Origin of the sequence: Legionella sp. W05-934-2, from assembly GCF_964199965.1 — a bacterium.
In the GTDB taxonomy this organism is placed as follows: domain Bacteria; phylum Pseudomonadota; class Gammaproteobacteria; order Legionellales; family Legionellaceae; genus JAFIFT01.
Map to the genome: position 1 here is coordinate 115343 of NZ_CAXMZT010000007.1, position 97652 is coordinate 212994.

Genomic DNA, 97652 nt, shown 5'->3' on the forward strand with positions numbered 1-97652 from the left:
TAAAAGAGCACAAAGATCAATAAGTAAGCTTACTCCCGACATATATTTCGTATTCGTTATGAGATCCACAGCCTGAGGAGATTGTTGGCAAATGTCCTTCAATAAGTATGCTAGCTTTGATGTCATCACCTGATTATAGGGATTCTTAGCGGAATCTGTTAATGCAAAGACAATACTCGAGATACCAGACTTTCCTGCCATGTAAACCTCCCCTTGCCCGAGGGTGGTAATTGCCTTAAAAAAGGCTGTCTTTGATCCTGTCATGAGTATGTCAACAATATCAGCAAGCAAAACAAATGAATTGACATCAGAATTTGAAACGATTGAGATAAACTGGTGCACCCATGTATGTCCAACTGTCCATCCTTTATATGGACCATGTGTTTGAACCTGTTGCATTGAATGGATTAGAACAGCCGGATTCTTCACATAGACTTTCTTAAAAAAACTATGTGCATTGTTAACCAAGTCTAATTTTTGGTTTTCAATCGCCAGTTTGAGTAGACAAGTTATCCAAAAAATAATATTTGATTTGGCAAGCGCATCTGCTGAGGCAGTCTCGATGTAATTTGAAATTTGTTCCGATAATTGAATCTGTTGCCAATACGTTAACTTGAACGAAGTGGCTGCGTATAACTGTTCTGGTGTAACACCTTCAATTTGGGAGCTAAAAGAATTTGAATCAGTAAAGTCAATTAACAACACTTCCCGTTTTTCATCATCCAATGGTATGTTCTCCAGTTTAGCGAAAGTATAGGACATTCTATTAGCTTTATTATACTTGAATTGTAAATATAAAGCCACCTCGACTATATATTGATCATCTCGGTCCTTTATGACTGGATTGGGGTATCTTAATTAATACTTTAGGCATGTTGGTTGATTTTGCTCTAATCATTGACTATAAATAGATATATCGCCAATTATGAGGTTATCTTATGCCCCTCTTTAAGAGTAAGCTAAACAATAATCAATCCGAAATAATGAAGCAAACTTTGAAATGTTTAGAAAAGCATCGTTCGATGGGGCCAGAGGTTGCCAAAGAAATTCAATCGTTTAAAGATAAATTGAACAGTTCAAATTCTCCCCAAGCATTTTATAGTATCAATGATGCACTTATCAAATATGGAGAATCCCTCGCCGTTAAGCTATTTCCTCAAGGACAAAACTTCCCAGACAAACTAACCATGAAAGCGCTTCATAAACAGCTCGAAGATGATCCCGAATTATCAGCCATTCTCGATGGGATTGATTACGTATCAACGTTCCTTAAAGAAACCCTTGAAAATAAAGAAAAGCTGACCTTGGAAGGCTTAAAGCACGGTCTTAATGAACAGCAGTTTAAAGCCTTAGTCGATTGCATTCATAACATAAAGAGCATCATCCCCACTGCCATTTCCATCGATACGCAAGTCTCTCAATTTAGAGAAGAGTTAGAGCGTGCGACATCGCTAGAAGAAGTGCAGGATATCGAGTCACAAATTGCTATTATTCACAATGCGCTTAATATAATGTATCAAAAAACCATCGAATTCCCACAAGATGAAGTTGTGGCTGGCGCACTTGTTCAATTTCTATACTCTAATTTTCATCTGTTAGATAAAATGCGGTCGTTTAACATTCATGGCAATTTAACTGATGACATTTTATATGCTGAGGCAAACCTTCAAAATAGAACAACGCCAAGCTAAGATGAAACATACATGACTATCTGAAGGACCTATTTAATTTAAACAATGTGATTGGATTTACCTTCTAAGTACTATGTAGGATTTAATTCTAATTTTAATCTCAAAATGACCGCTTCTGAAAATTACTGTTTTACATCGACGGAAAACAATGGCATATTGAAAAGATGTTAATTGGCAAAGGAGCTGTACATGCCGACCAAATTATCAGCAAACCCTGCTTCGACTATGCCGGCTGGTGTTGTACCACTCTTTTTCATTCAAATAGTTTGTACCCTTGGCTTTAGTGTCTTATATTCAAGCCTGGTTTTGTATATGACAAACAAATTAGGCTTCGATAAAAGTCTCTCAAGTCTCATCATGGGTGTGTTTGTTGCCTATAACTACGGGCTCCACTTACTAGGCGGTATCTTTGCAGGCCGTTTTATTTCAAATCGACTACTGTTTTGCTTAGGCATGGCTGCGCAATTAATCGGTTGTTTATTGCTTTCCAACACCAATGAAACGTTCATGTATTATGGTTTGGCGGTTTTTTTAACCGGCTCAGGGCTCAATGTCACCTGTTTAAACTGCATGCTTACCCAATTATTTGATGCCGATGACACACGCCGCGAATCGGCGTTTTTCTGGAATTATGCTGGGATGAATTTTGGTTTTCTCATCGGCTTTACCATGAGCGGTTTCTTTGAGATTAGTCAATCCTATGGCGACCTGTTCCTCTTGAGCAGCCTTGGTAATGTCTTCGCCGTGATTATTTGTGTGTTTCACTGGTCAAAATTTCAGGATAAAGGGACGATTTGGGCGGAAAAGGATCGTCCTACACAGATTCGCCATGGTGTTGGGGTTGTCTTATTTATCCTAGCCATGCCCATTGTGTTAAGGCACTTATTATACCAAGTCGTGTTCGCCAGCGTATTTGTTTTGGTGGCCGCGGTACTCATGTTTGTGATTTTAACCTATGTTGCTTATCAGCAAGAGGATAAGCAAATTCGAGACAAAATTCTCGCTTTCTTAGTGCTTACGCTAATGGGCATGGTCTTTTTTACGCTATATGGTACGGCCCCCATGGGATTGACCCACTTTATTGATCATAACGTTGACCGCGCATTTGGCAACAGCATCATCCCCCCTCAATGGTTTCAAAATGTGAATACGATAGCCATTATCCTGGGTGGTCCCTTGCTTTCCATGGCCATTAACAGAGCGCGAAAAAATGGCAAACAAATCTTGCTGACACAGCAATTTTTTCTGGCGTTATTTCTTATCTCCGCCGGTTTTCTCATCCTCCCCGTTGGCATCCGCTTTGCCAGCTCGCTTGGATTTGTCAGCCCTTCTTGGATCGTGGCAAGCTTTCTCTTTCAAAGCATCGGCGAGTTATTTATTTCTCCTGTGGGTTATGCCATGGTTGGCGCTTTAATACCGCCTTCGATGCAAGGCGTCATGATGGGCGTATGGATGATGACATCTGGGGTAGGTTCAACGCTTGCCGGTTATAGCTCTTGGTGGATGACCGTAGGCCAAGCCAGTTCAGATCCAATCATTACCAATACCAATTATAGCTACGTCTTTAGCATGCTTGGTTTAATTACCTTAATCGTATCGATTTTACTGCTGATTATCACCCCGAAATTAAACCAATTACTGGCAGAAAAACCTCTCTCTGCTGAAAATGCTGACGCCGAAGACCCTGTCTTAGAATAAAAAGTCAGGGTATACCCCTGACTCTCTCATTCCCTTGCTGTCTAACACCCTGAAATTTGTACTTTATTAACAATCTAAGTATTATTTTTAACCATTTTATGATATAATGAAGCTTTCCTATCATTCACCATGCATTTGACCAGGAGTTACCAATATGCCGGCACAGAACAATTTTTTTCAAAAGTTGAAAAATTTTAAAATGACAAATCAACAAAAAAAACCGGATTTAAAAAAGAATTTCTTTGAAAATTACAGCGACCATCTTGAATCGCTTAAATTTAAATTTTTAGATACCCTCAAACAAAATGTCGAAAATGGCAATGATCTCAGCGATGTCATGTTTACTGGCTCTGCATTATTACTGGATCCGAAACATCTTCTTATCTTGGATGCGTTACGAGACGGCCATGACTATCTGGACGAAGTGGTTGGTGCAACCGTTGTACCAATCGTTGGTGCACTGGCGAGCTTGGCTGCTTTCGGCCTTGGCATTTATGAAGGTGCTCAATCGCTAGCCATTCAATCAGGATTGGTTAAGGATGACAAGAAAGATCATGGTAACAAAGCAATAAATTACTTGGCAGCGTCAGGGTTAGCTTTAGTTGTGTCGGTCGTTAGCTTGATTAAATCGGTGCTAAGCTTAGTGACTCGACCCATTATCACCTTAATGCAAGGTTGGAAGCCTCAAGACACAGTCCGATTCTATAATGAGAATTCAGCTAAAGGTCAATTTGATAAGGGTCTTGAAAAAGCTGGAAGAGTTTTTGATGATGTTATAACTAATGTGTTTAACTAAAATTCTGCATCTACATAAATCATTCCAAATATCTTCTTCCTCCTCCGCTTCGTGCGGAGGATCCTCTTCCCCAATTCTCCCAAACGCCATCATTTCATAGAAGCAATTTTCAGCAAACCCCAGAAAAATAGTTTATAATTTATACTGATTGTTTTACAAGGAGTCGATATGAAATTAAAGTTAACAGCATTCTTTCTGATAACTATGATGGTTGGATTAAGTGGGTGCAATGGTATGGGTATGGGTATGGGCGGTGGACCAGGTTATCAAGGTTCCGCTTTTGGACCACCAGGCTATGGTCATCACCCAACTGGACTTAATATCTATACCAACCCTGGTTTCTATAACGATCCAATATTCCGTTAAAAATCTTAAGCAGGGGGCTTTAAGGTCCCCTATTTTCTCTCTAAACTCTTACTTCCCTGACGCTCACACCGACCGTGCTTTTTATCTCATTTAAATGTCGTTAGACCAAAACCCAACCTGCTACGATTTTTCTTCAGTGAGATACCGTGCAATCGATTGCGCTGCCATTTGACCTTGGGCAATCGCGTTAACAACGAGGTTTGCGCCTAATACCAAATCCCCGCCAGCAAAGATTTTGGGATGATGGGTTTGAAGCGGATAAGGTGATTCGTCTAATTGAATTAGTCCATTTGGCTTGGTCTGCAACCCTAATGGGTCAAACCAATCGAATTTGGCCGCATTAAAACCATAGGCAATAATCACCACATCGGCAGATAGGTGCTCTTTCTTATTGGTCAGTTGTAACTTGCCCTCATCATTAAATCGGGTATGTGTCACTTCCACTGAACTCAACCTTTCTTTCCCATGAAACGCAGTAACCTGGCGTAGCCAATGAAACTGAACCCCTTCCTCGCGGGCATGTTTGTAATCTTTATCGCTAATATGCAAATCGTCTTCACGCCGCCTATAAAGACAATGAACTTCTTTAGCGCCTAAGCGGATACTGGTTCGGCTGCAATCCATGGCCGTATCGCCCGCACCTAGGACTAGGACAACTTTTCCCTTAAAATCCATGGTTTCTGCTTCATAACCCAGCAAGGGCTTGATATTAGTGATTAAGAAAGGCAAGGCTGAATAAACACCTTCCATGTTCTCACCGGCCACATTCGCTTGGATGCCTGCATCCGCACCTAAGCCCAGAAACACTGCATCGTATTCACCAAGTAATGAATCAATGGACCGATCACGCCCAATTTCAACACCCGTGTGGAATTGTATCCCCATCCCCTCGAGGATATGCCTGCGCCGAATGACAACACGCTTTTCTAATTTAAACTGCGGGATGCCGAAGGTTAACAAACCACCAATTTGCGGATGTTTATCAAACACATCCGTGGCAATTCCTAACCGAGCCAACCGGTCTGCACAAGCAAGACCTGCAGGACCTGCACCGACAATGGCAACCCGATAGGGTTGCGCTTTGACACCGGATAAATCCGGCCGCCAACCTTGCCGCAATGCCGTATCGGCTAAATAATTTTCGATAGCACCTATCGTCACCGCTCCTAACCCGTCATTTAACGTGCAAGCCCCTTCACACAGTTGCGACTGAGGGCAAAGTTGGCCACACATTTCTGGCAAGCTATTGGTTTGATGCGCTAAATCCGCCGCTTCCATGATTCTCCCTTCTGCGACCAAGCGCAACCATTGGGGGATACGGTTATGGACAGGGCATTTCCATTGGCAATAAGGATTACCACAATCAATACAACGCGTGCTTTGGGCGCTTGCTTGGTCTTCCGTGTAATGGCTATAGATACTGGCAAAGTGTCGAATCCGTTGCTCAACACTTTGAACTTCCGGCGGTTGCCTCACTTGTTCAATAAATTGAAATAAGGGGATATGCACTTCTTTCATGAGGTCACCTGCTTAGGATGAGAGACTGGCAAATTCATGCCTTTCGGGTAGACAACATAAAAATCGCGACCACCCGTGGCTAAATGGCGTAACGCCTGAATACCGAGATCGCTATTTGTATGGTGAATGAATTGTTCCAAGTCATGCATGAGTAATTGCGCATAATAATCATCAGTGACGCTCAATAGCTTGGCAAATTCAACCGTTTCGGAATTGATTTGCGTCGACAAATTTTGTTCGTTATCCCAAATAAAGGCAATTCCCCCGGTCATTCCCGCCGCAAAATTGTTACCCGGCGAACTTAAAATGGTTACCTGACCACCTGTCATGTATTCGCACCCATGATACCCCACTGCCGCTACAACCGCATGAGCTCCCGAATTCCGTACCGCAAAGCGCTCACCAACCCGTCCATCGATAAAACATGCTCCGCCCGTTGCGCCATATAAACAGGTATTACCGGCAATCACATAGTTTTGGCTATCGATTTGACTCATCATGGGTCTTTTTAACACCACACAGCCACCGTTCATGCCTTTGGCCAAATAATCATTAGCCGCACCGGTTAAGGTTAATTGCATGCCATCGACAGTCCAAACGGCAAAACTTTGTCCTGCTGTACCCGTGAAATCCAGTTGCACCAAAACATCCTTGGCGATAGGCAAATGGGGGTCTTTTTTGATGAATCCAGCAATATTTGCACCAATACTTCGATCATGGTTGCTGATAGGATAACGCCCTTTCATTATCTTATTCGCTGCAAAGGCTTTTTCGGTATCACCAATCAATGCTTTTGCAAGTGGCGCTTTATCAAACGAGGGATTGCGAGGCTGACTATAATAATGCACACGCTGTTTTTCATCCTTTTGACTCGGATGTAACGGCGGCAAAGCCCATGGACAATTCTCGAGTTCTTTAAGCAAATCATGGCGTCCTATGACAGAACGCAACGATGGATAACCCATGTAGCTTAAAATTTCTCGAACTTCAGCAGCAACAGAACGAAAAAAGAACATGGCTCGTTCAGGATTTCCCTGATAATGTTCACGCCGCAACACCGCTTGTTGGGTGGCAACACCGGTTGCGCAGTTATTTAAATGACAAATTCGTAGATATTTACAACCTAAAGCCACCATCGGTGCGGTACCAAAACCAAATGTCTCAGCACCCAACAAAGCCGCTTTAACCACATCCAATCCAGTTTTTAATCCACCATCAATTTGCAAACAAACCCGGTGTCGCAACTGATTTTCCAACAGAATTCGTTGTGTTTCGGCTAACCCCAGCTCCCAAGGGCAGCCTGTGTTACGAATAGCGCTTAAAGGAGATGCCCCTGTCCCGCCATCATACCCAGACAACGTAATACAATCGGCATACGCTTTAACGACACCTGCCGCAATAGTTCCTATCCCTGGCTCAGAGACAAGCTTGACAGAAACATAGGCCTTTGGATTGATTTGTTTTAAGTCAAAAATCAACTGAGCCAAATCTTCAATGGAATAAATATCATGATGTGGCGGCGGAGAAATTAGGGTAACCCCCGGTGAACAGTAACGCAATTGGGCAATGGTTTTATTGACTTTGTTTCCAGGCAACTGTCCGCCTTCCCCTGGTTTGGCTCCCTGAGAAATCTTAATTTGTATGACGTCTGCTTGCATCAGATATTCAGCCGTCACGCCAAAACGTCCAGAAGCAACCTGTTTTATTTTCGATCTTTTTTGGGTATTATGACGATAACTCGCCTCCCCCCCCTCACCGGAATTTGAACGTCCTCCCAGCGCATTCATTGCCTCTGCCAGCGATTCATGTGCTTCAGGCGATAATGCCCCTAATGACATTGCCGCGGATTCAAACCGGGATGTAATGGTCTTTACGCTTTCGACTTCCGTTATGGGAATGGGTGATTTATCGGACTCAATCCGATAAAAATCTCGCAGCATGACAGGCTTTCTTTGGTTAACCCAATTAGCATACTCGCGGTATTTTTGCTTATCTGCAGACTTGCACGCTTCAATGAGTGTCATCACCACATCCGGGTGGTAGTCATGGTACTCTCCCCCATGCACATATTTATATAGACCTCCGTGGCGTGTGGGTACCAACCTGTCATGACTGTTGATAAAAAATTGATTTTGGTACTCAGTCAAGGCAAGCCAATCCAGCCGCTCAACTGCAAAGGGACAATCACCAAAACAAGCCTTGACCACATCCGAGGTTAAACCAATCACTTGAAACAATAAACTACCGTGATAGCTATTGATCGTACAAACCCCCATTTTTGACGCAATTTTTAGTAAGCCTTTATTCAAAGCTTGTCGATAATTTTTCCGTGCCAGAAAGGGATCATCGGTGACTTTATCGATTAAACGATAGGCTAACCAAGGGTGAACCCCTTCGGCACCCGTCGCAACCAACATGGCCAAATGATGTGCATCGCGAACCCAGCCCGAGGAAACCAAAATCGACACTTGTTCCCGCTTATTGTGTCTTACCAGCGTTTGATGAAGATATCCGGCTGCAAGGGCAGGATGAATGCTCGGTTTATCCGACTGCCTCTCCTCATCATACAAAACTAACATCAGGTGTTTATCCTTCAACTGATGCAAAACCTTGTTCGCCAATTTTTCCAACTCGTCCAAAAGATTTGTCGATTGATTTTCATAATGAAGGGATAAAGCATGAGGCCTATAAAACGCATTTTCAGTCTGGCACAACGTCTTAAATTGAATATTGGAAAGTAACGGACTAGGTAAAATAACTTGTTTTGCATGTTGAGCATTTCGCTTAGCAAGGAATGCACGATACCCTAAGCTTATCGTTAACGACATCACCGTTTTTTCACGTAAGGAATCGAGTGGTGGATTGGTTACTTGCGCAAATTGCTGACGCATAAAATCAAAGAACTGTCGCGGCGTGTGCGATAAAACGGCCATCGGGGTATCATCCCCCATGGAGGCAGTCGGCTCAACGCCATTCTGCGCCATAAACCGCAACGATTGCTCAATTTCTTCATAAGAGACATCAAAATATTTCTTGACGTCATCTAACACCGGTCGGTGATTGGGCGGGGCATGGTTATCTTCTTCATAGGGAAGCATTTTTTGTAGCGACGATACCCAATCACTGAAGGGATGGCGCTGATAAAACTGCCTCGGTGTGTCACCTTCGGTAATTAAACAATTGTTTTTGATATCAACCATGAGCATTGCCCCCGGAGGAATGCGGGATTGTTTGACTAAATCCCCATCCGGGATGTCAACCAACCCAACTTCGGATCCAACCACCACTAACCCTTGCTTACTTCGTTGATAGCGCGTTGGTCGAAACCCATTGCGATCGAGGATGCACCCCGCGAAGCGTCCATCAAAAAAGACCAGCCCGGCCGGACCTTCCCAAGATGGTAGCAGTGGAAAGTGAAATTGATAATAATCTCGGATTGGCTTTTCCAGGGTTGAATCATTTTCCCAGGCCGGTGGTAAAAGTAATCGAAGAATTTCAGCTGTTAGCATCCCAAAATGCCGATAAGCTTGAACAAATTGATCCAGGTTCAACGAATCGGAAACATTATCAGAAAGCAATGAGGGTAAATTCGCCAGCTCCGGGTAATAGGTTTCGATTAATTGCGGGCTAATTTGATGACCATAAACCCGATTGCCGCGAATGGTGTTGATCTCGCCATTATGAGCTAAGGTGGAAAAAGGCTGCACCAAGGGCCACCGACTGAGTGTATTGGTGGAAAAACGCTGGTGGAACAATGCCACTTTTGATTGCCACTGTTTGTTTTGTAAATCGGGGTAGAATTTGGCTAAATTGGGTGGCAATACCAAGGCTTTATAAACGATGGATTTTGATGATAAAGAGCATAGGCAAAAATCCTTTGCCTCTTTTAATTGCCATTCAATTTGTTTTTGCGCGATAAACAGCTGCCTTTCTAATTCAATACCGGACCATGGGCTTTCGCTAGAATCGATAAAAAATTGATATATCGCGGGTAAAGAGGCTGCCGCTGTTTCTCCAAGATAGGCTTTATCAATGGGAACTAAACGCCATCCGGAAACATTTAAATCTTGCTTTTTTAACTGGTTGCTAATCCGTTTTTGTTGGCTCTCTACTTGGTTTGGTGTTAGAAAACACATACCAACAACACAGCGATGGTGAATTGGTATCTTGGCGCGCTTTGCCAACTGACTAAAAAAGGCTTGATCCAGATCAAGTAGCAAACCGCACCCATCGCCTGATAAACCATCCTCGCTAACAGCACCCCGATGGGTCAAGCGAGCAAGACCTTCTAAAGCTTGTACGATTATTTGGTTTGACGGTGGTTCATGCACATTAACAAGCAAGCCAAACCCACAACTATCGCGTTCTTGGTCCATGTTGGTCCTAAGCCTATTGTTGGTTTACAAATCATTTAACGGGTAATTTTCACAGCGCTTACTGCAAGGAGTATATACCCTCTTTTCCACCCAATTTATTCAAAACCAGACTTTGGGCATGCATTATTTAAAAGTATAGCAGGGGTTCCTATCCCTCTCTCTGTACTGGACCAAAACACAGAACCAATTCGTGCCCGTGCCCGTGCCCGGTTTTTAACCGGCACCGCTCCTGATTTTTCGGAGGGCTGCTTCGAGCTCAAAGTGTATCTTTTAATTTTTTAAAACCGGGCACGGGCACGCTCACGGACACGTATTAGTTTTATGTTTTTTTTATCTTTTACAGAGTATCACCTAAACACTTCCACCCTATCTCATTTTTGATAGAAATAAAACAGGCCTTAGCCAAAGGGTTGAATAAATAACCTCTTTTGTGACATGATGAACGAATCAATAGGACGTTGATGTACGAGGCATAAATGGATTTTGCTTTTAATTTATTGATCATCATCATTGATCAGATTCTGCTTTTTGCGATTAATATCATGGTTGCCCGCAATACCGGCGAGGTATTATATGGTAATTTTTCAGTTGCCACCCAAGGCCTCTTAATTCTCGGTACCTTATTAACCCTCGGTATTGATTCAATTATTGATTATTACATTCCCAAATTACATCACTTAAAACACTACAAAAAGATCGTCTCGCTGATAGCATCCATTAAACGATTCATGATACCCATTTACATTAGTGTCTTCATCACTGGATTAAGTGTCTTTTTTATATTTATCTTCGATATATCACCCAAATTAAATCATGAAGTGCTCGTCCATCCCTTTTATATTTTCATCTGGGGTGCGGTATTTATTGCTTGTTACAATATCCTGATTCATTTGCTGCGTTCCATTAATCAAATGCGCATAGCAGTCAATATGAGCTTGCTGCAAAATGTATTGTATTTATTGCTGGTGGGATTGTTCATTTCCCTGGGCAATCATTACTTAGTCCATCCAACAATCCATGTCTATTATCCTCATCTATTACTCATTGCCTTCGTCGGCAGTTATGGCATCACCGGTTTTGTTTGCTATGCGCTTCTCGGTGGGATAAATCATGGCAAAAAGAAATTACCCCCAGAGGGTGTACCCATCAAATGGCGCGGAAAAATCCAAGGGTATACCATCCAAAATTTGAATGGTTATGTGTTTGCTGCTATCCCATTATTAGTCTTAGAATTTATTTCACCGAGTGAACATAATACTGGGTTATTTGCTGCGGTGATATCGATCATTACCGTGGCTCACCTTGCAATTTATCCATTAGGCATTCTTGTTGCCCCAGATATTTCCAGTGCTTTAAGTCATTCAAGCCGCCAATTAAAGAAAATTCTTAGCCGATATTTAAAGGTATGCTTTGCGATATCATTAGGGGTGATAGTTATCGTCGGCATTTTTGCTCAACCTATTTTATACCTATTCAAATCGGATTTTATCGATGCCTTACCTTACCTGTATGTCAGTTTATTTGAGATTGTTATTTATGGGATAAGTTTACCGCTCACAAAAATGGTCATGTTTTCTGCCAATGGTAGCCATTTGGGCGCAAAACTAACCCTGTGCTTACTCGCAACGCAAACCGTCGCAAGCTTCGTTCTCATTAAACAATTTGATATCGTTGGTGCGGTGATTTGCTTCATAGGCATTAGCCTAATAAACATGCTTGCCTTGCTTAGCTTAAGTCGCGCTATATTGACCACACCCAAAGATGCAAGGCAGTTCTTGGCTGATATATACACCTAACTTTCTAATGAATAGACCAAATTAACGAAACCAATTATCTTATAAATAAACTTATAGTTTCTTTTTGAAATTAAATGTTGACATTGGCGGAGCACCTCGTATAATGGCACCTGAATCGAACGAAAGTTGATTCATTAACAAGTCCAGTTAAAGCTATTTCAGACGGAACAAAGAAGTAGCAGGTTAGTGTGGACAGGATGTCTCATTAACATTCACAGCAGGAAAGTGGTGTTCACATAGCACCCAACTTCGCATGGCCAAGGTCCGATTGCTCCCTCAGTCGGGCCTTTTTTTAATGCAGGAAAACGCTATAACATGACTTACGCAAAACCCCTCTCCTGCCCTTCGGGCACCCTCTCACCGTTTCTGGGAAGAGGGGAAATTGAGGGAAGTTATTTAGAATTCATGTATAATTTAAGTAAATAGATTACCCTTAATATTTAAATGACTGGTTTATCCCTTGAGTACAGCTACTGCCAATTACCGAGCACATTATATACGACTATCACCCCAAAGCCGTTTCCGAGTGCTGAATTAGTTTTATTCAATGCCACCCTTGCCAAAGATTTGGGATTAACATGGGATGAGTCAGATAAAAACACCCTTACCCAACTCCTTTTGGGCGCTCAATTGCCACCCAATGCTGAGCCAATCGCTATGGCTTATTCGGGGCATCAATTTGGCCACTTTACCCATCTGGGGGATGGTCGGGCATTTTTATTAGGGGAATACATGACCCCCAATAAACAGCGAGTTGACTTTCATCTAAAAGGCGCAGGGAAAACTATTTATGGTCGAGAGGGGGATGGTAAAGCGGTAATAGGCCCCATGCTAAGAGAATACATCCTCAGTGAAGCCATGCATGCATTGCGAATTCCGACTACTCGATCCTTAGCGGTAATTAGCACGGGGGAATCCGTCTATCGCCAGGGACTGCAACCCGGTGCTCTATTAGTCAGAGTTGCCAGCAGTCACATTCGTTTTGGAACATTCCAATACGCCGCCATCCAAGGCGACGCAGTGGTTAAGGACTTACTAACCTACACGGTCCAAAGGCATTATCCGGATTTATTTGACGTTGACCAGCCACTTGCCTTAGCGTTTTTAGATCGCATTTTACAACAACTGGTTAATCTTGTGGTGCATTGGGAAAGAGTGGGATTTATTCACGGGGTAATGAACACGGATAATATGGCTGTTTCGGGTGAAACATTTGACTATGGCCCGTGTGCCTTTATGGACAACTACAGCCCACTTTGTGTATTCAGTTCGATTGATAACTATGGCCGCTATGCCTTCAAAAATCAAGCCCCTATTGCCCAATGGAATCTCACCCGATTAGCTGAAAGCTTATTACCGTTGATTGATCCAAATCCTGACAAAGCTATCGACTTAGCAACCCAATTATTAAATACTTTCCCATCCCTGTATCAAATAAAATGGCTGCAAATGATGCGACAAAAATTAGGATTGCTTAGCGCACAAGAAGACGATAAACATCTCATTGAATCGCTTTTATCCATCATGCATCAACATGCCCTCGATTATAGCGACACCTTTTTCAAATTAACCTATGAAACAACATCGCTTGTTCAAGAAATAAATTCGCCGCTCCAAAGCTGGTTAAACACCTGGGAGACAAGACGTCAGATCGAAAATAATGACGCAGGCCATCAGGCGATGTGCCTTGCAAATCCTGTGGTTATTCCCCGAAATCATCGCGTGGAATATGCGCTGACACGAGCTGAACGAGAAGGTGATTTATCTGCGGTGAATGCGTTGTTGGATGTTGTTAAAACACCTTATCAATTAACCAAAAAAGCAAAACTCTATAATACGCCCCCCCTTCCTGAGGAACGCATTCAAGCAACCTATTGTGGGACATGATGTTTTATGAGTCGACCGATTCATTGCGAGTGATTCGATATAAAACATGCTGTGAAAAAGGGTGATCGGCTGGTAAATTGGGGTGATCAAAGCCGCCTGTCACATCTTCTTTCATGCCTAATCGCTCCATGACGTTGCGCGAACGTTGATTTTTAGGAACAGTAAAAGCAACAATTTCATCCAAATGACATTGGTTGAATCCATGCTCGAGTGCGGCTTTTGCTCCTTCGGTGGCGTACCCTTGCCCCCAAAAAGGGGAATCCAATCGCCATCCAATCTCAACGGCAGGCGCAAAATGCACGGGCATGGTAACATAGTTCAGGCCGATAAACCCAATCATCTCACCTGTGCTTTTCAACTCAACTGCCCATAATGTATAACCCTTTTCTTGTAGCTGTTTGTTCTGTTTTGTTATAAAGGAATAAACCTGCTCATGGGTTAATGGGCCTGCGAGAAATTGCAAAACTTGTTCGTTTTGATTGATGCGGTAATAGACTTCTTCATCTTCCTTTCGCCATGGACGAAGCAGTAATCGTGCGGTAGAGAGTGAGATCATCGCAAAACCCCATGAAGATTAGTTAAAGGGGGAGCGATACTACATTAGTTTGCAAAGGGAAACAAGTTAATTGAATGATCACAGGTAGATTACCCAAATTTCAACTCTTTGCAACTATGATTGGCGGCTCGTGCATAATTATCACGGCTTTCAGGGTGCGGTTCTCGTTGAATGAGTGACCAACTTTCAAATATCATGCCGCTCCCAAGACCATCCTTTTTTGATAGCGGTGTGTTGACAGACTTTAATTTTACCGTAGATTTTCGCTTTTCCATGATTGTTCCATCAGTCAGTAATCAATGTAGCGTAACGTATTTTAATCAAATACATACTTAATTATAGACCAACATTACTATGTTTGTCTAATTTTTGATCACTTTTTTACTAATTATCACTCTCGTAACGTAACTGATTAAATAAAAAGAAATTTTTTTATGTCTTTCCTTCTCGCAAACCGCTCGGGACGTTCTTTAAATTTTAGGTTATAGTTAGGTTGTGAATAATACCAGCAGGACTTACGAAAATCGCCAAGGTCAAGGCAAAAAATGTTTTTAATCAGGGAGTTTAGATTAACTAAGCGACTGAATTAAAAACATTTTTTTAACGAAGAGATTGGCGTTTTTCGTAAGTCCTGACCAATTTGGGAGACTAAACGTGTGGGGATTTATTGTACTATTGATATTAGTGCTAATTTATTGGCGCTTTTTTTTAACCCCTAAGCAAAAACCCCTTGCCAAGCGGATTGCATCCTTGCCAAGCCAAACTCAAAAAAATTCAGCACCATTAGTTGCTAAACCAACCATGCCTTCCCCCATTGAAATTCCCTTAAATCGAGACAGCCATGAACAGCTTGATAATTTTCAACTGTTGCAACTGGAAGAATCCGATCAAAAAACATTAGCAAAAATGCAAAATGTGATTCAGTCCATTCCAAGGCCCCACCCGATGATACGAAGCTTGTTAGCCAGCAATAACTCGGAAGATTTATATAAATTAGTCAAAAGCGATGCATTTATTGCTGCGAAAGTATTGCAGGAAATCAACTCAGGTCAATTCTACCTGAGTAAAAAAATTACCCGCTTGAATCACGCTATTTTATATTTAGGGGCCAACACCATAAAAAACATCGCGTTTCAATGCCTGATGAACACAACCTCCGCAGTGAAGGATAAAGAGTTAAAACGCGCATTAGAAAAAATCTGGGCTCATGGCTTCTTAGCTAGTTCTTTGGCTTATGTTTTTGCTAAAAATCTTGGTTTGACTGATGCGGCCGAGTTGGGTACACAAGCGTTACTTTCGTATGTCGGTAATCTGGCTATTTTGTATTACGATCCGTCGCTGTCGAGGTCGTTTGATAAAGACATCATGTTACTAGAACGACTGACTATCGAACAACAATCATTACACACCAATGCCGCGTTAGTCGGGAGTCAATTAGCCAAAGCATGGAATCTTCCAGACGTATTAATCAACAGTATTCATGATAGTCTGCTACCGCTTGCAACCCCTGCTGCTCAATGCACTTTGCAGGGAAGTTATTTGCGCAATATTGTTCTATGTTATCTTAGTTGTCGGGTCGGGGAGCTCATTTTAGAACATGAGATGGATGATATCACAAAGCTTGATTTGTTCGATGAAGACCTAATAGAGCTATACTACCTTCCTGACTATTTTCAAATGACTGGATTAAATACTATTTACAATTTATTAACCAAGCCGGCCATTCAACGAGAGATTAATAAATTGATTAAGAACATGACTTAGCGTCTTGCGGAGTAGAATCCCACATGACGCCTACGGCTAATGCGGGCGACAGTTTTATTTTTCTTCCGTCCTATCAAGTGTTAAATAACGCCATTTTTTCGGACACTCTGTCTGCTAACGCCACCGCGGATAAAATCTGTTCTAATCCGACAGGTGGGCAAGTAATTTCCCCATTTAGCCAGCGTGCATACGCTTGAAACTGTCGCTTATAGGCTTCACGGTAACGCTCGACAAAACTATAATGGGGTAAATCACCCATTCGACCTTGTGAGTTACTGTGACTAAAGGTAGTTGGGTATTGGTTGTCCACTTTGAGCATCCCTTTTTCCCCTAACACTTCAACACGCTGATCATAACCAATGCCACTTTCACGCGAAACATCAATGGCAACTAATGCACCACTTGCTAACTTAAAGCTAATTAAAGCGGTATCAACATCGTGAAAGGTCTTAAGCTTGGGTTCAATTAATGCATCCGCCAGAATAGTCATATCGGTTACCGGTTCATTGCATAAAAAATTTACCATATCTAAATCGTGGATGACAAAATCATAAATTAGTCCGCCGGATCGTTTAGCAAACGCCAAATCAGGCCGTTTTGGATCACGATTGGTAATTTTTACCACTTGTATTTTGCCAATTTCCCCCTCAGCCAACCGGTTTTGCAATTCCGAAAAATGGGGATCGTAACGTCGATTTAATCCCACTTGGACATCGGCTCCGCGCTCTCGTAATGTGTGCTGTAATTGGCTTAAGGTTTCGACTCGATAAGAAATGGGTTTTTCACAAAATAGCTTTTTGTGGTAACGGCTGCATAATTCAATCAACTCAACATGTGCGTCACTGCTAGCCGCAATGATAACACCGTCTAACGCATCATCTTGCAATACCGTTTCTAATTGGGCAATGGGTGTGATGTTTTGACCCGCTTGGTTATCCACCACATAGTTAACCTGAAACTCTGGCATTGATGACAAGATATCAAAATGCATTTTTCCCATTCGACCAAAACCTATCATTGCAACCTGTTTCATGTTTACCCCCGAATGTCCGATAAATAGTGTTTCGCTTTTTGTGCATACAACAGTGGTTCTGCCTTAGCAGGGTCTTGCTCAGCTTCGACAACGATCCATCCTTGATAATGAACATGATGCATTTGCAAAAGTATGGGTTTGAAATCAATGCAACCATCGCCAGGAACGGTAAACATTCCTTGTTTGACAGCTGTCATAAAACTCCATTTCTGCTCAATTGCCTGTTGTAAAATGTCAGGACGAACATCTTTTAGATGCAACAGTCGAATTCTTGCCCCGTATTGGCTGATTAAAGCATGAATATCGACTCCCGCCGCATAAGCATGCCCTGTATCCAGCAATAAGCCCACTAATTCGGGGGAAGTATTGGCCATAAGCCTATCGACTTCATCTTGGTTTTGCACACCAGTTCCCAGATGGAAATGATAAGCAAGCTGCATCCCCATTTCAGTCGCTATTCGTCCCATCGCCTGCAATCCATCGTATAAACGTTGCCATTGGTCATCATTAAACGTTGGTTTATGATGGCCAAATAATGGCAAGTCTTTTTGTTGTATGCTGTCATTGACTTCACAAACATTGATAATGGTAGCACCGACATTTTTTAAAAAGCTGGCTTTATCAAAAAAGGCATCCAAGGTCTGTTGATACTGATAAGGGTTAGTGAAAAAAGCACTAAACCAAGCACTGGATAAGCTTAAGCCCTGGGAGGCCAATCGCTGTTTCAAATCCTTAGCATCTTTAGGATACTTTGAACCCAACTCCGTTCCCTCAAAGCCTGCTTGGCGCATTTCGCTAATACACTGCTCAAAAGAGATATGTCCACCTAAACTTGGATCATCATCGTTGGTCCATCCAATGGGGGAAATTGCCAGTTTGCATTTGTTTAACATCATTAATCCTTGTTAATACGCTCGAATAGTGTCGGGCTTTGGCTCATCTAATGCCGCCACCCGCCACCAGGATTCATAACCACTCGACATAGTATCACTATCGACTTTGATTTCGATTAATACCGAACATGCGGCATCTTTTGCATCCTTTAATGCTTGCGCTAACTGAGCGAGACTATTGGCCTTAAAGGTCATTGCACCTAAACTTTTTGCATAGTTACTAAAATCGATGGATTGTGAGAGCTGGGTTTTAAAACTGTTTGAACCATGGGAGCATTGCAAGTTGTTAATGCATTGAAATCCTGCATTATCAAAAAGCACAATAATCATCTTTTTCTTCATCTCAAGCGATGTCACGAGCTCTGAGTGCATCATTAAAAAACTACCATCGCCAACTACCACGTAGGCATTGCCTTGGCATTGTTGCCGACTTTTAGCAAGACTCACCCCTAAACCAGCAGCGACTTCATAGCCCATGCAAGAAAAGCCATATTCCAAGTGGTAGTCTTTAACGCCTTTGCTTAACCACAATCGATGTAAATCACCTGGCAAGCTGCCTGCCGCACAAATGACTGTATCCTCGGCACTTAGGTGTTGATTGAGGACGCCAAGCGCCGCCGTTTGCGATAAGACCCCATTTTTTTCCCAAGGCTCATAACAACGAAATACCTCTTTTTGCCATAGTTGCTTCAACGAAGCAATCTGTGATTGATAGGCATTTGATGTTTTATAATCAGCCAATGCGGTTGTTAACACATTAAGCGTTTGTTTCACATCTGCTTGTACCGATAGGGCATCCATTTTAAAACTATCCATGCGGTTGATATTGACCTGGATGATTTGTGCATTGGGGAATAACCATTTTGAGGCCGTGGTAAAATCTTGCAAACGGGTTCCCAATGCTAGGACTAAATCCGCTTGTTTGCCTAATTGATTGGCAACTAACGTACCGGTCGTGCCAATACCACCGACGTCAAAGGGATGATGTGAGGGCAAAATACTTTTCCCTGCTTGAGTCACCGCAACGGGTATGCCATGTTGACTAGCAAAATCAGATAATGCTTCAGAGGCTTTCGAATAAATTGCGCCCCCACCGGCAATGATTAAGGGGTATTTTGCTTGGCTAATCGCATGGATCACATCATCCAAAACGCGCTGGCTTGGGGAAATTCTGTCAATATGCCAAACACGCTTTTCAAAAAAGTGATTGGGATAATCAAAGCGTTCACATTGAACATCTTGCGGTAAGGCTAAGACCACGGCACCTGTTTCAGCCGGGCAGGTTAATACCCTCATGGCATTGATTGCCGCTGTCATCAGCATTTCAGGACGCATGATTCGGTCAAAATACTTCGATACTGGCTTAAACGCATCATTGGCTGTGATATTAGCATCATAGGGCTGCTCAATTTGCTGTAAAACCGGATCAGGCTGCCTATCAGCAAAGATATCGCCAGGTAATAACAATAAAGGAATACGATTGCTGGTTGCCACGCCTGCGGCTGTTACCATATTCAATGCGCCTGGACCAATGGACGATGTGCAAGGGATGATCCCTAATCGGTCCATTTGTTTTGCGAATGCTATCGCTGAATGTGCCATGCCTTGTTCATTGTTGCCGCGAAACGTTTCGATGCCATAATTGTCAAACTCTAACGCAGCACCCAATCCCGTCACATTGCCATGACCAAAAATAGCAAACATGCCATGAATGAATGGATATTCCACGCCATCGAGGCTAACATACTGATTCGCTAAAAACCTTAGCAGTGCTTGGCTACAAGTTATGTTCGTTGTTGATGACATATTATCCTCTCCATACTCGTTGATTCGCACTATTTTGACGGCACCAGTCATGCTCTGGAACAAATTCGGGAACGATATAAGGAGCATTTTGCAAATGCCGGATAAACCATAGGGTATATAAGGCATAACCCGGTGCAGCAGCATGCGCGTGCGTTTTCTGATTTTGAATGACTAAGGTATCAGTGTGGTATACCTTCAGTGCATTATCCCCGTCTTCAGCAAATGCAAATCCTTGTGGCTCTGAGAAGCGATAGTGATAAATTTCTGGCTGAGGATGATAATGGGGAGGACAGCTGGACCACCGCCCTTGGAAGGTAATAATTTCACCCACAACCAAATTTGATTCAGGTCGATTACGCTTATCAAATACCGTCCGAACAATCCGGTAAGACACATCATCTAGCAACCCCTTCCCTCGGTGCTCATTTTCAAGCAGGTTGTGTTGGTCAAACAGCAACGGTTCGAATTCATTGACATTCTCTGTCTGCATGATGAGTAACTCACAGGCCGATAACGCATCGATGTGAATTGCCTGCGAGTAAGGGGTATGCAAAACGTAAGGCGCTTCATCAAAATAAGAGCGCCTTGTTACCGATTGCTGACGACTTGCCCAAGAAAAATTAACTTGACCATACAACAATAAGGCCGCTGTTTCCAAGCCATCATCAATAGTGAATTGCTCCCCTTTATTCAGCTTTAATACACAAAAATTCATTCCCGTTTGGTAAGCATCCTGACAGCTAACCACACGGGTCAACCCCAAATCAAAGCCCGCTTTGGCTTGAATCAAGGGTGAACGTGTCAAACTGGCCTCATCAACAAAGAGATCATTTAGCACCTTGGCACCTCGTTCTGGATATTGCTGAATAAAATGCAATAATTCCGCTTTGGTTGGCATGGCGGGTGCACACCCATGTCGAGTACTCACGATGGCACCGCAAGCATTCCCATAACTTAATGATTGCAACCAAGACTCATGATGCACTAATCCATACAAAAGACCGCTCATGAAGGCATCCCCCGCACCTAAGGTATTTAATACCTCCACGGGATACGTGTCTGCGTGAATAATCTTTCCCTCCGCCAAGTGCACTTCACTGCCTTCTAATCCTTTTTTATAAACAATGGCAGCATCGGTTAATTGACGAATCTGCGTGATAGCCTCATAGACATCCGGCTTACCACCTGCAATCATCAATTCCTCATCGGTACCAACAATCAAATCACAATCCGCTAGAAATGATTGGTAGTGTTGGCTTACTTCTGAATTGGCCACATAGCGATTTTGTGCATCATCCGCTGTGCATAGTCCCCACAAAATGGGTCTGAAATCACAATCCAAAATCACCTTGGTTTGCGATGCTTTCGCCAACTCAATGGCTTTGCGCGATGTTTTTCGCATGGCATCCGTGGAAATTCCCGTGCCGGATAATTGCAAATAGGTTGCTTTGGCAATTTGGCCAGCGTCTAAATCCTCGACCGATAATTGCATATCCGCGCAATTTTCACGATAAAATAATAATGGGAAGGTTGATGGTGGCGTGATGCCTAGAAAAGCAAGCGCAGTTAAATTATCTTTCGTTTGAGAAACACTATCGGTATCAACTTGCTCTTGCTTAAGTGTTGCCAGTAAAAAATCCCCCATGGCATCATAGCCTACTTTTGAAATCAAGGCAGAACGCAAGCCTAACCGCCGGCATCCAACGCTGATATTCCCTGGGGAGCCACCCAAGTACTTCTTAAAGGATGAAACATGACTTAACGGGGTATTTAATTGTTCTGCATACAAATCGACTGCCACTCGCCCCATGGCAATCACGTCTATTGTTTTATTGGTCACAAACAGCTCCTTATTAATGCTTGGTGTGATGACAATTTGTCGCTAGATGGTTACCCAATCCCCCGTGGTTAACGATTGTTTTGCTGCAAACGCCATCTTTACCGCCGTCAAGCCATCTTCCCCAGTCACCACAGAGTTTTTTTTGTGCTTCACACAGTCTAAAAAGGTGTGAATTTGATCCTGATAGGCTTGATGGTAACGTTCTAAGAAAAAAGGATTCAAGGCCGCTGTGCTTTGCCCTGACTCACGCCAGGATTCAACGGCATGTTGTCTTGGATTATCAACCACCCATTGCTGATTATTGCTATATACTTCGGCTCGTTGATCATACCCATACAATGCTTGCCTGCAATTATCAATCATGGCCATTGCACCCGTATCAAAACGAATCAAGGTCACAGCGGTATCAATATCAGCAAACGAGGCTAATCCACTTTCCACAGTACAGCTGCCCATGGACGCAATCGCAATGGGTTTAGCATTCGAGAGAAAACAAACCATATCAAAATCATGAATCGCCATATCCATGAACAAACCGCCGCTACTTTTTAAGTAACTAGCAGGTGGGCAATGGGGATCACGGGAGGTAACCTTTATGACTTGCGGTGTATCCTTGCTTTGCTTAATTGACCGTTGCATGGCGGCAAAATTTGCATCAAAGCGCCGATTAAAGCCAATTTGTAAAAAGGCGCCTGCCTCATTGACCTTATTCAATGTTGACTGGATAAGCTTAAGGTCCAAACCAATCGGTTTTTCACAAAGAATAGCGCAGTTAGCTTTAACCGCCTTTTCGATATGCTCTAAATGTTGATCCGAAGGTGAGGCAATAATCACCGCATCGAGCGACTGACTTAATAATTCATCCAAAGAGTGACAACTAACATAACCTGAATCCTTAGCCCAGGCCGCATCCAACAGGGGGTCGTAAACAGCGATTGTGTCAACCCAATTATGATTTTTAAGAATTGACATATGCAGTTTGCCAATTCTACCTGCTCCAATAACACCGACATCCATCGTTACGTCCTTTATCCAAGATACTTCCAACTGACCTTATATCAAAAACGAACAAGAGATTGTAGCTAATTCGTTAAAATTTCTTTTTAGCGAAGCAATTGGGGTTTTGCAAAAGTCCTGCTAGTATGAAGTGAATCGTTTTAGGAATTTATGATGTTATATCAGGGAAGAGTGGTTATTTTCAGCACCTTGATTGCTGCCTGCAGCGGGCTACTATTTGGCTTTGATACCGGCATTATCGCCGATACCCAATGGCAGTTATCACGGCAATTTCTATTTAGTCATTGGCAGTGGTCATTGATTGTTAGCAGTATGGTATTAGGCGCGTTTGCTGGTGCTATCTGTTCTGGTCATTTTACCGAGCGCTATGGTCGTAAAACCACGTTAAAAGTGACAGCGTTGTTATTTATCATCGGCACCTTAACCACTGCCAACACACATCACTTTATCACCTTGTTTAGTGGTCGATTTTTGCTGGGCATTAGTATTGGCATCAGCGCTTATTGCGCGCCTTTATTTATTGCAGAAATAGCCGAATATCATAAAAGGGGACGCATGGTATTGATCAATAATGTCGCCATCACAGGTGGGGAAGCACTGGCGTTTTTAACTGGCTATTTATTACAAGACATCAGCGATAACAGTTGGCGATGGATGTTTTTATTAGGCCTGATACCAGCTTTTGTTTTATGGTGGGGGTTGAAATATGTGCCACAATCGCCACGATGGCTGCTAAAGAACAACCAAGAAGCACAAGCATTTAACGTTTTAAAATCCATTCGCAATCACAGCCATGATAAAGTGATGACCGAGTTTCAGTTAATCAAAAACAACCTACAAACAAATCAAAGTGTTGCGCTTTTTGCAAAACCCTACCAAAGCCGAGTCGTTATAGGCACTGTTTTGGGCATTTTACAACAGACCTGCGGCATTAACGTGATCATGTATTATGGGCCCTTCCTGTTTAAATCATCCGGTTTTAATGAAGCACAAGCCATGTTAGCCACATTCATTATGGGTTTGTTAAATACCATTTGCACTATATTTGCAATGATGATGGTCGATCGATGGGGTAGGCGCCAGCTACTCATGCTTGGCTCGATAGTCTGTGCCTTAGCACTATTTGGCCTAGCAAACTTTCAAACACCAACCTCCTTGAACCAATGGTTATCGTTTGCCTGCGTTTTTATTTATACCATGGCCTTTGCTATTGGACTGGGCTCGATGTTTTGGCTATTAATTTCCGAATTATACCCAATAGCCATTCGCGCTAAAGCCATGAGCTTTACCTCAAGTATCCAATGGCTTGCAAACTTTACCGTCTCCCTTAGTTTTTTGCCGCTGTATGATGCCATCGGCCGAAGAGCAACATTGATGATGCTTTGTTTTTCCTGTTTAGTGAGCGTGTTTTTCACCTATTTTTTTGTGCCTGAAACCAAGGGCTTGGCTTTAGAAGAAATTAGTTAATTAGTGTTCTTGTCTGAAAACAAAGAACGCACATATTGAATGATGACAATGGGGGGGTAAGCTGAGTTGTACCACTCAGCTTAATTTCATGGCAGGATTATTGCTAATGCTTATACATCAAACTCGATGCCCACAGAACCCATATTGTAATGCTGAGATTTTATTTTCACCAGCCAAGGAGCTGTTGCCACATGCGTTGTGGGTGCATACACCGTAGAACCGAATTGATAATGGGTATCAGAGAGGTATAAAAACCGATATTCCGCAAAAACGCTCGCATGGGGGTTTAAATCAAAACGCACACCAACTTTAGGCTGAGCAGCAAAGGCAAAAGCCGTATCGTCCGTATCAGCATTGTAATGATTAATGCCTGGTTCAGCAGGTCTGGTCTGTATTGAAGTCGCACCAGAAATGGATAGAACCGCGGAGCCAATACCAATTCCAGCATATGGTCTAAATTTTCCAAAAACTGGTTTTTGTGAGTTTAAGACGGCATTTACTAGAAATACCCCTGTTTTTAAGGGATATTTCACAAGGAAATCGTGTTCGGGAATCCTTAATGTATTATTGTCAATATCATGGCCCTCAATGGTAATGCCCCCCATATAATAGCCCTCGAGTTCAAAGGCTGGCGTTACTGGCAAATGCTCACCTAAAATAGTAGACCAGGTGACGCCAATATGTCCGCCCACCATGCCAGTTGAACTGCTTTCAGACCGACCAAACGAATTAACGGCCAAAGGGCCACCATTAGCTTCCGGAATAAAGGCTGACCCAAATTGACTAATATCGGTCCTGGTTAAACCACCCCCGCCACCAAAAACACCCACATAGATTTGACCCGGCGAGGTAATAGATTCAGGGCCCATTGAACCGCTATAAGCGGCTGTTACTGACAAAGCTAATAAACATCCTGATAACGCTTTGCTCGCTAATTTATTACTCTTCCTATCCAATTTTTTATGCTCCATTTTAGAATATTTTCCATGAGTAATATGTATTAACAGGCACTCAGAGTCAATGCTTTTAATTGGATGACTTAAAAGCGAGGATATGTTTAGAGAATTGGCCAGCAGTCACGCCATTATTCCGGCCAAAGGTCTATATTCGTGCTACTTTTTTTATAACCCGCATGATACTGTGGATTTGGCTTTTTTGGTCTGATACAAATATCTATCTTGGGATTACCATACTGGTTTTGCCAACTCAACCGCATTATACTATTAGTCTTAAAGGCAACGAGAGCGTCAACATGAAACAACTGGCACTGCATAAACCGGATACAAAATGGGCGATGGCGTTTGAGAATTTCAGACAGGCTTTATCGACAAACACCGATGGGCTCATTCTTGCCATTGAACACATTGGTTCAACCTCCATTGATGATTTACCTGCCAAAGACATCGTGGATGTTCAGTGCGCTGTGACTGATTTTGAAACCATCGATGCCATTGGTGAGATTTTGGAGAGCATGGGATTTCATTACCTAAAAACCATACGTCAAGATCATGTCCCCTTTCATGAAGCCGATTTTTTTCACCCTGATTGGGAAAAACGTTTTTTCAAAGGCGTCTTTGACGATCAAGTCTTTAATATTCATATCCGCAAATTCCAGAGTAAAAACTGGCAATTCGCCCTCACGTTTCGCGATAATTTACGCCGCAACAGCCAATTACGCACCGCCTACTTACAATGCAAGGAGCGATTAATCAATGCCGGCGTTGGCCTAGAAGATTATTGCTCGATAAAAGACAGCTTTATTGATTTGATGTCCCTGCAATTTATTGATTAAGGCAAAGTCCAAACCAGAGAAATAGGCCCGGGCCCGTTTTGTTTTGTGAAAAGTTGGGCATCGCGTTATTCTTTTGTTTCGAAAGACATAATGTTCGCTTAATATATCATCGCCTATAATATAGGCATACTAATATATATTCATACATCATGACCCAAGAAAAAATTGAAATTTCTGAAAACCTATTTGCCCACATCAATAATGATCCCTTTTTAACAGGGGCCTATGGCCTTGAAGGTCAACGCCATATAACCACGGTGGGTTATCTAAATCAATATATCCAGTCGTTAATCGATAGTAAGCAAAAGGTATCCGATGATGTGCTTCGCTTGTTAGGAAATTGTAATACCCTGATTGAAATGGAAAAAGCCATTGCCCAGATAGATAACCCCTCGATTGCAAAAAATAAAACCGCCATCAAAGACTTAGCGACGACTTGGTATGAGGCACTGGCGTTGGGGCTGCAAAATCCACAAGATTATCTACTTTTTCCGGGAGGATGGCGAGATAAAGAAGGTGGCCATGCCATTATTTATCAATTTCATAAAGATAAAAATGGGGATCTGATATTTACCATTAACAATTCTGGCGCAGGCTTAGAGTATCATCCCAAACGCTCGGTTGCCGATAAAGAAATGTATAGCCCAACCCTGCAGTACCGTATCCCAAAAGCGAAACTCGGTGATAAGAAAAGTTTTATCCCTGTTCTTCAATCCCTACTTGAAGCGCAATTTCACCACTTACATGATGATTTTGATGCAAAGGATCTCTATGAAACAACCTTTGCTAAACTTAGTTTTGTAGATGCGTCCATCGAGCAGCCCCCGACAAGCGTTAAAGATTATATCTATACCGGGGGACAGTTATCAGGAACCTGTGCGCAGCGCTCGGTTCATCAAATGCTAAAGTCCCAATTTGCTTCGTTGGATGATTATCGGCGATTTATTTTTCGCTTCAAAGCGCATGCACTGAAAGATTACATGGAACAACTGCGAAAGTCTGGTGACCTTGGCAACCCGCAAAAACAAGGACAAGTGGAAAAAGCGATTCGCCATCAATTGCGTTTATTAAACGTGGATAAGGAAGGGGTAAAAGGGGAAGCACTTTTTACGGGTAAGTACCGATATCAATGTGAACAAGAACTGCGGGAATATTTGGCAATATTACGAAAAGAACGAGTGCCCCTTCAGCAAAAAGCGAAAGCGGTACCTGCAAATCAGCCTAAACGTCTCTACGATGTCGATTTATACGTGCAAGTAGTGCCTGATCACTCCCAATCAGGCGCCATATCTAGACCCGTCTTAGCCGATGTCTATCCCAAACCCAAAGGAGGCGACCAACTCATCAGCGAAATGGAGCAAGCTCTAGACACTTGTCGTCGCCTTTCCAATATATCAAGCCAACCAGAAGCATCCTTTGAAATCCTGGAGCAATTTTTCCTGTCACTGCCGCTGCCAGAAGAGCGCCATTCCCCATTACTTCCTTTTTATAAATCAACTAGCACAGACCCAAAAAAAGCGCAGCGCTTTTATGAGCTTATGGCCGATTTGCAAGAAGAATACTTTAAAACAGGGAAAACGGTGTTAGGAAACGGTGTCATGCCACCCCGGATGATGGCCATTAAAGCGTCGAACTTTGCAGTGCTCGGGCATGTGGCACGCACGGCTAGAGCCCCACTATTGACTGGGGATTTCCACCATATTATTGATAGGCTTCCAACAGGTTTATCCACGCAAAATAAGCTGGTAGCCCAACTGGCAAATCATCATCCCGACCTCGACAAACGCTTGCAAAAAGTTCGCGAGATATACCCAGAAACATTCGATTATGGCGCTATGTTTCCGTCAAGTATGCAAAATGACATGATCGCTCATTACTCAAAAATCATTCATCAATTCCCTGAACTGGAAACCAAGTTAAAACAAGGCTTTGAAACAAGGTATGGATCGCAATCAGGGCCAGAGGTTCGTAAAGTCAGAACCAAAAACTGTGAAGCCCTATATTATTATCTCAAAGTTGCTCAAAATGATAATTTATATCTGCCAATACAGGATGCGTTTCGCAAACAACAAATACTCGAATACGCTTTTGCGGCAGGATTAAGGCAGTTCAACGGCACCTATGAAATTCGTCACAGAGACTTTTCATTTTCTTACGATAAAAATAAAGATACCCTGGAAATGAACTCTGTCATACTGGATGGCTGGAATTTATTTCTCATACTCAATCCATTAATGGATACCCTATACCAATTGCCCGAGGGACCCGTTAAACGTTGCTTAGAATACTATGCTAACCAACACACATCTGCCAACAAGATAACATCCATTTCAGGGCCCCCTTCTTCCTCTAAAGTTCAGCTAAAACAATGGTCAGACAAAACCAGTGATCTAAATGATAAATTGGTTGGACCCGAGGATATTGAAGAGCGAGAACTCTTTCACCTACGCCATCAGCCCGAAGCCCAAATTATCCTGACACTCGAATATTTTTTAAAACACCCCGAAAAACTTAGCCGCTATGATATGCAAGTTTACTGCGAGGCGAATATTTTTCAGCCGGGGTTATTGGTTGAACTATTAACAAAAGGCCATCAAGAAGACTTTTGGCCACTGCTGCAACGCTTTATGGAGCAAGGCATTGAGGCTTCAGAAAAGAAAGGCGAGTTAAGCCAACAATCAATATTTTACGTACGCATGTATCAATCCATCATTCAATATGCCTATGAAATGGACCCCGTTGCCTTTAAACAACACCATGAGAACTTTAAACATCATATCAACTTGTGGATAAATGAGCCGCAACAACCCGAACAGCTTGCCCATCTCCATCACTATCGCTTTTTAATGTTAAATGCCCAGCTGCAATCTGGCAAGGCGCTCAATGCCAAGGAGACTAAAGAATTAATACAGTCCTATTTCGTGATGAATCAAAACCCCTTACCACCGGAGTGCAAGGACGCGGATGCGGCGTATCGCGTTGAACGTGCGAAAAAATCGTTCATGCATTCGCTCAAAAAAAACCCGGATTTGCTCCCTTGGAAAGACATTTTAGCGGAGTTGGAATCATTAAAGATAATACCAGGTGAAGATCAGCGACAATCCTCATCTCAATTTATTTCCCCCAATATCTATTTTTTCGATAAACAAGGGCATAAATTTATCATTGATATCCAACAAGGGTTGGTCCTTCGCGATAACATGGCATTTACTTATACGCCGTCCAATATCTTAAATCATCCCATTATTCGCCATTTAGGATTAGAAGACGCTCGCCAATGTTGGCAAACCGCAGATAAAGAGCAATTTATCATCGACAAGCCGCCAGTAAAATTACGGTTTACTGTGAAAGACCCCAGCTATATCGTTGAACAACAATTTGAGGTATCAAAAGGACAAAGGGTATGGCATCAACTCATGGCTTCCAGCACGGCACAACGCGAGTATTTAAATCTCAACTATTCAAATGTTTTAAACCAAACCCTTCCGCCTGTATTAAGTGAAAGGCTCAACTTCATGTGGGCAGCCCCTCAAAGAGATTCATTATTGATAACTGGCGCGAACAATGAAGTGCTCTATCGTGCTAAGGAATCCACCTTGCCTTCCGCTTATAAAAGCCAATGGCAGATTCAAGATACAAAAGGAAATACCCTCTTCCTTTCACACCCTCCGGTGGAATCGTTGTTATCCGGTATTGAGTCAAGCGACTATCTGCTTGTATCCGAGGACGACAAGAAAAACCTGAGCATTCAACTCCCCCGCTATGATTTAACATTAACCAAGCCAAGTGGCCAAGATACATTATTTTTGCAATGGGACGGCAAAGACTATGCACTCGATGAGGAGCAGTCCCTCGAATTGGACGGGATAGCAGGACTTCATTTTGCTGATCGTACCTTATGTGTCTTACCCATCGTGCAATATTTGGCAACGACTGAACGTGACCCTGTTAGTGAATACTTTAAATTTAGTGCTGACACAGGCAACACGGTTGCTACAGATATCGTCAAAAGAAAACCCGAAGAAAGCGATCAACGCTTTGAAAAACCCGAAGTTTGGCAACACAGCCAAAGCCGCCAGGCGATGGTTTTAAAAATGCAAAACGGAGAACCCTATCCAGAAACACCAGCCCAAGCCCTCTACCTGTGTTATGTCTACTTAGCCAGTCATCAAGAAGAAAAAGCCTTAGCAATGCTTGAGGCCTGCGATAAACGCCTTGGTGGCTTAGAAGGGCGCCCCGAAGAAGTGCAATACATTCGCTGGATATGTCAATCGCTACCCTATCAAGTGGAAAAAAACCAAGCCACAAAAAAAGCGACCATCTCCACGCCACCGGTCGTTGCCTGCCAGCTAAAAGCGATGAGTTTACTCACTGAATTTAGTAAACGTGGGCAAAAAATTAATTTCCCTGAAACCGAGACCAACCCCGCGACCCCCGATGCCTATGTTCGCACTAAAACAATCCAAGCTGATCAACGTTTCTATGATAGTGGCATTAACCAAACTATCTACCAACAATACCAACGCTATCAGTTGATGCGACGGGACATGCCAGTTGAGTACCTCCTATCTGAATCGGAATCAAGAAGCTTGTTAAACTTTTACCATGACCGATTAGGTAGCACAAACAATGATGAGCCCAAAGCGATAGGCGCATTAGGATATGACTGGGTTCGATTAAATTTTATGAATTTAACGCGGGAACTTAATCATATTCAACAAAAAGAACTAGGTAAGATTAAACTGTCTGATTTTGAAATAAATCGAAAAAAAATGATCACGGCTTTCTTAAAAAAACATGAAGGCGTGCATAAAAGACAATCCGAACTAGAATCCGCTCCGATTGATTTAGACATTGGCTATCATATGGAGCTTTCTAATTGTAGCATTGCATATGACTCATTTATCAAAGTATTCACCCCAGACGCCTATGGCAGAAATCTTAAGCCGTTAGAAAACCAATATGGCTCAGTAATTGAAGCGTTAGCACCCGACATGTCCGATGCTGAATTTTCCAAAAATTTTGCGGTATATCTTGCCATTGCCATGAGCAATGATTTGCCAGAACGCAATGCATTAGAGAATTATTGTAAAGCCGTTTTGCGGGCAAACCGGCATGTCAGCGTGGATAAACAACCCGGACACATCCCTTACCTTTGCAATGCATTATACCGTGTCATATGTGAGAAAAAGCAGTATTCCTATTCCACCAACTTACATCATAACTTTGACACAGCTGCTAAATTTAGCACCTGGGTTCGCAATTTAAACCCAGCCCCGATCGATATCCTTCAACTGAAAGACTCGACAAAAGGATTGTTAGCCAGTACCGATGCCGTCTTGCAAAGTATACCCAATCAGCAACCCGTCATTCCCCCCACCGTGTCATTACAACAGCGCGATGTGGTGAAAAAACTGGCCCTCTTTGGCGACAAAGACTTGCCCTCAATTTTATCCGAACGGAAAACTTGGCAAACCTTAGAGCATCAGTTCTATACAGGTAGGAAGAAAGTTCTGCTGACTGAATCAATTCGCAAGCTAGCGGATTCAGATGCGGGAGAAAATCGACTGACAGCACTTACTGGCATGCGAGAAATTGCTCGCAGACTATTTAATCGCCCCGAAGTACTTGAACAAATTCACCAAAAAACCAACCAACGAATAGACGCTTTAGCAAAGGACCAAACGACAACAGAAAGCCTGTTACTCAAGCTTGCCAACCAAGGCCCCGAAGAAAAAGAGCATAAGCTTCGTTGGGATATTGATATTGCTGCAGAAAAACGAAAACCCATCAATATCAATCAATTATTAGCCTTATACTTCAAAGCCGACAGGGTTCGTTATAAGGAAGTGACTGGCTTAAAAGATGAAAATATTGATCAATTACACGGGCAAATTGCTGAATTTATACAGCGAGGGTTATTGTTACAACAGCTAAACCGTATTCATGGTGAAACAACAAAGTTGCAAAAGCAACCCTTTGAGACACTGACAGACGCTGCCCTTTTTAAACTTGGTCAACAGCTCTTTGCTCCCAATTTGATGTCGATATTCAATGATCCGGCGTTAAGTGTCTTTCAGTTCCATGAAAATATTTTACTAAGACCACACCAACAAGATGGGATTCGAGAATTACTCGACCGAGATGCAAATGGCCATTACCAAGAAGTGGTGGAAAAAATTGTCATGGGCGGTGGCAAATCGAAAGTGTTATCCCCCAATGTGGCCTTCCATAAGGCCAATGGGGATAACTTAGTCATTATTGAAGTGCCCCGGGCCTTATTACGCACCAATTATGTCGATTTAAAAGCGATGTCTGCTGACTTGTATGGCCAATCTGCTGTGCTCTTTGAATTCAGCCGAGACACGGACAGTTCCTCTAAAGCATTAAAAGCTCTGTTTAGACAATTCAGTGACGTTATGGTCAATAAAAACTATATCGTCACCACCGGCGAATCCATGCAGTCGTTGGAATTAAAATACCTCGAGTTATTGGCCTCTCCCCCCGACGAATCGAAAATTGCCGAATTTCAAGAATGGAAAGAGCAAGTCTTCTGGGCAGAAAATCTGGTCTTGATGGTTAAAAATCGAGGGGATTGTCTCATAGATGAAGTTCATCAAGGGTTATTATTAAAAAATCGTTTAAATTATACCATCGGTGCCTCCAAAGCCCTGCCCAAATTTGTCCGCGATAACATTGTCGAGTTGTATCAGTTTTTTAAAGAGGTCCCGTTAGATGGAGTTGGTGGATTAGAGAATCAAAAACTCACCATGGCAAGCCTTCTACAATCTTACAAGCCAATAAAAACAAAAGAACAATACCAGCAAGCATGCCAAGCCCTGGTGAGCGCCTTGTTAGAACATCCCAAAAGTCCGCTGTTGGCCGGCATTCGACAAAGCGGCAAAACGTTAAAAGAAAGCGATATTCCCGAGTTTACTAACTACTTGTTTGATAAAAGCGATTCCATTCCCGGTTTTATCAAAGACTATCCGGAAGACCTGCAAGATTTAATTGCGCTGTATAAAGAAGAAGCAAACCATTTACTGCCATTCACTTTAAGTCGTAATTCCAATGAGCACTACGGGCCGTCCCGAAACCCACTTAAAACAGTGGATCAAAAAGCCGTAGCCATTCCCTATCGAGCCAATAATAGCCCCAATGAGCAAAGCAACTTTGGTAATGAGATTGAATCAATTAACTATACTATTCAATCCATGATGATAAATGGGGTAACCGAGAACTTATTAAAGCAATACCTTCAATTTATATTGCAGCAGGCAAAGGCGGAAGCCAAAGAAAACAATAAAGATTCCATTAACGATACAGCGCCTGGTAATTTGTATAAAGTGATGACCAAAGACATGTTGCTGTCTGAGCTGGATATTGAAAACCCGAAGCAAATGCGTCAGCTACACGACTCGATGGCTCATAATGAGCAGTTGATTTTTGAAGTGCTAAAAAATAATGTGCTCAAAAACATCCGCATGAACACCAAAGTGTTGAGTTCCAATGCGTTAGGCCATGTCGATATGATGAATACCGTACAAGCCTTTTCCGGAACCCCTTGGAATGCCAGTACTTACCACCAACGGCTAAACTATAAGCGAGAGCTCGCCTTTGGAACGGACGAATACATTATTCAAAGTTTACATAAAAAAGACACCCCTGTTATTGGTATTGATTTTTCAAATCCTGACAAATTGATACCCAATTTGTTTGCTTTATATAAAGATAAAGCGCAAGGTGAGCTTCGCGATATCATTGACATCTCAGCCGCGTTTAAGGGGATTTCCAATGAACAGGTGGCAAGACAAATTGCGACTTATATCCATCAACACCCCGAACAATTTAATCATCCCAAAGCAGTAAAATTTGTTCTTTTCTTTGATGAAAAAGACCAGTTATCGGCACTTCCCGTGGATAAACCCGATAAATTATCCAATATTATTACCATTGGTTCGTCTAACCCAGAGGTCATTGCCCAACGCTTGGGGTGCTCGCCTGAAGAACGGTTTAGCTATTATGACCAAGCGCACACTTTGGGAACCGATATTCGCCAAAGCGATCGTGCCAAAGGCATTGTCTTATGTGATCAGGATACCGGCATATCCCCCTTCTTGCAGGGTGTGTTGCGTAACCGAGATGTCCTCGATGGCCAACAATCCGTGGATGTCTACATTCCCAACGAAATGGCAAAAGGTCAAAGTCTGCTTGACTTGTGCGAAGGCATGAAGAAACAAGAAGAAGCGCAATTGCGGCTCGATAATTATTTGTCCACCCATTATAAAATGAATAATTTGATACGCCAGGATTTTCTCAAACGAATTCTTGCATGCAACGAAGGGCCTGAAATGAAAGCAGCACTTTTTAAGCTGTATCAACACCATTTCATCGAACAACAAAGTGAACGGCTCTTTGACAGATTCGGCGGGATTGCCAAACTGGAAGATACGCGTCTTTTATTAGAAAATCATCAAAAGCAACTGATGAAGAGTTGGGAAGAACTGCTACAAAAGTCCAATGTGAAAATGACTATTGAAGAAAAATCAACGCTTTCTAGCAATATGGCAATCATTATTGACAAAGCTTGCAAAAAAGGGGTGTGTGACGAGAAACAGTTAAGCCCCAGTAAAACCGAAGCCATGGAAGTTGAGCTTTTCACTGAAGTAGAAAAAGAAGAAGAGCGTTTAACCGAACAATATGATCCATCTAGCATACCTACGAACTATACGCCTTGGCATTATGGAAATGACTCTTTAGAATTTTTGACTTTAAAACAAATCTGCCAAAGTGCCAAACCCGATTATTTGCCAGATTTTAGCGATGACATCGTTGCATCCAAGAATTTTTACAAAATATACAATTACCAAAAAAACTACCTGGGCATGTTTATGATGCCAGTTCATGCCTTATATTTTGTACAAGAAGGTGAAAAAATTACGTGTACCCTCTTATCCCCGATGGAGCTTGCCGACGCCAAAAAACGTCTCAAGCAGGGCGTTGGTTATCATTCTTGGATTTCAACGCCAAACCACCATGTTTTAGCAGGCAACATGCCTAAAGACATCAAACAAAATGGGCAGTATCAAAAAATCATCGAACAGGTGCGATTTTTCAATGGTGATCTGGGTCAATTACTTGAGCGAGACGCCCCCTTAACCTGGTTGACTGACGATTCAAAACAGAAATTGGATTTTTTTGAAAACTATCTAGCCCCAGGACGTGAAGCGCAAGCAACGCATATCCAACAGTTACGAATGGGCGTGCAAGTTCAATTTAAAATGTTGCAATTTGTTGCTCAAAACCCACAACGTGACCTGCGTCATTTTGATTGGCAAAAGCATTATCCCACCGCGGAAGAATCAGACATCAAAGATTTAAAAGCAGTGGCAGATGCCTTTTATGAGATAACTGGAGCATGGTGGCATAACCGAACAACAGCGGTCACGCTCGCTGACAAATATCATCTATCCACCACCGCTTTAGGGTATTTAGCCCAATACGAAGACAGTCTACGTAAGAGTAAGAGTCTTGAAAATCTTAAAAAACTGATTATCGCCTTGGACAATGAAGCATTTGAAGATAGCCAAGCGACGATTAATTACCAACAATTCAATCCGTTATTAGCCGCTTTTGCTAGCGGAGGGAAACCCGAAATTACCGAAGCTCTCGAGGCATTCCCTGAAATACCTCGTGAATATATTGAAATTAATACAGATTGGCACATCACCAACTTTTATAGTTCCAAAGAAAAGACTTTGCCCTGGGTAAGCCCTGACCCCGAAATGACACTCCCCTTGTTACTAGCCAAGAGCAAATTTATCGATGAGAAGCAATACCAATCCCTGGTGCAACTAAGTGAAAATAACCCAAGCTTAGCGTTTGCATTACTACAACAGCCAAACCAGGGCTGGGTGAAGGCTAATCTTGAAACGATCATGCAGGCTATCACCACCCAACCCGATGAGCGCATTGAAAAAGAGCTCTTGAAACTTACCCAAATGAATGACGAAATAGGCATCCTTGCGGTTGGCACCATTGCAAAAGCGTTCCCGCCCGAACAGCAGACCCGTTTTTATCGCTACCTGATTGATAACAAGGTTTCAGACAAAGTTCATGGAGAGATCTTTAAGCAAAATACCGATGATAAAATCTTCAAATTCTACCTAAATGACTACCCGGGTTTTTATCGGATTCCGTATGATGCGGTTCGCTCTAAACTGGATTTGATTAAGCCCTCCGATGGTGCTTTGTTAGAACAAATCAGTAGAATCAATTGGGATGATGAGCGATTTATTCCAGATTTGTTGGAACATCCCGCACGAACAGATTTCGTCCTAAAAAATTTAGCGACTTATTGCAAAACACAAGAACAGCTTTTGAACCTAGTGGATATGAAAAACGTCTCCATTTTAAACTATGGTGTGTTAGATAATGTTGTGACAAACCCTATTTCTAAATCGCCCGAAGTCGAATGGGCAATCATGCAAGCCGCCATTGCGAAAGATACGCCAAAGACAACTTTGCCCGAGTTAATGTTACATGAGTTATTAACTAGGCATGAGCCGGTGTCCTTTAAGTTATTGAAGAATGTGTTTCAACAGATGCCGATAAAAGCTGACTATGAGCCGTATCTATTTAAACCTATCTATGATTTGAAAACCCTAGATAGTGAAACCTTGGCGGTATTTCTCCTAAATTGCCGAAAAGATAATAATCGTTTCTTTGAAACGCTTATTATCTTAGATGCTTTCCATGCTACCTCGAAACAGTGTCTAATTGATCTTTGGCGCTCCAGAAAAATTTATCCAATTTGGCATGCCAGAATTCTAGAACATCCCAAAATGGATGCCGAAGTCTTAGAGGCTCTATGCCAAACTAAGCAACTAAACCATCTATGGATTGATAAAATATTAGCTATAAAAAAACCTGAGCTAACAGAAGCTAGCTATAAATATCTTGCTGCTCAAGAGAATATTCAGCAACCCCAACTTAAAACCATTTTAGAACGAACCAAAAACGCAGATGTTGTCCTTGAGATTGCCAAAAAGGCGACGGACCCGGCATTGCTTGATGCGCTATTATTGGATGCAGCCGATGACAAAGTGCGCCTAACTGTTCTAGGTAAAAACCAATTCTCCTATCAGACATTATCAATTTTGTTGGATAAACCCAATTTAAGCACGAATGTCTTAAATCTCATTTTGTCGCAAGCCTCATTTTCACAAATGCTTTTTGAGAAATTAATTATGCAAAAACAGGCTGATGCGCTTGAGTTGGGAATGTTAATCCCCATAATAACCGATGCAACGATGATCAATACCCTCATTAAAAAATGGTACGACCGATTGGATGCCAACCATATCGAATCCCTTGCAAAGAAGGACAAAATTGGGCCAGACGCAGTAGGCTTGCTTTGTGAGCATCCCAAGTTTAACTTCAATTCCTATGTAGATGTATTAAGCCATCAATATGCTGATCATGAATTTGATAAAATATTGAAAACCCTCATGGCAAGTAAGGATTTTCAAACGCTTACTGAAATGTTGTTTGTTCGCTCAAGGCAAAGAAAAACAATTTTTATCAAAGCCACTCAGCATTTATTACAAGACGCGACCTTAGATCCATCGCATATCCACACATTAAGTGGCCTTAGGGGGTTACCGGAAGCATTGATGGCCGATTTAATCAAGCATCAAGGTATTAGTGCGCAAGACATTAATACGATCATTAGAAATATCCCTTCGGATAATCCGTCTAAAGAAATCCAGGCCTTGGATACTGCGATTAGTGCCCTTTTGGATACCAATCAATTCGCCCACCTTACCGAGGAAAACCTTAGTAGGATAATTGCCAATCCCAATGTCATTCAGAATTGCTTGGAAACAATTGCTGTCCTGCCTCATCTCACCAATTCAGTGATTGCAAATTTGTTAATCAGTCACCCAACAAATGAGAAGCTGCTTTTGCGATTATTTAGCCGCGATGACATCGATGGCTATATCATTCCTGTTTTAAAAGGGGCACATCCAGATGAATTTATGACGGCCTTGGAAACCGTAGCCTTATCGAGAGAAGCCAAAGGAGAATTATTGGATCGCATCGCCCACTACCCCAACTTAAGTGATACGTGTTTGAGCTATATTATTAAACACCCCCATACCAAAGCAGAAACGCTTAGTTTTATGATTGGGGAGGTCAAAAATAGTCAACATATCGACTTGATCATTGATCGATTAGACAAGCAAGGGGATAATACCAAGGCCATTGATTTATTGTTGAAAAGCCCGTTTTTATCTTCCACTCATATGAAACGATTATTAGATGATTTTTCCTTGAACAAAGGCCAACGGGAGTTGATTCATAACCATCCATTATGCAACACGCAGGTGCTTGCAACCTTAATAGATAGCGCGGAAGACGAACAACAACTGTTAAAATGCTTCGAAAACAATGCATATTCAGAGTTGCTTGCCAAGCCATTAATAGTAAAAGCAACGCGGTTACAATGTGAATCGATGCTCTTGGATAAAATGTGTGGAATAGCTCAAACAAGCAGCGAGTTAAAAAGCCTATTAGTTTTATCTGCCGATACCAATATCATCCTTTCCGAGGATTTGTATACGCAAATTGCCTTGCACCCTGCTTGTGATGACAACATTCTATCGCAACTGGAAAAAATGAATGTCAGTAATGCCAATAAACTTAAAATTCATGTACAAGCCTATCTAAACCACCATGAATTGCTGAAACATTTAGAAGCACTCAAAGATTTAGGAGAGCAACTGAAAAAATCACCCGATAAGCAAGAGGAAGCGGCAAACGCAGCCCTTTCGCTACATAAGGATCTATCAACAGCCGTGGATGCTTTAATCAGAAAAGATGGCTTAATCGATGCAAATAAAATTTCACAATTTCAAAAAGCATGCGTGGATGCGTTCAATTACAATGACAAAGAGCGGATAAAAGCGTTACAAACACATCCAGGCACTTGGTTTAAAGTGAGCCTTGTTTTGCGTGCCATCTTGGGTGTGATTGCCTTAATCACGGTGATACCTGCTGTGGTTGTTCAAGCAAGAAGTCAACATGGTTTTGTAAAAACCTTCTTCGCAACCCCGGAAACAGACGGTGCGAAGCAATTAAAAGCCATACAAGATGAATTTGAGGCAATTGATAAACCAAAACCTCAGCGTAAGCAATAAGGCTATCGCCTATTCGATTAACACGCATCGCGCCTTATGAGTCCGCAGGCGCAAGCTCACCCATCCATCATTGTTGATATGACTGATTAGGTGCTGGTTGACCTTCACCTCCTTGTTGTGACTCATAGGTTAAAGCACGCGATTGATTATTCGCTGACAATATCTGAAGTAGGGGATGCGTGCTTAAAACATGCGGTTGAGATGGTTGGGTAAATAGCGAATAGAATTTCACGCTTGAAAATAGTTGCAAGGGACTCCGATAAGAACGATGGGCGATTAATTGGTTATCACTATCAAAGCGGGAATATTTTGCCTTAAGTCCTTTGTCAAATAAGCTTAAGGCATTTCTTGCTTGCTGAGCATAATGGTTATGTTCTTTAATCGCTTCATTGACAGGAGACATTTGATTCGAGATATAGGCGGATTTAAGCTGTTTGATCACTTGTTCTCTTCCGCTAACTGAGCCACGATACAAAGATTGATCGAATAAATTCTTGCAAAGATTCTCCCATAGGGTTTGCCAAGCAGAAAACCAAATATAGGCCGTATAACCCTCATGCTTTTCTCGGTTATAGCAATCGGGCAGTCTTTTGCTAATCAAGTCATCCAAAATAAATTCAAAATCCTGGCCGTTCGTTGTATGGTCGTCTTGCCAAGTTTGGATAATATTACTATTAAAGGTATTTGCCATAGTCAGATCGTTAGTCAGTTTTTGATAACGTCCTTGATAATGCTCGCCGAAATCGCCGCTATGCCCCGGCAAGTTGAGTTCGCTGGCAGCATTGAGAGCACAGCGAATAACTAACTGATGCGTTTCCAAATTGAGGTCACAAGATGACGGTTTAACTAATAGGTTTTCTATCAGCAGCAATCGGTCAACGATGTTTAAAATATCACAAACTTTACGCCAATACGGTTTAGCCGTGGCTTGGCACTCGTAGGAGTGAGTGAAGTAGGTCTTACCAACTTTCAAACTAGCCCAATCGTGTCTCGTTAATGGAAAGTCAGCTACCTTCGCCAGTATTTCATCCGGTTGAGTTTGTTTTAAGGCTTCCAGCAATGTGGGTATCGTTGTTTTGTCGATCTCAGTCTGATTATTCAACCAATTAACAACATCTTTTATAAACATTTGGCGTGTTGTCTGGATTCTTTTTTTAAACTCATCGTTAAAATTTGGCATATTATGCTCACCATGGAAAATATTAAGGCGAAATGGTACCGTAAGATTATTTATATTTCAACTGGGACGGAATACTGCCATCGTCTCGGATAAACGGGGAAACAAATTGCAAGGAAATTCATTCTTTAGGTATAATGAACATTATTAAGACTATTGATAAGCCAACTATGATAGCCAACCTATTTGAAAATGACTTATATCGAAGCTTTTATCAAACCCTGACGTTGATCCCTTCGATCACGATTCTGTCATCGCTGATCTATTTAACGCTAGTCTATGCGATCAAAGTTTCAACCAGCCGGCAAAAGCTAAAAAAACGGGTGGTTTATTTATCATGCCTGGCTTTTGTTATATTTTGCGCCAAGATTTGGGTGCAAGGGTTTACTCATATTTTTTATGGCATCAGCCTTGTGTCAGCGGGTCTTGTGGTCAGTAATAAAGAATCGATTATGAATATCGTTGGTTGGGGCATTATCTCCTGGCGAGGACTTTTTTCCGAAGGGGATTATATCGAAATCGCAGGCCACAGTGGTATTGTATACGATTTGGGGGTCTTATATTTTAAATTACTTGACTCCAATGGCCAACATCCAAACCGATGCACTGGGAAGATTATTAAAGTGCCAAATGGGTTAGTCATTAATAATGTCATCAAGCGATTTTCCATTGAACAACATATCATTGAGCAATATATTCAATGTCTCATCCCGATTAATCAGGATATCACTCAGATTAAATCAGAAGTAGAAACGATCGTAGATGACATCATGGACTCTTATTTGCGTAAATTACCCAAAGTCAACAAAGCAAAAAAAGATATGCAATTAATTAGTCATTATGTTTATCAGAAACCTGAGGTTATCATTGGATTTTATTTAGATAAGCCGGAATATTTCAAAATGACGATTAGTTATCACACTCGGATGACCGACAAAGAACGGCTTGAAGGTGAGATTATTAACCGGATCCTTCACGACACAATCATCTTTAAGGATGGCCACACGGTGGTTGCCAATGAGGAGGTTATGAAAAAAGCGGACAAATCAGTAAAGCACCCCAAATTCGATGAAGCCACCGCTTAACGTTAAAATTTGCAGTAGGATACATAGGACTCATTCATATGTTAATCATTTTAGGCGGCCTCCCCGGCACCGGGAAAAGCACCATCGCTCAAGCGCTTTCAAGGCAACTAGATGCTGTCTATCTTCGTATCGATACCATTGAACAAGCCATCCGAAATACCTGGGATGAGGAAGCCATTAAAAATAACGATATGGGCCCCGATGGGTATCTTGTCGCCTATGCGCTTGCTTCGGATAATTTGCAGTTGGGACACACGGTGATAGCAGACTCGGTCAATCCCATTGAGTTAACGCGTTCAGACTGGCGAAAAGTCGCCAATGATCAAAATAAGCCTTTTATTGAAGTGGAAATCATCTGTTCAGATAGTGAGTTACACAAACATCGCATCGAGACGAGGGAAATCAGTGTTAAGGGACTGACCCCACCCACATGGAAAGAGGTTGTCAATCGCGATTATGAATTATGGAAAACGCCCCACCTCATTATCGATACCGCCGTTCATTCTGTTTCTGAAGCAGTCCAATATATCCAAGCTAACATCAGCGATTTCTCCAATAGCCACTAAGAACCCGACTAACCGTTTCTCGCCAAAAGGAATGCTATAGTTAATGTAAGGTCACCTAATAGAAATAAGATGACGATAGGTCAATGGATAAAACAACAACTCACAAGCGTTTGGACCATTTCAAATGGGGTGACTGTCTTCTTTTTATTCATCATTTTTATATTGTGGTCATTTGTTAACAATCGGTACGCCGGTTCAGTCAATCAAGTTAGCTCATCCTCCCAGCTAAAGCAAAAACTTGCCAATTTTAAAAAAAACTATCTCCCAGCAGATATCGCAAAAGAGTATATGGCGATACCCACCGGCATTTTTATTCAATCGTTTGAGTTTACGAAGTCAAATACCGTACAAGTCAGTGGTTATGTTTGGCAAAAAATCGATAAAAAGTTATTAGGCCGTGGAATTACCCCAGGCGTGGTTTTCCCGGAAGCCAATTCATTAGCCAATATGACTGAAGCCTATCGCTATGATTTTGGCTCCTACACACTGGTTGGCTGGCATTTTTTTGGGGTGTCTTTGTTACAAAACTTTGACTACTCTTCCTATCCTTTTGACATCCAATCCATTTGGGTTCGTATGTGGCCAGCTGATTTTACCCATTCCATTATTCTAGTCCCTGATTTGCAATCTTACCTGACCACCGAACCGGGAATGGTTTTTGGGTTAGAAAGCGATATTGTTAAGCAAGGGTTTTCTATTCGAGAAACATATTTTGATATGCCTATTATGCATTACGATACCACCTTTGGGGAGCCCAAACGATTAATGGAACAATATTCGTTGGAGTTATATTTTAACATTATCATTAAGCGGAAGTTGATCAATGCATTCTTAATTCATTTACTCCCTATCCTTGTCATTTGGTGTATTTTGTTTGCTATTACCATGATTATTTCCAATGATAAACAATTCGCTGAAAGGGTAGGATTATCCACAACTCAACTGTTCACCGCTCTGGGTGGGACTATATTTTCCGTTATTTTAATGAACAACAATTTGCGCAATAGTTATTTAGATCAACCCTTTTTGTTTATGGAGTATTTCTATCTGATCACCTACGCTATCATTATGCTAGTGTCTTATGATGCCTATGTGATTACCACACGCAAAAAAGTTCATACTGTTTTGCATCATAATTTACTGCCCAAAACGGTTTTTTGGCCTTTAGTTTTAGGAAGCATTATCTTCATAACCCTCCTGGAGTTTTTCATTTTCCCCGATGATGTGTTCACCTGGCACCGATAAATGACTTATGAGCGGGAAAAGGGATAGGTTAGTAATATTACGTGAAAAGAGGAGCATCGCGTTAATATTAGTATTTTGAAGGCTAATGGCTGTTATTCCGCACTAGAAACCAGGATTAATTTATGAAATCATTTTGGTTATAAAACCCTAGTAATAACCCATGAACGTCGCCCTCCGCTTTATGCGGAGGGTCCAGAAACTGAGGTGTTTTTAATAGTAACGATAGTTTGATGTCTATGGATCCTCCGCATAAAGCGGAGGAAGCCGTGAATAATCGATGCGACTTAATTGTTGTAAAGTCAGCTTCTCATCCAGATGCTTTCCAATATACTCAATCACTGCATTGACGTGTCGCTCATAATTCATACTTTGTTCTCACAATTTCCTCATATCATTCACGTTACTAATGTTAACTAATCAAACTTGACTATATTTGACCAAAATTGCTAAATTGATGATGAAAATTAAATTTTATTGTGTTAGTATTAGCCAACAAGTCATCCATTGAAGGACTCCCTATGAAACATTACATTGCCATGATAGTTGCATTATCTGCTTTGTTTTCTAATACGTATGCTTCACAAGAAATCAGCCTTCCTTGGAATAAAATCAGCCAAACAAATCAAGCTGAACATATTGTTTCGCTCAATGGTTTACAACCCTATACAGCCTATAACGTTAGCTGCAGCTTTTTTAATAGCCTAGAGACTTCGGTTGATTTTCTGATAAGCCCGCGCTTGCTTCCAGAAAGCCAGTACCGAAATGTCCAACTTAACCAAAAACCGTTAGCCAATAACCACGGCCAACTGCAAGCAGGGAATAATTTGATAAGCTTTGATATTGAAGTTCAAAAAGAAGATAGTCAACATTACAATCAGCTGACGCTAAAATCCGATAGCAATACCCCTCCTATTCTCACCGAATGTATCGCAACCCCTTTAACTAACAATGTTCGCCACAATCAACACAGTGAAGTCAGTTCCGGCGGCTATTTTTTTGCCTATAACGATACCAATCACCCAGTCACCATCACGGTGGGTAATTTCTTCCCAACCAAATATGCCATTAAGCCCCATGGCAGAAAGATGGTGTGGGTCTCTACCGATAATCAAGATATCCACGTGATCGGATAATTATCTATCGTTTGTGATGTCGATTGCTACTATCTCAGGTAATTGAAATAATTTCATACGTACCATTTGCACTGCCCGCAGCATTCGTACTTTGCCAAGATGCGCTTGAACCATCATCCACAAAGCATACGATTCCAGAGCCCGCGGCAATAGCCACTGATGGATTTCCATCACATGTGAAATCAATACTATTAGGACTCGCTGCATCGACGTTTAAATGGATAAGGAGCGTTGTTCCAATAGCTGATAGGGTTATGACATTAGCTGAAGTTGTTGACGTCCAATTCACCACTTGGCTTAGCATGCTGTGTGTTGAAATTATTTTTTGTTCAGAAGCTAATACCTGAAAAGTCAAAAGTATCGAAGCAAACAATAACGCGATTTTTTTATACATGGAATTTCCTTATAACCTAGTTGGCAACATCCCTTAGTTAACATCCAAAGCTTATAACCAAGAGAAGTCATATGACAAAGACTCAAATTTATGTTACACATAAATCTATCCTATTCTATACAGAACTTTTTTTAGTAATCAATGCTAAAACGACTTATTAAAAATAACTTATTCGCTCTGGCCATACTTTATTGGCTTAGCCTTTTTTTCAATACGGCGGTTGCAGGCAGTTTAGGTGAATCAATCCCATCAGAGCGCGGGCGCATTTTTGTTCTTGCGGCTGTCGGTGGCGGCCTGGTTAATATCAATAAAACAGCCGATGTGTTCCTAAGTGATACCATTTCAAATCGTTATCGCCTCCACCGAGCTACAAATGGTTTTATGATGGCAGGCTTTGGTGTGGGTCGTCATATTCATAGCATTAACAATCATCCCTTCGATCTCGGGGTTTCTGGTTACTATTATGATTTAGGAACGTTTAAAGGCCGTGTTCATCCCGCCTATAATGTGGCACCTGATTTTGATACCTTAAATTTTTCCTTGAAAGCCTCCTCCATTGCTTTATTAGCCGAGTTACGTTATTACTTTCAAGCTCAACGCTTTCAACCCTTCTTATCAGTGGCAGCTGGCGCTGCTCGAAATGCCTTAATCCGTTACAAAGAATTCCCGCCTTATAATAATCTCTCCCCCGCCCCCATGCTAAGACCGTTTAAAAATCATCATACAATCAACGTATCATCTGGGATTGGCGCTGGGGTGAAACGTCAATTAAGTCGTTATGCAGAAGGGGCTTTGGAATATCGTTTTGTCTATTTAGGCAATGCTGAGTTAGGGGTTTCGCCCATTCAGTTGACTCAGCATCGTATGCAATTTAGGCATCTTTATGTCAATTCGCTGATATTATCATTATTTGTGGATTAAACGTGTCTTATAAAATTCTGGCGACAATCCCCAAGCTGAACAAAAAAATGGAGATAATAAACAAACATGAATGAGCACCCTTCGATTAAAATAAGACAAACAATCCTTCTATTATTAACTGCCTTATTTTCTTCAATGGTGGCTGCCAAACCCTTTTTTAGCATCACAACAAACAGCAGCGCTGTGCAGATTAATGTCAACTCAAACGCTATTATCACCTACCAAGTGTATAATAATAGCGGCATTCAAGCCAAAAACATGGTGTATGATGTCAATTATCAAAATCATTCTGAAGTATCAGTCGTAGGCGCAGGAACAACCTGTACGTCCACATTACAACCCTATCAATCTTGCACATTACAATTGCGTGTTACAGTCAATGATATAATGCGAAGCTTTCGCTTAATCCCTCGTGTATGCACCGATAATGGCATTGTCTGCTCAGTACCAGACGTGAATAATCGCACCTTAATTTCTGTGATAGCAGTTCCGCTTACCTTGAGTGTGAATGCAATTGCAAGTGATCAGCATCTGCAACTTCGGGCGTTAACATTAACTAACTCAGGAACCACGTCGGTTACCTTGAATCAGATTCAGGTTACAGAAAGCAATAGCCTACAAAACCTAATTGAAGTCTGTAGCCCATCCACCAGTTGCACACCACCGACAGCCTCACAGCCATCGTGCTATTCAATAACCTCACTATCTGCGGGTGGCTCTTGTTTAATATGGTTTCGCTCCTTGGATGTAGCAACCCAAGCGCTAGGAAATATGTCGGGTGATGTGACTATCACCTTGCAAACCAATCCACAAACGACCTTAAATACCAATACCTTTACCGTCAATTATAATAATGATTTATATGCTGGCGGGCAGTTTACCGATGCGGGAGGGGTAGCTGATACAAACCGCATAGCCCGATGGGACGGCACTACATGGCATGCCTTAAGCACGGGAATACCCAATAACAGTGTTAATGCGTTGGCAATTTATCAATTTGATTTGTTTATTGGGGGTAATTTTACCAATGCCGGTGGCATAAATGGCGATCGAATAGTCCGGTGGGATGGCCTAGCGTTTAACCCGTTATCTACGGGGATTAACAATGGTAACGTTCGAGCATTAACCGTTTTTAACGATGAATTAATATTAGGGGGTGATTTTACGTCACCTGAAATTCGTATTGCGGCTTGGGATGGCGTTAACTTTAATGCCCTATCCTCTGGAATTAGCAACAACAATGTATTTGCTTTACTTGCGCTTAACTCCAATTTGTATGTCGGTGGAAATTTTACCAACCAATATGGCGCTTTAGGAGACCGGATAATACAATGGGATGGCCTTAATTTTAATGCCATAGCCTCTGGAATTAGTAATGGCAATGTATTTGCTTTATTTGAGCTCAATTCCAATTTGTATGTCGGTGGAAATTTTACCAACCAATACGGCGCTTTAGGAGACCGGATAATACAATGGAATGGCGCAAATTTCACACCACTGTCTGTAGTCGCACCTAATAATTCCGTCAGAGCTCTTACTGCTATGGGTGGAAATTTGATTCTGGCAGGAAATTTTACAAATTTAGATAACCCAAATGGTGACAGGGTCGTAGCATGGGATGGTGCAAGCTACAGCGCTTTGGGAGCGGGGATTGGCAATAATGCTGTATATGCCTTAGCTGTTGCACAAAACACCTTGCTATTCGCAGGGGGGACGTTTACCAATCCAGCGGTTCGAATTGCTCAATGGAATGGAAGCATTTGGAGTGCATTAGGTAGCGGTATTAACAATACTGTCCTGGCGTTGATCGTCGCCTCATCGCTTATTTTATCCTAAAAAGTAGCAACAGACACGTTAAAGGCGGCCTAAAGGAACGGCATTTAATATTTGAGCTAATTTTTCACGATCCAACTTATTTTGCCATTTCGAAATAACAATGGTGGCTATGGTATTGCCAATCATGTTGGTGAGCGAACGTCCTTCGGACATGAAGCGGTCAATGCCTAAAATAATAACCACCCCAGCGACAGGCACCGTACCAATGGCAGCAAGGGAGCTGGCCAACACGATAAAACCACTACCAGTCACCCCTGCTGCTCCTTTGGAGCTGATAATCATGACGATGAGTAAAAAAAGTTGTTGGGAATAGGTGAGATCAGAGTGGGTTGCTTGGGCGATAAATAGGGCCGCTAGGGTTAAATAGATTGCCGTGCCATCTAAGTTAAATGAATATCCCGTGGGGATAACTAAATCGACCACTGTTTTGTCACAGCCTAAATCGTTTAATTTTTCCAGTAAGTTGGGGAGAACCGTCTCAGAAGAAGAGGTAGCAAACACAATGACGATTTCTGTTTTAATATACTTCAATACTTTGAAGATACTCACATCGCAATAAAAATAAAGAAGTCCGCCTAAGATGACAAAGATAAAGACTAAGCAGGTAAGGTAAAAGCATAATAGTAAAACCACTAAATCCAGTAAGGAACTCGCCCCATATTTGCCGACTGTAAACGCCATGGCAGCAAAGGCTGCGACAGGGGCATAATGCATAATGCCATGGATGATTTTAAAAAATATTTTGGCTAAATGTTCGATGCCTTCGGTGATTTTTCGTCCTTGTTGACCATAGGCCATCAACCCAAGGGCAAACGTAATACTGACAAAGAGAACTTGCAGTATATCGCCGTGAATAAACGCACTAAAAAATGTGGTTGGAATAATGTTTAAGACAAAGTCTTGAACATTATCGCTATGTTCAGCATTGCCAATATAGGATTTGGCATCCGAAAGATTCAACGAAGAAGGGTCAATATTTAAGCCTCTGCCCGGTTCAAAAAGATTGGCAACGAATAAGCCAATTGCCAAGGCAATGCTTGTGGTAATTAAAAAATAGATAATGGCTGCACCACCTATTTGCCCTACTGTTTTCAAGTTTGCCATCGCGGCAATGCCCGAAACAAGGGTTAAAAAAATGATAGGCGTTATCATCATTTTAATCAGTTTAATAAAAATATCGGCGAGCGGTTTTACGTGGGTGGCCAGATCGGGGGTTATGCAGCCTAGAGCGACACCCAAGAGAATTCCAATCAAAACTTGGACATATAAATGCTTAAATACTCTTAACATCATTCCTTTTCTATCAAGAGACTAAACTTTGATAATACCTCAACTAATTGAATAAAGCTAATCTATATAGATCAATGTTAAGTCATATGATTGTCAGTTTAACCCTGAGGGATAGACACTTTATTTACTGTAATAACACACGCAGGGTGACGTCCATGGCTTATTTCTATATTGTTTGATAACCAAAATGGTTGAATAAATAAGTGGTGTTTTTCTAGTGCGAAATGATAGTTACTAAATAGCTTCCATCATTATTCCTTCTCCCCAGGCATGGGGAGAAGGTGCCCAACGGGCGGAAGAGGGGTTGTTGAATCGAGGTTATTTTTTAGGGGTGTTTACTGGTGAACTCTTGGAAGGCTGATGACTCACTTTCAACTTGGGGATGAATTTCCCTAAATTGTTACCCTCCAACATGGAACTGACTACCGTATCCACCATCATAAACGTTTGAAAAATCGTTCTCATTTCATCGGGGTCATTTGCTGCTAATTTTTTCAAGAACTCAGTTAGACCTTCTTCATCTTCTTTAAACGATTTATAATCTGGGTTGCTTATGACATAACCTTGAAAGCTTAAGCCTTCATGAACATTCAAAGAAACTGATAGCGCAAAGCTTTTAAAAAACACGTCTTCAAGGGGCGTTTCTTCTGGTAACTTGCTGAAATCCACGGTAGCAGCAAATAATGCTGTCAAGCCCTGATAATTGCCTTGGGAGTCTTTTGACGTTGACGTCACCGCGCCACTGAAATTCAAAGCGTCCCCATACTCCTGATCGGTGGTCGTTTCAAACATATTATCGACATACTCAACCAATTGAGGAATCAATTCATTGATGTCTTCCTGGCTCAACATTTTGGTTAAATCAATCCCAAGTGACCCGGCCATAACTGTTTTAGGAGCCACCCCATCATTGTAATCATATTCAATGTTATCTAGCTTAAGATTAAAGTGATTATTGGCAGCTTTTTTAAAATACTGGGCATTGACAGCAACTTTTTCGACACGTTCATCGGTCAAATTAATATCAGTAAATGTTAAATTTACAATCGTGTTTTGGTTTTGAAAAGGGGACAACACTTTTTTAATTTGTGAATTTACCTGACCAACATCAATGCTATTTGCAAACACCATCGAAGCAGCAGCGAACGAGAGAAACAACCCAAGCACTAATTTCCGCATAAAAATCTCCTATTAACTAATCTTCAGCTCTATTCGGACAGGTAGTATATCTGATATCCTTAGCTAAGGAAATAATCTGTCAGATGGAAAGGGGCATTGTGTTCAAATTTTATACCCAGTTATTTCAATAGCCTAGTTTCTAGTAAAAATGCTTTAAAATAATCGAATAATGTGTCAATATGCAACCATGTTGGTAATTTTTAATCCAAATGCCCTTATTTAGTCTTCGATCATTAACGTTTCTTGTCATCGCTAATATGCTTGGCGCTGGACTGTTTACGACCTCTGGCATAGCGCTTAGTCAGATCCCTTCACCAACCGTTATCCTAACCGCCTGGCTAATTGCTGGTCTCATTGCCTTGTGCGGGGCAATCAGTTATGGCATTTTGGCAAAAGAAGTGACTGCCTCGGGTGGCGAATATATTTTTTTAAGCCGCTTTATCCACCCCGTTGCGGGCTATATAGCAGGCATCGTGTCCTTATTCGTTGGATTTTCAGGTGCATCGGCCTATTCTGCATTGACGTTGGCTGCGTATGTCAAAGGCATATCAAGCATCCCTTCAGTGCCTGTCATCGCATCAATCGCAATTGGGCTTTGTTTGATCTTTAGACGCATTCAACTGCACACAGGGTCAATGATTCAAAATCTGTTTGTGGTTTGCCAGTTAGGATTATTGGGACTGTTTATTCTTCTTTCGCTGCGCTTTATTCACCTTCCCGCAGCGCCCTCATTTCTGCCATCGTCGATATCCCCACAATCGTTTGCAACCGTTGTTTTGTGGGTTTTTTATAGTTACACCGGATTTAATGCGGCGATTTATGTATCGGGAATGGCTAAACACCCCGAAAAAAATGTTCCCAAAGCCATGCGTTGGGGCACGCTCGTTATTTTGTTACTCTATTTAATAGTTAATGCCATTTTTCTTTACATTCCGCCCCAAGTTTTTATTTCAGGGCAGGTCGATATTGCTGCCAGAGTCGCTCAATACATCGGCGGCGATTCACTAGCATTGATAATACGTCTTGTGATTATCTTCACCCTGTTTTCAGCGATTTATTCCATGTTTATTGTCGGTCCCAGTGTGTATGTTGCCATGAGTCAAGATGGGGTGATGCCTGCTGGCAGGGGAAGCAATGCACAACAATTATTTTTCGCATCAAGCTTACAAGCATTGATTGTTCTTATTATCATTTGGAGCACCTCACTCCAATCGTTGCTTTCCTATATCGGCATGACTCTATCGTTTTCCATGTTGCTGACGGTGGGCGCTAGCTTGAAAATATTAAAAAGGAAACAAACCAAATCACTCTGGCAATGGTTTCCACCCATCCTCTTCATGATAGCGGCAAGCTGCATGATTGGTTTAGCAAGCCTCCATAACCCCATGGAGCTGTTCTACAGTGTCGTAACGATTGGTGTGGGAATGATACTCTTTCTTTTCAAAAAGAAGCCTGTTCTGGAAGTAGCAGAAATTCAAGCCAATCAGCGCTGAGGAAGGTCTAGGTTATACTGAGTGATTCCCGCATTCCGCTTCGCTCAATGCGGGCCACTTTTTAACGCAGTTGGCAATGGATGCTCTATAGTATTTGCCGTAAATTAGATTTATAATAAACCAAGTCTCAACAAAGCCACGAAAATACTGCGCTGAAACAACAAAAACAATCCCTTTACAAAAAGTCGTACTTGGCGCTGTACAGTAAATCGCTTTATAAGTTATAACAATTAATATCGCCTTCTAAACTGAAACTTTCCAGGATTCAAAATGCATGATTTATTAGTAGTGGATAACTCCCAAAATAAGCTAATTGATTATTTCCCCGATTCCGTTATTACCTTTGAAACCTACCTCAATGAATATCCCAAAATTAATGAAGCGAAAGTAAACGTCATCAATTTATGCGATGCCGACAAGTACTTAAGCGAAGGGTATTATTGTTCGTTATTGGCTGCAGCAAGAAATCATTTCGTCATCCCAACTGCCAATACCCTCAATGATATGCGCGGAGGAATTCGCATCATTCTCAACAAAAAAATATGCCCAGCCAACGAACTTGCCTGGCTGGAAAATAATGAGGATAAGTTTCCTGTATATATATTAGGTGGAAAATCAACCGAGAATGCCATCTCAAGATTAGCGAAAAATATTTTTAAGCTCTACCCAACGCCTATTATTAAGATTACCAAAGGCATTATTCCAGAAACGCTCAACATTGAACGTGTCTGCTTGAATAAATCGTCTCACCTCGAGCAACGGGAATTTATTAGTCAACTATTAGACAATAATATTTCATCCCGCGAATATCGCGTCCAAAATAAAAAATACCGTTGGGATATGGCGATACTGGTCAATCCCAATGAAATAACGCCACCTAGCAATAAGAGTGCAATCAATCTATTTGTGAAAGCGGCTGCCAAATTGGGAATAAAAGCAGACATCGTGACTGCCGATAATTTATTTAACTTAAGCCAATACGATGCCCTGTTTGTTCGTGAAACGACGTTTATCAATCACCATACCTATCGCTTAGTGTGTGAGGCAGAAAAACTCGGCATGGTTGTCATTGATGATTCTGCCTCAATTTTACGATGCTGCAATAAAGTCTTTCTACATGATGCGTTTTCTTATAATAAAGTGAACAGTTTAAAAACTAAAATTGTCAGTCATTTTAATAAAGGGTTGATCGATGAGATTGAAAACGAGTTCAATTACCCTGTTGTGTTAAAAATGCCTGAAAGTTCATTTTCGAGTGGCGTATACAAAGCAAGCAACCGAGAAGAGCTCATCCAAAAGCTTGAGAAAATTTTTGAAAACTCCGCTTTAGCGCTTGTGCAAGAATATATGTACACCGATTTTGACTGGCGCATTGGTGTGTTAAATGGGCGTGCCATATTTGCATGTCGTTATTATATGGTCCGTAATCACTGGCAAATTTATAATAATAGCAAATCAAAACTTGAATCAGGTAGTTATGATTGCCTGCCAACCTTTGAAGTGCCACGCATTGTGCTCAATGCGGCCCTACGCGCTTGTAAAATGATTGGCAATGGATTATACGGTGTTGATATTAAAGTAAAAAATAAGCATGCCTATGTCATTGAAGTGAATGATAACCCAAGCGTTGATCATCATGTTGAGGATCAATATCTCGGCCATGAACTATATATGCAGATAATGTCTGAATTCTTAACGAGGCTTGAGGCGAGAGGGCGAGGAAAATGACCGTTCAATTGATGATTAGAAAAGCTCAAATAACGGATTTATCCGACCTTGTCCTTATCGAAAATACTTGTTTTCCCACCGATAAGATTAATAAGCGGCAAATGCGTTATATGATCACCAAAGCGAAATGTCTCTTATATGTTGCTTATGATAAAAATACTCAAACCGTGTTAGGCTATGGGTTATGTTTTACACCACTTAATCGCAAGACAGCAAGACTGTATTCATTAGCCGTGTTACCTGACTATCAAGGGGCTCATGTTGCCAGCAACCTCCTGGTTGAACTCTTCAAAAAATTAAAGGAACAAGGATACGAATACTGCACCCTGGAAGTTCGCTCAGGCCATCCCAATACCCAGTCGTTATATCACAAATTTGGATTTGTTGATGTTAAAACGATTGACAATTATTATGCCGATGGCGAATCTGCACTTCGCATGAGACTCGTTTTGTAAAGTAGGCATATTTCCTAATATCGACCATTTAGCAATGTCAGGATTTATGACTTTTAGCCAGTAGTCTATCTAATTGATTTGCAAATTGGCGGATTTCCGAAGAGCTCAACTTCGCAGAACCGCTCTGCTGAATACCGCTATCTCTTAATGAGGTATGAAAATCACGCATAGCCAAGGCTTGTTTAATGTTTTGCTCTGTATACAATTGACCCCGCGGATTCAGAGCAAGTGCGTTTTTCTTAACCACCTCATCAGCCAGAGGAATATCCGCAGTAATGACTAAATCACCGACGCTCACCTGGGCAATGATGACATTATCTGCTGCATCAAAACCTCCCTCAACCAACTGGCGCTTAATATACGGTGACGGAGGTAGCTTTGAAAAATGGTTGGCAACGATAGTAGTCAGTGTGTTTGTCCGTTTTGCCGCTTTAAAAATAATCTCTTTAATGGCAACCGGGCATGCATCCCCATCGATCCAGATTTTCAATATCAGTCCTTAACCAATTGTTTCAACGGCATTTAGTATATCCCATTTTTGCAAGAGCACCGAAATTTAATTCCTGCAAGGACAGGACTTCCCCATGAAATAGCAATTAATTTACACGTTAACGTTTATGGGCTTTGTACCGGACAATTTCATAATAGCTCCGTCGTTGCTAGCCTTTATACAGGTCCTGAAAAACGTTCCGAACTAACTTCGTCGTCACTGCGAGCAACGCGAAGCTATTATGAAATTGTCCGGTACAAAGGTTTATGGGACCCCAAGCCAAACCCCTAATAAATCCTTAATGAATGTTTGATAACCTATTCACCTTTTTGACAGAAAAATTTGACATGTTAGGTGCCAATATGTTTAAAAGTACACACACGAAAGGAAAATCGCCTACTCAATGCGGCAAAGATAGTGACGCTCATAATGAACCTAACAACACAAAAATGATAAAGGTTGAGAAACAATATTCTCATCCCTCGTTGATTAGCCTATGTGACGCCGTCGCAAGATGCGCAAAAGCGTTATTAGCTTTAGGGGCAGAAAACAACTGGAGCGATATCGTGCTTAGCAAAGGCAAATCCCAGATTGCCGGAAAATATCGAGACAACTGGCTCTATTTAAGTCGCACGGATCGCTCCATCAACGATCCGAAACCGCCTCGAACACAACCAAAATCCGACTGGTTTTCTTTATTTAATCAGGATCAAAAACAAAAGTTTTTCTATCACCAACCCAAATATGAATCAGTACACAATATAAATTTTGTCCCACGAAATGCCGCTTCAGCCATGATGAGCCTCACTGGCGCTTGTGATCAACATGCCTTTGTGGTTGCATGCCTATTGCGAGCAATCTTGCCGATTAACACGCCAATTCGTATATGTGGCTTAAAAATAAAAAATCACGCAATTCCCCATACTTTTGTGGTTGTTGGCGATTTGCCTTCGTCAAAATCAATCCATTTAAAAAATATCGATCCTGGCTCCCTGATTGTCGTCGATGCGTGGGTTATTCAAGGTGGCGCTGTCAGATTATCTGACTATATTTTCACCAAAAACTGGTTAGCCCACTGCAAATTAGAAGTGGATTTTAGTTTTCAAGCCGATGGCAACGATCACTTAATTAAGCGGGTGGTCAAACAAAAATTGTTACACGATATACTCAGCCAAGAAATTAACGACCACGAAGACGACCCATTGATTGAAGCAACCCCTGGTACGCAAGTTGCCAAATACACACAACATACCCTGGAAGAGCAGTTACATTATCTCGAATTGATGAAACACGCAGCCCATTGTTTCTCGAGCGATCCGACACAATATTATGGAGAAGTGTTTGATATGTCCACCATTTCAAGCCACTATTCCCCCCCACACGATGCCTGTGACGCCTGGGCATATTTAGTCGAAAACTACCCCCACCCCCTGTTTAAGCGAGCACTTGATGTTGCCCAAGAACGCGTTTCAGCAACCCTGGAAAATGAAGAGAACGAGTTTACAAGATTATACTCGGGTGCGCCCAATGGATAGCGCTTACTAGCATTTTCAAGTATCTTAAGTATAAAATACCACAATGGTTATCACCGACATCTCTTTGCCAATGAAAGAAACAAATGAACTATTTGTTTTACTAAAAAAGTTACTTCGCCAGCAAGGCCTAACTTACCGTAAACTGGCAGATGGCCTTGGGTTATCGGAAGCAAGTGTTAAACGAATATTTAGCCAGAAAGATATTAATCTTAGCCGTTTGGAAGAAATATGTCAGTTGATGAAAATCAGTTTATCCGATGTATTCAAACAAATCGAAGAGCAAAAAGCCTATATCCGCCAGTTAAGCTATGAGCAAGAAAAAGAACTCATATCCAATCAGCACCTTTTATTGGTGACCATTTGTGTTTTAAACCATTGGACATTTGATGAAATTTTGCACTATTACAGGCTAACCGAGCATGAGCTCATTCGCTTAGCTGCAAAGTTAGATCACATGAAAATCATTGAACTGTTACCCGGAAATCGATTCAAACGCTTAATTGATCCCAATTTCCAATGGATTAGCGATGGACCTATCCAACGGTTCTTTCAGCAAACGATTCAAGATGATTTTTTTCAAAGCCAATTTGACAAACCCAATGAGCTTTATTTGTTAAAAAATGGGATGCTCAATGAAGCTGATAATCTGAGATTTCAACATGCGTTAAGACAGTTAGCCAATGATTTTATTGCCCTTTGCAAGGAAAGCAAAGGCGTCCCCATTGAAAATCGCCATGGGACCGCACTTCTCATTGCAATGCGTCCTTGGGCCCCCAAACTATTTGATGATTTAAAACGTGAGGGCATGTAGCGGTGAGCCCACTACCCTCACACCCTTTATTCAGGTAGAGGTGTTGTTTGCACAGCCGTCAATAACTGTTTTGCCGTCAAATAATCCTTTTTGCCACTGCCCAATTTTGGCAGCTCAGAGAGTTGCATAATGATTTCAGGCAACATCAACTTTGGAAGTGGGGATTGAAGTAGTCGTTGTTTTACCGCTGCCTCATCCAGGTTACCCGCATAGAGCAGTGCTAATTTTTCCCCTTTTTTATCATCATTGAGCGCGATTGCCATGCATGCCATTTCTCCACTTCCACAAGCGTTCTGCCATGCCTGCTCCACTTCGGTCAAGCTAATCATTTCGCCTGCAATTTTAGCAAAACGTGAATATCGATCAACGATGGTTAAAAAGCCTTCTTCATCCAGATAGCCTTTATCCCCGCTTTTATACCAACTGTAATCTTGAGCTTTTATTAGCACTTGCTTGGTTTTCTCAGGATCATTCAAATACCCTTTCATGACTTGTGTCCCGCCAATCAAAATTAATCCGGCTTCCCCGATAGGGAGTTCTTCGAATGTTTCAGGATCAACCACTTTAAAAGCACATCCAGGCAACGGCAGCCCCACCGTTCCAACCTTATTGGCATGATGGATATGCCAATCTTCTTTTGAAATGACATCTGGTAAATTACAACTAGCTACTGGAGAAACTTCGGTTGCACCATATCCTTCATAGATTTCTTGACTAAATTTTTCTTTAAACTCATGACGAACTTGGTTAGAAAGTTTTTCTGCCCCAGCAATCACAAACCGCAAAGAGGCAAGCATTTGGGGATGAATCTTGGGGTTTCGACACATTAACCCAAGTAAGCTTGACGTGGAACAAAAAATAGTGATGCGATGTTGAAAAATTTGCTTAGCTTGTGCAAGGGACTTCGTCGGATCGGGTTGGCAGACCATGGGTATTCCTTTGATTAACGGCAATAACGTTGTCACAGTTAAACCAAAGGCATGAAATAGCGGCAGACAATTCAGCATTTTATCGTCGGGTTTAATACCAATGACTGCGGAGACCTGGTGAATATTGCTCAATAGGTTAGCATGGGTTAATTCAATGCCTTTGGGTTTGCCCTCACTGCCGCTACTAAATAGAATAGCTGCTGTGCTTTCAATGGGCGCCGATTGCAAAAACAAAGGTCGAATAACAAAGGTAGGGAGAATTTTTAGCAATACGCTGTAATAAATAATGGCCTTTTTGCTGTTTACATGGATTAAATCTTCTAAATAAATAAACTGCACCACTCGGCTTAAGCTATCAACATGCAATCCCTTAGAGGTTAATTTTTTTATAAAGGCTTTCGAGGTGATAACACACTGAATATTGGCCTGCTTGACAGCATGAAGCAGGGCTTCATCGGTGGCGGTATAATTTAAGTTGACCACCGTTTTGGCGGAAGCTAAAACGGCTAAATTAGCAATGACGCCCGCACTTTGCGTTGGAAGCAACAGCCCAATCGCTTGTTCCTCTTCAATCATAGGCTTTAATTTTGCCTTGAGAAACAGTGTAACTGCCGCTAATTGGTTGTAGCTGTATGCTTTATCATTATCATCGACCAACGCTATTTCGTTGGCTGATTTTTTTGCTCGATTGAGCCATTCGGTTTGTAAGTTACCCATGCTCTCGATTGAACGGTTCCATGCTTTGATTGAGAGCTCTTGTACTTTTTGCAAAACAACGGGGGCTTTGCTTTCGATAGCTAACGGCTCACCAAACACCACATGAACGCGTCTATCTTTAAGCTTATCTTGTTTTCCTTGTGCTCTTGAAGCGTAGGAAGCTTTGCTCCCCCACAAGCCATGAAGATAAAAAGGTATGATGACCGCATTGGCATCTTGAGCAGACCGCTCAAACCCCGTATTAAATTTACCAATTTGGCCATTTTTGCTTAACCTACCTTCTGGAAAGAGCGCCACCACTTCCCCATTATTCAAAGCATCGTGGACAGTTTGTAATGCTTCATGGGAAGCACCTCTTGCGATGGGAATCACTTTAAAAAACTTAAAAAACCAAGATAAATATTTCATTTCATAGATTGAACGGTCCATCACAAAGCGAATAGGTCTAGGGCATGCCACCTGTAAAATTGCCCAATCGATAAAACTCACATGATTTCCAAGCAATAAGACACCACCGGAAGAAGGTAGGTTTTTCAAATCGTGGACATAAACGCGATAAAATTTGGAGGTCACCACATACAGGCAATAGCGAATTAAGGATTGAGGCATGGTAATTATCGTATGCACCGCTGCAACAAAAGCCACTGCAAATAGTCCATTGATCAACCAACGACTATCGACCTGATATATACCTAAAACCACTGTCAGAATAAGAAAAGAAAACATAAAACAATTTTGAACAAAATTGTTGGCCGCTAATATTTTCCCAATTTCCTTTCTTGGCGCATTAAATTGAATGAGTGAATTGAGAGGGACTACCAACATGCCACCAAAAAATCCATAGATCAAAAAAAGGCAGACAATACCCATCTTCCCTGACAGTAACGGTAAGATAAATAATCCGACGGTGATACCAATGGTCGCAACTGGAATAAGACCGGTTTCGATAAAACCCTTTGAAACCTTGCCCGCATAAAGTGCACCGAGCAGTATGCCAATCCCACCGATGGCTAATGACCCCTGGGCAAACAGGACGCCGACATTGCCCACGTGCTCTTTTAAATAGGCGCCATAGCTTGCCAGTAACACCTGATTAATAGCCCAAAATAATGATAGACCAACGATACAGCTAAAAATTACTTTCGGATGACGCGCTTTCTCCAAATAATTTTGCAAATACTTCCCTTTAAAATATGCCTTAATTTCATAAGTTGAATTGGGATCGACTGCAGCATTTTTAACAAGACGGAAGGTCATCAAGGTTTCAAAGGTTGAAAAGACAACGAGCAAAAACCCCATCGGTGCAAACGCTTGTAAAATTAACGTCTTATCTTGGCTATTTTTTAAGCCAGCGCCCTGAATAAAATGACTAAACAACGAAGTAAACACAAATGTCGCCGCCAATATGGCAATTATTGTTAACGTCTGCACAATGGCATTGATTTGTGTCAACTGCTCTTTTCCAAATATTTCTTTGATGTAGCCATATTTTGCCGGGGAGTTCATTACTGACTGGATAGCAAGCAGCAACGTTAGGCCATAAGCACCCCAAAAATAACCTTGATAATAACACCAGCATACCAATAGGGTTAAAGGGATTGCTGCGGCAGCAGTTACCCGAAGGACGCTGGCTTTGGAGAAACGATCGGCGATAAAACCTGACGGCGTAAACAATAAAATATAGGGTAGTAAAATAAGGCCATTAATGATCGCTGAATAAATGGTGTAGTCAGCGCTATTAGCCGTTTGGTATAGCGTATCTTGAATGAGAATTTTATGGCCCACATCGATAAAGGTATTGAAAAATACCAACACCAGGTAGGGGATAAAACTGTTCGTGCCTTTTAGTTTCATATAAACCTCTGTTCGTCAGCTTGGACTACCATCTTAAAGTAGACATAATCGTGGAATGGATTAACATATACTTATATTAGGATTCAGTCTAAATATAATCAACTAATGCTATAAAGGATGAGAATAATTATTCTATTCGTATTATATTTTAATACTATTTCCTGAGGCCTTTGGATTAGTTCACCTGAGATGGCGATAAAGTCTCAATCGATCAGGACTGACGAAACGATCATTGTCACTTGGTCTATGTATTTTCAATACTAAAAAGAATTTGGCTGGTTCGTTGCACCTTGGCCATTGTTTGATGATTGGCTGTTAGGCGCTAGATTCGATTCATTATCAATGCGATCAGAACATTTTTTGATGATGGCCTGGTACTGGGTATATTCGTCTGATTTCCTTAACATGCCGAACAATCGATGTTCCACTTTAATTTTCGGCTTGATGAGCACTAGGAAATGCTTCAACAAATTCGACGGGACATTGTCAAGATAGGCATCGACTTGCTTGAGCGCGTCTGATTTATTAACCGCCGTTTTGAGAATCTGGTTAATCGCCAAATAGTGATTCAGTAATTGATAGGTTTGTTCTAAAATAGCTGGCTCAAAAACCAATCCAAATTGTTGGTTAGCTGCCTTCATCCTCGGCTGAGTTATTGTTCTCTCATTCGCTAATCGTTGGATAGATATCATGAGTTCGTCCCGGGAATAACCGCTTATTTCAGTTAAGAGTGTTAATTGATTTTTTGGATAACGAATGAATGCTCGTATCAATTCATCCAGCCGATAAGGCAGGCGTACGGCATTAATCGTTGAACAATCGCCTAGTGTTCTGTTTTTTAAATCTTGCAACACATAAGTTAAAGGGATTAAGCCTATTTTTTCTTTAAAATAGCCCATCCCATCTCCTTCCCCATTCTCAAAAAGCAACTGATACAGCTTATCTGCGAGTGTTTTCAAATTATTTTTTGTTAAATAGGTCATCACTTGATCGATGAATTGTATCTCTGGGGGGAAATTGATTTTCTCTAACCCGTTCACTATTTTTACTAACGTATTTTTCTTTTGCAAAGAATTAGCCATAGCTGCACCCACAATCCCCGCCAGGAGTTGGCAAATGGATTGTTGAGTATTTCCAGCAATTAAGCTTGACAAAGCGTCCGGAGCAAGCTTTAACGCCTTTGATTCACTTGCTTTTTTCGCCACCTCGACTTCCAACTCACCCCATATGCCATCTGACATAGAAAGAATGATATCGCCTTGGTTGAGGGTTAAGATTTCCTTCTGACAAATTTCAGCAAGATTGTTGGGGCTAGCTGTCAGCATTTGCACTGAGTTGGGACTCCAAACCCCAAACCCGCGAAAAGATTGGGTTGCCGATACCTGATACTTCACTTTTCCATCGGCATCAAGCACCACAATACAGGTATCCCCAACATTCGCTAACTCCACTCGATAAGTGCCATTTTGTTGATAGTCAAACTGTGTGGTCGCTAAAGCACATGTTGAATCGTATTTTTGGGCGGTGGTGCGCGGTAAAGCTAGGTTTACCGAATTGGCAGCAATGTTAAATAAAGCGGTATCTGTATTGGTTCTACTTTTAACAAAATAAGCGCAGGCATATTGCGAAATCTTGGCAATGCTTTTGGATTCATCCTGATCTTCTTCCGATCCGCCCAAGCCATCCGCTGTTGCCATTTTTCCACCATCAATAACACCCCGGTCATCAAAATTAAACGCCATCGCTGCCGCGTCTAACACTAACTCTTTGGCAATGTCTTGTTGCTGAAAGGCGTAGCTTGATCCAATGAGCATCCCTTGATTATGTGAACGACTCAAGGCATAAAAAGCGTTCCCGAAATAGCTATATCCATTCTCTTCTTCTGTTTTTAACATTGACTTCGATTGGACTTCGATGACTCCACTTTCAGAATAAACCTCAGTATGCCTCATTTAAATTCCTGGTCATTAGCTTAACTATTACGAATGGGCTTGAAAAAATAACAACCATTCCACGAAAATTCCATCACCCAATAAAATGTTCATAATGATACCATAAAATATATAATTTACACATGCCTGACGGCTTGTTTTAGACTATTTTTTACCATTTTATCAACATTACACCCTAAAATTTAACCATTTGGTCTTTATTTATTCGTTTGGACTATAATTTAAATAAGTGAATTTTATGACATTTCATTCATGCCCTCATTACCCGGTTTAACCTATTTAGCTAACTATCCCACCAAAGACCTGTGGCGATTATTTGTCGATGGGCGGTTTTGGGCCAAAGAAAAGGGTTGGGAAGGCTATGAAAAAAGGGAGGCTGGTAGTCTCAGTGCAGGACTTGAAAGTTTATTCTACTTTGCTATGAAAGCGAATGAGACCAAAGATTTCGCCATTAGCGTGGAGTTAATCAAAGAAATTCATGCTCGCTGCGGCAAAGGTGTGACTGAATTAGAAGATAAAAGTCCCGGAGAACCACGAGATCATGAAACCGTATCATTTGCAATTCCTGCCAGTAAAGCAACGTCCAAAGGCGTTGCCGAGTTATTAGGCATTGAATTTTTAATGAAAAATGCAGAATTTGGCCCAGGAACTCCCTCTGTTTTTGCAGCTCATATCAGCACCAATCAATTAGAAGAAGCGAAAAAAAAACCCCATAATATCGACAACCTAGGATTAGCTATCTACCAACAAATGGTCCTAGATGGTTACGAGAATAGCACGCATTTTTATATCGCACCAAGAGACAACGTCGAAGAAATACTTCATTTTTTAACCGCTTCTTACAATAAAGAGATACAACAAGCCGACACACTTGATAAAAAAATAACGATCATCGCAAGGTATACGAAATATTATGAAATACTGCATCCTTTCAAAGATGCCAATGGCAGAACGTTCGTGAATATCTTGATGAATATCATGTTAATGAAAGAAGGCTTGCCGCCTGCGACGTTCTATGAACCAAATGTCTTTGATCTGTATAGTAGTGAAGAACTAGCCCACGTCATCAAAGAGTCTATGTATAATACACTTCACATCATTGACGCCCATAAGACCAGCCAAAAACTATCACTCTACGGTTTTCAAGAAAGCGCTAGTTCCAATTTTTTAGATGTATTCAAAAGCCCATCCTACGCCACATTAACGACTAACAAGAAAGCCCATTCAACGATAGAGGTCGATGACAAAGCGGTATTAACCGTATTTTCTTCGCTGGGGAAAGATTACCCACTCCATTGGGCAGTTGTGTATGAAACAGGGGACGGGATACTGGCTGACATTATTTCAAACAATAAAAAAGACATTAACCGCATTATCCCAGAGGGTGCACCGCCACTGTATGTAGGAAGGACACCCTTGCATATTGCCACCCTAACCAACAATAAAACCATGTTTGATCTGCTACTTAAAAATGGGGCAGATAGTACCGCTCAAGACTATTCCAGCAAAACAATTTTGCATTACATCGCCGAATATAATAACCCCGAGCTATTGGTTGGCAATGCCTCTATCTTAAAAAATTTCAAATTACTGAGCGCTCAAGATCAGCAAGGTAAAACAGCCTTGCACTACGCTGCCGCTTCTGGAAATAGTGACTTAATTAAAATGTTATTAATCGATAATCCCGATTACCTCAATAAGCAAGATAAAGACCAGAAAACCGCATTGCATTATGCCGCGGAAGCCGGCAACCTAGAGCTTGTTCAATTATTGATTACCACTGGAGCCAAAGTCGATGTGACTGATTCGGCTGGCCATTCTCCCATGTCACTTGCTTGTAAAACCAAACAAAAAGCGGTCATGACCACCTTGATTGATACGGGCCCTCGAATCGATGAAACAACCTTGTCACTCTTAGCCAATCACAAGGATATTGAAATGTTTAATAGGATGCTTACTAAAATCCCTGGTTTATTAAAGGACGAAACAACATTTCGATATGCCCTCGCCCTGGGAGACCCTGACATTGTGGATCGTTTTCTATCTGCTGGCATGGATATCAATACCGTTTTTAGTAGTGATGGCTCAACACCGATATTAAAAGCAGCCTTGTTCAACTATTCTAAGTTGATAGCGTTTCTTGCCAAAAAAAATGCCAACGTCAATATCACATTCCCCAGTGGTGAGAATCTATTTCATATTATCGCTATTTCGTCAAAACCCGAGTTAATTATTGAAGGGTTGAAGATGAAAGAAGCGCCTACCTTGCTTTTCCAACAAAATAAAGCGGGGGAAAGTCCTATTATCCGCTTAGCCAGAAACCGTAGTTTATTACCGATTATCAAGCATAACATTGATTTAAAAGCCCCTGTGGATAACAAAGGCAATACGATCCTCCATGCTGCCATGGTCAATTTAGATATCCCGGCCATCGAAGCTATTTTGACAAAGGAACCCTCCTTGATTAATAGCACCAATTCAAAAGGACAAACGCCACTTTGTTATGCTATTGAAAACATGAGTGACTATAAAATATCGAGCAGTCAAAAAGAGCTGATTGACCTTAACCAACGATTAGCCACTTATAAAGTGGATTTCACAGCAAAAGATAGTTCTGGAAATACAGCGATAGATTATGCCATTGCCAGAGGTTGGTTCCGTTATAGCCTCTCTCTCATAACACAGAATGACAAACCCAAATTGCGCCCAGCGATTAACTACTTAGAAAGCCTTACCGAATCAAATTTTAGTCGAACCAAAGATACCTTCAAAAAAACCTTGCTTTCTCAATTGAGCGATAATCCAATCGTTGCGGCAACGCAATTAGATGAATTATATCGGGACATTCTGCAAAATCGCATTAAAGTGCCACAAAACTATAAGCAAGCCTCGATTTTAGACTTCTTTTCAAAAGCGACTCCCGAACAAGTTGTCCACAACGAGATTTTGAAACAAATAGACTTAGCTTATCGAAATACAATTATAGAAATCCCTTCCTATCTGGCTTCCGATAGCATACGCGATCACAATAAAAAAGAGGAAATCATAGCCTTACTGCCCGACTATTTAAGACAACATAAACTTGCTCAAAACATATCATTAACGCAGGTGAGAGACTTACAATCGCAATGCTATGAAGCAATAGAGTCTAAATCCGAGAAAACACAAAGTAACGTTAATCTTCGCCATCACTAAGGGAGATCTAGGTAGTGCCTCAATATAATTTCCTTCATTTTCCTTCTCCCCAGACATGGGGAGAAGGTGCCCAAAAGGGCGGATGAGGGGTTGATGAATCGAATGTTATTATTTTGATGAGTAGCAGATTCTGCTTGAGATGCTTATAAAAAATTTTTTCCTAGTCTACGCTAGTAACGCAACCAAAACATACTTTCTCAACGGGATGTGTATCTCAAAAAATGGCTAGTTTGCTTAAGGCTAATTAGACATTGCTTGGGTTATACCATCACTCTTAAGCCAACCGAAGTTAAAATCATCGCTGGCACATTACCCCCTTTAGAGCTGCCATTCACTTGCACGGTTAACAACAAGTTTCGTGTCAAAGCCGTATCACCACCCACACCACCGTATAAAGCAACTCGGGTATGTGTGCCTGTGACAATGCCGGCATTATTGAGGGTATGATGAACCCAGGCAGGTCCGATTTTTGCGAAAAGATGTACCGAATTTACCAACGGGTAAATCCCTTTGATAACCGCATCTATCACATGATTTTCGCTACCTGTTGGGGGCCTTAGTCCTCCTCCAAAGGTTTCATCGGTGTGTTGGGTAAACCCGGCTTCCACCGCCCAATTGGGATCAAACTGATAACCCCCATTGACATTCCAGCCAACGCCATCATTGTTATCATTCCCTGAATTAATCACTTTTTCTTTAATGTAGGAATAACCGATGTTTCCTTCGATATAGATTCCGAGTAGGTCTTGGTTTATGGCAAACCCAGAAGCACTGAACAACATGAGTGCACTGCCCATCCACAATACTGATTTTTTCATATCCTTAATCCTAAAACACATCACCATTATGCCAAAAAAATTGTACCACAACCTGATAAAGCGCATGTGATTAGGAAAAACGTGGTGGCAAGTAAGAAACGCTTATTCATAAATTTCCTTATTAAATTTTATTTTTGCAGTTTTAAGCGTAGGATAATCTCATATCTCCTATCATTTGACAAACTAGAATTTTCTCTTTGGATGGGCATAAAAAAATCCCGGAACATGGAATACCGGGATTTTTTAAAATGACAAAAAAAGGAAGTGTTGCTAGTTAATATTTGATTACAAGCAATTCGCAGTCGCATATGCTGCAGAAGTAGCAAGACCCGCCGCGTTTAAAGGCGGTGGAAGGAATATTGATCCACCGATTCCAGCGAGCGCTAACCCACAGTTTTTTGCTTTGGTCGCTTCACCTTTCACTTCATTGATCTGTTGCTCAGCGGTTGTTTTCACTTGCGAAACAGCTTGCTCAAGCTCTAAAATTTTAGCATCACTTTCTAGCTTCGCAGCTTGAAATTTCAAATCAACGTCTTTCATAATGCTATCTCTAATCTGCGATTCAAATGCAAATAACGGATCGTATTGAGTCACGGTGCCTGTGTTTGGTGTATTGGCTGTAGTCGCTGTGTCGCTGCCAACGAACGCGCTCGTTGTTGAGTAGGGAACGTCTATAAACGGACTATTATAGCAATACTGGCTATCCATCGTATAATTGCCAAGCGTCCCATTGCCTTCCATGGGTGGGTATAGTGGGCACATTCCATCGGAAGGCAGGTCATTACCAACGCTTGCAGTCCCAAAAGCATTCCTGCCGATTTGAACAGTAGCTGTGGCGGCTAGCAACACCACGAACACCTTGCCAACGGTAGACCAAGAAGGCATGTAGCTGCCAACGGTAGACAACGAAGAAGGCAGATAGTTTTGATACCAGCTTTGGCTTGATTTGGTTTCTTCACTAGTTTGCCCATCTAAAGTGCTTGGTGTGCTAACAGGCGAAGCGGTGGTACTTTGGGGTGAAGTTGTTCCTGAATCCAATTTTTCTTCTTCATCATTTTCTTCTTCATCATTTTGTTCTTCATCTTGTGGAGATTTAGCAGTCGTTTGATCCTCCTCGCCTTCTTGTTGAGAGCTATTCCCAAGCTTTAACTCATCATCCTCATTGGCACCCTTTTTGGGGTCGGCCAAAAGCAAACTGCCCATTAGGCTGAGCGAAGAACTTTCTAGCTCACCCTCAAGAACTTCCTTACCCCCTAAAGTCGCCTGAGGCGTATCGGTTAACTCTTTAACGGTCGCGCTTTGTTTGAAAATACGGTTATACACGAATTTTGTCAGCGCAAACCCAGCTGTTAATAGTCCAGCCACTGCAATGGCAGAACCCACTGTGATTGCAATTGCCGCAGCAGGTGCTGCCACCAATCCAAAACCGATAGGAAGCAGCCCTAGGCCAATAATAGTTGCTACCACAGCGACAGATAAAACTAAGAAAGTAAGAAATCCAGCGTAGTAGGGATGCTCTGAGAACCATTTGCGAAAGTTATTAAAAAATCTGGCATAAAATGGTGTTGTTTCAACTGGCTGATAATCGTTTTCAGTGAATGATGGTGAATTTGGCATAATCTTCTCTAGTAATTAAACAGGTTGATGGATTTTGGCCAGCGATTATACAAACAAAACCTTAAGGTTTTATTAAGAGCACGGTGATTTATTATGAGTCAGCTATGCGCGGGACAAAATGCATTACTCCAGTCGTTGCTAAGCTCTGGGTGGCAATGACATCAAGATTAATTTATTCCTGGCACAAGGAATCGTCTTCGCCGATGCTCCCCGTATTCCGGCCAAAGGCCTTCATACGGGCTACTTTTAAAATGTAGCCCGCATGCAACAAAGTGGAATGCGGGAATTACTTGGTGAAGCCGAGACATTTTTATTTTTTGTCCTGCACAGAGATGAGTCAGAATTGTGCCGGCCAAAATTAAAAAAGGCCTCGGCTTCGCCGATTCTCTTTTGTCCGGTAGAAAGGTTAACGTATTTTTATACCCGCCTATCTCCTAACCGATTGAAAAAAAGCTTGTTCCTTAGAAAGTTCTGACTTATTCTTAATTTTTTAAGAAGTTAGGATAGCGTATGTTAAACAAAATAATGGGTTTCATTTTTGTAGTACTATTTGTGTCGAGTAGCTATGCTCAAAACACGGAAGAACTGGTTGAATACTCTCATCAATTTCATCCGAATAAAATGGAATCCTTCAGCAACCCGTTTTTTTGGTCTGTCAACGCTGAATGCCGGGTAAAATTAGATAATCAATCCGCCACATTTCGAGCACTTGTGAAAAATCAAAGCGGCACGGTAAACGGCCAACCTGTGAAAGAAGGTCAAGAAATCACCATGACCGTTAGCGATGGCCAGTCTATCACCGTATCAGCCTCAGGTTGGGCAACCGTCGAAGTCACCGATTTAAGCGCCTTCCCTGTCACCGTTACTTGCAAATTGATTTGAAATATACCCGCAATCAGTTGCTAAGAACCTATCTACTGCATTTGCTTACTCGTCGAGCTATCTTGTTTCAAGGGTTTTGGCTTATCTGGCGCTGGATTGGTTGAAACTCTTGGGACAACGATATCTTGACCAAACGTTTTTTTAATCCTTATTTCACCCGGTTGTAATATACTCGACTGACCATTCGCTCTGCGACAACGTTGGGTGTGGCATTTCATTTTACAAACGCTTTGGATACACCCATAACATCCCCAATTATCCCAGCAGCAAGCCCAGGTCCCCTCGACTGTTGAGGTAAAGGTTCCGCCTGCAAGCTCACACACGCCTTTCATATCAGAATTTGTCCCACCGGTATTCGGAGCCGAATATAGGGGGTTTGACAGAAGAATGAAGAGAAAAACGAAACATTGACTTGCGGTCCTTAAAAAAGCCATGATTCACCTCCTTGGAATCGTACTCTCTAAGTATGGCAAACTCCTATCAATATTCAACAGAACTTCTAAATAACTTCCTTCATTGTTCCCCTCTCCCCGGAAACGGGGAGAGAGTGAGAGAGGGGTTTTTGAAATGAAATTATATCGTGATGTGTGGCACCGAGTGCCTAAAATGTTCACGAAAAACATGTTTAGCGAAAAGACTGGCAAGAGGGAAGTTAGTGAGCGTGCTGTGATGCAAGAAACTCATCGATGTATTGATTACAAAGAGCTGGTTCTTCAATACCCGGTGTATGACCTGCATTGGGAATATATTTCAGAATAGAATGGTCGATATGTTGATGAATTAGTTTAGCCCGTTCCGGTGGTGTAACCATGTCATTGTCTCCCACCATTATCAACGTAGGGCAGCGAATATTGGCTAATTCAGACTCAACCCCTTTTCGGTTTAAGACCCCGTCAACTGCTTTTATCACTGTTTTGGGGTTTGCTTCAATTTCTCGCTTCCAAAATTCATACTGGTCGCGCCGAGCATTATCATTTCGAAAATTATCGGCAAAATATATTTTCATCACCTTTCGAGAAACAGATTTCATGCCAAATAACTTGAGAAGGAGTATCAAAACCTTATATTTCAATGAGTAGGGCTCAGCTTGTGCCGAGGTTCCCATCAAAATTAACGATTGAATTAAGTCAGGTCTTCTTGCAGCCACGCGCAAACCGATAAAACCGCCCATCGATAGTCCGACAAAATGGACTTTCCCAAATCCGAGGCGCTCAATTAGCTGGATAGTATCATCACATAAACTGTCCATATCATACCCTGCCTCCGTCACTTCAGACCGACCCTGCCCTCGATGATCATAAGTGATCACACGGTATTTCTTCTTAAGATGTTCAACTTGCGCTTGAAATACTTTCCCCGACCATAATAGCCCATGTGAAAACAAGATGGTTTCTTCTCCATCCCCTTGAATATCATAATAGTAATAGCAACCATTCACAATTAAGACGACCATTGCCATTCCAACAAATCACTCTGCCGTAATTATAGAACATTAGACTCTGTACAGGACAAAAAACACAGAACTAATACGTTCCCGTGATTATTCATAATTCCTTAAGCTTCAGTCATTAAACTATAAGAAAAGCTAACAGGAGAAGACCATGTCAAATAAAAAACTCACTGAAAGACTAAATAACGAGTTAGATGTGCTTGGTGTGCCTGAATTAATGACCCAACGCGTGCATGCTTGCTCTAAGATGTTCAAGCTTCCTAAATTTAAAGTGGAAGCCATGCTATCTGGCATCAGCGCTTTTGATGCTAACGCCATTGAAAAAGTCGCCAACGAGCTGGATGTCAGTAAAGAGTGGCTGCTTGGCTATAGTAATGAAAAAACGAAACATTAGGGAATGCCCTAGTGTCGTTTCTTGATCTCCACTGAGTCCAACTTCTTAAAAACAAAAGGCCGAGCAATGCTCGGCCTTATTTTATCAAAAATCGTCTTGCCTGCTACGGTTTTACTTTTGGATAGGCATAGTTAGAATGGTCCACTTTCCATTGCCCCTTGCCATCTTTGACATAATGAACATAGCTTGTTTGAACCATGTCCTTAGACTTATCTGTTATAGCAAACTGAGCAGAAACCGGTACTAATTCATATTCATAGAACTTCGCTTTGTTTTGTGTATCTTTAATCCGTGTTTTAGCCAAGCCTTTGCCTTTGACTTCGCCAGTCACTTTTATTTGAATATGCTCGTTGCCAACGCTCCATACAAATAATAAAGAAGCTTTTGAATTTTCCCTCATATGCGTTACTTTAGCCGTATTCGTGTGGGTTGCAAACAGGAAACCTTTATCCGAGACACCTAAGATGTGCATCATTCTTTGATGTGGATATCCTGCATTATCAATGGTAGCGAGCGATGCGTGCTTTAAATGAAGAACTTGATGTTTTTTCGCATAGTCGAACCAACGCTGGTATTCATTGATAGGGTTAGTTGAATTTTTAGTTAGCATCCCAGTCATATCGCTGGCGTGCAAATTGAAGGACAGAAACAACGAACAGACTACTAAGAGTAATTTTTTCATCACAAATTCCTTTTATTGTATTAGATTCCATCTATAACTTAGACCTTTCATTTGAACTTTGCAAGCAACTGTTCACCTATTTGTTATCAAGATAAAATAAACGAGTTTATACCTTTTTTAAGCTTTGGAAAGGCTCTCCAAATTGAGCCTGTGCCATCTGAAGTGCTTCTTCTACCAATCGTTGCCCGTGACTCGGCTTAAAAAAATTAACGGGTTGATTGGTTAAGGTTCGGTAAATAGCTAACCCTGAAAATGCCAACAACAGAATTCGTAAACAGTCTCGGAGAAATCTAACCCAAATGGGATCACGATGTTTTGCAAGTTGTTTTTTTGCTTCCTTGAGATGCCTTTCAAACAACGCGATACGAAGGCTTGGCAAAACGCTCGTTTCTTCAAGATCTTTTTTCAGACGAGTGACGATGACTATTTTAGCATAGGCTTTTTTATTATTGATTGCTCCAGCCATACCCTGGGTTAAATGATCATAATACTGACTAATTTTATTTTGTAGTTCATTTACTGTTATCAACGCTTGTTGCTCTTTTTTTGATTGCCAAGACTGGAGCAGCCTAGTTGGTGCTTCCCCAAAATCCTCATCGTCGTTATCACCCACTATTGTTAATTCCCCATGCTTAGCTTTCGCTAGCTGTTGTTGTAATTGCATTGCATCCTTTTTAGAATTTTCTAGCATTTGCATTAAGCTCAACTGAGCAAAATGCGATTTTACCTCCTTGACTTGGATAAGTAATGCGGAGGCAGCAATAACAATCGATTTATCGGCTTCTTCAAGACCCATTAGATGACGCAAAATGGTCTCGATGGGATTAATGCTGGATGACATGGAAGGTCCAGCTTCCTCAAATTGTTTTTTATCGTATTGATGAGCATCATTAATCAAACGGGGGGTCGTTAATGCAACAGCCGTTAGCTTTGCCAAGGCCGTTTCAAGATTATCAATCAGTGTTTGATATTGGCTGTTAACCTTCGGATACTGGCTTAAAAATATCGCTTTTATTAGGGTTGATAACGATTGAAAATCGGCCGTTTTAATCGCTAATTTATGCTCGAGCGATTCAATTAAAACCTTATCATTATCATTTATTTTGTAAAAAGGGTAATAGGATTTTGCCAGGGCTATCCATGACGGCATCATGGGATGAGAAAATGCTTCAATTACTTTTGTCTCCCATTCATTGGTCATGAATAGCTTATCATCTACTATTTCAGGTTGGCATTGGGCATTCAGTGCGTTGATTAACTTAGCTAGCAACTGAAATTGGTTAGATAAAAGATGAGGCGCCCGCCACGGCTCAAACTCAGAAGGGATTGATTGAATAGATGACGTTTGCATTATCATTCCTAAAGAAGGCCTCAATGAACTGCCAATCGAACGTGATTTGACATCATAATATGATATACGCAGAAATGGTATTGGCGAATTTGACACTAGCCAACATACTTCAAAATTTGCGCCTAAATTACCGTAAACGTTTTTGTGACACCTTCATAGGGGTAAATTTTTCCATTCCAACCAAATTTATAATGGCCAGCGTGTTTTATCCGATACGTGCCTGGCAGGATATCGGTTGGAATTTTCCAATACACATGCCCATAGGCGTAGGCAATAAAAATTCGCTCCCATCGATACAGGGTATCAAAGTCCCAATCATGAGCAATTGTTTCCCATCTCCCTGCTTTATTTTTAAATTGTACCTCGAGAAAACCGTTCATGGTTTCAAAATGATTTCTTGGGTTCCCTGCCCAAAAAATTACATGAACAAGGTCTCCGCGCTGGTATTGTTTATTTGGCTCTTTATGAACACTGCCAAAATTGAGTGTCACGGGAACATCGTCAAATACAATTGGTGGAATAAGATTGCCAGTGTGATAGCTGAGGTCTTCAGGCAAAGGGCCTGGCTCACTTTCTCTGTGAGATAACATATCCAAAGCTAATTGCTTAAACCCTTGAAGATAAGCCGGTAACGTCCATCGGCCAAATACGGTCGACCCTCCCTCATAGTTTTGTTGCATATATTCTTCTGGGGTAGCAACATAACCTGCATAGGAATTACTAAGCCCTGCGATGACGACGTGCTTTGCTTGCTCTTGAAAGAGCGCATGTAATAATGCTTTGACTCGCCGGCCAGACATCGTCGTAAATTCGCCAGGAACACCTGCTATGACTAAATCACCGATTTTAACGATTTGAATGGGCATATTATGCGGTACCCACGCAGGCTCATTTTGGCCAACGGCAAGCAGAATCGGCTTAGGATGCTGGCAATCAACCAGAGCAGCCGTTGGCTGTTTTATGATATCTCGAATTAATGAAATGAATGGATTTGTTTCTAATTGGCCTTGATGAAATATATCATCTAAGCCGGAGCCATCGATAGTACCGGCGCCAAAGGAATAGCCTAATGCGGCTTGGCAGGTGTGTTCAACCGTTCCTGCCGTAAATTCTGGCGCGATGAGTGTATTTTCCATATCGATATACTGATGACGGTAATCTACCCCTTCACCAATTGGGGTAACTGCTTCGTTAAATAATGCTTTTGCTTTTTTGTATTGCCGCTTACCGATTGCATAGGTATGTTCAATATCTTTGCATCTCATCTTATCACAATTACTAGCGGATGAGCTCCCAAAAATATTGGGGCTAACATCCCCTTCGTTAGCCTGTGCAAAGGCCGCCACAAAGGTTTTTTCTTGTTGGTAATTGCTGTGCATACTTTTTTCAAAAAGGTAAGAGGCATAGCCTTTATTATCACCGCTTAAAAAGACATTATTGCTGCTCATAGAGACACTATGAACGGCATGCCAATTAATGGTTCCAATAGGCTCCCCATGGGCATTCGATAACTTGATCAATGTCATTGATTTATCCGTGTCGTATTGATATTGATCGCGTTCTTTTTGGGGATTTTTTAAATAGGCATCTGGGGAGCGATTTTTGCTGGTATTGGTCAGCTCAGCGGCTTCGATATAAATATTCCCCGGTTCAAGATTTTTATGTGCTCGGGCAACCGATTTCACAATGCCATCGACAATCGCCCGATAATTGTCTGGATAAAACCCAAGAATTGTAAAGTTATACAACGTCTCAAATGCATATCCTCCCGTGCCAGCATGGGTATGTGTCGCACTAATCATGACATTTTGATCCGTGTATAAGTCGCCATATTGTTCATGGAGTTTTTTTATGACGCCTTGTTTTACCGATTGAAAAATCATTCCCACATCAGCACTGACAAAAACAACCCGCTTCCCGGTTTCTGGCGAGGCAATAATAAATGCTCGAGACCAAAGGCGTGAGTGGAGGCCCTTAGCAAATTGGTTCATCTTGGCATAACCCATCATATTAATTTCAGCGGCAGCACCCGTAATATCATATATGCCTGCACCAATTAAAAACGACGGGGGACTTGGGTAACAGAATCGAGAAGCAAGTAACAAACATAGAAACAACGAATTTCGAATAAGGGTCATTTTTTTTGACATATCGCATTACATCCTTATAACAATGCAGCTTTTATATCCTTTGAACCATTCTGGAAACTGCAAATTTTTGTACATAGTCTCACTAAACCTGAATTCTTACAACCACAAGACTTCTAAATAACTTCCCTCAATTTCCCCTCTCCCCGGAAACGAGGAGAGGGTGCCCGAAGGGCGGGAGAGGTTTTTTTGTAACAAAGTTATATCCTGATGTGCGGCACCAAGTGCCTGAAATGCTTACGCAAAACCCTAATCTCTGCCGGCATCCATACTGCGTCCCGTTTAACAGCATATTTTAAAACATGGTGATCTTTTTTATCCTATCATGGCCATTTAATATTTTGGTAAGGTATTTGTTATACTATATGTATATATATTTTCACCACACTACTACTATGAAACTAAACAGCGAAGCGAAAGCAACGTTACTGTCTGGTGTCGAGCGGACTTATAATGGCTATGCAGCCCTTGATTGTTCAGAAACCGCAAAAATTTTTAAAGGGTCTTCGCTCTCTGATTTTACCCGCCAAATGATACATGAAGGGAAAATGCAGGCAACAGTCCATATTGGCAATACCGATTATAAAATCGCTTTAAAAAAAATAGATACTGACACTTATTCCATCGAAATCGATCCAAAAAAGCCACATTCGCTAATGACTTATGAGGACATCGAAAACCCTAACAATGAAGAGCAGGTTGTCGCCTTACTGGCCAGCCAGTCCATTGAAATTGATTTAAATAAGCCCCATCCCTATATTACTATCGATAATCATGATAAAAGCGCGCCGATTCGTGTCGGCGGCGACAAATTACAACTTTATCGCACCCACCTTGTCACCTTGCATAAAATTCATGAGCGCATCAAAGCTGACGAAGATATTTCAAACTTATTGGTCGCCTTAGCCACCGGTTCGGGTAAAACATTTGTGCAAGCATTATGGCTTGTTAGCTTGCACTCTGCCGGGATGAAAGGCTTTTTTGGTGTGCCTGGTCGTTTGGAGGATCAATTTTTCAGCGATCTTAAACGGTTATTACCCGATAGTTTTGTCGAAGAAAAGATCGGCCGATTGGGAGACCCTAATCGTCAAGAAGGTTTTTTAGGACAAGACAAGGATATCGTGGTCGGCGATGCGTTTAAAACGCTCGATGAACATTTCGGTCAATTAGACAGTTACAATCCCCAAGAAGTGATGCTAAGTTTTGACGAGCAACATCTATTAATGCGTGTGGAGCGTCGACGATTAAGGCTTATCGATCTCTCTGAAAGATTTTTATCCTGTTTTTTAACAGCGACCCCGAATGAAGAAACCTATCAACTTTGTGGTAAAAACCCGATTGCCACCATGTCTAATAAGCAAAAAGAAGAAGCAAAACAAGGAAAAGTCCCCAAAATTGCCACCATTACGGCCAAGTCAGCCAGCGATAAAAACGCCAATACGGAAGGATTTTTTAACCGTCTGAAGAGACGCTTTAACATTTTCATCTCAGATGCTATTCAAAAGCAACCCACCTCTGCAGCCATCCAAGTTATGGATGATCTGCCATTCATGACGCAAGCAGTGAATGGCAAAACACAACAATCTGTTCGCAGGAAAATGCTTTTCATTGTCGATGACCCCGACTCGCTCATTAATTTATGCCATCGTGTTAATGAACCCGCTAGTCGTGAAGTTTATGAGAATGGCAACTTATATTCTCGTAAAGAAATTGGTGAATTACTACTCATTCAGGATGTCGATTCAGCGTTATACGATGAAGAAATGGAAGCTCGAGGAGAAGGCTCGAAAGCAAAGCAAGCCATTGATGCACACCTGAAAGCAACCATTTATCATAATATGATCGATCATGTCTTAACCGACGCATTAGGCATGAATCTTCTCGAATTAAACCAACTCCGACAACAAAATCCTGACTTGCTTAGGCTATTAGCACTATTACGATTCGGGGTCAAAGAAATATCAGACCTCAGTGTGACTGAAAATCAATTATTAACAAAAAATCAAATAGATGTGAAAAAAATTGGCCAGGCAGACCTGACTCAGCAACACTACGAGCAATCCTTGCTAAAAAAAATCGATGGCGAAGGGGCCAAAGAAATCAGTCATCTATTAGCCGGCATTGCCACCAATTTGAAAACCCAATTTAACGGAAATAAATACTTACCGAGTTTAATCGACCATTATTTAACCAATGATCCGACTGACGAAAAAATGGCTGTATTTATTTTAAGAAATATCGAAGACCGTTTTAACCAGTATGCCCAAAAGCATCTTGTGTTATGTGTCATGGATGATATGCGCAGCAAAGACTTACCCATCGAGCATGATGCCAAAGGTAACCCAAGACCATTCTGGGGCATGACCAGTGAAACGTATCCCTTGTACGATGAAAGCGGTGTTCGCTCCGAAAAAGCAAAAACAAGACCGCTTAAATCTATTGAAGCACTTAACCCAGAAGTTACGGAAACCCGCTTTCATCCCAATTATGCCGACATCACCGAAACGCAAGCAGACATGTACTTCAAGCTCGGTTTTGTGGGGGCTTATATCAGTAACCGTAAAACAGAAGGGTTCAGCGACTTAAATTTACATACCGTCATTAGTGTTTGTAATTTTGGCGGGCAACGTTTAAATGGACCGGATAAGGTATTACAAGGATTAGGGCGTAATAGAGGGCTGGACGAAACCGTCGAGCCACTGTTCGTTCATGCGCTAGGGAATGGCCAGTCCTCCCCCTTTTCACTGAAAAACTTAGATAAAGACGATTATTATAAAGAATATTTCCAAGGCATGAATACGTTCCGTGAAGCCTACTTAAAACTGCTTGGCGATAAATTAGCAGAAGACATTATTGCGGAATACCATGCCGGTGTTGAGCCGGATGAGAGTTTTGATACAAACGTGTTTCGCAAAAAAGTCATGCATATGATTCGTGAAGACTTAAGGGAAATCAATAGCTTAAATAACCATCAAATCAACATCAGCCGAGCTCAGCTAGGAAAAGTGTTGGCCCAAGCGCAAAAACGTCTCGATGAACACCTACAAAATGTTGAAGCGCCAAACCGTCTTTCAGGGGTTGTCAATTTTTTAGGTAACTTGATGAATGCGGCTGCATCCATCTACTTTTGGTTTTCGCAGCGTGGGACAAAATCAGAATTTAATCAGGCGATGAAAAACAATAACCATCAGCCAGATAAGATTTATGACAAAATCCTATCAAACACCAGTTTTAAACAGCTTAGTAAAAAGATGTTTGTTGCCGCGGAGATCCAATCACTGGTTAGCCATCAGCGTGATGTGATGAAAGCACTCATTGAAAAATATCCCAAAAAATATCTGATGCCAGACGCTAAAAAGAAAGCCATTGAGTATGAAACATCCACGTTAAAACCAATCTTGTTGAAATTCGTCAAGGAAGACCACCAAGAAATAGCCGCAAATGCTCTGAATAAACACCCTGATTTATTAGGGTTCCTTCATCGTAATGAAAAGCTCTTTGAAAAACTATCCAGCGATGATATCAGCGAAAAAGAGGTCAAAGAAACCTTAGTTCAACTTTTCCAACAATTTGAGGAAACCCGCGATATAAATGAATCCGCTTTTATCGATACCATTAATCTTGGCAAAGCGCTTCGGGAAAAATTGCAACAAGGGCCCGCTCAACTATTAGATGATGAAATTTGTACCGAAATATCAGAAGGGATAAGCCCTAATTTCATAGAAGCTTTGAAAACAAAGATGTTACCGCTTTTAATGCCAGAAGATGTTGAAAAGCTTAAAAATGGCTTGACGATTGAAGTTGGACAACAATTTTGTAAAGTCGTTCTTCAAGGCCATGGCAAATTTCTTCGCGGTGAAGAAGGTGGCATTGACATCAGCGACAGCAAAGCCCTGTTTGCATTATTCAACCAGGCTTTAGGAGTCAATGCGATTCAAAATCCCGAGGAACTGGCCAAGCAATATGTTGAAAGCATGTCAAAGCTTCACCAGACCCTTGAAGAATCACCCGTTGAGGCAATGAATGCGGAAAAATTTGGTCAATTGAAGCATCATTTTAAAAAGAGCCTGATTCCCGCCATGATTAATTTATGCCCCTTTGACCAAAGAGTGGCAATTCACAATCAAATCACCGATGAGGCAATTGAGGAGCTGATCAAAAAGGATTCATTAAACTTGCAATCGATGCAAGAAAAAGGGGACGCCCCCGAAACCATTGCCAATTTTGTTTTATCAAAATTAACAAAATCAGTCATTAACAGCGCGCAATCCCCAGCAACCGTGGAAGAACAAGTAAGTCAAAGTATGAAAACGGCTTTGGCAGAGAAGCAAAAAGTCACTTTCACCAACGCTTATGCCTTAGGTAAAGCCGTAGTTTTCGCAGGACTCCCCAGTCTTTTCGGTAAAAACGGGTTTATCGAAGCCACAAAAAAAACCTACGCAGCCAATCTGGTCTTAGATAAGAATTTTCTAAAAGCCTTCTCAACGTTAGTGCCACTGGATCAGTATCAAACGCTTGAACAAAAATTACAGCAAGACCCTTCCTTATCGGAGGCTATCGCAAGTAAGTTACTAGCGCTTGGAGAAGAGGCACAGGACCCGCAAAAACTGGTTGCCGCCGTATCAGATGCTTCCGAGATACCCATGGATTTTATTGCCGATAATGCAGAATCTGCGCAAGAACAAATCAATCAAATGTTTGCACAAAAAGATACGAACCCAAGTGCTTTATTAAAAACGGATGTCATAGAACAGCTCTCAAAGCCTACGAAAAAAACGTTGATTCCTTTGCTGGCAAAATTTATCCAAGATGATAGCCTAAGGCAGCAGTTTATTTCCCATTGTCAAACGATTCCCGATGGGGCGTTATTTGACTTTATGGTTGTCAATCAAGAAAGCTTCCAAGCACTCGAATCAGATGATTTCACTATCATGAAGCCACATTTAATTAAAATTTTTAATGGGTTAAATGCCATTGGCCCATCTGAAACGAAATTACTCGATTTTACACCGGAGCAATTGCGAAACTTGACACAATTTATCGATGAGCAGCTCGAAAGTTTACAAGATATGACTGAAATTGAGGTGCTGAGCGAATATTTAACGACCACGCAATTTATCGATGTATTACAACTGGCTTATAACCAAACCGATTTGAAAACGATCGTTGATATCTTGAGCGATCCGAACAAACGACGTGACATTGCCTTTAAATTAAAAATGGCGGATGGCAATATCGATAGCTTAGATGATTTGTTTCACCAGCATGCACCCGATGTGAAACAACTTGATACAAGGCTTGATGAATGCACGGAATTTCTAAATTCATTAGCACCTGAAGAGCATCCACCGCTTAAGCTTTTGGACAAAGCCCAATTAAATCCGTTGATTGAACAACGCTTGTTAAAACCCCTGACTCATCCTTTAATCAAAGATCAATTTTCTATCACCATTGGATTATTTGAACAAAAAGAACTCGAGACCTTGCTGGATGCCATGTATGGGTTCAATAAACCGATAAGCGCGGAGAAATTAATCGAGTTTAACCAATTATTGCAAAAAGGCGATACCCAGCAAATTGCTGAACAATTCTTACTAAAAGACTATGATGATTTTGACAGTTTACCGCTCAAACACGTATTTCAGGTAGCCTTTGATCTTCACCAAGAAATGATCAAATGCCACTGCCACTTTAATCAGCATGGGATGCGTGGCGAAATTGTCAGTGAAACATACGGTAATAATCCAGGTCATGTAACGCCCAATGCTATCCAACCTAAGATCTATGATTTATTGTCTCCGGGAGTTAAAAAAATTCACATGGAAAGCGACTCGGAAGTACTTAATATGTCACGTCGATTATCTTACTTACGCAGTTTGCAACTAGCCTTTCCCGATGCCAATGAATTACACCGACGTAATCATGCGGCTGAAATTAAGCATATCAAACGCATTCGAGATCACGTGATTGAACCAGTCAGAGAAAGAACGGGTAGATACGGATTGACAAATTGGTTCATTAATCTAAGAGACGCCATCACCAGTGGTATCAAATTTGTATTTGGCAAAATTGCCAGCTTCTTTAAAGGTATTTTTGCCAGCAATGACAATAAAGACCAACCTGTTAAAAAAGTTTCGAAGAAACAGCATGACAGGCATGAGGCTCTTGCATTCATTTCGGCAATCAACAAACTACGAAAATTAACAAAACAAGAAGCCAGAAGCCCAGATTCACCTGAGGAAGTCGTTGATAAGCTGCTTACCACCCATCAGGCTGCCTCTCCTAAAACGAAAAAAGGTACTGAGCCATCACTGTCTACAACCAATGTCAGTGCGATATCTATTTTCTCATCGTCGCCTTCCTTACGCAAAAAAATGAAGGAACCAGAGCCGGTCCAACCCCCTGAACAAGAGATAAAACCGCCTTCACATTAACAATCGTGGGACTAGAGGGCTAACGTGTTGCTCGTTTTTTCAAATGCTTTGAAGTTTTCCAATAACTGGTGCAATTCGCCATTTTGTGCAGCGAGAGGAACGTTGTCAAAATCAAACTGATTATGGGAGATATCATCCACCATAATGTCCACCGCATTTAATTTTGCTGTTCTGCTAAGGTTTGAACCGCCAAACATACTTGCCCATACGGTGTAATATTCGTTTGGGTTCTTCTCCCTTCGTTGTCGATAGGATAATAATTGTTCTTTTAGCAAATCTCTGCGAATATCAACTTCATCCATTTGAGGGTTTTGTGCTTTAGCAACACGATAAATTAATTGGCATCGAAGCATCGGATCCCAAGTTTTGGTATAGGCTTCATATAATTTTTTGAAGCTTTTCCACTTCTCTAAAGCATCAACTGATTTAGCATTCGAGTAAAGGCTTTGCAGGTATGAATACAATGCCATATCTTCAAGCTCATGATGAATATCTGAAAAAAATTGGGTTTGTTGTTGTTTCGTGATAATTGAGGTGCTGTGCAATAATGGAAAGGGACAATTTTCCTTATCAAGAGGCTTTTCGTCAAAATGACTCACGCCAAAATCATAATCCGAACTGGTGGATAGCGAGGTTAATGCCGGTGATGACTGCCATGTAAGCCTATCGTCTTTGATAGAAGCATAAGTATGGCTTTTAACAAACAAGTATAATAACGAGTTCCCTTTAATCGGTAAGGCAGTATGTTCTCTTTGATACGTTTTGGCATCCATGCTCTGAAAAGTACCCGCAGAGATTGTATTTTTACGAGGTTCCACTAGAAAATACAGCTTTCCGGACTCCATCTCACTCACCGGACATTTGATAAATTTGTTGTTTATATCATCATAAGCAAATACTAATCGCGCAGGTGGGGATTGAACGATATTAACCATATTTCACAACCTCAATGGCATCAAAGACTTTAAAAGAAAGTGATTTTAAATTGAGATGAGGTTATTTGCAAACTAAAATGATCGCCAAATAGTCTTACAAGGCATTTTATGAGCAAGATATACGAATAATATCGTCGCTTCAACAACCTCTCCCCTGCTCTTTGCGCACTTTCTTCCCTATCTACAGAGTTGGAAAAAGGAAGAGCGTTATTGGGGGGCTCTCGTTATTTCAAACCGTTTAGTGACTCTTGGATGGTGCAATAATCAAATTGATATCCGCTATCTAGCAATCGCTTGGGTTGTACTCGTTCCGAGTCGGTTAACACGACCGATGACTCGCCAATGATAAATTTTAACACGGACTCAGGTAACGGTAAGCCTGGGACCCAATTGGTTAATCGCAATGCTTTCAACATGTCTGAGTTGCGACAAGGTTGTGGGGCGGTTATGTTGATTGCGCCATTGGTCATATCATCGCTTTTGGCAATATACTCAATTGCTTTGGCAACGTCTGTGACATGCACAAACGGCACAAATTGCTTGCCAGAACCAAAACGACTCACATTGAAAAAACCCGAAGTTCGATAATAGGGCAATAGCCCGCCTTCATTCGACAGCACATGGCCAATTCTTAAATTAACGACCGGGCAATTCGCTTGGGCAGCTCTTTTTTCGATTTCCTGGCAGACAGTGACTCTGAACTTGGTTCCCGATTCACTATCAACAACCGGTTCGCTTTGCTCTGTCAATAATAAATCCTTTGCATTACCATAAATGCCTACGGCAGAAGCTTGTAGATACTTTAATGGCTTTTCTTTCGCTTTATCGATGTTATGAATGATTGTATCGATAACTTGATAGCGCGATTCCGCAATCTCTGTTTTAACGAAAGAGGTCCATCGTTTGGCACCAGGGTTTGAGCCACTTAAATTGACGATTATTGTATTTTTATCAATAAGATCAGACCAATCATCATTCAATGCTCGGACTTTAACACCTTCAAGATTGACCCGGGTCGCTAATGAACGGCTTAAGCAATAGACATCATATCCTTTTTGGAGAAACTCCAAGCAAACTTCTTTACCAATCATGCCCGAGCCACCCGCAATAATTAATCGGCGTTTGGGTAGAGCTTGCGTATTTTCAATCTCAAATTGGCCGTTATAATGCATCAAGGTCCCTATTAAAGGGTAGGATATTTTACCATCAAATTCCCACCCCTTTGTCGTTGGTTTTTCGACCCATTCAGATTTTGGTAATAAAAACGAAGGCAATGGAATTTTGAAGAAGTCAAAGAAGGTCATTCCTTCCGATTCATATTTGAGGGATTTATCGGATTGACGATTGATTTTGTAAACAAAGCGAAATGCTTTATCAAAAAAACCGCCGACGCCTTCGCTTAAATACATCTGTCGGTTAAAAGCACAATAAGACGACTGCGTTGTTGAATAGGTTTTTTGTTGGGGCGTTTTATACCCAAAAACTCGCTTCCAACGTTGCAAATTAGCCGATAAATTGGTCACTTCAGCATAAAATGGTTGTTCCACCATAGTCTGCGGTAAACCTACCAATTTGCCGATAACTTTTGAAAAGAAAGAAGGCCTTTCGACCGAAACGACACCATAGCCCCTGCCACCGGAACTTGCGTTTTTAAACTGGCTGACGTGTTTGTCCAGTAAATGGCTATCTGAAAATACGCGGCTAAACAAGGATGCCGGTTGGCCATTGGTTATCGATAATGGCGGTGCTTGCCAGTATCTTAGCTTCTTTGAGCCGCCTAAGCTGTAAGATACGGCATATTCAAATAGGCCTTGCTGTAATGTTGGCAAAAGATAAGTCCCCATCCGCATCACGCCATTTCTTAATGACTTAACCAACGCATTTTGCGATTGGCCCACGGAAGCAATTAAATCCGCCACTTTTTGAACAGACTCTGCGCGCGCCTTTCTTTCTTGCTCATATTCCGAGATCCCCTGTAAATAATCCACACGATTCAATTTTGAGGTTAGGCAGGCAGCATCTTCTATACACAAGCCGGCTCCCTGGGCAATATTTGGTGCTGTTGCGTGGGCAGCATCACCTAGCAAGACAACCCGCTTATCTTTAGATGTCCAAGGAAATGTTTCAACGCCTTCAATTTTAGCAATGTCCGTTCTGAGTATATCTTTGGTTAAATGAATTAATTGGGCATAATCAACAACAACCTCATCAGAATCAGTCAAAATCGGTTTCCAAGAGCGAACCAAATCCACTAAAAATTGTTTTGTTTTTTCATTCACTAACTCAACGCTTTCAATGGGTGACAAATAGGGGTGATTTTTTTGCGTTTTAACGGCTATGAACCAGAAGACCGTTGGTGGTTTTAAGGGAACATAGCCGAATCTAATTTCGTGATTCCCATATTCTTTCGACTGATAACTTCCCCAGGTTTCAATTGCTTGTGACCACCATTTTTGATTCGTGTCAATGGGAACTTGCATGTTTGCACGAAAATACGTATACCCCAGATCCGTCTCATGAACTGGTGGTAATGCCAATTCAGACATTAAACAATTTCTGATTTTTGAATGAATACCATCGCAGGCAATTAAGAGATCCCCTTGATATGTTTGATTATCCGCTGTCTTGATGATAACTTTATTATTTTCTCGTTCGTAGTGATTGACCTTTTGCGAAGTCACAATGGTAACATCGTCCCTATTTTTTAAACCCGCTAATAGAAACTTGATTAAATCATCACGATTTAAGCTTTGAACAGGAAAATTAACATGAAATTCTGTCGACGCTTTTGCCAATAGATTCCCTTGGGAGTCCCTATAACTTGGTGGTGGCATGGCTTGGGAAACTTGCGCTATTAACTGCTCGTAATTGGGTATATTGCGGAGCACTGCTTGACTCGGCGGCCATAGACCAATGCCGCCCCCCACGCTGGTTTTAGACTGATTACATTGCGCCTGAGATTCAAATAGTGTGATACGATATTTAACGTTATGATTGGCATGAATAAGTAAGTTAGCCAGGGTCAACCCTGAAATACCCCCACCGACTATTAAAACATCAACCGTCTTCACCATTTCGTTACCTTCGAGCACCTACCTCACACAGAGGTCAATTAATGAACAGTCTATCATACTTTATCGCTTTTTGGTATCTCACTTAAACGAAGCCGATTGACTTCAGGCTGGGTGTTTTAACGAGGCATGGGCGAAAAAGAAAAAGCAGAAAACTCGCTTTTTGAATGATCACGGGTATATCTATAGCGAAGAATCCTATACTTGTTATACTATGTAAAACATACTTAGGATATGGTTAACATTATGGAAGATTTACCTTTAGCAGATTTGCATACCGCAATAACCCATCTTAGTTTGCTAACGGGCTGTTGTCTTATACTGACTGGTTTTGTTGCTTTAATCGAAGGGTATGAAAAAGATATCAACAGCCTCGATGAGAAATATGTTTGGCCATTGATACTTTTTCTAATTTTTCCAGTTTCCGTTATACAACTCTGGTATACACTAGGGTTTAGTGACTTTTTACATATTTTCGTCGATATGTTTTATCTAACAAACATAGCGACAAGAAATTTACTTGTTACTTTTATTTTTTCCTTTGCATCCATGCTGGTCATACTGAAACATGAAAAAATTATAAAAGGCCGGTTCGTGGGTCTGGCTTTCGGTCTAATTCTTATCACTTGTGGTTATTATGTATTTACCCACCACGTTCCTGGCATTTTGGGCCAATACGTCATTGAGTATAATATCCATATCAATTTTCTTTTAGGTTTGACATTGGGGATTAGTGGTCTCAGTTATATACTCGACGATTTTTTTGGTAATAAATTTATCTTTAGAATTATTTGGGCAGCAGCACTGATGATCAATGGCATACTAAAATTGACATATACACCCGAATTAATTAGCCCTTTTGCATTTACCACAAGTGAAACCCAGTATGTTTACAAGCTCTATATCCTCTTTATTTTGGTTTCTGCCACTATTTTTATCCTCATCACGCTGATCCATCTGTTTTACAAACATGTCAAAAAATAGATCCGATTTTCAATCCATCCTCGTGACAAGCACCGAACCTTGTGCGATGTGTACTGGTGGCGCTGTTTGGACTGGGGTAGGTACTATCGTCTTTGGCCTTTCAGCTCATGGCTTAGGAGCTATCACCAAATCAGGCCATTTCATCGTTCCTTCGGAAGACTTAATCCATTATGCAAAAACCCCCATAAAAATAGTCGGCCCGGTTTTTGAGCCGATCTCGGCTATGGTACATCAAGGTTTCTGGAATAAGCCTAAGAATCGCTCAGACATCAAGCGCAATATGTAAATTTTTGAATGGACAATTCACCTAATTGCAATCCTCCGCCCATGCCTGTCTCTTCTATCCTAATATAGAATTTACGGGAAAAAGGCCTGTGCGGAGGATGGCGTGGAATAATAACAAAATCATCCATCAGGGAAACAAATATCGGTTTAGAAATTTTTATAATTCATTTTACCTCGTCCGCAATTCTTTGGAATTTGCTCCATCGCTTGTTTGTAAATAATTTTTTGGTCGGGATTTAGCATTTGATACACCTGATGTTCAAACATCATGCGCAATTTCATTTTTTTCGCCATTGCCGCGGTTTTTTTGTTGATTAACTCATTCAATGCCGCCTCGTCTAGGTTATCACTCATCACCAAAGCAAGCATTTGGGTTCGAAACGATTTCATATCATCCCGACTAGCCATCAGTTGAGAGTGCATAGACTGTCTGATAGCGCGAATTTTATCACGTTGTTCGGAAGTTAAATTCATCTGGTCCATTACTTTTTTCATCTTCATCATGCACGGACCTCCCCGCTGGCCCATTTGATGCTCAGCAAAGATGGGAGAGGTCATCAATAAACTGACCACGGCGACAACTGCTGACATTGCTTGTTTGATTTTCATTTTCTTCTCCTAAGATGACCTATTGCAGCCATACCCAACATTCCTAAAAACAAACATCCTGTCCACAATTATAGCCCATCATTGAAAAACCATGCGCAAGTGAAAAAAATGACGCTAACAGGACTTACGCAAAAGCCCATCTCCCCATTTCCGGGGAGATGGGAAATTGAGGGAAGTTATTTAGAAGTCCTGGCTAAATTTTGACAGATTGATATTCCGTTTTTAATTCATTAATCACTGGCGTCAGGTGACTATCGAACTCTTCAAATAGCGGTTTGAGTTGCTAACATCCTCTATTGCAAAGCGAATATTACAATCAGCTATTTTCAATAACTCACTCAAATTCAATTCCTTGTCAGTAATGACAGAATCACCAGACTGGTCGTACAAGTTTAAAGCATCAACACGAACAATCGCGTAGTTTGATGAGGAAGGTTTTCCAAGCTCTAAGCTATCGCTATGGTACATGACGACCATGGGTGGGGAAGTGTATAAACCATTATCGTCTTGAATTTTTATGTCATTGAGCTCAATTCGCTGTATATCCAAGTGGGGAGATTCAACCCCTTTTTGCCATAATCGATAGAACAAAAGCGCCGCTAAAATTTGATCACTCCCTTTCATCCATCTTGTTTTTGTCTTTGAAAATGTTGTTTGTCTCTTTAGCCAGTCTATCTGGTAAAAGATAAATGCTCTTCATTACCGTATACGGTACCACGTCCTAATATCTCATTGACAATCTGAACCCCATCTTCGAACAATTGCGTTTCCTTTTCTTTGAAGGGTACTTCCTCAAGGTAATTTGAGCTTGCCAATATGGCTAAGGCCGAGGCGATAGCGATACTAAATAAAGCTATCATCGCAATTCCAACGGGCAAACAATAAGGCATCACAAAAATGCCGCCAAGAACCCCTAATACACTTAACCCAATAAACGCTGCACTGATTCCTATTTGTTTTGCACTGGGGTGGTGGTAGTCAAAACATCCAATTGGCTGGTAATAACGCGAGTCGTGATAGTGCTTTATGTGGCTGTCAATTTTCTTAGGATTGATCTCATTTAAACAAGCTTTCCAGGCTTGAAAATACCGATTAAATTGCCTAATTACCACCTTTTGCTTACTCGGTGTATCCGCCTCTTGATATGCTTTCTCAAAGAGCGCCATTCGCGCTTCAACAGCGAAGTAGAAACTATAATATTTTGACATCGCTATCTGTTTATCACTGGTCAAAAAGTGCCTTAGCGAATCTTCAATTTCACCTAGATTGGGAATATCCTTCTTGCTAGCTATTTCCTGCCCAAAAAAACCCATAAATACACACTTTATCTAAAAATAATATAGATTATCATTAAAAAAAGGGGTTGATAATCATAAATCGTCGCTTTTTCGTTTCAGAAATTAAACATTACGGAACCTTTACAAATCAGGTTTGAACAAATTAGGAGTACTGCTTTGCTATAATGATTATAGGTTAATCTATTTGGTTATTATTATGCCATTAATCTACTTCAAAAATGGAACATTATATATTGAAGAAGATAAACCAATTTCTGAAGACACCCTTCCTTCACATTTACGTAAAAAATCTCATCTCCCGTCAGATGAAACGCCTATCAATATCGACGTTTATAGCCAATGCAAACACTTTTTGACCCAAGAATGCAAGGATCCCGTGTTAGCAGTCAAAATCAATCGTTGGAAAAACCAATATTTATCCTTATTTCTTGGTCTAATTCTAAAAGAGCACCATTCTGAACTACGGGAATTAGATTTTAGCTCTTGTGCTTTAAGAGATTCAGACATTCCAGCTCTCATCTTACTCCTACGCGAATATCCAGGTATAGAAGTTATCAATCTTAACCACAATTATATTTCCAACGAAGGAGCCATCACGTTATTGCATGCCATTTTGGAATTGGACTTGCATTGTGAATTTGACCTAAGCCATAACGATGTTGGACATAAAGTGAATCAATATATCCAATCCATCCTAGGCAATTTTAGTGATTCAACTATGGATCTATCAGAAAACCAAAACCCGGATGAAATTGAATTAGCAAAGGAAAAACTGACTGAGGATGAGCAGCTTGAAGCATCGAAACTGGTATCCAGCTTGGCTAAAGAATTTACCCCTGGCGATTTTTTGTATGGTCTTCACAGTGGGCTTCCTCCCGATAAAGGAAGAAATCCCATATATAATGCGCTATTAAAAACACTACCCCCTCATGACAGACATCAATTACTCATCATCAATCCCTTTTCCGATTGGGTCATCAACCGAAATGATTATGAAAAAGCAAGCAAACACGATTTTATCTTTTTTGATGAATTTAGAAAGGAAATATTGCCTTCCCTATATCCTCAAAAGCCAGAGCCGTTTGTCAGAGGTTGGTCTGAACATAAATTATTATGCAAGCTTGGCATACTATGGGCCAAAAAGAATCATAATAAAATTCATTATGTCTTAGATGACATTGATATGGCGTTATTTTCCGCCCCCAATCGCAATCGAGCGGATGTCTCTGTTACTGAGTCAGAACTCAAATTTATAGCAAGGTATTACGATAATTTAAAAGACTGTGTTCAATTTTGGCGGACTAATTCTAAAACGGGAGTCCTTGAGAAAGCCGATGCACCCTGGATAAACCCAGAAACTAAAAAGTTTTGGGATAACTACCTAAAAGCTGAACATAGAAAGATGCGCTATTTTCCAAAAGGGGAGTTGCCAGAAAGCGCCTTTATTTCCAGTTTTGTTTCACGAAAATCATACAGCATGCAAGCATTTAAGGAAGCACTTAACCTCGCATTAAGTAGCGTCTTTCAAGGTGAAGAAGATAAAATCTTATTCGACCTTGTCAGTAATGCCTTACTTAAAATTGAAACGGCAGAAAAAAAGTACGATTTAGAATCCATCATTTTTTCGTTGTACGATGAATATTTTACAAACCATGCCAACCTCGACCACAAAAATAAGGTGCTCGAAACGGTCTTAAATGAGCTTGTTGTCAATGCCACCTTTAGGAAAAACGCACCCTCGGGGACCAATTTCTTTTATCGTGGTGTGATACAAGCAAACGTTTATGGGGATCGCGTATTAAACAATCAAGCCTTATTTGATATGGCCGATGAAATCCATTCTCAAAAAAGTGATGCAATAACTCAAACCAAGAAATTGTAGCTATTAGAAATAATTTAATGCGGGGGCTTGGATCAATTAACTGACTGTATGAAAAATATTTTTTATTGCAGACAGGCAATATTAGGGAGCTGCATTTAGAAGCCCCACCCTAACATTTGTATATGTTCGTTATGGCGCTGCGGATGTTTCCTTTGGGATTGCCAAACTCATAAAAAGTGAGAGAAAAACCAAGATAGCACACACGATCATGGCATAACTGAAGACTTTCATAATGGAATGCTCGTCCATGATGGAACCCGATATAGCGACGCCAAAGGAATTACCTAAAAAACCACAGGTAAATAATACTCCCATTGCAACGCCTGCTTTTTCCGGTTTGACCATTTGAAAACAATCCGTTGCAGTTGCTGGTATGAGAAATGCGGCCAAAACACCGGCAAGAAAGAGGGAGAATATAAGATAGGGAGCAAGTGTTAGCGCCTGTGTCCAAGCCATCATCCCACAAGCAATGAGCATTAAAATGAGACCCGAAATCAAGGGCGGCTTATAAGTAGCTTGATCAATCCACTTACCAACAGGGGCAGAAACGATATTGATGGTTAGTGTCATGCTCAACATGACTATACCCGCAGTTACAATCTATTAACTGAGTTTAGGGGCCCACATTTCGCCTGCAGCGAATGTGGGCTGGCTCTCGGGGCTGAGCAAATATAACGACATCTTGATAATTTAAGGAAACTGCCATGAAAAACAATAACAAAATAGCATTAGTGACTGGCGGTGCAAAACGTGTTGGACGAAGCATCGTCGAAAAACTTGCTGAAAATGGCTACGATGTTGTCATTAACCACCATGCATCCGATACACAGGCACACGAATTGAAGCAACAGGTTGAAAAATGTGGCCGCCACTGCTTGGTTGTCAAAGCCGATATCCAATCACAACTGGCCGTTCAAGGCATGTTTGACCAAATAAAAACGCAATTCGGTCGACTTGATTTGCTGGTCAACAGTGCCTCACTCTATGAAAGTCATTCATTTCCCTGCGATGACTTTCAACCGTTCCATGATTCCTTAGGAGTTGCTGTTTGGGGAAGTCTTTATTGTGCAAATGAAGCGGCAAAAATCATGCTTGCGCAAGAAAGCGGACTCATTATAAATATTATTGATTTATTTGCCTTTTACCCTTGTAAAAATAGGATGTTTCATGGCGTTTCAAAAGCTGCTCTGGCCAGTTTAACCCAATATCTAGCCCTAGAGCTTGCCCCCTTTGTACGCGATAATGCCATAGCCCCAGGCCCTGTTTTACCGCCAGAAGAATACTCGTTAGATATGCAAATGAAGTCTGCCGAACGAACTTTACTGAAACGATGGGGACAACCAGATGACGTTGCCAAAGCGGTTTTGTATCTGGCCGATGCAGATTATATGACAGGAGATATTATGTTTGTTGATGGAGGCAGCCACATTATTAATGGGAAATAGTCGCATATAACAGGCTATCTCGATTTGCAGACAAGCCGTTTTTATGACGAGAAATTAAAATTAGTCGCTGATTGAGAGAACTGGGTGTCTAATTCAACTAACGCATCTAACTTATCCTGCACATCAACTTTAATATTCTGATGGTCTTTGGTTCCTGTCGGGTATATTGTTTTTAAATCGCCAAGGGTTAAATAGGATGGGCTGTAAATCTCGGTTATTGCTCAGTCACCCGCCACTCGCATGCTAATAATAAGTTCCGAGTTTGGATTTTGTATCAATGCTTCCTTTTGCGCTTTAGATAGTGTTTTAATGTAACGCTCAATACGCATAGCATCCGCTTTAGTTCCTTTAATTTCCCAGTATTGCGCGATAGAAAGGGGTTTGAAACTTCGAGTATATTTACTTCCTTTTCCAGCAAGGTGATCTTGAAAGCGTTTTTCAAGATTATCGGTATAGCCTGTGTAATAGCTTTGATTGCTGCATTGTAAAATATATATCCAATAGGTTTTTTCAGACATGGCAACTAACAGATATTTAGGATAGATTGACTATAACGAGTTACGATTAATGAATCAAATTCTGAGGAATTAAATGATTTACCCTCTTGAATTCTTAGGAGAAAAAAATATATACACCTTAATAGCATTATTTTGCTGAAATTTCAGATAAAATACTGTATAATACGCGACAAATTTTTATTCATTTTAACATATAAGAGCGCTATGACTGACTTAAATCTTTATAGAAACATTGGTATCTTCGCCCACGTAGATGCAGGAAAAACAACGACTACCGAACGTATTCTTAAGCTGACGGGTAAAATCCACAAAATTGGTGAGGTTCACGATGGTGAATCAACGACCGATTTCATGGTACAGGAAGCAGAACGCGGTATTACCATCCAATCGGCAGCGGTTACTTGCTACTGGAAAGGTAATCGTTTCAACATTATCGATACCCCCGGACACGTCGACTTCACGGTTGAAGTATACCGTTCACTCAAGGTACTCGATGGTGGAATTGGGGTATTCTGTGGTTCCGGCGGTGTTGAGCCTCAATCTGAGACTAACTGGCGTTATGCGAACAATTCAAAAGTATCTCGCTTGATTTTCGTAAACAAACTCGACCGTATCGGTGCGAATTTCTTGAAAGTGACTGAGCAGATTAAAAAGGTGTTGGGTGCAAAACCATTAATTATGACCTTACCTATTGGATTTGAAGACAGCTTTGTTGGGGTTGTCGACCTACTCACTCGTCAAGCGTATGTTTGGGATGAAACTGGCTTGCCAGAAAATTTCAATATTACTGACGTACCCGCAGACATGCATGACGACGTTGAAACCTATCGTGCTCAATTGATTGAGACTGCGCTTGAGATGGATGATGAATTGCTAATGGGTTATTTAGAAGGAGAAGAGCCTTCAATAGAAGAAATTAAGCGTTGTATTCGTAAAGGTACGCTTGAATTAACCTTCTTCCCAACCTACTGTGGTTCGGCCTTCAAAAATAAAGGGATGCAGCTCTTATTGGATGCGGTCGTTGACTATTTACCTGCTCCTCATGAAGTAAACCCACAACCTTTAACCAATGAAGAAGGTGAGCCAACAGGCAAGTTTGCTCTTGTATCGCCTGATGAGCCATTCCGTGCGTTAGCATTCAAAATTATGGATGACCGTTTTGGTGCGCTTACGTTCATCCGTATCTACTCAGGAAGACTGAATAAAGGAGATACCATCCTTAACTCATTCACGGGTAAAACAGAGCGTGTCGGCCGCATGGTTGAGATGCAGGCGGATGAGCGTAATGAATTACAAAGTGCTGAGGCGGGTGACATTCTTGCCATCGTTGGCATGAAAAACGTTCGAACCGGTCACACGCTTTGCGATCCTAATAATGAATGTACGCTGGAAGCAATGGTCTTCCCTGAGCCAGTAATCTCTATCGCCGTTGCGCCAAAAGATAAAGGCGCTACCGAGAAGATGGCGATCGCGATTGGTAAGATGGTTGCCGAAGACCCAACGTTTAGGGTTGAAACGGATGAAGATTCGGGTGAAACCATTCTTCGTGGTATGGGTGAATTGCACCTAGATATTAAAATAGACATTCTGAAACGCACCTACGGCGTTGAATTAATCGTAGGTCAACCTCAGGTTGCTTACCGCGAAACCATTACCAAATCGGTTCAAGACAGCTATACCCACAAAAAGCAATCAGGTGGGGCAGGTCAATACGGTAAGATTGATTACACGATTCAACCTGGTGAGCCAAATTCCGGATTCACCTTCAAGACATCCGTTGTCGGTGGAAACGTTCCTAAGGAATTCTTCCCTGCAATCGAGAAAGGCTTCCGTTCAATGATGGATACCGGTACCTTGGCAGGTTTCCCTGTGCTAGATGTTCTCATTGACCTCACCGATGGTGCCTATCATGCTGTTGACTCATCTGCTATTGCGTTCGAAATTGCAGCAAAAGGCGCTTTTCGACAGTCAATACCAAAAGCTGGGCCACAATTGCTTGAACCCATCATGAAAGTCGATGTTTACAGTACAGAAGAAGATGTCGGTAACGTTATCGGTGATTTGAACCGCCGTCGTGGCATGATTTCTGGCCAAGAACCCAGTGCATCAGGCATTCGCATTAAAGCGGAAGTTCCTCTTTCAGAAATGTTTGGATACATCAGTACACTGCGAACGCTTACTTCTGGCCGTGGTCAATTCTCAATGGAATTCTCTCATTACGCTGCCTGCCCAAACAGTGTAGCTGAAGCAGTCATTGCCAAAGAAAAAGAAAAGAAAGCCGCCGCAGTCAAATAAGTAACTTTTTCGACAGCTCTCTCAATGGAACCCTAAAGTTTCCATTGAGAGAGTTATAACCTTACGTTTGGAACGGTACTAACAAGCGGACTTGGGATAAAAGAAAATCAACTATACAAATTACTAGGCCTACTTACTTATTTTATATCGATAATTCTCCTATCATCCTTATAGCGTCCTCATTTTCATCATATCTATTTTTATTCAAATTTTTCTGGCCTAACAAAAACACATATAAGACACTAAATCCAAGAATAAATAAAATACCTTGCAACCAATCTGCCAGCAAATGATGATGGCTTATATAGCCAATGACTAAGGCATAGGCCATATAAGCAAATAAAGTCCAGGATGATCCAAAGGAACGATAGAAATTTCTTAGCTGTTTCCCATAAAAACTCAAGATGTAAAATATAAAAAAAACAAGATGCATGATTAACGCTAAAGCCAGCGCCTCAATAGTTGCTTGGATTAATAGATAGGACATCGCCATATAAACAATAAAACTTAAGCTCAATCCAAAAATGACCCGGAAGGGTCTCTCTTCATTTGGTTTAGTTGTTCGCAATTTAACAAATGATAGGGGAATAGCCACACAAGAGATTACCTGGAAAACGGAAACAACAATCATGATGGTTTGCCAGTTTTTAAAAAATACGACCATTGTGCAACAGACCAACGTTGTAAATATTAAGGCGCGCCGTGATAGTTGATACTGGGGGTGATTTTTGTCGAAATAAACGGGCATTTGTTTATCCTTTGCCATCCCTTTCAGTGTTCTGGCACAAGACCCCATATATAAAATACCGGTCCCTGAAGGGCTAATAATCGAATCAAAATAAAGCACATAAGCCCACAAAGACAAGATGTTGATATTTAAAAGAATCAATAACTGTGCTAAAGGCGAGGTAAAATTGATATGATTCCAACCGTTTGCAATCATTTCGGTTGGTATTGAGGCAATGAATGCCATCTGGAGGAGTAAATAGATGATCAAACATATTAAAACAGAAGCTGTCAGGGCAATCGGTATATTTCTTCGCGGCCTTTCTAATTCGGAGCTAAACATGGCTACCATGGAAAATCCATAGAAAGCATAAAAAATACCACAAACAATGACCCCACTAAATACACGTCCATACCCATAAGGCGCAACCCCTTGTGAGGTAAAATTACTCGTATTAAAGGAAATTGACATTAATAAGACAGCGGTCAGTAATGGAATGACGATCTTTAAAATAGCAATGATGTTACTGGCCTTGGCCATGCTTTTAATACCCCCAAAATTTAATAAGGTATACACGATAACCAAAACAATAACTAACCCCGTTCCTAATGCTGTGTGTTGATGGTGGTGAAAAAAATAGGGGGTCAAATGGGGGATCGCCGTACTTAAGTATTGAATGGTTGCTGATGCCTCTGCTGGAACGACGATCACCATCCCCAACCAACTCGAAATAGCAATGACAAAGCCAAAATCATTGTTATTGTGACTAATGGTCAGTAAGCGCGCAAATAATGCATTTTGTTTTAACATGCTAGCAATTTCAGCCAATAACAGGGCTAATATCATGGCTAAAGCCGCGCCGACTAACCAGGAAAGGTAGGAAGCCGGACCGACATATTTTGCTGCATAATAGGCCGCAAAAAGCCAACCACTTCCAATCATACATCCTACACCAATGCCTATGGCCGTAAATAACCCTGGCTTTGATTTCAGCTCATCATCAATCAAAATTCATCCTTGAAATACTTAGACTTCTTTCATCATACTGCAAAATGACTCCATGATGAATAATCATCTGGAACGTCTGGACTACACAATTTAGCAAGCGTAGGTTGGGCCCTGAGGAATCGACCTACGCTTGCTAAACACTACTTTTATGCCTGATTAAGACAAATCGCATTGATTCAAAAAAGTTTAATTATTTTAAACTTTCACCCCTGAAAGATGTGGAGCTTTGAGTCAATTCAAAAGTAAGCACAGGGCTAGAACTATCATAATGTTCGTCAAATTTAAGGATAGACTTTAGATTAAATTCTCCAGGTTTTCCGATGATAGACAAACTTGGGTATTCAAAAGTCTCCCACGTCTCAGGCTCTTCAGCAATGTTGCTTTTAAAGACAAATTCACCAGGAGTTATAACTTCCAATAATAAATTTTGAGGACATCGACAGACTATAAGAATTTAACTGAACCCCAAGAGTTGGCGGCTCTGATAAAATAAAAATTCCCGTTAAAATGCTAGGCAGATCCAGTGGTCATTGAAAAATGTTTAGGCCCTAAAATGCCTAAGATCATGGCAACCTACAACAAAAACGAAATGCTACCTCGAAGACAAGAGGCATTGGAAAAATGGAGCACATATATTGATAGTCTGACCAAACCATAGTCCTTTTCTGCTGATATCCCAAGAGATATCTTACAAAACATAGAGCAACCAACTTAATGATCTTCTTTTAAATTGTGTTAGGATTAGATTGAGAGGACAAACAAGGATTGTTGATAGGAATCAACAAAGGTATCAAGGAAGATACCAGGTCACAAGGATGTGACTAAGACCTCTTTCAAAATTCCCGACACCTTGGTTCGAAGCCAAGCACTATAGTCTCACAACCCTTTAAAATCAAGGCCTTGTGATGCATCGATTTATGACGCTTTTTAACATCTGCTAAACCTCATAAATTAACGAGGCTATAGCCTAAAAGGCCTTGCTGTCGCTAGTCACACAGGCTTGCAATAAGTTCACGATAAATCCTTGTGAATCAGAACGGGGATGGACCTGTAATTTGAGATGCCCCATGCGCAAGAAGTAATGCTATTTACTCTTCATTATGTAAAAGAGCACAGAGCTGTAGAGCCGTTTTTTGTTGAGAATTAATAGCATCGACATCAAAGCGGAAAAAAATTATATCGTTAAAACAATGGTATAGGGGTCTGACCAAAATATTTTCTCAAAAGTAATGGTGCCCGAAAATACAGGCATAGGGGTCTGACCAAAATATTTTCTTTATAAACAATATGATAGGTGAGATAAAGTACTAATTTTTGGCCTTAGAAGGTATTTTTAA

At 41.3% G+C, this 97652-nt stretch carries 64 protein-coding genes and 1 pseudogene (1 of these 65 cut by a window edge); 31 read left to right on the top strand and 34 right to left on the bottom strand.

The window, feature by feature from the left end; all coding sequences use genetic code 11:
- Positions 1 to 762 carry the 5' portion of a hypothetical protein gene (locus AB3348_RS09620; RefSeq protein WP_367607391.1) on the bottom strand. Its footprint begins 714 nt before the window's first position, so only the first 762 of its 1476 coding nucleotides appear in the window; its start codon is at positions 760 to 762; the stop codon falls past the left edge of the window.
- A gap of 221 nt (positions 763 to 983) precedes the next feature.
- Between AB3348_RS09620 and AB3348_RS09625 the strand changes: the two genes are divergently transcribed.
- The 4 genes from AB3348_RS09625 to AB3348_RS09640 all read left to right on the top strand — a co-directional run bounded on the left by AB3348_RS09625 (position 984) and on the right by AB3348_RS09640 (position 4551).
- On the top strand, positions 984 to 1691 hold the full coding sequence (locus tag AB3348_RS09625; RefSeq protein WP_367607392.1) for a hypothetical protein: 708 nt from the start codon (positions 984 to 986) through the stop codon (positions 1689 to 1691).
- Between the two features lie 189 nt (positions 1692 to 1880).
- Positions 1881 to 3389, top strand: coding sequence for a peptide MFS transporter (locus tag AB3348_RS09630; protein ID WP_367607393.1), 1509 nt, complete (start codon positions 1881 to 1883; stop codon positions 3387 to 3389).
- A gap of 199 nt (positions 3390 to 3588) precedes the next feature.
- Positions 3589 to 4185, top strand: coding sequence for a hypothetical protein (locus AB3348_RS09635; RefSeq protein WP_367607394.1), 597 nt, complete (start codon positions 3589 to 3591; stop codon positions 4183 to 4185).
- A 168-nt stretch (positions 4186 to 4353) separates the two neighbouring features.
- Positions 4354 to 4551 carry a hypothetical protein gene (locus tag AB3348_RS09640; RefSeq protein WP_367607395.1) on the top strand — a complete coding sequence of 66 codons (198 nt, stop codon included), beginning with the start codon at positions 4354 to 4356 and terminating at the stop codon, positions 4549 to 4551.
- A gap of 120 nt (positions 4552 to 4671) precedes the next feature.
- Here the strand turns inward: AB3348_RS09640 and AB3348_RS09645 are convergent, their stop codons facing one another.
- Entirely contained in the window at positions 4672 to 6069 is a 1398-nt protein-coding gene (locus AB3348_RS09645) for an FAD-dependent oxidoreductase (RefSeq protein ID WP_367607396.1), read from the bottom strand.
- Positions 6066 to 10445, bottom strand: a complete 4380-nt coding sequence (gltB, locus tag AB3348_RS09650) for a glutamate synthase large subunit (protein ID WP_367607397.1) — start codon at positions 10443 to 10445, stop codon at positions 6066 to 6068. Before gltB ends, AB3348_RS09645 begins: the two co-directional genes overlap by 4 nt.
- Positions 10446 to 10921: 476 nt before the next feature.
- Here gltB and AB3348_RS09655 point away from each other — a divergent pair, with 476 nt between their 5' ends.
- Complete coding sequence (locus AB3348_RS09655; protein ID WP_367607398.1) at positions 10922 to 12241, top strand: hypothetical protein; 1320 nt, start codon at positions 10922 to 10924, stop codon at positions 12239 to 12241.
- A gap of 444 nt (positions 12242 to 12685) precedes the next feature.
- Positions 12686 to 14128: a YdiU family protein gene (locus tag AB3348_RS09660; protein WP_367607399.1), complete on the top strand. Its 1443-nt coding sequence runs from the start codon at positions 12686 to 12688 to the stop codon at positions 14126 to 14128.
- A gap of 4 nt (positions 14129 to 14132) precedes the next feature.
- Here AB3348_RS09660 and AB3348_RS09665 read toward each other — a convergent pair whose 3' ends face one another.
- Both AB3348_RS09665 and AB3348_RS09670 read right to left on the bottom strand, forming a co-directional pair.
- The gene (locus tag AB3348_RS09665; RefSeq protein ID WP_367607400.1) at positions 14133 to 14684 is read right to left on the bottom strand and encodes a GNAT family N-acetyltransferase; all 552 of its coding nucleotides are present in this window, start codon (positions 14682 to 14684) and stop codon (positions 14133 to 14135) included.
- An 89-nt stretch (positions 14685 to 14773) separates the two neighbouring features.
- Positions 14774 to 14959, bottom strand: coding sequence for a hypothetical protein (locus AB3348_RS09670; RefSeq protein WP_367607401.1), 186 nt, complete (start codon positions 14957 to 14959; stop codon positions 14774 to 14776).
- Between the two features lie 379 nt (positions 14960 to 15338).
- Here AB3348_RS09670 and AB3348_RS09675 point away from each other — a divergent pair, with 379 nt between their 5' ends.
- Positions 15339 to 16448, top strand: a complete 1110-nt coding sequence (locus AB3348_RS09675) for an HDOD domain-containing protein (protein ID WP_367607402.1) — start codon at positions 15339 to 15341, stop codon at positions 16446 to 16448.
- Positions 16449 to 16521: 73 nt separating this feature from the next.
- On the opposite strand, the gene AB3348_RS09680 is transcribed toward AB3348_RS09675, so the two are convergent.
- Genes AB3348_RS09680 through AB3348_RS09700 form a run of 5 tightly spaced genes read right to left on the bottom strand, consistent with a single transcriptional unit; the run spans position 16522 to position 23037 of the window.
- Positions 16522 to 17481: a Gfo/Idh/MocA family oxidoreductase gene (locus AB3348_RS09680; RefSeq protein ID WP_367607403.1), complete on the bottom strand. Its 960-nt coding sequence runs from the start codon at positions 17479 to 17481 to the stop codon at positions 16522 to 16524.
- A 2-nt stretch (positions 17482 to 17483) separates the two neighbouring features.
- Entirely contained in the window at positions 17484 to 18377 is an 894-nt protein-coding gene (gene iolE / locus AB3348_RS09685; RefSeq protein ID WP_367607404.1) for a myo-inosose-2 dehydratase, read from the bottom strand.
- 9 nt (positions 18378 to 18386) lie between these two features.
- The gene (iolD, locus tag AB3348_RS09690) at positions 18387 to 20180 is read right to left on the bottom strand and encodes a 3D-(3,5/4)-trihydroxycyclohexane-1,2-dione acylhydrolase (decyclizing) (protein ID WP_367607405.1); all 1794 of its coding nucleotides are present in this window, start codon (positions 20178 to 20180) and stop codon (positions 18387 to 18389) included.
- 1 nt (position 20181) lies between these two features.
- Positions 20182 to 22020 (bottom strand): 5-dehydro-2-deoxygluconokinase, encoded by a 1839-nt coding sequence (gene iolC / locus AB3348_RS09695; protein WP_367607406.1) that lies wholly within the window; start codon positions 22018 to 22020, stop codon positions 20182 to 20184.
- A gap of 42 nt (positions 22021 to 22062) precedes the next feature.
- Entirely contained in the window at positions 22063 to 23037 is a 975-nt protein-coding gene (locus tag AB3348_RS09700) for a Gfo/Idh/MocA family oxidoreductase (protein ID WP_367607407.1), read from the bottom strand.
- Between the two features lie 150 nt (positions 23038 to 23187).
- Between AB3348_RS09700 and AB3348_RS09705 the strand changes: the two genes are divergently transcribed.
- The gene (locus tag AB3348_RS09705) at positions 23188 to 24504 is read left to right on the top strand and encodes a sugar porter family MFS transporter (protein ID WP_367607408.1); all 1317 of its coding nucleotides are present in this window, start codon (positions 23188 to 23190) and stop codon (positions 24502 to 24504) included.
- A 110-nt stretch (positions 24505 to 24614) separates the two neighbouring features.
- On the opposite strand, the gene AB3348_RS09710 is transcribed toward AB3348_RS09705, so the two are convergent.
- Positions 24615 to 25475: an outer membrane protein gene (locus AB3348_RS09710; protein WP_367607409.1), complete on the bottom strand. Its 861-nt coding sequence runs from the start codon at positions 25473 to 25475 to the stop codon at positions 24615 to 24617.
- A 281-nt stretch (positions 25476 to 25756) separates the two neighbouring features.
- On the opposite strand from AB3348_RS09710, the gene AB3348_RS09715 reads away from it, so the two are divergent.
- The gene (locus tag AB3348_RS09715; protein WP_367607410.1) at positions 25757 to 26296 is read left to right on the top strand and encodes a GrpB family protein; all 540 of its coding nucleotides are present in this window, start codon (positions 25757 to 25759) and stop codon (positions 26294 to 26296) included.
- 149 nt (positions 26297 to 26445) lie between these two features.
- Positions 26446 to 39498 (top strand): DUF3638 domain-containing protein, encoded by a 13053-nt coding sequence (locus AB3348_RS09720; protein ID WP_367607411.1) that lies wholly within the window; start codon positions 26446 to 26448, stop codon positions 39496 to 39498.
- 67 nt (positions 39499 to 39565) lie between these two features.
- Here AB3348_RS09720 and AB3348_RS09725 read toward each other — a convergent pair whose 3' ends face one another.
- Positions 39566 to 40678, bottom strand: coding sequence for a hypothetical protein (locus tag AB3348_RS09725; RefSeq protein WP_367607412.1), 1113 nt, complete (start codon positions 40676 to 40678; stop codon positions 39566 to 39568).
- Positions 40679 to 40812: 134 nt separating this feature from the next.
- On the opposite strand from AB3348_RS09725, the gene AB3348_RS09730 reads away from it, so the two are divergent.
- The 3 genes from AB3348_RS09730 (at position 40813) to AB3348_RS09740 (ending at position 43571) form a co-directional block, all read left to right on the top strand.
- Complete coding sequence (locus AB3348_RS09730; protein WP_367607413.1) at positions 40813 to 41760, top strand: mechanosensitive ion channel domain-containing protein; 948 nt, start codon at positions 40813 to 40815, stop codon at positions 41758 to 41760.
- Positions 41761 to 41798: 38 nt separating this feature from the next.
- Positions 41799 to 42326, top strand: coding sequence for an AAA family ATPase (locus AB3348_RS09735; protein WP_367607414.1), 528 nt, complete (start codon positions 41799 to 41801; stop codon positions 42324 to 42326).
- Between the two features lie 69 nt (positions 42327 to 42395).
- Entirely contained in the window at positions 42396 to 43571 is a 1176-nt protein-coding gene (locus tag AB3348_RS09740; protein ID WP_367607415.1) for a hypothetical protein, read from the top strand.
- Between the two features lie 234 nt (positions 43572 to 43805).
- Here AB3348_RS09740 and AB3348_RS09745 read toward each other — a convergent pair whose 3' ends face one another.
- Positions 43806 to 43937: a hypothetical protein gene (locus AB3348_RS09745; protein WP_367607416.1), complete on the bottom strand. Its 132-nt coding sequence runs from the start codon at positions 43935 to 43937 to the stop codon at positions 43806 to 43808.
- 152 nt (positions 43938 to 44089) lie between these two features.
- On the opposite strand from AB3348_RS09745, the gene AB3348_RS09750 reads away from it, so the two are divergent.
- Entirely contained in the window at positions 44090 to 44704 is a 615-nt protein-coding gene (locus AB3348_RS09750) for a hypothetical protein (RefSeq protein WP_367607417.1), read from the top strand.
- A gap of 34 nt (positions 44705 to 44738) precedes the next feature.
- Here the strand turns inward: AB3348_RS09750 and AB3348_RS09755 are convergent, their stop codons facing one another.
- Complete coding sequence (locus AB3348_RS09755) at positions 44739 to 45098, bottom strand: hypothetical protein (protein WP_367607418.1); 360 nt, start codon at positions 45096 to 45098, stop codon at positions 44739 to 44741.
- Between the two features lie 141 nt (positions 45099 to 45239).
- Here AB3348_RS09755 and AB3348_RS09760 point away from each other — a divergent pair, with 141 nt between their 5' ends.
- Both AB3348_RS09760 and AB3348_RS09765 read left to right on the top strand, forming a co-directional pair.
- The gene (locus AB3348_RS09760; RefSeq protein ID WP_367607419.1) at positions 45240 to 46019 is read left to right on the top strand and encodes a hypothetical protein; all 780 of its coding nucleotides are present in this window, start codon (positions 45240 to 45242) and stop codon (positions 46017 to 46019) included.
- A gap of 66 nt (positions 46020 to 46085) precedes the next feature.
- Positions 46086 to 47855, top strand: coding sequence for a hypothetical protein (locus tag AB3348_RS09765; protein ID WP_367607420.1), 1770 nt, complete (start codon positions 46086 to 46088; stop codon positions 47853 to 47855).
- 18 nt (positions 47856 to 47873) lie between these two features.
- On the opposite strand, the gene dctA is transcribed toward AB3348_RS09765, so the two are convergent.
- Positions 47874 to 49148 (bottom strand): C4-dicarboxylate transporter DctA, encoded by a 1275-nt coding sequence (gene dctA, locus AB3348_RS09770; RefSeq protein WP_367607421.1) that lies wholly within the window; start codon positions 49146 to 49148, stop codon positions 47874 to 47876.
- 315 nt (positions 49149 to 49463) lie between these two features.
- Positions 49464 to 50324, bottom strand: coding sequence for a hypothetical protein (locus AB3348_RS09775; protein WP_367607422.1), 861 nt, complete (start codon positions 50322 to 50324; stop codon positions 49464 to 49466).
- Positions 50325 to 50533: 209 nt separating this feature from the next.
- Here AB3348_RS09775 and AB3348_RS09780 point away from each other — a divergent pair, with 209 nt between their 5' ends.
- The 3 genes from AB3348_RS09780 (at position 50534) to AB3348_RS09790 (ending at position 54000) form a co-directional block, all read left to right on the top strand.
- Positions 50534 to 51817: an APC family permease gene (locus tag AB3348_RS09780; protein WP_367607423.1), complete on the top strand. Its 1284-nt coding sequence runs from the start codon at positions 50534 to 50536 to the stop codon at positions 51815 to 51817.
- Positions 51818 to 52087: 270 nt separating this feature from the next.
- Complete coding sequence (locus tag AB3348_RS09785; RefSeq protein WP_367607424.1) at positions 52088 to 53545, top strand: RimK-like ATPgrasp N-terminal domain-containing protein; 1458 nt, start codon at positions 52088 to 52090, stop codon at positions 53543 to 53545.
- Entirely contained in the window at positions 53542 to 54000 is a 459-nt protein-coding gene (locus AB3348_RS09790) for a GNAT family N-acetyltransferase (protein WP_367607425.1), read from the top strand. The genes AB3348_RS09785 and AB3348_RS09790 overlap by 4 nt, the downstream gene beginning before the upstream one ends.
- A 37-nt stretch (positions 54001 to 54037) precedes the next feature.
- On the opposite strand, the gene AB3348_RS09795 is transcribed toward AB3348_RS09790, so the two are convergent.
- Complete coding sequence (locus tag AB3348_RS09795) at positions 54038 to 54490, bottom strand: YaiI/YqxD family protein (RefSeq protein ID WP_367607426.1); 453 nt, start codon at positions 54488 to 54490, stop codon at positions 54038 to 54040.
- A 362-nt stretch (positions 54491 to 54852) separates the two neighbouring features.
- Between AB3348_RS09795 and AB3348_RS09800 the strand changes: the two genes are divergently transcribed.
- Together AB3348_RS09800 and AB3348_RS09805 are read left to right on the top strand one after the other, a co-directional pair.
- Positions 54853 to 56025, top strand: coding sequence for a hypothetical protein (locus tag AB3348_RS09800; RefSeq protein WP_367607427.1), 1173 nt, complete (start codon positions 54853 to 54855; stop codon positions 56023 to 56025).
- 70 nt (positions 56026 to 56095) lie between these two features.
- Positions 56096 to 56836 (top strand): helix-turn-helix domain-containing protein, encoded by a 741-nt coding sequence (locus tag AB3348_RS09805; RefSeq protein WP_367607428.1) that lies wholly within the window; start codon positions 56096 to 56098, stop codon positions 56834 to 56836.
- A gap of 26 nt (positions 56837 to 56862) precedes the next feature.
- Here the strand turns inward: AB3348_RS09805 and AB3348_RS09810 are convergent, their stop codons facing one another.
- Together AB3348_RS09810 and AB3348_RS09815 are read right to left on the bottom strand one after the other, a co-directional pair.
- Entirely contained in the window at positions 56863 to 60336 is a 3474-nt protein-coding gene (locus AB3348_RS09810; protein ID WP_367607429.1) for an acyl-[ACP]--phospholipid O-acyltransferase, read from the bottom strand.
- Between the two features lie 260 nt (positions 60337 to 60596).
- Entirely contained in the window at positions 60597 to 62288 is a 1692-nt protein-coding gene (locus AB3348_RS09815) for a protein phosphatase 2C domain-containing protein (protein ID WP_367607430.1), read from the bottom strand.
- A 252-nt stretch (positions 62289 to 62540) separates the two neighbouring features.
- Here AB3348_RS09815 and AB3348_RS09820 point away from each other — a divergent pair, with 252 nt between their 5' ends.
- Entirely contained in the window at positions 62541 to 65483 is a 2943-nt protein-coding gene (locus AB3348_RS09820) for an ankyrin repeat domain-containing protein (RefSeq protein ID WP_367607431.1), read from the top strand.
- A gap of 260 nt (positions 65484 to 65743) precedes the next feature.
- On the opposite strand, the gene AB3348_RS09825 is transcribed toward AB3348_RS09820, so the two are convergent.
- Both AB3348_RS09825 and AB3348_RS09830 read right to left on the bottom strand, forming a co-directional pair.
- Complete coding sequence (locus AB3348_RS09825) at positions 65744 to 66301, bottom strand: porin family protein (RefSeq protein ID WP_367607432.1); 558 nt, start codon at positions 66299 to 66301, stop codon at positions 65744 to 65746.
- A 285-nt stretch (positions 66302 to 66586) separates the two neighbouring features.
- Entirely contained in the window at positions 66587 to 67918 is a 1332-nt protein-coding gene (locus AB3348_RS09830) for a hypothetical protein (protein ID WP_367607433.1), read from the bottom strand.
- A 510-nt stretch (positions 67919 to 68428) separates the two neighbouring features.
- Here AB3348_RS09830 and AB3348_RS09835 point away from each other — a divergent pair.
- Positions 68429 to 68800, top strand: coding sequence for an Ig-like domain-containing protein (locus tag AB3348_RS09835; RefSeq protein ID WP_367607434.1), 372 nt, complete (start codon positions 68429 to 68431; stop codon positions 68798 to 68800).
- A 32-nt stretch (positions 68801 to 68832) separates the two neighbouring features.
- On the opposite strand, the gene AB3348_RS09840 is transcribed toward AB3348_RS09835, so the two are convergent.
- Together AB3348_RS09840 and AB3348_RS09845 are read right to left on the bottom strand one after the other, a co-directional pair.
- Entirely contained in the window at positions 68833 to 69234 is a 402-nt protein-coding gene (locus AB3348_RS09840) for an acetyltransferase (protein WP_367607435.1), read from the bottom strand.
- Between the two features lie 218 nt (positions 69235 to 69452).
- Entirely contained in the window at positions 69453 to 70253 is an 801-nt protein-coding gene (locus AB3348_RS09845; protein WP_367607436.1) for an alpha/beta fold hydrolase, read from the bottom strand.
- Positions 70254 to 70401: 148 nt separating this feature from the next.
- Here AB3348_RS09845 and AB3348_RS09850 point away from each other — a divergent pair, with 148 nt between their 5' ends.
- Positions 70402 to 70644, top strand: a complete 243-nt coding sequence (locus AB3348_RS09850; RefSeq protein ID WP_367607437.1) for a hypothetical protein — start codon at positions 70402 to 70404, stop codon at positions 70642 to 70644.
- A 103-nt stretch (positions 70645 to 70747) separates the two neighbouring features.
- On the opposite strand, the gene AB3348_RS09855 is transcribed toward AB3348_RS09850, so the two are convergent.
- From AB3348_RS09855 to AB3348_RS09865, 3 genes are all read right to left on the bottom strand, one after another.
- A complete protein-coding gene (locus tag AB3348_RS09855) occupies positions 70748 to 71326 on the bottom strand; it encodes a pyridoxamine 5'-phosphate oxidase family protein (protein WP_367607438.1) in 579 nt (192 codons plus the stop codon).
- Between the two features lie 106 nt (positions 71327 to 71432).
- Complete coding sequence (locus tag AB3348_RS09860) at positions 71433 to 72677, bottom strand: hypothetical protein (RefSeq protein WP_367607439.1); 1245 nt, start codon at positions 72675 to 72677, stop codon at positions 71433 to 71435.
- 122 nt (positions 72678 to 72799) lie between these two features.
- Positions 72800 to 74827, bottom strand: a complete 2028-nt coding sequence (locus AB3348_RS09865) for a neutral/alkaline ceramidase (RefSeq protein ID WP_367607440.1) — start codon at positions 74825 to 74827, stop codon at positions 72800 to 72802.
- A gap of 392 nt (positions 74828 to 75219) precedes the next feature.
- Between AB3348_RS09865 and AB3348_RS09870 the strand changes: the two genes are divergently transcribed.
- On the top strand, positions 75220 to 81258 hold the full coding sequence (locus AB3348_RS09870) for a DEAD/DEAH box helicase family protein (RefSeq protein ID WP_367607441.1): 6039 nt from the start codon (positions 75220 to 75222) through the stop codon (positions 81256 to 81258).
- Between the two features lie 11 nt (positions 81259 to 81269).
- Here AB3348_RS09870 and AB3348_RS09875 read toward each other — a convergent pair whose 3' ends face one another.
- Positions 81270 to 82193 carry a hypothetical protein gene (locus AB3348_RS09875; protein WP_367607442.1) on the bottom strand — a complete coding sequence of 308 codons (924 nt, stop codon included), beginning with the start codon at positions 82191 to 82193 and terminating at the stop codon, positions 81270 to 81272.
- A gap of 224 nt (positions 82194 to 82417) precedes the next feature.
- The gene (locus AB3348_RS09880) at positions 82418 to 85267 is read right to left on the bottom strand and encodes a DUF1731 domain-containing protein (RefSeq protein ID WP_367607443.1); all 2850 of its coding nucleotides are present in this window, start codon (positions 85265 to 85267) and stop codon (positions 82418 to 82420) included.
- Between the two features lie 243 nt (positions 85268 to 85510).
- Between AB3348_RS09880 and AB3348_RS09885 the strand changes: the two genes are divergently transcribed.
- Both AB3348_RS09885 and AB3348_RS09890 read left to right on the top strand, forming a co-directional pair.
- Positions 85511 to 86248, top strand: coding sequence for a hypothetical protein (locus AB3348_RS09885; RefSeq protein ID WP_367607444.1), 738 nt, complete (start codon positions 85511 to 85513; stop codon positions 86246 to 86248).
- A complete protein-coding gene (locus AB3348_RS09890; RefSeq protein ID WP_367607445.1) occupies positions 86235 to 86534 on the top strand; it encodes a hypothetical protein in 300 nt (99 codons plus the stop codon). Before AB3348_RS09885 ends, AB3348_RS09890 begins: the two co-directional genes overlap by 14 nt.
- 146 nt (positions 86535 to 86680) lie before the next feature.
- On the opposite strand, the gene AB3348_RS09895 is transcribed toward AB3348_RS09890, so the two are convergent.
- The 3 genes from AB3348_RS09895 to AB3348_RS09905 all read right to left on the bottom strand — a co-directional run bounded on the left by AB3348_RS09895 (position 86681) and on the right by AB3348_RS09905 (position 88455).
- Positions 86681 to 87142, bottom strand: coding sequence for a Spy/CpxP family protein refolding chaperone (locus AB3348_RS09895; RefSeq protein ID WP_367607446.1), 462 nt, complete (start codon positions 87140 to 87142; stop codon positions 86681 to 86683).
- A gap of 243 nt (positions 87143 to 87385) precedes the next feature.
- On the bottom strand, positions 87386 to 87766 hold the full coding sequence (locus AB3348_RS09900; RefSeq protein ID WP_367607447.1) for a hypothetical protein: 381 nt from the start codon (positions 87764 to 87766) through the stop codon (positions 87386 to 87388).
- 47 nt (positions 87767 to 87813) lie between these two features.
- Positions 87814 to 88455, bottom strand: a complete 642-nt coding sequence (locus AB3348_RS09905) for a hypothetical protein (protein ID WP_367607448.1) — start codon at positions 88453 to 88455, stop codon at positions 87814 to 87816.
- A gap of 181 nt (positions 88456 to 88636) precedes the next feature.
- On the opposite strand from AB3348_RS09905, the gene AB3348_RS09910 reads away from it, so the two are divergent.
- Positions 88637 to 90322: a hypothetical protein gene (locus tag AB3348_RS09910; protein ID WP_367607449.1), complete on the top strand. Its 1686-nt coding sequence runs from the start codon at positions 88637 to 88639 to the stop codon at positions 90320 to 90322.
- A gap of 129 nt (positions 90323 to 90451) precedes the next feature.
- Here the strand turns inward: AB3348_RS09910 and AB3348_RS09915 are convergent, their stop codons facing one another.
- Positions 90452 to 90922 (bottom strand): MFS transporter, encoded by a 471-nt coding sequence (locus AB3348_RS09915; protein ID WP_367607460.1) that lies wholly within the window; start codon positions 90920 to 90922, stop codon positions 90452 to 90454.
- 104 nt (positions 90923 to 91026) lie between these two features.
- Between AB3348_RS09915 and AB3348_RS09920 the strand changes: the two genes are divergently transcribed.
- A complete protein-coding gene (locus AB3348_RS09920; protein ID WP_367607450.1) occupies positions 91027 to 91767 on the top strand; it encodes an SDR family NAD(P)-dependent oxidoreductase in 741 nt (246 codons plus the stop codon).
- A 221-nt stretch (positions 91768 to 91988) separates the two neighbouring features.
- Here the strand turns inward: AB3348_RS09920 and AB3348_RS09925 are convergent, their stop codons facing one another.
- Positions 91989 to 92285, bottom strand: a complete 297-nt coding sequence (locus AB3348_RS09925) for a GIY-YIG nuclease family protein (protein WP_367607451.1) — start codon at positions 92283 to 92285, stop codon at positions 91989 to 91991.
- A gap of 204 nt (positions 92286 to 92489) precedes the next feature.
- Here AB3348_RS09925 and fusA point away from each other — a divergent pair, with 204 nt between their 5' ends.
- Complete coding sequence (gene fusA / locus AB3348_RS09930) at positions 92490 to 94580, top strand: elongation factor G (protein WP_367607452.1); 2091 nt, start codon at positions 92490 to 92492, stop codon at positions 94578 to 94580.
- A gap of 142 nt (positions 94581 to 94722) precedes the next feature.
- Here the strand turns inward: fusA and AB3348_RS09935 are convergent, their stop codons facing one another.
- The gene (locus AB3348_RS09935) at positions 94723 to 96315 is read right to left on the bottom strand and encodes an APC family permease (protein ID WP_367607453.1); all 1593 of its coding nucleotides are present in this window, start codon (positions 96313 to 96315) and stop codon (positions 94723 to 94725) included.
- Positions 96316 to 96832: 517 nt separating this feature from the next.
- On the opposite strand from AB3348_RS09935, the pseudogene AB3348_RS09940 reads away from it, so the two are divergent.
- Positions 96833 to 96973 (top strand): annotated as a pseudogene (locus AB3348_RS09940) (site-specific integrase); the annotation flags it as partial.
- Between the last annotated feature and the right edge of the window lie 679 nt (positions 96974 to 97652).

What these genes read in the sequence shown, in the direction of transcription:
- AB3348_RS09630 (WP_367607393.1), top strand. Translation starts at nt 1,881, where the DNA reads ATGCCGACCAAATTATCAGCAAACCCTGCTTCGACTATGCCGGCTGGT.
- AB3348_RS09850 (WP_367607437.1), top strand. Translation starts at nt 70,402, where the DNA reads ATGTCAAATAAAAAACTCACTGAAAGACTAAATAACGAGTTAGATGTG.
- AB3348_RS09755 (WP_367607418.1), bottom strand. Translation starts at nt 45,098, where the DNA reads ATGTATAAAAAAATCGCGTTATTGTTTGCTTCGATACTTTTGACTTTT.
- AB3348_RS09725 (WP_367607412.1), bottom strand. Translation starts at nt 40,678, where the DNA reads ATGCCAAATTTTAACGATGAGTTTAAAAAAAGAATCCAGACAACACGC.
- AB3348_RS09800 (WP_367607427.1), top strand. Translation starts at nt 54,853, where the DNA reads ATGTTTAAAAGTACACACACGAAAGGAAAATCGCCTACTCAATGCGGC.
- AB3348_RS09855 (WP_367607438.1), bottom strand. Translation starts at nt 71,326, where the DNA reads ATGAAAAAATTACTCTTAGTAGTCTGTTCGTTGTTTCTGTCCTTCAAT.
- AB3348_RS09910 (WP_367607449.1), top strand. Translation starts at nt 88,637, where the DNA reads ATGCCATTAATCTACTTCAAAAATGGAACATTATATATTGAAGAAGAT.
- AB3348_RS09925 (WP_367607451.1), bottom strand. Translation starts at nt 92,285, where the DNA reads ATGTCTGAAAAAACCTATTGGATATATATTTTACAATGCAGCAATCAA.
- AB3348_RS09920 (WP_367607450.1), top strand. Translation starts at nt 91,027, where the DNA reads ATGAAAAACAATAACAAAATAGCATTAGTGACTGGCGGTGCAAAACGT.
- AB3348_RS09875 (WP_367607442.1), bottom strand. Translation starts at nt 82,193, where the DNA reads ATGGTTAATATCGTTCAATCCCCACCTGCGCGATTAGTATTTGCTTAT.
- iolD (WP_367607405.1), bottom strand. Translation starts at nt 20,180, where the DNA reads ATGTCATCAACAACGAACATAACTTGTAGCCAAGCACTGCTAAGGTTT.
- AB3348_RS09815 (WP_367607430.1), bottom strand. Translation starts at nt 62,288, where the DNA reads ATGAGGCATACTGAGGTTTATTCTGAAAGTGGAGTCATCGAAGTCCAA.
- AB3348_RS09810 (WP_367607429.1), bottom strand. Translation starts at nt 60,336, where the DNA reads ATGAAACTAAAAGGCACGAACAGTTTTATCCCCTACCTGGTGTTGGTA.
- AB3348_RS09640 (WP_367607395.1), top strand. Translation starts at nt 4,354, where the DNA reads ATGAAATTAAAGTTAACAGCATTCTTTCTGATAACTATGATGGTTGGA.
- AB3348_RS09715 (WP_367607410.1), top strand. Translation starts at nt 25,757, where the DNA reads ATGAAACAACTGGCACTGCATAAACCGGATACAAAATGGGCGATGGCG.
- AB3348_RS09745 (WP_367607416.1), bottom strand. Translation starts at nt 43,937, where the DNA reads ATGAATTATGAGCGACACGTCAATGCAGTGATTGAGTATATTGGAAAG.
- AB3348_RS09645 (WP_367607396.1), bottom strand. Translation starts at nt 6,069, where the DNA reads ATGAAAGAAGTGCATATCCCCTTATTTCAATTTATTGAACAAGTGAGG.
- AB3348_RS09870 (WP_367607441.1), top strand. Translation starts at nt 75,220, where the DNA reads ATGAAACTAAACAGCGAAGCGAAAGCAACGTTACTGTCTGGTGTCGAG.
- AB3348_RS09710 (WP_367607409.1), bottom strand. Translation starts at nt 25,475, where the DNA reads ATGGAGCATAAAAAATTGGATAGGAAGAGTAATAAATTAGCGAGCAAA.
- AB3348_RS09700 (WP_367607407.1), bottom strand. Translation starts at nt 23,037, where the DNA reads ATGGATGTCGGTGTTATTGGAGCAGGTAGAATTGGCAAACTGCATATG.
- AB3348_RS09845 (WP_367607436.1), bottom strand. Translation starts at nt 70,253, where the DNA reads ATGGTCGTCTTAATTGTGAATGGTTGCTATTACTATTATGATATTCAA.
- AB3348_RS09880 (WP_367607443.1), bottom strand. Translation starts at nt 85,267, where the DNA reads ATGGTGAAGACGGTTGATGTTTTAATAGTCGGTGGGGGTATTTCAGGG.
- AB3348_RS09900 (WP_367607447.1), bottom strand. Translation starts at nt 87,766, where the DNA reads ATGAAAGGGAGTGATCAAATTTTAGCGGCGCTTTTGTTCTATCGATTA.
- AB3348_RS09680 (WP_367607403.1), bottom strand. Translation starts at nt 17,481, where the DNA reads ATGAAACAGGTTGCAATGATAGGTTTTGGTCGAATGGGAAAAATGCAT.
- AB3348_RS09760 (WP_367607419.1), top strand. Translation starts at nt 45,240, where the DNA reads ATGCTAAAACGACTTATTAAAAATAACTTATTCGCTCTGGCCATACTT.
- AB3348_RS09895 (WP_367607446.1), bottom strand. Translation starts at nt 87,142, where the DNA reads ATGAAAATCAAACAAGCAATGTCAGCAGTTGTCGCCGTGGTCAGTTTA.
- AB3348_RS09890 (WP_367607445.1), top strand. Translation starts at nt 86,235, where the DNA reads ATGTCAAAAAATAGATCCGATTTTCAATCCATCCTCGTGACAAGCACC.
- AB3348_RS09885 (WP_367607444.1), top strand. Translation starts at nt 85,511, where the DNA reads ATGGAAGATTTACCTTTAGCAGATTTGCATACCGCAATAACCCATCTT.
- AB3348_RS09825 (WP_367607432.1), bottom strand. Translation starts at nt 66,301, where the DNA reads ATGAAAAAATCAGTATTGTGGATGGGCAGTGCACTCATGTTGTTCAGT.
- AB3348_RS09625 (WP_367607392.1), top strand. Translation starts at nt 984, where the DNA reads ATGAAGCAAACTTTGAAATGTTTAGAAAAGCATCGTTCGATGGGGCCA.
- AB3348_RS09820 (WP_367607431.1), top strand. Translation starts at nt 62,541, where the DNA reads ATGCCCTCATTACCCGGTTTAACCTATTTAGCTAACTATCCCACCAAA.
- AB3348_RS09905 (WP_367607448.1), bottom strand. Translation starts at nt 88,455, where the DNA reads ATGGGTTTTTTTGGGCAGGAAATAGCTAGCAAGAAGGATATTCCCAAT.
- iolE (WP_367607404.1), bottom strand. Translation starts at nt 18,377, where the DNA reads ATGATGTTAAACAAATGCAAACTGGCAATTTCCCCCATTGGATGGACC.
- AB3348_RS09750 (WP_367607417.1), top strand. Translation starts at nt 44,090, where the DNA reads ATGAAACATTACATTGCCATGATAGTTGCATTATCTGCTTTGTTTTCT.
- AB3348_RS09720 (WP_367607411.1), top strand. Translation starts at nt 26,446, where the DNA reads ATGACCCAAGAAAAAATTGAAATTTCTGAAAACCTATTTGCCCACATC.
- AB3348_RS09775 (WP_367607422.1), bottom strand. Translation starts at nt 50,324, where the DNA reads ATGCGGAAATTAGTGCTTGGGTTGTTTCTCTCGTTCGCTGCTGCTTCG.
- AB3348_RS09790 (WP_367607425.1), top strand. Translation starts at nt 53,542, where the DNA reads ATGACCGTTCAATTGATGATTAGAAAAGCTCAAATAACGGATTTATCC.
- AB3348_RS09840 (WP_367607435.1), bottom strand. Translation starts at nt 69,234, where the DNA reads ATGGCTTTTTTAAGGACCGCAAGTCAATGTTTCGTTTTTCTCTTCATT.
- dctA (WP_367607421.1), bottom strand. Translation starts at nt 49,148, where the DNA reads ATGATGTTAAGAGTATTTAAGCATTTATATGTCCAAGTTTTGATTGGA.
- fusA (WP_367607452.1), top strand. Translation starts at nt 92,490, where the DNA reads ATGACTGACTTAAATCTTTATAGAAACATTGGTATCTTCGCCCACGTA.
- AB3348_RS09830 (WP_367607433.1), bottom strand. Translation starts at nt 67,918, where the DNA reads ATGCCAAATTCACCATCATTCACTGAAAACGATTATCAGCCAGTTGAA.
- AB3348_RS09670 (WP_367607401.1), bottom strand. Translation starts at nt 14,959, where the DNA reads ATGGAAAAGCGAAAATCTACGGTAAAATTAAAGTCTGTCAACACACCG.
- AB3348_RS09635 (WP_367607394.1), top strand. Translation starts at nt 3,589, where the DNA reads ATGACAAATCAACAAAAAAAACCGGATTTAAAAAAGAATTTCTTTGAA.
- AB3348_RS09705 (WP_367607408.1), top strand. Translation starts at nt 23,188, where the DNA reads ATGATGTTATATCAGGGAAGAGTGGTTATTTTCAGCACCTTGATTGCT.
- AB3348_RS09865 (WP_367607440.1), bottom strand. Translation starts at nt 74,827, where the DNA reads ATGTCAAAAAAAATGACCCTTATTCGAAATTCGTTGTTTCTATGTTTG.
- gltB (WP_367607397.1), bottom strand. Translation starts at nt 10,445, where the DNA reads ATGGACCAAGAACGCGATAGTTGTGGGTTTGGCTTGCTTGTTAATGTG.
- AB3348_RS09860 (WP_367607439.1), bottom strand. Translation starts at nt 72,677, where the DNA reads ATGCAAACGTCATCTATTCAATCAATCCCTTCTGAGTTTGAGCCGTGG.
- AB3348_RS09660 (WP_367607399.1), top strand. Translation starts at nt 12,686, where the DNA reads ATGACTGGTTTATCCCTTGAGTACAGCTACTGCCAATTACCGAGCACA.
- AB3348_RS09805 (WP_367607428.1), top strand. Translation starts at nt 56,096, where the DNA reads ATGAAAGAAACAAATGAACTATTTGTTTTACTAAAAAAGTTACTTCGC.
- AB3348_RS09665 (WP_367607400.1), bottom strand. Translation starts at nt 14,684, where the DNA reads ATGATCTCACTCTCTACCGCACGATTACTGCTTCGTCCATGGCGAAAG.
- AB3348_RS09730 (WP_367607413.1), top strand. Translation starts at nt 40,813, where the DNA reads ATGAACATTATTAAGACTATTGATAAGCCAACTATGATAGCCAACCTA.
- AB3348_RS09655 (WP_367607398.1), top strand. Translation starts at nt 10,922, where the DNA reads ATGGATTTTGCTTTTAATTTATTGATCATCATCATTGATCAGATTCTG.
- AB3348_RS09780 (WP_367607423.1), top strand. Translation starts at nt 50,534, where the DNA reads ATGCCCTTATTTAGTCTTCGATCATTAACGTTTCTTGTCATCGCTAAT.
- AB3348_RS09740 (WP_367607415.1), top strand. Translation starts at nt 42,396, where the DNA reads ATGACGATAGGTCAATGGATAAAACAACAACTCACAAGCGTTTGGACC.
- AB3348_RS09735 (WP_367607414.1), top strand. Translation starts at nt 41,799, where the DNA reads ATGTTAATCATTTTAGGCGGCCTCCCCGGCACCGGGAAAAGCACCATC.
- AB3348_RS09835 (WP_367607434.1), top strand. Translation starts at nt 68,429, where the DNA reads ATGTTAAACAAAATAATGGGTTTCATTTTTGTAGTACTATTTGTGTCG.
- AB3348_RS09765 (WP_367607420.1), top strand. Translation starts at nt 46,086, where the DNA reads ATGAATGAGCACCCTTCGATTAAAATAAGACAAACAATCCTTCTATTA.
- AB3348_RS09785 (WP_367607424.1), top strand. Translation starts at nt 52,088, where the DNA reads ATGCATGATTTATTAGTAGTGGATAACTCCCAAAATAAGCTAATTGAT.